Annotated in this window: 102 protein-coding genes and 1 pseudogene (2 of these 103 cut by a window edge); 53 read left to right on the top strand and 50 right to left on the bottom strand. The window is 68.1% G+C overall.

Annotation, left to right across the window (positions count from 1 at the left end; all coding sequences use genetic code 11):
• The 3 genes in view from mmpL3 to trmB are tightly spaced (at most 49 nt apart) and all read right to left on the bottom strand, a layout consistent with a single transcriptional unit that may run on beyond the window.
• Positions 1-2088, bottom strand: partial view of a trehalose monomycolate exporter MmpL3 gene (mmpL3, locus tag ACZYVJ_RS16405; RefSeq protein WP_463831990.1) — the 5' portion only. Its footprint begins 786 nt before the window's first position; the window shows 2088 of its 2874 coding nt (coding positions 1-2088); its start codon is at positions 2086-2088; the stop codon falls past the left edge of the window.
• 49 nt (positions 2089-2137) lie between these two features.
• On the bottom strand, positions 2138-2851 hold the full coding sequence (locus ACZYVJ_RS16410; protein ID WP_463831991.1) for an NYN domain-containing protein: 714 nt from the start codon (positions 2849-2851) through the stop codon (positions 2138-2140).
• A 13-nt stretch (positions 2852-2864) separates the two neighbouring features.
• A complete protein-coding gene (gene trmB / locus ACZYVJ_RS16415) occupies positions 2865-3644 on the bottom strand; it encodes a tRNA (guanosine(46)-N7)-methyltransferase TrmB (RefSeq protein WP_463833020.1) in 780 nt (259 codons plus the stop codon).
• A gap of 192 nt (positions 3645-3836) precedes the next feature.
• On the opposite strand from trmB, the gene ACZYVJ_RS16420 reads away from it, so the two are divergent.
• From ACZYVJ_RS16420 to ACZYVJ_RS16430, 3 genes are all read left to right on the top strand, one after another.
• Entirely contained in the window at positions 3837-4934 is a 1098-nt protein-coding gene (locus tag ACZYVJ_RS16420) for a hypothetical protein (protein ID WP_463831992.1), read from the top strand.
• Positions 4931-6496, top strand: a complete 1566-nt coding sequence (locus ACZYVJ_RS16425; RefSeq protein ID WP_463831993.1) for a hypothetical protein — start codon at positions 4931-4933, stop codon at positions 6494-6496. Before ACZYVJ_RS16420 ends, ACZYVJ_RS16425 begins: the two co-directional genes overlap by 4 nt.
• A 140-nt stretch (positions 6497-6636) precedes the next feature.
• On the top strand, positions 6637-8463 hold the full coding sequence (locus ACZYVJ_RS16430; protein ID WP_463831994.1) for a phosphoenolpyruvate carboxykinase (GTP): 1827 nt from the start codon (positions 6637-6639) through the stop codon (positions 8461-8463).
• A gap of 27 nt (positions 8464-8490) precedes the next feature.
• Here the strand turns inward: ACZYVJ_RS16430 and soxR are convergent, their stop codons facing one another.
• Positions 8491-8958, bottom strand: a complete 468-nt coding sequence (soxR, locus tag ACZYVJ_RS16435) for a redox-sensitive transcriptional activator SoxR (protein WP_463831995.1) — start codon at positions 8956-8958, stop codon at positions 8491-8493.
• 60 nt (positions 8959-9018) lie between these two features.
• Between soxR and ACZYVJ_RS16440 the strand changes: the two genes are divergently transcribed.
• Genes ACZYVJ_RS16440 through ACZYVJ_RS16455 form a run of 4 tightly spaced genes read left to right on the top strand, consistent with a single transcriptional unit; the run spans position 9019 to position 13317 of the window.
• On the top strand, positions 9019-9732 hold the full coding sequence (locus tag ACZYVJ_RS16440; RefSeq protein ID WP_463831996.1) for an SDR family NAD(P)-dependent oxidoreductase: 714 nt from the start codon (positions 9019-9021) through the stop codon (positions 9730-9732).
• A complete protein-coding gene (locus tag ACZYVJ_RS16445) occupies positions 9729-10802 on the top strand; it encodes an S-adenosylmethionine:tRNA ribosyltransferase-isomerase (protein WP_463831997.1) in 1074 nt (357 codons plus the stop codon). The genes ACZYVJ_RS16440 and ACZYVJ_RS16445 overlap by 4 nt, the downstream gene beginning before the upstream one ends.
• A gap of 34 nt (positions 10803-10836) precedes the next feature.
• Positions 10837-12354: a fatty-acid--CoA ligase FadD4 gene (gene fadD4 / locus ACZYVJ_RS16450; protein ID WP_463831998.1), complete on the top strand. Its 1518-nt coding sequence runs from the start codon at positions 10837-10839 to the stop codon at positions 12352-12354.
• 3 nt (positions 12355-12357) lie between these two features.
• Positions 12358-13317, top strand: a complete 960-nt coding sequence (locus tag ACZYVJ_RS16455) for an enoyl-CoA hydratase/isomerase family protein (RefSeq protein ID WP_463831999.1) — start codon at positions 12358-12360, stop codon at positions 13315-13317.
• Here ACZYVJ_RS16455 and ACZYVJ_RS16460 read toward each other — a convergent pair.
• Positions 13302-13769 (bottom strand): CD225/dispanin family protein, encoded by a 468-nt coding sequence (locus ACZYVJ_RS16460; RefSeq protein ID WP_463832000.1) that lies wholly within the window; start codon positions 13767-13769, stop codon positions 13302-13304. The genes ACZYVJ_RS16455 and ACZYVJ_RS16460 overlap by 16 nt on opposite strands.
• Positions 13770-13897: 128 nt before the next feature.
• Entirely contained in the window at positions 13898-15049 is a 1152-nt protein-coding gene (locus ACZYVJ_RS16465; protein WP_463832001.1) for an acyl-CoA dehydrogenase family protein, read from the bottom strand.
• A 226-nt stretch (positions 15050-15275) separates the two neighbouring features.
• Between ACZYVJ_RS16465 and ACZYVJ_RS16470 the strand changes: the two genes are divergently transcribed.
• The 3 genes from ACZYVJ_RS16470 to ACZYVJ_RS16480 are packed head-to-tail and all read left to right on the top strand — an operon-like array spanning position 15276 to position 18821.
• Complete coding sequence (locus ACZYVJ_RS16470) at positions 15276-16301, top strand: MaoC family dehydratase (RefSeq protein ID WP_463832002.1); 1026 nt, start codon at positions 15276-15278, stop codon at positions 16299-16301.
• Between the two features lie 31 nt (positions 16302-16332).
• Positions 16333-17514 carry a CoA transferase gene (locus ACZYVJ_RS16475; protein ID WP_463832003.1) on the top strand — a complete coding sequence of 394 codons (1182 nt, stop codon included), beginning with the start codon at positions 16333-16335 and terminating at the stop codon, positions 17512-17514.
• A complete protein-coding gene (locus tag ACZYVJ_RS16480; protein ID WP_463832004.1) occupies positions 17508-18821 on the top strand; it encodes an amidohydrolase family protein in 1314 nt (437 codons plus the stop codon). Before ACZYVJ_RS16475 ends, ACZYVJ_RS16480 begins: the two co-directional genes overlap by 7 nt.
• 6 nt (positions 18822-18827) lie before the next feature.
• Here ACZYVJ_RS16480 and ACZYVJ_RS16485 read toward each other — a convergent pair whose 3' ends face one another.
• Entirely contained in the window at positions 18828-19727 is a 900-nt protein-coding gene (locus ACZYVJ_RS16485; RefSeq protein ID WP_463832005.1) for an alpha/beta hydrolase, read from the bottom strand.
• Positions 19728-19905: 178 nt separating this feature from the next.
• Between ACZYVJ_RS16485 and ACZYVJ_RS16490 the strand changes: the two genes are divergently transcribed.
• The 9 genes from ACZYVJ_RS16490 to ACZYVJ_RS16530 all read left to right on the top strand — a co-directional run bounded on the left by ACZYVJ_RS16490 (position 19906) and on the right by ACZYVJ_RS16530 (position 30724).
• The gene (locus tag ACZYVJ_RS16490) at positions 19906-20643 is read left to right on the top strand and encodes an alpha/beta fold hydrolase (RefSeq protein WP_463833021.1); all 738 of its coding nucleotides are present in this window, start codon (positions 19906-19908) and stop codon (positions 20641-20643) included.
• Between the two features lie 156 nt (positions 20644-20799).
• Positions 20800-22923 (top strand): molybdopterin oxidoreductase family protein, encoded by a 2124-nt coding sequence (locus ACZYVJ_RS16495; RefSeq protein WP_463832006.1) that lies wholly within the window; start codon positions 20800-20802, stop codon positions 22921-22923.
• Positions 22916-23269, top strand: a complete 354-nt coding sequence (locus ACZYVJ_RS16500) for a molybdopterin oxidoreductase (RefSeq protein ID WP_463832007.1) — start codon at positions 22916-22918, stop codon at positions 23267-23269. Before ACZYVJ_RS16495 ends, ACZYVJ_RS16500 begins: the two co-directional genes overlap by 8 nt.
• 18 nt (positions 23270-23287) lie before the next feature.
• A complete protein-coding gene (gene nirB / locus ACZYVJ_RS16505; protein WP_463832008.1) occupies positions 23288-25801 on the top strand; it encodes a nitrite reductase large subunit NirB in 2514 nt (837 codons plus the stop codon).
• On the top strand, positions 25798-26121 hold the full coding sequence (locus ACZYVJ_RS16510) for a Rieske (2Fe-2S) protein (protein ID WP_463832009.1): 324 nt from the start codon (positions 25798-25800) through the stop codon (positions 26119-26121). Before nirB (ACZYVJ_RS16505) ends, ACZYVJ_RS16510 begins: the two co-directional genes overlap by 4 nt.
• Positions 26122-26317: 196 nt before the next feature.
• The gene (locus ACZYVJ_RS16515) at positions 26318-26971 is read left to right on the top strand and encodes a class I SAM-dependent methyltransferase (RefSeq protein WP_463832010.1); all 654 of its coding nucleotides are present in this window, start codon (positions 26318-26320) and stop codon (positions 26969-26971) included.
• 168 nt (positions 26972-27139) lie between these two features.
• Complete coding sequence (locus tag ACZYVJ_RS16520) at positions 27140-28345, top strand: alpha/beta hydrolase fold domain-containing protein (RefSeq protein ID WP_463832011.1); 1206 nt, start codon at positions 27140-27142, stop codon at positions 28343-28345.
• Positions 28346-28389: 44 nt separating this feature from the next.
• A complete protein-coding gene (locus ACZYVJ_RS16525) occupies positions 28390-29799 on the top strand; it encodes a WS/DGAT/MGAT family O-acyltransferase (RefSeq protein ID WP_463832012.1) in 1410 nt (469 codons plus the stop codon).
• Between the two features lie 139 nt (positions 29800-29938).
• Positions 29939-30724 (top strand): crotonase/enoyl-CoA hydratase family protein, encoded by a 786-nt coding sequence (locus ACZYVJ_RS16530; RefSeq protein WP_463832013.1) that lies wholly within the window; start codon positions 29939-29941, stop codon positions 30722-30724.
• Here ACZYVJ_RS16530 and ACZYVJ_RS16535 read toward each other — a convergent pair.
• Entirely contained in the window at positions 30721-31311 is a 591-nt protein-coding gene (locus ACZYVJ_RS16535) for a TetR/AcrR family transcriptional regulator (protein WP_463832014.1), read from the bottom strand. The genes ACZYVJ_RS16530 and ACZYVJ_RS16535 overlap by 4 nt on opposite strands.
• Before the next feature lie 98 nt (positions 31312-31409).
• Between ACZYVJ_RS16535 and ACZYVJ_RS16540 the strand changes: the two genes are divergently transcribed.
• The 3 genes from ACZYVJ_RS16540 to ACZYVJ_RS16550 all read left to right on the top strand — a co-directional run bounded on the left by ACZYVJ_RS16540 (position 31410) and on the right by ACZYVJ_RS16550 (position 33993).
• Positions 31410-31952: a methyltransferase family protein gene (locus ACZYVJ_RS16540; protein ID WP_463832015.1), complete on the top strand. Its 543-nt coding sequence runs from the start codon at positions 31410-31412 to the stop codon at positions 31950-31952.
• A 206-nt stretch (positions 31953-32158) separates the two neighbouring features.
• A complete protein-coding gene (locus ACZYVJ_RS16545; protein WP_463832016.1) occupies positions 32159-33676 on the top strand; it encodes a class I adenylate-forming enzyme family protein in 1518 nt (505 codons plus the stop codon).
• 20 nt (positions 33677-33696) lie between these two features.
• A complete protein-coding gene (locus ACZYVJ_RS16550; protein ID WP_463832017.1) occupies positions 33697-33993 on the top strand; it encodes a hypothetical protein in 297 nt (98 codons plus the stop codon).
• Between the two features lie 5 nt (positions 33994-33998).
• Here the strand turns inward: ACZYVJ_RS16550 and ACZYVJ_RS16555 are convergent, their stop codons facing one another.
• From ACZYVJ_RS16555 to ACZYVJ_RS16565, 3 genes are all read right to left on the bottom strand, one after another.
• The gene (locus ACZYVJ_RS16555) at positions 33999-34595 is read right to left on the bottom strand and encodes a TetR/AcrR family transcriptional regulator (RefSeq protein ID WP_463833022.1); all 597 of its coding nucleotides are present in this window, start codon (positions 34593-34595) and stop codon (positions 33999-34001) included.
• Positions 34596-35129: 534 nt separating this feature from the next.
• On the bottom strand, positions 35130-36599 hold the full coding sequence (locus tag ACZYVJ_RS16560; protein WP_463832018.1) for an aldehyde dehydrogenase: 1470 nt from the start codon (positions 36597-36599) through the stop codon (positions 35130-35132).
• A gap of 44 nt (positions 36600-36643) precedes the next feature.
• The gene (locus ACZYVJ_RS16565) at positions 36644-37411 is read right to left on the bottom strand and encodes a class I SAM-dependent methyltransferase (protein WP_463832019.1); all 768 of its coding nucleotides are present in this window, start codon (positions 37409-37411) and stop codon (positions 36644-36646) included.
• A gap of 65 nt (positions 37412-37476) precedes the next feature.
• Between ACZYVJ_RS16565 and ACZYVJ_RS16570 the strand changes: the two genes are divergently transcribed.
• A complete protein-coding gene (locus ACZYVJ_RS16570) occupies positions 37477-38643 on the top strand; it encodes a glycosyltransferase family 4 protein (RefSeq protein WP_463832020.1) in 1167 nt (388 codons plus the stop codon).
• Here ACZYVJ_RS16570 and ACZYVJ_RS16575 read toward each other — a convergent pair.
• Together ACZYVJ_RS16575 and pgfA are read right to left on the bottom strand one after the other, a co-directional pair.
• Positions 38623-40359 carry an MmpA family trehalose lipid delivery protein gene (locus ACZYVJ_RS16575; protein WP_463832021.1) on the bottom strand — a complete coding sequence of 579 codons (1737 nt, stop codon included), beginning with the start codon at positions 40357-40359 and terminating at the stop codon, positions 38623-38625. The two genes, ACZYVJ_RS16570 and ACZYVJ_RS16575, sit on opposite strands and share 21 nt — an antisense overlap.
• Positions 40360-40380: 21 nt before the next feature.
• On the bottom strand, positions 40381-41667 hold the full coding sequence (gene pgfA, locus ACZYVJ_RS16580; RefSeq protein WP_463832022.1) for a cell envelope lipid trafficking protein PgfA: 1287 nt from the start codon (positions 41665-41667) through the stop codon (positions 40381-40383).
• Positions 41668-41843: 176 nt separating this feature from the next.
• Between pgfA and ACZYVJ_RS16585 the strand changes: the two genes are divergently transcribed.
• Positions 41844-43016 (top strand): acyltransferase family protein, encoded by a 1173-nt coding sequence (locus ACZYVJ_RS16585; protein ID WP_463832023.1) that lies wholly within the window; start codon positions 41844-41846, stop codon positions 43014-43016.
• A 65-nt stretch (positions 43017-43081) separates the two neighbouring features.
• Here ACZYVJ_RS16585 and ACZYVJ_RS16590 read toward each other — a convergent pair whose 3' ends face one another.
• The 3 genes from ACZYVJ_RS16590 to ACZYVJ_RS16600 form a co-directional block, all read right to left on the bottom strand.
• A complete protein-coding gene (locus ACZYVJ_RS16590; RefSeq protein WP_463832024.1) occupies positions 43082-44104 on the bottom strand; it encodes a methyltransferase in 1023 nt (340 codons plus the stop codon).
• A gap of 237 nt (positions 44105-44341) precedes the next feature.
• Positions 44342-45814 (bottom strand): AMP-binding protein, encoded by a 1473-nt coding sequence (locus ACZYVJ_RS16595; RefSeq protein WP_463832025.1) that lies wholly within the window; start codon positions 45812-45814, stop codon positions 44342-44344.
• Positions 45807-46787 carry a phosphotriesterase family protein gene (locus ACZYVJ_RS16600; RefSeq protein WP_463832026.1) on the bottom strand — a complete coding sequence of 327 codons (981 nt, stop codon included), beginning with the start codon at positions 46785-46787 and terminating at the stop codon, positions 45807-45809. The genes ACZYVJ_RS16595 and ACZYVJ_RS16600 overlap by 8 nt, the downstream gene beginning before the upstream one ends.
• 124 nt (positions 46788-46911) lie before the next feature.
• Here ACZYVJ_RS16600 and ACZYVJ_RS16605 point away from each other — a divergent pair, with 124 nt between their 5' ends.
• Positions 46912-48609 (top strand): acyl-CoA dehydrogenase family protein, encoded by a 1698-nt coding sequence (locus tag ACZYVJ_RS16605; protein WP_463832027.1) that lies wholly within the window; start codon positions 46912-46914, stop codon positions 48607-48609.
• Positions 48610-48739: 130 nt separating this feature from the next.
• On the opposite strand, the gene ACZYVJ_RS16610 is transcribed toward ACZYVJ_RS16605, so the two are convergent.
• A complete protein-coding gene (locus ACZYVJ_RS16610) occupies positions 48740-49651 on the bottom strand; it encodes a DUF5996 family protein (protein ID WP_463833023.1) in 912 nt (303 codons plus the stop codon).
• A 229-nt stretch (positions 49652-49880) separates the two neighbouring features.
• Here ACZYVJ_RS16610 and ACZYVJ_RS16615 point away from each other — a divergent pair, with 229 nt between their 5' ends.
• Both ACZYVJ_RS16615 and ACZYVJ_RS16620 read left to right on the top strand, forming a co-directional pair.
• Positions 49881-50576, top strand: a complete 696-nt coding sequence (locus tag ACZYVJ_RS16615) for a TetR/AcrR family transcriptional regulator (protein ID WP_463832028.1) — start codon at positions 49881-49883, stop codon at positions 50574-50576.
• On the top strand, positions 50573-51514 hold the full coding sequence (locus ACZYVJ_RS16620; protein WP_463832029.1) for a R2-like ligand-binding oxidase: 942 nt from the start codon (positions 50573-50575) through the stop codon (positions 51512-51514). The genes ACZYVJ_RS16615 and ACZYVJ_RS16620 overlap by 4 nt, the downstream gene beginning before the upstream one ends.
• 7 nt (positions 51515-51521) lie before the next feature.
• Here the strand turns inward: ACZYVJ_RS16620 and ACZYVJ_RS16625 are convergent, their stop codons facing one another.
• The gene (locus ACZYVJ_RS16625; RefSeq protein WP_463832030.1) at positions 51522-52940 is read right to left on the bottom strand and encodes an NADP-dependent succinic semialdehyde dehydrogenase; all 1419 of its coding nucleotides are present in this window, start codon (positions 52938-52940) and stop codon (positions 51522-51524) included.
• 91 nt (positions 52941-53031) lie between these two features.
• Here ACZYVJ_RS16625 and ACZYVJ_RS16630 point away from each other — a divergent pair, with 91 nt between their 5' ends.
• The 3 genes from ACZYVJ_RS16630 (at position 53032) to ACZYVJ_RS16640 (ending at position 57129) form a co-directional block, all read left to right on the top strand.
• Entirely contained in the window at positions 53032-54678 is a 1647-nt protein-coding gene (locus ACZYVJ_RS16630; protein WP_463832031.1) for an acetolactate synthase large subunit, read from the top strand.
• A 281-nt stretch (positions 54679-54959) separates the two neighbouring features.
• A complete protein-coding gene (locus ACZYVJ_RS16635; protein WP_463833025.1) occupies positions 54960-55871 on the top strand; it encodes a LysR family transcriptional regulator in 912 nt (303 codons plus the stop codon).
• 103 nt (positions 55872-55974) lie between these two features.
• Positions 55975-57129, top strand: a complete 1155-nt coding sequence (locus ACZYVJ_RS16640) for an NAD-dependent formate dehydrogenase (RefSeq protein WP_463832032.1) — start codon at positions 55975-55977, stop codon at positions 57127-57129.
• Positions 57130-57144: 15 nt separating this feature from the next.
• Here ACZYVJ_RS16640 and ACZYVJ_RS16645 read toward each other — a convergent pair whose 3' ends face one another.
• The 4 genes from ACZYVJ_RS16645 to ACZYVJ_RS16660 all read right to left on the bottom strand — a co-directional run bounded on the left by ACZYVJ_RS16645 (position 57145) and on the right by ACZYVJ_RS16660 (position 63401).
• Positions 57145-58596, bottom strand: a complete 1452-nt coding sequence (locus ACZYVJ_RS16645; protein ID WP_463832033.1) for a lipase maturation factor family protein — start codon at positions 58594-58596, stop codon at positions 57145-57147.
• Between the two features lie 88 nt (positions 58597-58684).
• Entirely contained in the window at positions 58685-62836 is a 4152-nt protein-coding gene (locus tag ACZYVJ_RS16650; RefSeq protein ID WP_463833026.1) for an alpha-(1->3)-arabinofuranosyltransferase domain-containing protein, read from the bottom strand.
• Positions 62837-62936: 100 nt separating this feature from the next.
• Entirely contained in the window at positions 62937-63110 is a 174-nt protein-coding gene (locus ACZYVJ_RS16655; protein WP_007769006.1) for a DUF2613 domain-containing protein, read from the bottom strand.
• An 87-nt stretch (positions 63111-63197) separates the two neighbouring features.
• Positions 63198-63401, bottom strand: coding sequence for a DUF2613 family protein (locus ACZYVJ_RS16660; RefSeq protein ID WP_040629580.1), 204 nt, complete (start codon positions 63399-63401; stop codon positions 63198-63200).
• A 121-nt stretch (positions 63402-63522) separates the two neighbouring features.
• Here ACZYVJ_RS16660 and ACZYVJ_RS16665 point away from each other — a divergent pair, with 121 nt between their 5' ends.
• From ACZYVJ_RS16665 to ACZYVJ_RS16675, 3 genes are all read left to right on the top strand, one after another.
• Positions 63523-64680, top strand: a complete 1158-nt coding sequence (locus tag ACZYVJ_RS16665; protein ID WP_463832034.1) for a glycoside hydrolase family 3 N-terminal domain-containing protein — start codon at positions 63523-63525, stop codon at positions 64678-64680.
• Positions 64681-64776: 96 nt separating this feature from the next.
• Complete coding sequence (locus ACZYVJ_RS16670; RefSeq protein WP_463832035.1) at positions 64777-65427, top strand: TetR/AcrR family transcriptional regulator; 651 nt, start codon at positions 64777-64779, stop codon at positions 65425-65427.
• 24 nt (positions 65428-65451) lie between these two features.
• Complete coding sequence (locus tag ACZYVJ_RS16675) at positions 65452-66705, top strand: chloride channel protein (protein ID WP_463832036.1); 1254 nt, start codon at positions 65452-65454, stop codon at positions 66703-66705.
• A gap of 22 nt (positions 66706-66727) precedes the next feature.
• Here the strand turns inward: ACZYVJ_RS16675 and ACZYVJ_RS16680 are convergent, their stop codons facing one another.
• Together ACZYVJ_RS16680 and ACZYVJ_RS16685 are read right to left on the bottom strand one after the other, a co-directional pair.
• Positions 66728-67570 carry a MaoC/PaaZ C-terminal domain-containing protein gene (locus ACZYVJ_RS16680; RefSeq protein WP_463832037.1) on the bottom strand — a complete coding sequence of 281 codons (843 nt, stop codon included), beginning with the start codon at positions 67568-67570 and terminating at the stop codon, positions 66728-66730.
• Positions 67571-67579: 9 nt separating this feature from the next.
• On the bottom strand, positions 67580-68944 hold the full coding sequence (locus ACZYVJ_RS16685; RefSeq protein ID WP_463832038.1) for a 3-oxoacyl-ACP reductase: 1365 nt from the start codon (positions 68942-68944) through the stop codon (positions 67580-67582).
• Between the two features lie 152 nt (positions 68945-69096).
• On the opposite strand from ACZYVJ_RS16685, the gene ACZYVJ_RS16690 reads away from it, so the two are divergent.
• Complete coding sequence (locus ACZYVJ_RS16690) at positions 69097-70431, top strand: acetyl-CoA C-acetyltransferase (RefSeq protein WP_463832039.1); 1335 nt, start codon at positions 69097-69099, stop codon at positions 70429-70431.
• A 328-nt stretch (positions 70432-70759) separates the two neighbouring features.
• Here ACZYVJ_RS16690 and ACZYVJ_RS16695 read toward each other — a convergent pair whose 3' ends face one another.
• The gene (locus tag ACZYVJ_RS16695) at positions 70760-72595 is read right to left on the bottom strand and encodes an acyl-CoA dehydrogenase (protein WP_463832040.1); all 1836 of its coding nucleotides are present in this window, start codon (positions 72593-72595) and stop codon (positions 70760-70762) included.
• Between the two features lie 201 nt (positions 72596-72796).
• On the opposite strand from ACZYVJ_RS16695, the gene ACZYVJ_RS16700 reads away from it, so the two are divergent.
• On the top strand, positions 72797-73822 hold the full coding sequence (locus ACZYVJ_RS16700) for an isopenicillin N synthase family dioxygenase (RefSeq protein ID WP_463832041.1): 1026 nt from the start codon (positions 72797-72799) through the stop codon (positions 73820-73822).
• An 83-nt stretch (positions 73823-73905) separates the two neighbouring features.
• The gene (locus tag ACZYVJ_RS16705) at positions 73906-74394 is read left to right on the top strand and encodes a flavin reductase family protein (protein WP_065053588.1); all 489 of its coding nucleotides are present in this window, start codon (positions 73906-73908) and stop codon (positions 74392-74394) included.
• A gap of 20 nt (positions 74395-74414) precedes the next feature.
• Here ACZYVJ_RS16705 and ACZYVJ_RS16710 read toward each other — a convergent pair whose 3' ends face one another.
• The 5 genes from ACZYVJ_RS16710 to ACZYVJ_RS16730 form a co-directional block, all read right to left on the bottom strand.
• A complete protein-coding gene (locus ACZYVJ_RS16710) occupies positions 74415-74579 on the bottom strand; it encodes a hypothetical protein (RefSeq protein WP_463832042.1) in 165 nt (54 codons plus the stop codon).
• Between the two features lie 129 nt (positions 74580-74708).
• A complete protein-coding gene (locus ACZYVJ_RS16715) occupies positions 74709-75455 on the bottom strand; it encodes a succinate dehydrogenase/fumarate reductase iron-sulfur subunit (RefSeq protein WP_007768969.1) in 747 nt (248 codons plus the stop codon).
• Positions 75452-77368 carry a fumarate reductase/succinate dehydrogenase flavoprotein subunit gene (locus tag ACZYVJ_RS16720; protein ID WP_463832043.1) on the bottom strand — a complete coding sequence of 639 codons (1917 nt, stop codon included), beginning with the start codon at positions 77366-77368 and terminating at the stop codon, positions 75452-75454. The genes ACZYVJ_RS16715 and ACZYVJ_RS16720 overlap by 4 nt, the downstream gene beginning before the upstream one ends.
• Before the next feature lie 44 nt (positions 77369-77412).
• Positions 77413-78240 (bottom strand): hypothetical protein, encoded by an 828-nt coding sequence (locus tag ACZYVJ_RS16725; RefSeq protein WP_463832044.1) that lies wholly within the window; start codon positions 78238-78240, stop codon positions 77413-77415.
• Positions 78241-78321: 81 nt separating this feature from the next.
• On the bottom strand, positions 78322-78627 hold the full coding sequence (locus ACZYVJ_RS16730; RefSeq protein WP_064953694.1) for a hypothetical protein: 306 nt from the start codon (positions 78625-78627) through the stop codon (positions 78322-78324).
• A 107-nt stretch (positions 78628-78734) separates the two neighbouring features.
• Here ACZYVJ_RS16730 and ACZYVJ_RS16735 point away from each other — a divergent pair, with 107 nt between their 5' ends.
• A complete protein-coding gene (locus tag ACZYVJ_RS16735; protein ID WP_463832045.1) occupies positions 78735-79496 on the top strand; it encodes an isocitrate lyase/PEP mutase family protein in 762 nt (253 codons plus the stop codon).
• Between the two features lie 68 nt (positions 79497-79564).
• Here the strand turns inward: ACZYVJ_RS16735 and ACZYVJ_RS16740 are convergent, their stop codons facing one another.
• Positions 79565-80005, bottom strand: a complete 441-nt coding sequence (locus tag ACZYVJ_RS16740; protein ID WP_463832046.1) for an Hsp20/alpha crystallin family protein — start codon at positions 80003-80005, stop codon at positions 79565-79567.
• 227 nt (positions 80006-80232) lie between these two features.
• On the opposite strand from ACZYVJ_RS16740, the gene nirB (ACZYVJ_RS16745) reads away from it, so the two are divergent.
• Entirely contained in the window at positions 80233-82815 is a 2583-nt protein-coding gene (nirB, locus tag ACZYVJ_RS16745) for a nitrite reductase large subunit NirB (protein ID WP_463832047.1), read from the top strand.
• A 10-nt stretch (positions 82816-82825) separates the two neighbouring features.
• Positions 82826-83194 (top strand): nitrite reductase small subunit NirD, encoded by a 369-nt coding sequence (gene nirD, locus ACZYVJ_RS16750; protein WP_463832048.1) that lies wholly within the window; start codon positions 82826-82828, stop codon positions 83192-83194.
• A 15-nt stretch (positions 83195-83209) separates the two neighbouring features.
• Here the strand turns inward: nirD and ACZYVJ_RS16755 are convergent, their stop codons facing one another.
• The 8 genes from ACZYVJ_RS16755 to ACZYVJ_RS16790 all read right to left on the bottom strand — a co-directional run bounded on the left by ACZYVJ_RS16755 (position 83210) and on the right by ACZYVJ_RS16790 (position 90992).
• Entirely contained in the window at positions 83210-83662 is a 453-nt protein-coding gene (locus tag ACZYVJ_RS16755; protein WP_463832049.1) for a TetR/AcrR family transcriptional regulator, read from the bottom strand.
• Between the two features lie 78 nt (positions 83663-83740).
• Complete coding sequence (locus ACZYVJ_RS16760; RefSeq protein ID WP_463832050.1) at positions 83741-84514, bottom strand: sirohydrochlorin chelatase; 774 nt, start codon at positions 84512-84514, stop codon at positions 83741-83743.
• On the bottom strand, positions 84505-85656 hold the full coding sequence (locus ACZYVJ_RS16765; RefSeq protein ID WP_463833027.1) for a uroporphyrinogen-III synthase: 1152 nt from the start codon (positions 85654-85656) through the stop codon (positions 84505-84507). The genes ACZYVJ_RS16760 and ACZYVJ_RS16765 overlap by 10 nt, the downstream gene beginning before the upstream one ends.
• Positions 85657-85745: 89 nt before the next feature.
• A complete protein-coding gene (locus ACZYVJ_RS16770; protein ID WP_463833028.1) occupies positions 85746-87143 on the bottom strand; it encodes an MFS transporter in 1398 nt (465 codons plus the stop codon).
• Positions 87144-87609: 466 nt separating this feature from the next.
• Positions 87610-88521 (bottom strand): 5-oxoprolinase/urea amidolyase family protein, encoded by a 912-nt coding sequence (locus tag ACZYVJ_RS16775; RefSeq protein WP_463832051.1) that lies wholly within the window; start codon positions 88519-88521, stop codon positions 87610-87612.
• A 37-nt stretch (positions 88522-88558) separates the two neighbouring features.
• Positions 88559-89233, bottom strand: a complete 675-nt coding sequence (locus ACZYVJ_RS16780) for a 5-oxoprolinase subunit B family protein (RefSeq protein ID WP_463832052.1) — start codon at positions 89231-89233, stop codon at positions 88559-88561.
• Positions 89234-89345: 112 nt separating this feature from the next.
• Positions 89346-90350: an ABC transporter substrate-binding protein gene (locus ACZYVJ_RS16785; RefSeq protein WP_463832053.1), complete on the bottom strand. Its 1005-nt coding sequence runs from the start codon at positions 90348-90350 to the stop codon at positions 89346-89348.
• Positions 90351-90407: 57 nt separating this feature from the next.
• On the bottom strand, positions 90408-90992 hold the full coding sequence (locus ACZYVJ_RS16790) for an acyl-CoA-like ligand-binding transcription factor (RefSeq protein WP_463832054.1): 585 nt from the start codon (positions 90990-90992) through the stop codon (positions 90408-90410).
• Between the two features lie 195 nt (positions 90993-91187).
• On the opposite strand from ACZYVJ_RS16790, the gene ACZYVJ_RS16795 reads away from it, so the two are divergent.
• Entirely contained in the window at positions 91188-92579 is a 1392-nt protein-coding gene (locus ACZYVJ_RS16795; protein ID WP_463832055.1) for a NarK family nitrate/nitrite MFS transporter, read from the top strand.
• A gap of 13 nt (positions 92580-92592) precedes the next feature.
• Here the strand turns inward: ACZYVJ_RS16795 and ACZYVJ_RS16800 are convergent, their stop codons facing one another.
• Positions 92593-93870 carry a DNA polymerase domain-containing protein gene (locus ACZYVJ_RS16800; RefSeq protein ID WP_463832056.1) on the bottom strand — a complete coding sequence of 426 codons (1278 nt, stop codon included), beginning with the start codon at positions 93868-93870 and terminating at the stop codon, positions 92593-92595.
• A gap of 57 nt (positions 93871-93927) precedes the next feature.
• Between ACZYVJ_RS16800 and fadD2 the strand changes: the two genes are divergently transcribed.
• A complete protein-coding gene (fadD2, locus tag ACZYVJ_RS16805; protein ID WP_463832057.1) occupies positions 93928-95607 on the top strand; it encodes a long-chain-fatty-acid--CoA ligase FadD2 in 1680 nt (559 codons plus the stop codon).
• Positions 95608-95635: 28 nt separating this feature from the next.
• Here fadD2 and ACZYVJ_RS16810 read toward each other — a convergent pair whose 3' ends face one another.
• From ACZYVJ_RS16810 to ACZYVJ_RS16825, 4 genes are all read right to left on the bottom strand, one after another.
• Entirely contained in the window at positions 95636-96001 is a 366-nt protein-coding gene (locus tag ACZYVJ_RS16810) for an ATPase (RefSeq protein ID WP_463832058.1), read from the bottom strand.
• Between the two features lie 1001 nt (positions 96002-97002).
• The gene (locus ACZYVJ_RS16815) at positions 97003-99204 is read right to left on the bottom strand and encodes an acyl-CoA dehydrogenase (protein ID WP_463832059.1); all 2202 of its coding nucleotides are present in this window, start codon (positions 99202-99204) and stop codon (positions 97003-97005) included.
• Between the two features lie 133 nt (positions 99205-99337).
• Positions 99338-100468 (bottom strand): alpha/beta hydrolase family protein, encoded by a 1131-nt coding sequence (locus ACZYVJ_RS16820; RefSeq protein ID WP_463832060.1) that lies wholly within the window; start codon positions 100466-100468, stop codon positions 99338-99340.
• Positions 100469-100482: 14 nt separating this feature from the next.
• Positions 100483-101028, bottom strand: coding sequence for a TetR/AcrR family transcriptional regulator (locus ACZYVJ_RS16825; protein WP_463833029.1), 546 nt, complete (start codon positions 101026-101028; stop codon positions 100483-100485).
• Between the two features lie 193 nt (positions 101029-101221).
• On the opposite strand from ACZYVJ_RS16825, the gene ACZYVJ_RS16830 reads away from it, so the two are divergent.
• The 5 genes and pseudogenes from ACZYVJ_RS16830 to ACZYVJ_RS16850 all read left to right on the top strand — a co-directional run bounded on the left by ACZYVJ_RS16830 (position 101222) and on the right by ACZYVJ_RS16850 (position 106336).
• The gene (locus ACZYVJ_RS16830; protein ID WP_463833030.1) at positions 101222-101803 is read left to right on the top strand and encodes a VOC family protein; all 582 of its coding nucleotides are present in this window, start codon (positions 101222-101224) and stop codon (positions 101801-101803) included.
• Between the two features lie 35 nt (positions 101804-101838).
• A complete protein-coding gene (locus tag ACZYVJ_RS16835) occupies positions 101839-102387 on the top strand; it encodes a hypothetical protein (RefSeq protein ID WP_463832061.1) in 549 nt (182 codons plus the stop codon).
• Positions 102388-102419: 32 nt separating this feature from the next.
• Positions 102420-103121: pseudogene (locus tag ACZYVJ_RS16840) on the top strand (hypothetical protein); the annotation flags it as partial.
• 384 nt (positions 103122-103505) lie between these two features.
• On the top strand, positions 103506-104981 hold the full coding sequence (locus ACZYVJ_RS16845) for a condensation domain-containing protein (protein WP_463832062.1): 1476 nt from the start codon (positions 103506-103508) through the stop codon (positions 104979-104981).
• Between the two features lie 2 nt (positions 104982-104983).
• Positions 104984-106336, top strand: coding sequence for a hypothetical protein (locus tag ACZYVJ_RS16850; RefSeq protein ID WP_463832063.1), 1353 nt, complete (start codon positions 104984-104986; stop codon positions 106334-106336).
• Between the two features lie 15 nt (positions 106337-106351).
• Here the strand turns inward: ACZYVJ_RS16850 and ACZYVJ_RS16855 are convergent, their stop codons facing one another.
• Positions 106352-107014, bottom strand: a complete 663-nt coding sequence (locus ACZYVJ_RS16855; RefSeq protein ID WP_463832064.1) for a TetR/AcrR family transcriptional regulator — start codon at positions 107012-107014, stop codon at positions 106352-106354.
• Positions 107015-107097: 83 nt separating this feature from the next.
• On the opposite strand from ACZYVJ_RS16855, the gene ACZYVJ_RS16860 reads away from it, so the two are divergent.
• From ACZYVJ_RS16860 to ACZYVJ_RS16875, 4 genes are all read left to right on the top strand, one after another.
• Positions 107098-108006, top strand: a complete 909-nt coding sequence (locus ACZYVJ_RS16860; RefSeq protein ID WP_463832065.1) for an oxygenase MpaB family protein — start codon at positions 107098-107100, stop codon at positions 108004-108006.
• A 95-nt stretch (positions 108007-108101) separates the two neighbouring features.
• The gene (locus tag ACZYVJ_RS16865; protein WP_463832066.1) at positions 108102-109685 is read left to right on the top strand and encodes a PPE domain-containing protein; all 1584 of its coding nucleotides are present in this window, start codon (positions 108102-108104) and stop codon (positions 109683-109685) included.
• A gap of 72 nt (positions 109686-109757) precedes the next feature.
• On the top strand, positions 109758-110750 hold the full coding sequence (locus ACZYVJ_RS16870; RefSeq protein WP_463832067.1) for a permease: 993 nt from the start codon (positions 109758-109760) through the stop codon (positions 110748-110750).
• A complete protein-coding gene (locus tag ACZYVJ_RS16875) occupies positions 110750-111487 on the top strand; it encodes a TIGR03943 family putative permease subunit (protein WP_463832068.1) in 738 nt (245 codons plus the stop codon). The genes ACZYVJ_RS16870 and ACZYVJ_RS16875 overlap by 1 nt, the downstream gene beginning before the upstream one ends.
• A 4-nt stretch (positions 111488-111491) precedes the next feature.
• Here the strand turns inward: ACZYVJ_RS16875 and ACZYVJ_RS16880 are convergent, their stop codons facing one another.
• Genes ACZYVJ_RS16880 through rpmB form a run of 5 tightly spaced genes read right to left on the bottom strand, consistent with a single transcriptional unit; the run spans position 111492 to position 112852 of the window.
• Entirely contained in the window at positions 111492-111881 is a 390-nt protein-coding gene (locus ACZYVJ_RS16880; protein ID WP_463832069.1) for a hypothetical protein, read from the bottom strand.
• Positions 111878-112144 (bottom strand): 30S ribosomal protein S18, encoded by a 267-nt coding sequence (rpsR, locus tag ACZYVJ_RS16885; protein WP_463832070.1) that lies wholly within the window; start codon positions 112142-112144, stop codon positions 111878-111880. Before rpsR ends, ACZYVJ_RS16880 begins: the two co-directional genes overlap by 4 nt.
• Positions 112144-112449, bottom strand: a complete 306-nt coding sequence (gene rpsN / locus ACZYVJ_RS16890) for a 30S ribosomal protein S14 (RefSeq protein ID WP_463832071.1) — start codon at positions 112447-112449, stop codon at positions 112144-112146. Before rpsN ends, rpsR begins: the two co-directional genes overlap by 1 nt.
• A gap of 2 nt (positions 112450-112451) precedes the next feature.
• The gene (rpmG, locus tag ACZYVJ_RS16895) at positions 112452-112616 is read right to left on the bottom strand and encodes a 50S ribosomal protein L33 (protein ID WP_463832072.1); all 165 of its coding nucleotides are present in this window, start codon (positions 112614-112616) and stop codon (positions 112452-112454) included.
• Positions 112616-112852 (bottom strand): 50S ribosomal protein L28, encoded by a 237-nt coding sequence (gene rpmB, locus ACZYVJ_RS16900; RefSeq protein WP_463832073.1) that lies wholly within the window; start codon positions 112850-112852, stop codon positions 112616-112618. Before rpmB ends, rpmG begins: the two co-directional genes overlap by 1 nt.
• A 105-nt stretch (positions 112853-112957) precedes the next feature.
• Here rpmB and mrf point away from each other — a divergent pair, with 105 nt between their 5' ends.
• From mrf to ACZYVJ_RS16915, 3 genes are all read left to right on the top strand, one after another.
• Entirely contained in the window at positions 112958-114157 is a 1200-nt protein-coding gene (gene mrf, locus ACZYVJ_RS16905; protein WP_463832074.1) for a ribosome hibernation factor-recruiting GTPase MRF, read from the top strand.
• Complete coding sequence (locus tag ACZYVJ_RS16910) at positions 114154-114396, top strand: type B 50S ribosomal protein L31 (RefSeq protein ID WP_463832075.1); 243 nt, start codon at positions 114154-114156, stop codon at positions 114394-114396. Before mrf ends, ACZYVJ_RS16910 begins: the two co-directional genes overlap by 4 nt.
• 72 nt (positions 114397-114468) lie before the next feature.
• Positions 114469-115343, top strand: partial view of a class I SAM-dependent methyltransferase gene (locus ACZYVJ_RS16915; protein ID WP_463833031.1) — the 5' portion only. It continues 31 nt past the right edge of the window; the window shows 875 of its 906 coding nt (coding positions 1-875); it begins with the start codon at positions 114469-114471; its stop codon lies beyond the right edge, outside the window.

Raw genomic sequence — 115343 nt, forward strand, 5'->3', positions numbered from 1 at the left:
CGCCAGGACCAGCGCGGCGGCCGTGATCAGGCGTCCGGTGGTCGCCGTCCCGATCCGGATGGCCTCGGCCGTCGACATGCCGCGTTCGCGCGCCTCGACCATGCGGGAGACCAGGAACACCTCGTAGTCGGTGGCCAGACCGAAACCGACGGCGACGACCAGCGCGATCACCACAACCATCAGCGGGGTCGGGGTGAAATTGAGCACCCCCGACAAGTGCCCGTCGACGAAAATCCAGGTCAGGATGCCCATCGTCGACCCCAGCGTCAGCGCGCTCATCACGGCGGCCTTGACGGGCAGCACCACCGAGCCGAATGCCAGGAACATCAACAGCATCGTGGCGCCGAGCAATAGGACCAGCATCAGCGGAGCCTTGTCGAACAGGCTGTGGATGCTGTCCTGCTCCAGGGCCGGGGTGCCGCCGACGTAGAGGTTCAGTCCCTTCGGGGGGTTCACCGCCCGCAGTTCATTGATCTTCTTGGCGGCGTCGTTCTTGTTGAGCAGGCCGTTCTGGATCACCCGCACCGAGCCGTCCTTGGGCACCGTGGTGCCGTTCGGCCCGGCGACGCACGGGTTACCGGCGATGGTCGGGCAGGCCCGCTCCTCCCATTGCTTGTCGGTGAACCCGCCGATCGAGGAAATCCGGTTGCGGATGTCGGCCACCTGCTGGTCGGTCACCTTGCTGCCGTTGGTGCTCTGGATCACCATCGTCAGCTGCTCGGTCCGGTAGCCCGGGAATCGCTTGTCGAAGTGTTCCTGCGCCAGGCGCACCGCGTTGTCCGGCGGCAGGTACTTCTCGCTCATGCCACCGAACGACAGGTTGCCCAGCGGGATGACCAGCAGGATCATCCCGACGGCGATCGGGATGGCGAAGGCCAGCGGCCGCTTCATCACCCAGTTGACGAGCTTGCCCCAGAAGCCGGCCTCGACCTCTTCGCGGGTCTTGGTCTTCTGCAGCCGGTCGGCCAGCCAATTCAGGTAGGCGCGCGACCACTTCCAGTTCCGCAGGAACGGCACCCGGAACGCGGTCCGCACGCCCAGCGCGTCGACGTGGCGGCCGAGGATGGCGAGGCACGCCGGCAGGAACGTGATCGACAGCACCGCCGCGAGGCCGACCGCCGCGAAGATCGCGTAGGTCAGCGAATGCACGAAGCCCTGCGGCAACACCAGCAGGCTGGCGCTCGACGCGATGATCAGCACCGCCGAGAACGTCACGGTGCGCCCGGCCGTCATCACGGTTCTTCGTACCGCGGCCTCGGTGTCGTAGCCCTCGGCTATCTCCTCCCGGAACCGGCTCACCACGAACAGCCCGTAGTCGATGGCGATGCCCAGGCCGATCAGCGACACCACCGGCTGGGCGAAGAAGTGCACCGGCCCGAACACGGCGACCAACCGCAAAATGCCCAGCGAGCCCGCGATGCTCAGGCCGCCCACGATGGCCGGCAGGCCGGCGGCGACCGCACCGCCGAACACCAAGAACAGGACCACCGCCACCAGCGGTACCGCAAGGACCTCCATGCGGCGCTGGTCGGTGGCGATGGTGCCGGTCAGGGCGTTGGCGATCGGCTCGAGGCCGGCGAGTTCCACGGCGCCGCCGCCGAGCTTCTGCAGTTCCGGCTGGATGGCCTTGTAGTTGTTGAGGATGCTGTCGTCGTCGTTGCCCTTCAGCGGGATGGACACGAAAGTGTGCTTCTTGTCCTCGCTGACCATCCCCTTGATGAGCGGGGGCGCGTCGGCGGGATTCGCCAGTGCCAGCCAGCCGGCCCACCCGACGACCTGGTCGGGATGGTCGGCCTTGAACTTGTTGAGCTCGCCGATGATTTTGTTCCGCCACGCCGGGTCGTCGACCGTTTTTCCGTCGGGGGCGGTGAAGGTGGCCACCACGTGGCTGGTGCGGTCGCGGCCGTAGGTCTGGTCGCCCAGCACCGACGCCTTCACGGATTGGCTGCCGTCGTCGTAGAAGCCGCTCTGTGTAACATGCTTGCCCAGGCTGATTCCGAAGACGCCGCCCAGCAGACACAGAGCTACCGTGACCCCGATCACGATGTACCGGTACCGGTACACAGTTCGACCCCACCAGGCGAACACGCAAGCTCCTTACTGGATCGTTAACGACCCGCGCATTGGTTTTCCAGTGTCACACACGCGCGGTCAGCAGCGCGGAGAGCGGCCGGAACGGCTGCAGCCACGCACCCTGGTCAGGCAGCGAATCTAGGCCGATCCGCGGCAACGGTTCCCGGAAGACACCAGCGATATCCTCCAGATCAACGAAGTCCAAGGTATCCGACGCTAGCGCCCAACTCGCGTGTTCGCGAAATCCGATCACCTGGACGCCGACCCCGCTACGTGCGATGTCTTCCAGCGGGTGACGAAACGCCTGACCGTCGGCGGACGCCACCACCAGCGCCGCCAACCCCTGGGTGCGCCGCAATTCGATATGGGCCAGCATGTCGCGGTCGACATCGCTGTCCTCATCGATCTTCGGCTTGGCGAACACCGCGAACCCCACGTTACGAAGCGCGTCCACCCAGGGGCGGACGACGTCGGCGCTGCCCGGCGCGATGTTGGTGAACACGGTGGCCTCGGGTTCCACGACGACGCCGGGGCGGCCGGCGCTGACCTCGGCCGTGCGCGCCAACAGCCAGCGCCCCAGGGCGTCGAACCGCGGGCGTTCCAGGGCCGTCGGGCGGCGGCCCAGGATGGAGCCCAGCCCCATGTCCAGGTTCGGGGCGTCCCATACCAACAGCACGCGTTGACCCGGGGGAGAGAAGCCGCCCAGCTCGTCGCCGGTCAGCACCGCCGGCGGCGCGACGGGTTCGGCCCCCGCCGCGGTCTCTTCGGTCAGGCTCATACTCATCGCCTACTCATCGTCTACGCCAAATGAATTCGGTGACGGCACTGCCCGCTTCTTGAGCCTTCGTCTCGTACTTGGTGGTCGGGCGCGCGGTCGAGATCGGCAGCGCGCTGTCGGGATTGACCGGTTGCAGGCTGGGTTCCGCGCCGACCTCCGCGATGTGCTCGGCGTAGCCGGCGTGGTCCGTCGCAACGTGCAGGACACCACCAGGGAGTAGCCGGTCGGCTATCAAGCCAATCGTGCCGGGCTGCAGGAACCGCCGTTTGTGGTGCCGCGCTTTCGGCCACGGATCGGGAAAGAAGACGCGGACGCCGGTCAGCGAAGCCGGCGCGATGAGGCGTTGCAGGACCTCGAGGGCGTTGCCGCGGATCAGCCGGATGTTGCTGACCTTGTCGCGGTCGATCGCACAGAGCAGCTGCGCCAGCCCGCGCCGGTAGATCTCCACCGCGACCACATCGATGTCGGGTTCTTCCTTCGCCATCGCCAGCGTGGAAATGCCACTGCCGCAGCCGATTTCGAGCACCACCGGTGCCTGCCGCCCGAACCAGGCGCGGGTATCCAGCGTGGGTTCGGAGCTATCGGGTTCGTCGGGTGCGGCGCCCACCGACAGGCCGAGCTCGGGCCAGCGCCGTTCCCAGGTCTGGCGCTGCGCATCGGACAGGGCCGATCGTCGCGATCGGAACGCCGTGGCCGGGAGGTAGCGCTGGTCGGGGCGGTCCGGGCCCCCGGTCGGCGTGTCGGCAGACATCGCCACCCCGCGCTGCGCATGCATTTGTCCATGGTGGCCTATGAACCTTGGATGTATCCGCCCCTGGTCCGGATTGATACCCAACAGTTGCCTTCAACTGGTAACTCATTAACGGTGGCTCGCTTCTTGGTGACGCGGATGCCACCATTCGGTGGGACCGCCCGGCCCCGGCGCTGCATCCGGTAGCGGCGACGCGGCCGGGTATGGGGGTCATCCGGACCGAACAGGCGGGATATGAGGGGACAAGGACACCAGAGTTTCGTCGACGAGCTGGCGCGCTTTGCGGCCGGCCACGCCGACCCGCGTCTGACGGCAATCGCGCAGCGATCCGCCGCGCCCCTGCGCGTGGTGGTGCGCGGCCGTCGGGGGGTCGGCTGCCGCACCGTGCGCCGCGCCCTGGACGGCGCGGGACGCGCGGCGGGCATCGCAGTCGTCCATCCGGGGACCGAGCGCGACGTCGACGCGGTGGTGTACGTGATCACGGAGGTGGTCAAGCCCGAGGACACCCAGGCGATCGCCCAGGTCTCAGGGGCCGGGCGCCCGGTGCTGGCAGTGCTGAACAAGGCCGACCTGGCGGGCTCGCTGTCCGGGCGGGGCGGCGACGGCCCTATCGCGGCGGCGCGCGCCAGGTGCACGGAGCTCTCGGCGCTGATCGACGTGCCCATGGAACCGATGACGGGTCTGCTCGCGGTCGCGGCGCTGAACGACCTGGACAGCGCGCAGTGGACGGCGCTGTCCGGGCTGGCCGCGCACCCCGGCACCGCGTGCTTTGACGGCTCCTTCGCCGCATTCCTGGCCGCCGACGCCCCGGTGCCGACCGAGGTGCGCCAGCGCCTGTTGGACACCCTCGATCTGTTCGGCACCGCGCTGGCGGTCGCCGCGTTCCGGCAGGGCCGCACCCCGGCCCAGGTGCTGACCCTGCTGCACCGGATGAGCGGCGTCGACGCCGTCGTGGCCCAGATCGGCGCGCTGGGCGCCGAGGCGCGTTATCAGCGCGTGTTGGACGCCGTCGCCGAACTCGAGGCGCTGGCCGCCGGGGGCGGCACGCTCGGCGAGCGCATCAGCGGGTTCCTGTCCCGCGACGACACCGTCGTCGCCCGGATGGCGGCCGCCGTGGATCTGGCCGAGGCCGCCGGGCTGGAGCCGGGCGATCCGCAGCACCTCGACGCGAATCGCGACGCGTCCTCGCACCTGCCGCGCGCGGTGTGGTGGCAGCGCTACAGCCGCGCGTCGGCCAGCGAACTGCACCGCGCCTGCGGCGCCGACATCGCCCGCGGATCGCTGCGGTTGTGGTCGCAGGCCTGCGGGTCCCTGCCGGGAGGATCCTGGTGAGCGCCGAGACAAGCGACGATCCCGTCGCCGCGGTGGACGCGCTGGTGGCCGCCGCGGGTCCGGGACTGGATCCGCCGGCGATTCAGCGCTGCGACGTGGTGCTGGTGACCGGTCCGTGGATGGCCGGGGTCACTGCTGTGGCCGACGCCCTGCGGAAGCGGCTGCCGCAGCACAAATTCGTGGAGTCGACCGACCTGGGGCCCGGCGAAGAGCCGACGGTCGTGGTGTTCGTCGTGTCGGCGGCGGCGAACCTGACGCCGTCGGACTGCGCGCTGCTGGACGCCGCGGCCGAGCACACCGATGCGGTCGTCGGTGTGGTGTCCAAGATCGACGTGCATCTCAACTGGCGCGGCATCGTCGCCGCCAACCGCGACTCGCTGGCCGCGTACGCGCCCCGCTACGGCCGGGTGCCCTGGGTGGGTGCGGCGGCCCTGGCCGACCTGGGCGACCCCGACGTCGACGACTTGGTCGACGCCGTCTCGGCGCAACTCGACGACCCCGATCTGGCGCGGCGAAACAGGTTGCGGGCGTGGGAATCCCGGCTGCAGACGGTGGCCCGGAGGTTTGACCGCGAGGTCGAGGGGTCGGGCCGGCGGGCCCGGGTCGAGACGCTGCGCGAGGAGCGCAGCGCGGCGTTGCAGCAGCGGCGTCAGGCGAAAAGCGAGCGCACCATCACGCTGCGCAGTCAGATCCAGCAGGCTCGGGTCGCGCTTTCCCACTCGGCACGTAACCGGTGTGCGACCGTGCGCACCGAACTGCAGGAATACGCGGCGGGTTTGTCGCGGCGCAATATGTCCGGCTTCGAGGCGGTCACCCGCGACCAGCTGGACGGGGCGGTCGCCGAGGTCAGTGAAGCCACCGACACGCAACTGGCCGAGGTGGCGCAGGCGATGGATGTGCCGATGGAGCTGCCGCCGCTCGAGCAGTTGCCGGCGGTCGACGTCTCGCCGCCGCCGCTGAAATCGCGCCGCCAGGAAACCTGGCTGACGATCCTGCTTGGCGTCGGATTCGGCCTCGGGGTGGCGCTGACGCTGAGCCGGCTGATGAGCGGGCTGGCCTCGCGGCTGAACCCCGCGCTGGCCGTCGTCGCGGCCGTGGTGTGCGTGGCGATTTCGGTGGGGCTCACCTTGATGGTGATCAACATCCGCGCGCTACTGCACGACCGGGCTCTGCTGGACCGCTGGGCGGGCGACGTCACGGCCTCGCTGCAGTCGGTCGCCGAGCAGCTGGTCGCCACCCGGGTGCTGGTCGCCGAGTCGGTGTTGAGCAAGGCGTTGCTCGCCCAGGACGAGGCCGAGAACGCGCAGGTGTCCGCCTCGGTGGGCGTCATCGACACCGAATTGCGCGAGCACGCCCTGGCCGCCGCGCGGGCCTCGGCCGCGCGCGATCGGGACATGCCCGCGGTGACGGCGGCCCTGGCGGCCGTGCGTGCAGAACTGGGAGAACCGGGTATACGAGAAGACGAAAGTCACTCCGAAAACGCCGCCGGTGACGAGACCGATAAACTCGCTTCGAGGAGCGAAGATGACAGCGCGTCGGGATCTTCTGAATCGTTGTTGTGAGAAGGCTTATACCTGCCCGAGACTCACCCGACAAGGTCCTCACGATAACCTGTAGTTAACGCCACCAATTCCTTAATTGTGTGGGCGAGAGCATAGCGAGCGACACCAGCCCGAGACGCAGAAGAATCCAGGAGAGTTCGATGACCTCAGCGACCATTCCCGGTTTGGACACAGCACCCACGAACCACCAGGGCCTGCTGTCATGGGTGCAGGAGGTCGCCGAACTCACCCAGCCCGACCGGGTGGTCTTCGCTGACGGCTCCGACGAGGAGTTCAACCGGCTGGCCACCCAGCTGGTCGAGGCGGGCACGTTGAAGAAGCTCAACGAGAAGAAGCACCCCAACTCCTACCTGGCGCTGTCCGACCCGTCCGACGTGGCGCGCGTGGAGTCCCGGACCTTCATCTGTTCCGAGCGCCAGATCGACGCCGGGCCGACGAACAACTGGATGGACCCGTCCGAGATGCGGTCCACGATGACCGACCTGTACCGCGGCTGCATGCGCGGCCGCACCATGTGGGTGGTGCCGTTCTGCATGGGCCCGCTGGGCGCCGACGACCCCAAGCTGGGCGTGGAGATCACCGACTCCGAATACGTCGTCATCTCGATGAAGGTGATGACCCGGATGGGCAAGGCCGCCCTGGAAAAGATCGGCGACGACGGATTCTTCGTGAAGGCGATGCACTCGGTGGGCGCGCCGCTGGAGCCGGGCCAGAAGGACGTGCCGTGGCCGTGCAACGACACCAAGTACATCACCCACTTCCCGGAGACCCGCGAGATCATGAGCTACGGCTCGGGCTACGGCGGTAACGCGCTGCTGGGCAAGAAGTGCTATTCGCTGCGCATCGCCTCGGCGATGGCCCACGACGAGGGCTGGCTCGCCGAGCACATGCTGATCCTCAAGCTCATCTCCCCGGAGAACAAGGCCTACTACTTCGCCGCGGCGTTCCCGTCGGCGTGCGGCAAGACCAACCTCGCCATGCTGCAGCCGACCATCCCGGGCTGGCGCGCCGAGACGCTCGGTGACGACATCGCCTGGATGCGGTTCGGCAAGGACGGCCGCCTGTACGCGGTCAACCCCGAGTTCGGTTTCTTCGGCGTCGCGCCGGGCACCAACTGGAAGTCCAACCCCAACGCCATGCGCACCATCGAGGCCGGCAACACCGTCTTCACGAACGTGGCGCTCACCGACGACAACGACGTGTGGTGGGAGGGCCTGGAGGGCGAGCCGCAGCACCTGACCGACTGGAAGGGCCGCGACTGGACGCCCGATTCCGGCGAGAAGGCCGCGCACCCGAACTCGCGCTACTGCACCCCGATGTCGCAGTGCCCGATCCTGGCGCCGGAGTGGGACGACCCGCAGGGCGTGCCGATCTCGGGCATCCTGTTCGGCGCGCGCCGCAAGACGACGGTGCCGCTGGTGACCGAGGCGCGTGACTGGCAGCACGGCGTGTTCATGGGAGCCACCATGGGCAGCGAGCAGACCGCCGCCGCCGAGGGCAAGGTCGGCACCGTGCGCCGCGACCCGATGGCCATGCTGCCGTTCCTGGGCTACCACGTCGGTGACTACTTCCAGCACTGGCTCGACCTGGGCAAGAACTCCGACGAGTCCAAGATGCCGAAGGTGTTCTTCGTCAACTGGTTCCGCCGCGATGAGGACGGTGGTTTCCTGTGGCCGGGCTTCGGCGAGAACAGCCGGGTGCTCAAGTGGATCGTGGACCGTATCGAGCACCAGGCCGGCGGCCAGGACACCCCGATCGGCATCGTGCCGGCGGTCGACGACCTGGATCTGGACGGCCTGGACGTCGACGGCGGCGACGTTGCCAAGGCGCTGGCGGTCAACGCCGCCGAGTGGCGCGAGGAACTGCCGCTGATCGAGGAGTGGTTCGAGTTCGTCGGCGACAAGCTGCCGACCGGCGTCCGCGACGAGTTCGAGGCGCTCAAGCAGCGGCTGTCCGAAGCGAGCTGATCCCGCTCGGCGGTGGTGAGGCAGGCCTTAGCCGCTAATCGACTGCTGCCGTAGCGATCTCGGCAGGTACATTGCTCCCGATCCGGCGCTGGCCGCGAGGTCGCCCGGATTGGAGATGGCGCAGCGCTTCAGCGACAGGCAACCGCAGCCGATGCACGAGTCCAGGTTGTCGCGCAGCGCAATCAACCCGGCGATCTGGTCGTCGAGTCGCGCGCGCCAGGTTTTGGACAGCCGTCCCCAATCGGCGCGGGTCGGGGTGCGGCCATCCGGAAGTGTGGCGAGCGCTTCGGCGATCTCATCCAGGCTCAGTCCGACGTTGCGAGCGGCCTTGATGAAGGCCAGGCGCCGCAGCATCTGACGCTCGAAGCGGCGCTGGCCGCCGGCGGTCCGGGTCGCCGTGATCAGTCCCTGGCTTTCATAGAACCGGATCGCCGATGCCGCGAAGCCGCTGCGGTTTGCCATCTCACTGACGGTGAACAAGTCTCGCTTATTCATTGCGGTCTCCCCGGATTCGTGACTTGACTTAAAGTTTACTTTAACTATCACTATGGGGGGATGACTCAACCCAAACAGCAACCCGTCGCGATCGTCACGGGCGCCTCACGCGGCTTCGGCAGGGCGGTTACCGCCGCCCTGCTCGACCGTGGTTGGACCGTCGTCGGCGATGCCCGACGCGCCTCTGAACTGGAAGCAACTGTCCGAGAACTGAATTCGAGGAATTTCATCGCGCTGCCCGGTGACGTCACCGAACCGTCGCACCGAGCCGAGCTGGTCGCGGCAGCATCCCTCGGGCCACTCGGCCTCTTGGTGAACAACGCCAGCCGGCTGGGACCCAGCCCGCAACCCGTCCTCGCCGACTACCCTGCGAACGAGTTGTGGACCGTGTACCAGACCAACCTTTTCGCGCCGCTGGCCCTGATCCAGGCCACGTTGCCGACGCTGGCCGAAAACGGCGGCGTGATCGTCAATCTGAGCTCTGACGCCGCCGTCGAACCGTACCCCGGCTGGGGCGGGTATGGCTCGTCGAAGGCCGCGCTCGACCAACTGACCGCCGTCCTTGCCGCCGAGACGCCCGCGGTGCGCGTGTACGCCTTCGATCCCGGCGACATGCGCACCGAGATGCACCAGGCCGCCTTCCCGGGCGAGGACATCTCCGACCGTGCGCAGCCGGCGTCCGTCGTGCCGGCCCTGCTGCGATTGCTCGACACGCGCCCGGCCGCTGGCCGCTACCGTGCCGCGGATCTGGCGCTATCGGGAGCGCAGCAATGACCGCTCCCAGGGCGCTAGCGAGCCCGCAGACACACTTCCGCCGCGAGCCGACGTCGGATGCCACCGAGCCGCCGGAGGTCCGCGGCGTCGCCAGGGACGCGGTGAAGCTGCTGGTCGCCCGGCCGGCTGGGGTCAACCATGCGCGTTTCACCGACCTCGGTGACTACCTGCGGCCGGGCGATCTCCTCGTGGTGAACGACTCGGCCACCCTGCCCGCCGCCGTCGATGGCGATCGCGCCGGACGGCCGATCGCGATCCACTTCTCCACGGCACTCGCCGCCTCGGTCTGGGTGGTCGAACTCCGGCAGGCGGGCAACGCGACGGGGAATCTGACCGACGTCCGGCCGGGCGAACGCATCGAAATGCCGGGCGGCGGGGCGCTGGTCATCGAGTCGTCCTACCCGCAACCAGGGATCACCGGGGCGCGGTTGTGGGCCGCGCGAGTCCTTGTCGAGGGTGACGTCGCGTCATATCTGGCCCGGCACGGCCGGCCCATCCGGTACTCGTATGTGCCGCGGCCGTGGCCACTGCACTACTATCAGACGGTCTTCGCCAGACAATCCGGTAGCGCTGAAATGCCAAGTGCGGCGAGGCCGTTCAGTACAGAACTCGTCACCGAGCTGGTGGCCGCCGGCATCGCGATCGCGCCGGTCACGCTGCACGCGGGGGTGTCGTCGGCGGATGCGGGCGAACCACCGGTCGCCGAACCCCTCCACGTGCCCGCCGCGACCGCGCGACTGGTGAACTTCACGCGCGCGACCGGCGGACGGGTGATCGCGGTCGGAACGACGGTGACGCGCGCTCTGGAGTCCGCCGCTACCGCCGACGGCGTGGTGCGGCAGGTGAACGGCTGGACTGATCTGGTGCTTGGGCCCGACCGGCCGTGTCGTGTCGTCGACGGCCTGGTGACCGGCTGGCACGATGCCGGCGCCTCGCACCTGTTGTTGCTGGAGGCGGTTGCCGGTCCCGAGCTGGTCGCCAGGGCGTATCGGGAGGCGGTGGAACACGGCTACCTGTGGCATGAATTCGGCGACAGCGCGCTGCTACTGCCCCGCGAAGCGACCACTTAACACCCGTCAAGTTTGGCGGCGGTACAGTCTGCGCATGCAGATCCGCCCCTATATCGGCGCAGACAAACCTGCTGTCATCCTGTACCCGTCCGGAACGGTGGTCACCTTCGATGACCTCGAGGCCCGTGCCAATCGACTGGCGCACCGGTTCCGCGAGGCGGGTCTGCGCGAGGGCGACACCGTCGCCATCCTGATGGAGAACAACGAGCACATCCACGCGGTGATGTGGGCAGCTCGTCGCAGCGGCTTGTACTACGTGCCCATCAACACCCACCTGACCGCGGCAGAGGCGGCCTACATCGTCGACAACAGCAGCGCGAAGGCCATCATCGGCTCGGCGGCGCTGCGTGACACCCTCGCCGGCCTGGCCGAGCATCTACCCGGTGGGCTACCCGAGCTACTGCTGATCGCCGATGGCGACCTGCCGGGCTGGGAGCGTTACCCCGAATGCGTTGCCGCACAGCCCGATAGCCCGATCGACGACGAGATCGAGGGCGACCTGCTGCAGTACTCGTCGGGCACCACCGGCCGGCCCAAGGGGATCAAGCGCGAATTGCCGCACGTGCCACCGGCCGAGGCGCCCGGCATGATGTCCGCACTGGTCGGTTTCTGGATGACGCCCGACTCGATCTACCTCAGCCCGGCCCCGCTGTACCACACGGCGCCGTCGGTGTGGTCGATGAGCGCGCAGGCCGGCGGCATCACCACGGTGGTGATGGAGAAGTTCGACGCCGAAGGCTGCCTGGACGTCATCCAGCGACACCGCGTCACGCACGGCCAGTTCGTCCCGGCGATGTTCACCCGCATGCTGAAACTGCCTGAGCGAGTGCGTCATTCGTACGACCTATCCAGCCTGCAGCGGGTGATGCACGCCGCGGCTCCGTGCCCGGTGGAGATCAAGAAGCAGATGATCGACTGGTGGGGGCCGATCATCGACGAGTACTACGCGTCCTCGGAAGCGCACGGGTCGACACTGATCACCGCGGAAGAGTGGCTGGCGCATCCGGGTTCGGTCGGCAAGCCCATGGGGGGCGCCGTGCACATCCTCGACGAGCACGGCAACGAGCTGCCGCCCGGGCAGGCCGGGGAGATCTACTTCGAGGGCGGCTATTCCTTCGAATACCTCAACGACCCAACGAAAACCGCCTCATCGCGCGATAAGCACGGCTGGGCCACTGTCGGCGACATCGGCTACCTCGACGACGAGGGCTACCTGTACCTGACCGACCGCCGTCACCACATGATCATCTCCGGCGGGGTGAACATCTACCCGCAGGAGGCCGAGAACCTTCTGGTCACCCACCCGAAGGTGCTCGACGCCGCCGTGTTCGGGGTGCCCGACGACGAGATGGGCCAGCGTGTCGTGGCGGCCGTGCAGACCGTCGAGGATGCCGACGCCACCGACGAATTCGCCGACGAGCTGACGGCGTGGCTGCGAGACCGGTTGGCGCACTACAAGTGCCCGCGATCGATCGCCTTCGAAGCGCAGCTGCCGCGCACCGACACCGGCAAGCTCTATAAGAATGGGCTGATCGAGAAATACTCGGTGTGACCGATGCTCCGGGTGGTCGACCTGTCGAGCGCGCCGCAGGACGGCCCGCCGTCGCCGCCCGGGGTGATCGTCGCCGTCGGCTCGGCCGCTGACATCGCTGAAGCCGGATTCTGGCTTGACACAGCGACTTTCACGCTGACCGAGGATCCGTGCGCCGACCGGCGCGTGGTCACCGTCGATTCGGTGCCGGCGATCGTGGACGAGTTGACGGCGCGCTGCCGGCGCTGGCCACACGCCAGCGGCATCTGTGACGACGTATTGCGCGCGGTGGATCCGCGGGGCCCGACGCTGTCCGGAGTGCTGACGGAGTCGTTGGCGTACTCGACCCTGCAGGCCGGCCCGGAGTTCGCGCGTTGGTTACGCGAGCGCGGCCCGGTCCGCATGCCCGAGATCCCCGACCCGGTGCGGGCGACCCGCGACGGCGACATCGTGCGGATCGAGTTCAACCGCCCGCAACGGCACAACGCGTTCTCGACCGATGCCCGCGCCGCGCTGTTGGAGGCGCTGGCGGTGGCGCAACTGGATCCCTCGGTCACCGGCGTCGTGTTGAGCGGCAACGGCCCGTCCTTCTGCAGTGGCGGTGACCTGGCCGAATTCGGCACCTTCGCCGATCCGGCGAGTGCGCACCTGGCCCGCACCCGCCACAGCCCCGCCCTGGCGCTCGATGCGCTGGCCGCCCGGCTCGGCCGCGCGTGCCGGGCCGAGGTGCACGGCCGGGTGATGGGCAGCGGACTGGAGATGGCGGCGTTCTGCGGGTGGGTCAGCGCCCGCGACGACGCCGTGTTCGGGCTACCCGAACTGGCGTTGGGGCTGCTCCCGGGGGCGGGTGGCACCGTCAGCGTCACGCGGCGGATAGGCCGTTGGCGCACAGCGTATCTCGTGTTGTCCGGCCGCACCCTCGACGCGGCGACCGCGACGTCCTGGGGGCTGGTCGACGAGACCTGCGATCAGAAGCCCGGATAGGTGGTGGTGGTCGTGGACGGGATGGACGACACGATCGCCGCGAACATGGCGAACCACAGCACGACGCCGATCACCGCGGCGACGGCACCGACCACCGCGCCGATGATGGCCCACTTCTTGGCGTTGTTGGACGCCTCGTGGGCCTCGGCGTACCGGCCTTGAGCCCACAGCCCGGACACCTTGGTGGAGTAGACGATCGAGACGATCCCGAGCGGGAGGCAGCACAGCACCGTACACAGGATCGCCCAGACCAGATAGTTCTCCGGCTCCTGCCAGCCCGGCTGGGGGGCCGGCCATCCCGCGGGTGGCGGTTGGCCCTGCCACCCCGGTGGCTGCTGAGCCTGCCACCCGGCGGGCTGCTGGCCCTGCCATTCCGGTTGCTGGCCTTGCCATTCCGGTTGCTGCCCCGGCCATTCTGGCGAACCTCCGGGCGGCACGGGGGGATAACTCATGGCGGCTGCCTTTCCCTGTAATTCCCTCGGCTGGCGAACAGCTTTACTTCCATACCGGTTCGCCGGCCGGAGAGGTCAGGCAAATATACAGCAAACTTTGTTCTCGGGCCGTGAGATTGGTGAGCGGATCAGATCCCGCCCCGCGTCACCAGTTGCCGGGCAATCACATTGCGCTGGATTTCGTTGGTGCCTTCACCGACGATCATCAGCGGCGCGTCCCGGAAGTAGCGTTCGACGTCGTATTCCGTGGAATAGCCGTAGCCGCCGTGGATTCGCACCGCGTTCAGCGCGATCTCCATGGCGATTTCGGAGGCAAACAATTTCGCCATCCCGGCTTCCATATCGCAGCGTTCACCGCTGTCGTAGCGCTCGGCGGCATAGCGGGTGAGCTGGCGGGCGGCGGTGAGTTTGGTCGCCATGTCGGCCAGGTAGTTTCCGATCGACTGGTGCTGCCAGATCGGCCGGCCGAAGCTCTCGCGCTGCTGGGCGTAGGCCAGCGCGTCTTCCAGCGCGGCGGTGGCAACGCCCAGGGCGCGGGCGGCCACCTGGATGCGTCCCGTCTCGAGCCCCTTCATCATCTGTGAAAAGCCTTCGCCCGCAACGCCGCCCAGCAATGCCTTGGTGGGCACCCGGAAGCTGTCGAACGACAGCTCGCAGGACTCGACGCCCTTGTAACCCAACTTCGGCAGGTCCCGCGACACCGTCAGGCCTGGCCCGTGCTCGACGAGCACGATCGAGATGCCCGCATGCCGTGGCCTGGCGTCGGGGTCGGTCTTGCACAGCAGGGCGATCAACCCGGAACGGCGCGCGTTGCTGATCCAGGTCTTGGACCCGTTGATCACCAGGTGATCGGCGTCGTCGGGGTCGGGCAGCGCGGTGGTCATCATGTTCTGCAGATCCGAGCCGCCGCCTGGCTCGGTCAGCGCCATGGTGGCGCGCACCTCGCCGCTGGCCATTCGCGGCAGGTAGGTCCGCTTCTGGTCCTCTGTGCCGAACAATGCCAGCAGCTTGGCGACCACGGTGTGCCCGCCCATCGCACCGGCCAGGCTCATCCAGCCGCGCGCCAGTTCCTCGGTGACCCGCACGTAACAGGGCATGGACACCGGCGAACCGCCGTACTCCTCCGGAACGGCCAGACCGTAGATGCCGATCCGCTTCATCTGCTCGATCCACGCCTCGGGGTACGTGTTGGCGTGCTCGACCTCGCGAATGCCCGGCTTGACATCGCGGTCGATGAACGCCCGCACCGTGGCGACCAGCATCTCTTCTTCGTCGTTCACCTGTGATCACCCTCCAACGCTGATCGTGGCGACCCGCTTCGCCCGGCTTCGCCGCGCTCGCGATCGCCACGAATCCCTGCTGGTGGCGACCCGCTTCGCCCGGCTTCGCCGCGCTCGCGATCGCCACGAATCCCTGATGGTGGCGACCCGCTTCGCCCGGCTTCGCCGCGCTCGCGATCGCCACGAAGTTGACCCTCGATTCCACAGCCTGCCAGCATGGGGCGTTGTGACTAGTGACGGGTATGCGGGGATTCGCGAGGGCGGGCCGTACTTCGACGACCTCGCGGTGGGGCAGGTCTTCGACTGGGCGCCGTCGATGACGTTGTCGCCGGGGCTGGCGGGCGCGCACCAGGCGATCGTCGGAGACCGGCTAAGGCTGGCGCTGGACGCCGATCTGTGTGGGGCGGTGACGGGCCTGCCGGCGCCGCTGGCGCATCCCGGGCTGGTGTGCGACGTGGCGATCGGGCAGTCGACGCTGGCGACCCAGCGGGTGAAGGCCAACCTGTTCTATCGCGGTCTGGTGTTTCACCGGTTCCCGGTCATCGGCGATTCGCTCTACACCCGCACCGAAGTGGTTGGCCTGCGGGCGAATTCGCCCAAGCCGGGCCGGGCGCCGACCGGGCTGGCGGCGCTGCGGATGATCACGATCGACCAGGCCGATCAGCTGGTGCTCGACTTCTACCGGTGCGGCATGCTGCCCGCCAGCCCGGATTGGCAGCCCGACCAGAACGGGTCAGTGCCGCACGACGACCTGTCCGCCATCGGCACCGACGTGCCCGGCCCGGCCCACGATCCGACCGCGCAGTGGGATCCCGCGGTGTTCCGCGACAAGGTGCCCGGTCCGCATTTCGATGCCGGCCTGGCCGGTTCGGTGTTACGCAGCACCGCCGACGTGGTCAGCAGCGCTCCAGAACTCGCCCGGTTGACCCTGAATATTGCTGCCACGCATCATGATTCGAGGGTCGGCGGCCGCCGGCTAGTGTACGGCGGCCACACCATCGGGCTGGCACTCGCGCAGGCGAGCAGGCTGTTGCCCAATCTGGTGACGGTCCTGAACTGGCGGTCCTGCGATCACACCGGGCCCGTGCACGAGGGCGACACCCTGTACAGCGAGCTGCACATCGAATCCGCCGAGCCGACCGATCACGGGGGCGTGCTGGGGCTGCGGTCGCTGGTGTACGCGGTCGGCGACACCCCCGGTGAGCCGGACCGTCCGGTGTTGGACTGGCGGTTTCACGCGCTGCAGTTCTGAGGCCGTCGTGCGCCACGCGCACAATGGGGACGTGAGCTCGGCCGCAACCAAGTGGGGAAGCAGCGGGCTGGCCTACTTGACCGGCCTGCCCGACGGTCCCGCCGACTTCTCCCGCGCCAACGTGCTGACCCGCGCGTGCGACGTCGCCACGGCCACCGGTGACCGGCTGGGCATCAACATCGACGCGGCGAGCCTGTTGACGGGGCGGGCCGCGATGCTCGGGCTGACCCGCGGCGGGCGGGTGTCGCCAGGCGGCGCCACCCGCTTGCTCGCCGCCCGCGATGGCTGCTGCGCGCTCACGCTCTCGCGCGCCGACGACCTCGACGCCGTGCCGGCGCTGCTGCAGGCCGATGAGGTAGCCGCCGACCCGTGGCCGGAGCTGCACCGCTGGGCCGCAACCCGTACGGTGGCCGAGATCGTCGACCGGGCCGGGCTGCTGGATATTCCGGCGGCGCGCCTGGGCGAGGTCGCGCCCGCGCCGGCGCTGATACGCGCGAATGGAGCACGGTCGGCGGCGCTGACACCGCGGGATCTGCTGGTGGCCGACCTGTCCTCGATGTGGGCCGGCCCGCTGTGCGGTCGGCTGCTGGCCCGGGCCGGCGCGACCGTCGTCAAGGTCGAAAGTCCGCGCCGCCCGGACGGCACCCGGGGCGGACACCGGGATTTCTTCGACTGGGTCAACGCCGGAAAGCTCAGCTATGAGGCCGATTTCGAGGGCCAAGCCGACGAATTGCGTGAACTGCTCGCGGTCAGCGACGTCGTCATCGAAGGCTCGCGCCCGGCGGCGCTGGTTCGCCGAGGGCTCGGCCCCGACGACGTCGCGCCGCGCGCGGGCCGAATCTGGTTGCAGATCACCGGATATGACGGCCTGCGGCCGGGATTCGGCGACGACACCGCGGTGGCCGGTGGCCTGGTCGGCACCAGCACCGAGGGGCCGGTGTTCTGCGGTGACGCCATCGCCGACCCGCTGAGCGGGCTGGAAGCCGCGCTGGCGGTGGGCGAATCGCTGAGCCGCGGCGGCGGTGAGTTGATTCGCGTTTGCATGGCCGGGGTGGCCGCGACCTACGCGGCCTTGCCGGTCGAGCCGTCGGCATCGCCTGCGCCGGTGTCGGCACCGGCGGCCCCGCCCGCACCGCATCCGGCGTCCGCGCCGGGCGCCGACAACGAGGCGGTACGCCACCTGGTTGCCCAAAGACGGTTGCTGTCATGCTGATTCAGCGAGCGACCTTGCTGGACGGCACCACGACAGACATCCGGGTGGGCGCGCTGATCGAGGAGATGGCGCCGCCGGGGGAGGGTCTGGTGCCGCGGGCGGGGGAGGGCGTGCTGTACGCAGGCGGCGGCGCCGTCCTGCCCGGGCTGCACGACCATCATGTGCACCTGCGCTCGGCGGCCTCGGCGCTGGATTCGTTTTTCGTCGGGCCGCCCGGGGTCAGCACCGAGTCGCAGCTCACTCAATTACTGGCGAACGCCACACCGGGGCCCGACGGCTGGATTCGCGCTGTGGGCTACCACGATTCGGTTGCCGGAGAACTCGACCGGGGTGCCCTCGACGCCATCGTTCCGCACGTTCCGGTGCGCATCCAGCATCGCAGTGGGGCGCTGTGGATCCTGAACTCCGAGGCGCTGGGCCGGGTCGGTCTGGCCGAACATCCCGATGGGCGGCTGCGCAGCGCCGACCGCGGCTGGTCGCTGGCGCTGCAGCGACGCGAAACCGACCTCGCCGAACTGAGCCGCCGGATCACCGCGACCGGCGTCACCGGCGTCACCGACGCAACCCCGGATCTCGATGCCGGCGACATGGCGTCGCTGACGACGGCGCACGAGCGCGGCGAGTTCCGGCCGCGGCTGAGTTTCCTGTCGCCGGGCAAAAAGATCCTGCACGACGATCGTCTGGACCTCGATGCCCTCACGGAATGGATTGCGCGGCAACATGACATCGGACAACCGGTCGCCGTGCACTGCGTGACCGCGGCCCAGCTGGTGGTGACCATCGCGGCCCTGCGCGCGGCCGGCGGCCACCCGCGGGACCGCATAGAACACGCCGCCATGGTGCCCGACGACAACCTGGCCGACCTGGCCGAGCTCGGGGTCACGGTGGTGACGCAGCCCAACTTCGTCGCCGAGCGCGGCGACCAGTACCTCGTCGAGGTGCCCGCGGCCGAGCACGATCAGCTGTGGCGCGTCGCCTGCCTGCGTGACGCGACGGTGCCCGTCGCGCTGTCCACCGACATGCCGTTCGGCCACGGCGATCCCTGGACGGCGATGCGCGCCGCGGTGCACCGCACCACGCCGCGGGGCGCCGTGCTGGGCCCGCGCGAATGTGTCTCCGCGCGTGAGGCTTTGACGATGTTTCTGGGCCGGGCGGATCAGCCCGGCCGGCCGCGCACCGTGGAAATCGGGCAGCCGGGGGACCTGTGTGTGCTGAACGAGCCGCCCACGATCGCACTGGCCGCCCTGGATGCGGGGCTGGTGGCGGCCACCGTCATCGGCGGTGAGCTGGTGTACTTCGCGATGTGAGGCGTGTCAAGCGGTAGGGGCCAGCGCCGCGCGCAGGCTGTCGCATTGGCTGGCGAAAAACCGCCGGGACACTTGGGCTTTCGGCAAAACCAGGTCGAAACCGTGGAAGGCGCCCGGAATGGTTTCGACCTGGCACGGCACCCCGGCGCCGCGGAGGCGCTCGGCGTAGGCCAGGTCTTCGTCGTGGAACAGGTCGTGGGTGCCCACACCGATCCAGGCCGGCGGCAACCCCCTGAGGTCGTCGCGGCGCCCGGGCACGGCGACCTGGGGGTCGGCGTTGCCGAGGTACGCCGCCCAGCCGAACCTGTTGCTGCGGTTGTCCCACAGCCGGTAGTTCGAGCTCGGCGCGGTGGCCGAACTGCGGTCGTCCAGCATGGGATAGGTCAGCAGCTGGAATGCCGGGCTCACCTCGGCGCGGTCGCGGGCCAGCAGGGCCAGGGCCGCCGCCAGACCACCGCCGGCGCTGGCGCCGCCGATCGCGATGCGGTAGCGGTCCACCGATGGCAACCCGGCCAACCACGTCAGCGCCGAATAGCAGTCCTCCAACGGTGTGGGATACGGATGTTCGGGCGCCAGTCGGTATTCCACCGACGCGACGGTGATGCCCAGCCGCTTGCAGAACCCGCTGCAGAGCTGGTCGTCCTGCTGGGCGGTGCCGATCACGTAGCCGCCGCCGTGGATCCACAGCAGCGCGGGCGTGGCCTCGGTGACTCCCGCGGGCCGGAACAGCCGGACGCCGGCCCCCGAATCGAGCGTGATCGCCTCGACGTCGGCGACCGGCTTGCCGAGGCGCCCCCGCCACGCGATCCCGGCCCGCATGAGCGGCAGGGTCCGGGGGCCGACGAGCCGGCGCGGGGCGAAGCGGGCAAATCGCTGCAGGTCAGGATGAACATCGTTGTTCGTCACCGGACAAGTATCACCGACGCGGAAAATCAAGGGACGGCGATGTCCATCTGCCGTGCGCGCTACGACGTCAGGAGGCTGTGTGACCGCCAACAACCCCAAGCTGGATTCGCGGTCGGTCGATACGGCCCTCGGGAACATCCGGGTTCAGGTGAGCGCGGGCACCGGGCCCGCCGTTTTGATGTGGCCCAGCCTGTTGATGACGGGCGACCTGTGGGCCGGCCAGGCCGCGCACTTCGGCGACACCCACCGCCTGGTGCTCATCGACCCGCCCGGCCACGGCGGCAGCGCGCCGCTGCGGGCGATGTTCAGCTTCACCGACTGCGCGCGCTGCGTGGTCGACCTGCTGGACGGCCTCGACATCGTCAGGGCGCACTTCGTCGGCAATTCGTGGGGCGGGATGATCGGCGGCACCTTCGCCGCGCTCTATCCCGATCGGCTCCACCGCGCGGTGCTGATGAATTGCACGGCCTCGAAAGCCGGTGCCGCGCAGAGAATGCAGTATGCGGGCCTGGTGTGGTTGGCGACGGCGCTGGGCGGGATCCGGCCGCCGCTGACGCGCTCGGCCATCCGCGCTTTCTTGGGGCCGACGACCCTGCGCAACCGTCCCGACGTGGTCGATACCGTGCGGGCCAACGTGCAGTCGGTGAACACCGATTCGGTCCGCTGGGCGGTGCGCAGCGTGGTCTCGGCGCGGCCGGACCAGCGCGCGCTGCTTGCCCGCATCACGTCCCCGGTGCTGGTGGTGGCCGGCGCGGAAGACGCCACCTTCCCGGTGGCCGAAACCCGCGTCATGGCCGACTCGATTCGGGGCTCGTCCTTCACCGTGCTCGACGGGGTCGCGCACCTCGCGGCGCTGGAGGATCCCGCGCGGGTGAACCAGCTGCTGGCCGCGTTCTTGTTCGGGTTGCGACAGTGAGGCTGCGGTAGTCGGCCAGACAATTCACCGAAATACCTCCGAAACACGGCCCACGTAACTTCGGCATCGAAGGGCCGATCGGGAGGCGACATGGGAGGTCTATATTGCGGGGCCGGCCGACTGCGCGCCGACCGGGCAACGGAGCGGTGATCGCCGATGGCGTCGGCGCCGACGAAAACGCACTGCCCGTACTGCTCGTTGCAATGCGGGATCCTGCTCGGCGTATCGGGGGGTCAGGTAGAGCTCGCGCCACAAAGCGACTTTCCGACCAATCGTGGCGGGTTGTGCGCCAAGGGCTGGACCGCAGCTGACCTGCTGGAGCATCCGGACCGGCTGACCGGCCCGCTGGTTCGCGACGAGCGTGGCTCACCGCTGCGGCGCGCGACCTGGAACGAGGCACTCGAAAGGATTGTCTCGGCATTCCAGAATGCGCAGCGCGACCACACGCCGGACGCGGTGGGTTGCTTCGGCGGTGGTGGCTTGACCAACGAAAAGGCTTATCAGCTAGGCAAGTTCGCGCGTGTCGCGCTGCGCACCTCGTCCATCGACTACAACGGCCGGTTCTGCATGTCATCGGCGGCCGCGGCGACGAACCGCTCGTTCGGTATCGATCGTGGACTGCCTTTTCCGCTGGCCGATATCGCCCAGGCCGACGTGATACTGCTGGTCGGCAGCAACCCCGCCGAGACGATGCCCCCGGCGATGCAGTTCTTCGACGAGGGCCGTGCCCGTGGCGCCAAGCATGTCGTCGTGGACCCGCGGCGCACCGCGACCGCCGCTCGCGCCGATCTGCACCTGCAGCCGGTGCCCGGCACAGACCTGGCCCTGGCCAATGGCTTACTGAATGTGGTTGCCCGCGAAGGCCTTATCGACGAGGGTTACGTTGCCGAACGCACCAGGGGGTTCGAGGCGGTGCGCCGGGCGGTACGCCTCTACTGGCCGGATAGGGTGGAGCGGATCACCGGCATCCCGGAGAATGACATCGTCGCCGCGGCGCGGATATTGGCCAAGGCCGGTCGCGCGATGATCCTGACCGCCCGCGGTGCCGAGCAGCACAGCTCCGGCACCGACACGACGCAGGCGTTCATCAACCTCGCCCTGGCGTTGGGACTTCCGGGCCGCCCGTACAGTGGTTTCGCGACCATCACGGGTCAGGGCAACGGGCAGGGCGGTCGCGAGCACGGGCAGAAGTGCGACCAGTTACCCGGGTATCGCAAGCTCGACGATCCGATTGCTCGGGCCCACATCGCACGGATATGGGGCATCAACGCCGCCGATCTGCCGTCGTCGGGTCAATCCGCGTACGAGATGCTCAGCGGCATCGGGACTTCCGGCGGGGTTCGCGCGCTGTGGGTGCTGGCATCCAACATCGCGGTGTCGGCGCCGAACTCACTGCACGTGACCGCGAAACTGAAAGAGCTGGACTTCCTGGTGGTGTCCGACATCTTCCTGTCCGAGACGGCCGCGCTGGCCGACGTGGTCCTGCCCACGACACAATGGGCCGAGGAGTCGGGGACGATGACCAACCTGGAAGGAAGGGTGATCCTGCGCCGGGCAGCGGTCGCGCCGCCCGGTGACGTACGCTCCGATCTCGACGTGATGACCGACCTGGCCAAGCGGCTTGGGGTGCAGGGCTTTTCGGCCGAACCGCAGGAGGTGTTCACGGAGCTGTGCCGGGCGAGCCAGGGCGGGAAGGCCGACTACCGCGGGATCAGCTACGACCGGATCGCGACCGACAACGGGGTCTTCTGGCCGTGCCCGTCCGCGCTGTACGCCGACACCCCGCGCCTGTTCGTCGAGGACTTCCCGACACCCGACCGGCGGGCGCACTTTTACGCAACCGAACAGCGCGCCGCCGCCGAGCCGCCGGATGACGACTACCCGTACTACCTCACGACCGGCCGGGTGTTGCGCCAATATCAATCCGGGACCCAAACCCGCCGGGTGGCAGAGCTTTCCGATGGCCAACCGGAACCGGTGGCCGAATTGCATCCCACGCTGGGCCAACGGGTCGGCATCGGCGACGGTGACAAGGTGCGCCTGACCACGCGCCGAGGCGAGGTCGTGATGACGGCCCGCATGGACAGCCGTATCCGGCCCGACACCGTCTTCGCGCCGTTCCACTGGGGCGGTACGGCGTGCATCAACCGGCTGACCAATCCGGCGCTGGACCCGCAGTCACGGATGCCGTCGTTCAAGGTTTGTGCGGTCGCGGTGTCCGCGGTCGCGAATCACGCCGAGCCGAGCATTTCAAGGGAGGGAGATTCCACGCATGGGTGACGACAGCATGCCCCGATTCCTGCAGGGCGCCTTCACGTTCGACGGCAAGGGCTACGACGCCCCGGCGCTGCTCGACGCGTCGCTGCGCTACGTGGTGCCGGCCGGGGCGATCTCCCAACCGGTCTATTTCCGCGGCGGCAACACCACCGACGAGCTGATCACCGTCGTGGTGATGCGCGACGGTGCCCCGATGCGTTACTTCCCGATCGGCGCCAAAGACGCCGTCCACGTGCCGCTGCGGGTCGTCGAGGACCTACTTGCCGACACCGTCCTCGAGGTGTTCGTCGCCGCCCCAGACGGACTGAGCGGCACGGTGTTCGTTGACATCGGCCTGGTCGAGATCTAGCCCCGACGAGGATCATTCATGACCACACTCGTTCAATCCGAGACCAACGGCCAGCGTCGGCAGGCCCCGGCCACGCTGGTGGTGGTCGGTAACGGCATGGCGGGCGCGCGGGCGCTCGAGGAAATCATCGCCCGCGGCGGCAACGAGCGGTTCTCCGTCACCGTGTTCGGCGACGAACCCTACGGCAACTACAACCGGATCTTGCTGTCCAACGTGCTTGCGGGCTCCGACGACGCCGGCGAAATCTACCTCAATCCTCTGGACTGGTACGTCGACAACGACATCGACCTGCGCGCGGGGGTGCGGGTGGTGCGCATCGATCCCTTCGCGCACCTGGTGCACGCCGACGACGGCACCACGGTGCGGTACGACAAGCTGATCCTGGCCACCGGCAGCAGGTCGTTCTTCCCGCCGATGAACGGCATCTGGCTGGACAACAAGACCCTTGCCCCCGGCGTCTTCGGCTTCCGCACGCTCGACGACTGCGCGGGCATGATCAAATTCGCCGAAGGGCAAAACCGGGCCGCCGTGATCGGGGGTGGTCTGTTGGGCTTGGAGGCCGCGAGAGGCCTGCAAAACCGGGGACTGCAGGTGGGCGTCGTGCAGGGCGGTCCCGTGCTGATGAATGCCCAACTCGACGATCAGGGTAGCGGCATCCTGCGGCGCCTGGTCGAAGCGCTGGGCATCGAAGTACACACCGGCAAGAAGACCACCAGGATGCTCACCGAAAAAGGGTTCCCGTCGGCGATCGAGTTCGACGACGGCAGCCGGCTGCCGTGCGACATGGTGGTGATGGCGGCCGGCATCCGGCCCAATGTCGGGCTGGCCGTGCGCGCCGGTTTGACGGTGGAGCGCGCCATCGTCGTGGACGACCAGATGCGGTCGGTCGACGACGACGATATCTATGTGGTGGGCGAATGCGCGCAGCACCGCGGGCAGGTCTATGGCCTGGTCGCACCGCTTTGGGAACAGGCCACCGTACTTGCCGATCATCTAACGGGAACCAATTCCCTTGCCGCATATCATGGTTCGCGCACCGCCACCAAGCTCAAGGTCGCCGGTGTAGACGTGGCGGCGATGGGCATAAAGAGCCCCGAACGTGACGAGGACGAGTTCGTGCAGTACTCCGAGCCCATGCGCGGGGTGTACAAGACCGTGGTGGTGCGCGACGACAAGTTGGTGGGGGCCACGCTCGTTGGCGACGTGAGCAAGGTGGCGTTTCTGATGCAGGCCTTCGACCGTGGCCTGCCGCTGCCGCCCGAGCGGGTGTCGCTGATGTTCGACATCGGCGGCGCGCCCGACCAAGCCACCGGCGCCGCCGAATTGTCTGACGACGCGCAAGTGTGCAACTGCAACGGCGTCAACAAGGCCACCATCGTCGGCTGCGTCAAGAACGGACAGACCTCGGTCGAGGGCGTGATGTCGGCGACCCGGGCCGGCAAAGGATGCGGGTCCTGCAAGGGCCTGGTAGCCCAGGTCGTCGAATGGGCGGCAGACGGGGCGATTTCGCAAGACGCCGAAGCCAATTGGTACGTGCCCGCAATCCCCTACGAGAAGCCGGAGCTGATGCGCAGGATCCGTGAGCTCGAGCTGCACTCGGTATCGTCGGTGTTCGCCGCGCTGGCGCCGGAGGGCCGCGAGGACGCCGGATCCAAGATGGCGCTGTCTTCGCTGCTGCACATGATGTGGGGTGACGAATTCGTCGACGAGCGCGACGGCCGGTTCATCAACGACCGGGTGCACGGCAACATTCAGCGCGACGGAACCTTTTCGGTGGTGCCCCAGCTCAAGGGCGGGGTGACCAGCGCCGAGCAACTGCGCAAGATCGCGGACGTCGCCGACAAGTATTCGATCCCGATGATCAAGCTCACCGGCGGCCAGCGCATCGATCTGCTGGGCGTGCGCAAAGAAGACCTCCCATCGGTGTGGGCCGATCTCGGCATGCCATCCGGATATGCCTACGGCAAAAGCTTTCGCACCGTGAAAACCTGTGTGGGAAGCGACTTCTGCCGCTACGGGTTGGGTGATTCGACGGCGCTGGGTATCGCGATCGAGGAGCGCTTCCAGGGAATCCCCAGTCCCGCCAAGATGAAGTTGGCGGTGACCGGTTGCCCACGCAACTGCGCCGAAGCACTGTGCAAGGACGTCGGCGTCGTAGCAATCGAAGGTGGGCAATGGCAGATCTACGTCGGCGGCGCGGCCGGTGCGCACGTCCGCAAAGGCGACCTGCTGACCACCGTTGACACCCCGCACGAGGTGATTGCATTAACCGGCCGGTTCCTGCAGTACTACCGCGAGACCGCCAACTGGCTCGAGCGCACCTACGACTTCGTGCCCCGGGTGGGCATCGATCGGATTCGGGACATTGTGGTCTTGGACAGCGACGGTATCGCCGCCGACCTGGACGCGCACATGCAGAAGTCGGTCGACTCGTACCGCGATCCCTGGAGCGGTACACGAAATCGTTTGGAGTCCAACCAGTTCCGTCCGTCGCTGCCGCTGATCCCACTGCCACAGGTGCCGGTGCGATGAGCGACGCCAATCTGGGCCCGGTGGATCAGATCCCGGTCGGGGAGGGCCGCACGTTCGTCGTCGACGGCCGGCAGATCGCAGTGTTCCGGTTGCGCGACGGTTCGATGCGCGCGCTTGACGCCGTGTGTCCTCATCGCGGCGGTCCACTCGCCGACGGGCTGGTCGACGCTCGTGTCGTCATCTGTCCGCTGCACGGTTTCACCTACGACCTGGCGTCGGGGTGCGAGGTTGCCAACGGCGGGGCGCCGGTGACCGCCTATCGGGTACACGCCGACGACGGGACGGTCCACCTGTCCGTCGACGGGAAAGTCCACGCCTGATCGCTGAACCATTCGGCTCCCGCGTGCGTGCTCCGAGGACGGTGGATTAGCCGAGCCACGATCGGGGTATCGGAGCAATGCTGGCGCACGTGCTTGCCGTCAGCTTGTTGGGGTTTGCCGGTGCGTCGCCGCAACGTCCCGCGCGGGACGGAGCGGCGACGCTCCGCCCGATCGGCCAGGACGCGAGGGACGTGAAATGCTTGGGCAACTTTACGATCGGGCACTCGGCGGGCAGCGATGTTGGATCCGTCATGAGGACGGCGAACTGCGGCCACTGCCGGCGCACCGATGGTTGGGTGTGCGATGTCCCGGTGATGGATCTGGTGACGCCTTCGACGAAGTCTTCGACGAAGCCGTCACGCAGATGTGCACCGGGCCGACGATCGAGCTGGGCTGCGGTCCGGGCCGGTTGGTGGCCAGGCTGATTCAGCGCGGCATCCCCGCGCTCGGCATCGACCGGTCGGCGACCGCGATCCAGCTGGCGGGCCGTGGCGGTGCGCCGGCCCTGTTGGGCGACGTGTTCGAGCCGCTGCCGGGAACGGGCCTGTGGCAGACGGTTCTGCTGGTCGACGGCAACGTGGGGCTCGGCGGGGACCCGCGCCGAATTCTCGGTCGCGCCTTCGAGCTGCTGGCCCGCGGTGGCCGCTGCGTCGCCGAATTCGAAGCCGAGGCCATCGGAGTCTGTTCGCGATGGGTGCGGCTGGAGGCGGCCGGCGAGGTCGGGCCCTGGTTTCGCTGGGCATCCGTGGGGGTGGACAGCGCCGCCGCCCTGGCCGCGCAGGTGGGGCTGACGCTGACCAGCGTCAGCCTCGTCGGCGGCCGCGTGATCGCCGACCTGACGGCCAGATAAGCGTGTCGTCCACAGCAAAATTCACTAAATGCAGCGAACCGCGAAAAGCGGTCCAAACAGCGCAAATACCGAACTCAGCGAGGCTTCCGGGCAAAGCGTTCTGGCCACGCTCGCCCGTTCTACGGAAACGTCAGTTTGCGAATCGTCGGGAGGGGTACAGTCCCCTGCATGACGGTGAGTGGACCGGGCATTACCGATTGCGTGAAATGGTTGCTGCGGGCCCGGCCCGGTGACTATGCGCTGGCGTTGAGTGTGGCGGGGGCTTCGCTGCCCGTCGTCGGCAAGCATCTTGAGCCCCTGGGCGGTTTGACCGCCATGGGTGTGTGGGGCGCGCGGCACGCGCCGGAGGCGATCTCCGCGGCGACCAAGGACTGGTTCACGCCCGGGATCAACGATGTCCGGCGCCGCGACCGGGAAAGCACCCAACAGGTCTCCCTCGCCGCGTTGCGCGGGGTCGTGTCGGCCGCGGACCTCGAGATCGACTGGCCGGTCGCCGAGAAGACGCCGCCGATCTGGGACGGTCTGCGTCAGCGCCGCTACCTTTACCGGCGCGCCGTCCACTACGGCGACCACCCCGACCAGGTGCTCGACGTCTGGCGGCGCAAAGACCTGCCCGCGCAGCCGGCACCGGTCCTGATCTTCCTGCCGGGCGGCGCCTGGGTGCACGGCAAGTGCATGGGCCAGGGGTCGGCGCTGATGTCCCGGCTCGCCGAGCAGGGATGGGTGTGCCTGGCGGTCAACTACCGCGTCTCGCCGCACCACCGCTGGCCGCGCCACATCGTCGACGTCAAAACCGCCATCGCGTGGGCCCGTGCCAACGTCGACAAGTTCGGCGGCGACCGCAATTTCGTTGCGATAGCCGGATGTTCGGCCGGTGGCCACCTGTGCGCGTTGGCCGGGCTGACGCCCGACGATCCACAGTTCCAGGCGAAGCTGCCCGAGGGCGCCGACACCTCGGTGGACGCGGTCGTCGGGATCTACGGCCGCTATGACTGGGAGGACCGCTCGACCCCGGAGCGCGAACGGTTCGTCGAGTTCCTGGAGCGGGTCGTGGTGAAGAAGTCGATCGCCCGCCGCCCCGAGATCTTCCACGACGCGTCCCCGATCGCGCGCGTGCACCGCAACGCGCCGCCCTTCCTGGTGATCCACGGCAGCAAGGACACCGTCATCCCGGTCGAGCAGGCGCGCAGTTTCGTCGAACGACTGCGGGCGGTGTCGCATTCGATGGTCGGCTACCTCGAATTCCCCGGGGCCGGTCACGGGTACGACCTCATCGACGGCGAGCGCGCCGGCGCCGCCGCGCACGTCGCCTCGCTGTTCCTCAACCAGATCTACCGCACCAAGACACGCGTCGGAGCAAAAGAGGTTATCTGAACCGCCGCCGCTGAGTATGGTCCCTCTATGGGCAAGGGGCAGCGGTGAAGAGGCTTAGCGGGTGGGACGCTGTACTGCTGTACAGCGAAGCGCCGAACGTGCACATGCACACCATCAAAGCGGCCGTCATCGAGCTGGACGCCGACCGCCGATCGCTGGACGTCAACGCGTTTCGCGAAGTACTCGCCGGGCGGCTGAACAAGCTCGATCCGTTCTGCTACCAGCTCGTCGAGGTCCCGTTCAGCTTCCATCACCCGATGTGGCGGGAGAACTGCGAACTCGACCTGGACTATCACATTCGCCCCTGGCGGGTCTCGCCGCCGGGGGGCCGTCGCGAACTGGACGAGGCCATCGGGCAAATCGCGAGCACGCCGCTCGATCGCAGCCGTCCGCTGTGGGAGATGTACTTCGTAGATGGCCTGGCCAACAACCGGATCGCGGTCGTCGGCAAAATCCACCACGCCCTGGCTGACGGCGTCGCGTCGGCGAACCTGCTGGCCCGCGGCATGGACCCGCAGCCGGAACCGGAGGGCAAGCCGTACATGTGCGACCCGGCTCCCACCACCCGGCAGCTCATGGCGTCGGCATTCGTCGACCACCTGCGCCACCTCGGGCGGCTGCCGCACACCATCCGCTACACCACGCAGGGTTTGGGCCGGGTGCGCCGCAGCGCACGCAAATTCTCGCCCGAACTGACCCGGCCCTTCGAACCGCCGCCGACCTTCATGAACCACAAGATCACCCCGGAACGCCGATTCGCCACCGCCACACTGGCTTTGGTCGACGTCAAGGAGACCGGCAAGCGGCTCGGGGCGACGATCAACGACATGGTGCTGGCCATGGCGTCCGGCGCGCTGCGCACCCTGCTGTTGCGGTACGACGGAAAGGCCGAGCCGCTGCTGGCGTCGGTGCCGATGAGTTTCGACTTCTCGCCCGACCGGATCTCCGGCAATCGCTTCACCGGCGTGCTGGTGGGCCTGCCGACCGATTCCGACGACCCCCTGGAGCGGGTGCGCTGCAGCCACGAGAACGCAATCGCCGCCAAGGAAAGCAACCAGCTGATGGGGCCGGAGCTGGTCAGCCGGTGGGCGGCTTACATGCCACCCGCGCCCACGCAGGCCCTGTTCCGGTGGGCGTCCGGGCGCGACGGGCACAACAAGCTCCTCAACCTGAACATCTCCAATGTGCCCGGTCCCCGGGAACGCGGCCGGGTGGGCGGCGCACTGGTCACCGAGATCTATTCGGTGGGCCCGTTGACCGCCGGCAGCGGCCTCAACATCACCGTGTGGAGTTATGTCGATCAGCTCAACATCTCGGTGCTGTCCGACGGGTCCACCCTCGAGGACCCGCACGAGTTAACCGACGCCATGGTCGCCGACTTCATCGAAATACGCAGGGCCGCAGGTCTTTCCGAGAAGCTAACGGTCGTCGAGGCCGCGATGGCTCCGGCCTGATCGGGCCAGCTCGGTAGGTGATCACCTTCGGCGGTAACCGGGATCTCGGGGGACGTTAACGCCATTTCCGACGACCGTTACCATCGGTCCGACAGGAGCTATCTGAAAGCCACCCATCCCTGAAGGAGCTGTGCGGCACGTGAGCACTGGGAACGAAGACGCCAACGAACCCGAAGTTCTGGTCGAACAACGGGATCGAATCCTCATCATCACGATCAACCGGCCGAAGGCCAAGAACGCGGTCAATTCCGCGGTGGCCAACGGCCTGGCCGCCGCCGTTGATCGGCTCGACAACGAGACCGGCCTCTCGGTGGGCATCCTCACCGGGGCGGGCGGCTCGTTCTGCGCGGGTATGGATCTCAAAGCCTTCGCCCGCGGCGAACTCCCCATCGTCGAGGGCCGCGGCATGGGCTTCACCGAGCGTCCTCCGGTCAAGCCGCTGATCGCGGCGGTCGAGGGCTACGCGCTGGCCGGCGGCACCGAGCTGGCGCTGGCCACCGACCTCATCGTGGCCTCCAAGGACTCGGCGTTCGGCATTCCGGAGGTCAAGCGTGGACTGGTCGCCGGCGGCGGCGGCCTGCTGCGGCTACCGCAGCGCATCCCGTCCGCGATCGCCATGGAATTGGCACTGACCGGTGAAAACCTGAGCGCCGAGCGCGCGCACGCGCTGGGCATGGTCAACGTGCTGGCCGAACCGGGCACCGCGCTGGACGCCGCGATCGAGCTGGCCGAAAAGATCGCGGCGAACGGGCCGCTCGCGGTTGCCGCCACCAAGCGGATCATCGTGGAGTCCCGCGGCTGGAGCCCCGAGGAGATGTTCGCCGAGCAGAACAAGCTGCTGACTCCGGTGTTCTCCTCCAACGACGCCAAGGAAGGCGCCATCGCCTTCGCGGAGAAGCGCCCGCCCAAGTGGACGGGCACTTAATCGGTCAGATAGCGCTGCAGCGTCGGCCCCAGCCAGTCGACCAGGTCCTCGGCGGTCGTCGACGCGAGTGGCTCTATCTTCAGCTGGTAGCGCGCGAAAGCGAGCCCGGCCAGGTGGCTGGCCACCAGCTCGACCCGTAGCTCGGCATCGGCCACCCCTAATTCCGCCGCGACCCGCTTGGCGATTGGGCCGGCGAGGCTGTCGTGCAACACCTTTCGCGCCTCGGGGTGGATCGCCGCGGAACGCCACAGCGTCAGGAACGGCTCGAAGACGGCGCCTTCCTCCCAGTGCTCGAGGAAGCGCCGCACCAGCCTTTCGCCGATCCGTTCGGTCCCCTCGTCGAGCAGCGTGGCCAGCTGGTGCAACGGGTGCTCGGGACCGGTCAGCGTGGACGCGGTGAACAGGCCTTCCTTGTTGCCGAAAAAGTAGTAGACCATCGCGACGTCCACACCGGCGTCGGCCGCGATCGCGCGGACGGTGGCCCGCTCGTACCCGTCGCGCATGAAGCGTTCGCGCGCCGCATCGATGATGCGCTGTCTGTTCAGTTGACCGGTGCGCCACCGGCCGGCGCGTCGCGCTGCTGGCATGCGCGCCAGAATACTTCAACAAGCGTTGGCGAATGCCGCCACGCGGCGTACGTTAGTTGTTGAACGGAGGTTGAAGTATTCGACGAAGGAGGTCTTCCATGGTGACGAGCACGCGGCGACAGCTTTGGTGGCGACACCTGATGTCTGTCCTGCTGTTCCCCGTGACGGTGACGCTCGTGGTGCCGGCCCTGATCGTCGGCCCGGCAGGCGTGCGCGTGCCGCACCTGGATGCCGCGCTGACGGTCGGGCTAATCACGGTCGGCTGCTTACTGATCGCCGCCGGCGTGACCCTGATGATCTGGACGAACGTGCTGTTTGACCGAGTGGGCGAGGGGACGCTCGGGCTGGGCAATGTGATGGGAGAGCCGGTCCATCTGGTTGTGCGAGGCCCCTACCGGCACGTCCGGAACCCGATGATCACCGGCGTGCTGTGCATCCTGCTCGGCGAGGCGGCCATCACCGCGTCGGGCTCGCTATTGCTTTGGTTCGCAATCTTTTTCACATTCCAGGCGATCGCCATTCGGTTTTGGGAGGAGCCCCATCTCACCGAGCGCTATGGCGGTGAATACGTCGACTATCAAGGCAACGTGCCACGCTGGATCCCGCGAGTCTCGGCCTGGGATCCGCCCGCCCGTTGCTGAGGCGGTGGCGGAGCGCCCAGCACCGATGCAATTCGGTTTTCTTGTCCCACCCCTACCGACGGGGCTCAGCGGCCATGTCATCGGCGCCGACGGACCCGCCGTGACCAGGGCGCCCGTCGCACGGCAAGCTCGGCATCAGGGGACGACCCGGCTGAGTTACACTGCAGACGAGATTTGTAAAGGGCCGGGATCCAGAAAGATCGAGGATGAGCATTTCGTTGCTGCTGGAGATGGCCGCATCGGGCAACGCCGAGCGCACGGCGGTGGTGTCCGGAGACTTGCGGCTGACAACACAACAGCTCAGCGATCTCGCTGACGGCGGTGCGGGGGTGATCGCCGGGTCGAACGCCGAGCACGTTGCCTATGTGGGCACCGGCGGCGCGATGCTTCCGGTGCTGATCTTTGCCGCCGCGCGCGCCGGGGTGGCATTCACGCCGATCAATTACCGGCTCTCCGCCGAGGGGATCCAGGCACTGATCGAGCGGCTCCCCGAACCGTTGGTGATCGTCGACAGCCGCTACCGCGACGCGGTCGGCGACGTGTCGGACCGGGTGATGGTCTCCGACGATTTTTTGGCGGCCGCGCGCACCGCCGAGCCGGCCGCCGAGTTCCCCGACCCGGACTCCGTCGCGATCGTGTTGTTCACCTCGGGCACCACGTCGCAGCCCAAGGCCGTCGAACTCTCGCACAACAACCTGACCAGTTACGTCACCGGGACCGTCGAATTCGGGTCGGCTGAAGACACCGACGCCGCCCTGATCTGCGTGCCGCCGTATCACATCGCCGGGGTCAGCGCCGCGCTGTCGAATCTGTATGCCGGCCGCAAGATGGTGTACCTGCCGAATTTCGATGCGCAGGAATGGGTTCGGCTGATCAACGCCGAGAACGTCACCACCGCGACGGTGGTGCCGACCATGCTGGATCGCATCGTCACCGTGCTGGAGAACGGCGACGGCGCGGCCATCGAGCTGCCGTCGCTGCGCAACCTGGCCTACGGCGGCTCCAAGGTCGGGCTGCCGCTGGTCCGCCGCGCGCTCGAGCTGCTGCCGAACGTGGGCTTCGTCAACGCCTACGGCCTGACCGAGACCAGCTCGACGATCGCGGTGCTGACACCCGACGACCACCGCGCGGCGCAGGCGGGGGCGACCACCGACGTCGCCCGCCGGCTGGGATCGGTCGGCCAGGCGGTGGCGGGCATCGAGCTGCAGATCCGCGACGAGGCCGGCAATGTGCTGCCGCCGGGTGAGACCGGCGAGCTGTTCGTGCGGGGCGAGCAGGTGTCGGGCCGCTACACCGGGATCGGTTCGGTGCTCGACGAAAACGGTTGGTTCCCCACCAAGGACATCGCCATGCTCGACGACGAGGGCTACCTGTTCATCGGCGGGCGCAGCGATGACACCATCATCCGCGGCGGCGAGAACATCGCGCCCGCCGAGCTGGAAGAGGTCCTGGTCGAGCATCCCCACGTGCGGGACGTCGCCGTGGTCGGTGTCGAGGATCCGCAGTGGGGTCAGGCGATCGTCGCGGTGGTGGTGCCGGCAGCGGGCGTGGACCCCGACCCCGAAGAATTGCGGGAATTCGTCCGCAAGAGTTTGCGCGGTTCGCGCACTCCCGACGAGGTAGTGTTTCGCGACGAGCTGCCCACCACCGCGACCGGCAAGGTCCTGCGGCGGGAGATCATCCAGACCCTCACCGGATTGCGCGCCGCACCGGCCCAGCAGTAAGCGATCAAGGACGGAAATCAATGATCAAGAACGGAACTCGTCTCGCCAGCCAGGTCTGTGACACACAGGTGATCGTCGTCAGGAGTGCCGACAGCCTGGACGACCTGCAGTGTGGCGGTGCGCCGATGGTGCCGGTCGGGGGCGAGCGGTCGGGCGAACTGGACCCGGCATTCGCCGACGGCACGGTCATGGGCAAGCGCTACGTCGACGACGCCGGTGCCGAGGTGCTGGTGACCAAGCCGGGCGCGGGGAGCCTGAGCATCGGGCAGACCGCCCTGCAGCTCAAAGAGGTCAAGCCGCTACCGGCCAGCGACTGAGCGGGTCACTGCTGCTTGCCCGGGATCTTGTTCCGGGCCACGAATTCCTTTGCCTTGATCAGGAATTCGAGCTGCTCGCCCACCTGGTGTAGCGGGTCCGCGTTGCGGGTGGAGCGGGAGAGCACGACGGCGCCCTCCAGCGCGGCGATCGACATCACGGCCAGCGACGCGGCGTCGGCGTGGTCGAAGCCGTCGTTGATGAATGCCCGGGTGAGCGCGGTGCACCAGCGGCCCAGGATGGCGCCGGCCTCGGCGGACAGTTTGGGGCCGTCGTCATCCGAACAGCCGATCGCGGCGGCCACGACCGGGCAGCCGGCGGTGAATTCTCCGTCGGTGAGCAGCCGCTCCCAGAATCCGACGAACTCCTGCAACAACACCCGGGCGCCCCGTCCGGCGGCGTCGTCGATCATGGCGGTGATGGAGTCGCCCGAGTAACGCAGCGCTTCGGTCAGGATCTGGTTGCGCCCGTCGGGAAAGTGGTAGTACACCGAGCCGCGGGGGGCGCCGCTGCGGGCGAGCACCGCGTCGATGGTGACACCCGCCGCGCCGCGTTCGCGCATCACCTCGGCGGCGCTGGCCAGCATCTTGGTCCGGGTGCCCATGCGTTTCGCCGGGGCTTGCTCCGGCGCTGCCTTACCGATCGTCGGCACTGACGTACCTCCCGTAGCCGGGGTCATGCAGCGTGCGAGTGCCGCAACGCCGGCCAGTGCATATGACGTGGGCTGAAGCGGAATGTGCGGCGCCGCAAGTCTGGCATCTCGCGGGTGAATTGATAGCCGGCGACGTTGAGCTCGATGATCCACATGGTGTTCTCCCGGCCTATGGATGGCCCTTGATTATGCTATGAACCATATAAGACATCCGTAAATTAAGCAATTTCTCAGGCGAAGTGTGACGTACGCCGCATAAATCGCCCGCGGATGCGGCCGAGGTCCGCACTTACGGTGCTGCAAACGCCGGAAAATTATGCTCTATCGCATAATCCTTACGATTCCGCTTCACTGGGCGGATTGGCCAACAGCCCCGAGCCTCCGCCGCTGCGGTCATACCGCTACCAGTCAAACGCCGAACGTGCACTCACGGCGAAAAATCGGCAGAAATTTCGCCCTGAGTGCACGCTCGGCGCGCGCGTAGCGCTAGCTCTCGACGGTGTAGCCCATCGGCATCAGCACGCTCTTCTGCTGCGTGAAGTGCTCGACACCCTCCGGCCCGTTCTCGCGGCCGATGCCGGAGTTCTTGTAGCCGCCGAACGGGCAGCACGGGTCGAAGGCGTACCAGTTGATGGCGTAGGTGCCGGTGCGGATCTTCTCCGAGATCTCGATGCCCCTGGGGATGTCGGTGGTCCACACGCTGCCGGCCAGGCCGTAGGCGGAGTCGTTGGCGATCTTGATCGCGTCCTCTTCGGTGTCGAACGGGATGATGCTCAGCACCGGCCCGAAGATCTCCTCCTGGGCGATCGTCATCTTGTTGTCGACATCGGCGAAAACCGTGGGCTGGACGAAGAATCCGTTGTCCAGGCCCTCGGGACGCCCGCCGCCGCACACCAACCGGGCGCCTTCCTCGATGCCCTTGGCGATGTAGCCCTCGACCCGGGCACGCTGCTTCTCCGAGATCAGCGAGCCGATCTGGGCGGCCGGGTCCGACGGCGGTCCGACCGGCAGAGCCTGCACGAATTCGCTTACGGCGTTGACGATTTCGTCGTACCGCGAGCGAGGAGCCAGGATGCGGGTCTGGCCTACGCAGGCCTGCCCGGTGTTCATGATCCCGGAGAACACCAGCATCGGGATCGCCGAGGCCAGGTCGACGTCCTCGAGGATGATGGCCGCCGACTTACCGCCGAGCTCGAGCGTGCACGGCTTGAGCATTTCCGCGGCGCGCCGGCCGATCTCCTTGCCGACGCCGGAGCTACCGGTGAACGTGAACAGGTCGACGTCCGGGTTGGAGGTCAGCGCCTGGCCGGTCTCGATGCCGCCGGGCACCACCGAGAGCACGCCCTCGGGCAGGCCGGCCTCGGCGAAGATGTCCGCCAAAGCGTTTGTGGTCAAGGGGGTTTCGGCGGCCGGCTTGAGCACCACGGTGCAGCCGGCCAGCAGCGCCGGCCCGAGCTTGTTGACCGCCAGGAACAGTGGCACGTTCCAGGCGACGATCGCACCGACCACGCCGATCGGCTCGCGGTGCACGATGGTCTGGCCGTAGGAGCCGTTGCGGATCTCGCGCCACTTGACCTGATCGACGGCCGGGCCGGCGAAGAAGTTCATCGCGCCCATCGAGCCCATCCAGTGCATCGTCTCGATCGTGGTCGGCGGCTGGCCGGTCTCCCCGGCGAGCAGCGCGCTGAGCAGTTCCTTGCGCTCCTCCATCAGCTTGACCGCATTGGCGATCACGGCCGCGCGTTCTTTCGGCGGCGTCGTGGGCCAGGGGCCGTTGTCGAAGGCGGCGCGCGCCGCGGCGACCGCGGCGTCGACGTCCGCGGCCGCCGCCAGCGGTGCCTTGCCGAAGTACTCGCCGGTGGCCGGACAGCGCACCTCGATCACCTCAGAGGTCGACGGCTCCGTCCACTTGCCGCCGATGAAAAGCTTGTCGTATTCGGTCTTGATGTCGCCCATGGCGCCACCCTACCCAAGCCGACGCAAAACGAGAACACGTTTCACTATTGGGGTTGCAGGACCAGCACCAGATTGCTCACCAGGAACTCGCGCAGGATCGGCACACGGGTCAGCCACCACGACCATCGCGGGTGGTAGCGGGGAAATACGGCCACCAGCGCCCCGGTGTTCTCGGCCCAGCTCAGGCCCGCTGCGGCCGACACGGCGAACAACGACGACCCGTAGTCGTTCTTCGCGCGGTGACCGTGTTTGCGCGCATAGCGGTCGGCGGCGCGGGCACCGCCGAGGTAGTGCGTCAGGCCCGTCTCGTGCCCGCCGAAGGGGCCCAGCCACACGGTGTAGGACAGCACGGCCAGCCCGCCCGGCCTGGTGACCCGCAGCATCTCGGCGCCGAGCTGCCAGGGTCGCGGCACGTGCTCGGCGACGTTGGAGGACAGGCAGATGTCCACGGAGTCGTTCGCGAACGGCAGCGCCATTCCCGAGGCGCGCACGAAGGTCCCGGTCCCGTCGGCAACGGTGGGCCCGGCGGCGTGCATCTCGCCGGGGTCGGGTTCGACCCCGACATAGTGGACGCCGGCCGCGGTGAAGGCCGTCGCGAAATAACCCGGCCCGCCGCCGACGTCGAGCAGCGTGCGGCCGGAAAGGGGCTCCCCGTGGGTGGCCCGCCACAGGTCGCTCACCATGGCCGCGGTGTCGGCCGCCAGGGCGCCGTAAAAGCGGGCCGGATCCGGCTGCTCGTAGCGAAATTCCGATAGCAGCCGCACCGAGCGGGCCAGCGTCGCCCGGCGCGCGAAGATCTCGGTGGCCGCCACCGGCCACACCCTACGGATGTGTAGCGCTGCCCGGTGCACATCATCGCCGGTTAGGCTGACGACCGATGTCTTCCGTGCGCTCCGTGCTGCTGCTGTGCTGGCGCGATACCGGGCACCCGCAGGGCGGTGGCAGCGAAGCCTATCTGCAGCGCATCGGTGCGCAGCTGGCCGCATCGGGAATCGCCGTCACGCTGCGCACCGCCCGCTATGCCGGCGCGGCGCGCCGCGAGGTTGTCGACGGCGTGCGGATCACTCGGGCCGGGGGCCGCTACACGGTGTACATCTTCGCGCTGTTGGCGATGGCCGCGGCCCGGCTCGGGGTCGGGCCGCTGCGAAAAGTGCGGCCCGACGTGGTCATCGACACCCAGAACGGCCTGCCCTTCCTGGCCCGGTTGGTCTACGGCCGCCGGGTGGTGGTTCTGGTGCATCACTGCCACCGCGAGCAGTGGCCGGTGGCCGGGCCGGTGCTCGGCAGGCTCGGCTGGTTCGTCGAGTCGACGCTCTCGCCGCGGGTGAACCGGCACAACCAGTACGTCACGGTGTCGCTGCCGTCCGCGCGCGACCTGGTGACCCTGGGCGTCGACGGCGGCCAGATCGCGGTGGTGCGCAACGGCCTCGACCGGGCGCCGGCGCAGTCATTGTCGGGCCCGCGCTCGGCCGCGCCGCGGGTGGTGGTGCTGTCACGGCTGGTACCGCACAAACAGATCGAGGACGCCCTCGAGGCGGTTGCGCGGCTGCTGCCGCGGACACCGGGCCTGCACCTGGACATCGTCGGTGACGGGTGGTGGCGCGAGCGGCTCTTCGAACACGTGCAGCGGCTCGGCATCGGTTCGGCGGTGACGTTTCACGGTCACGTCGACGACGTGACCAAACATCATGTCCTGCAAGGGGCCTGGGTGCACCTGATGCCGTCGCGCAAGGAGGGCTGGGGGCTGGCCGTCGTCGAAGCCGCCCAGCACCGCGTGCCGACCATCGGCTACCGATCCTCGGGCGGCCTGTCGGACTCGATCGTCGACGAGGTGACCGGGATCCTGGTGGACAGCCACGCCGAGCTGGTGGATCGGCTCGAAGAAGTGCTCGCCGATCCGGTGCTGCGCGAGCAACTCGGCGCCAAGGCGCACACCCGCAGCGGTGAATTCTCCTGGACGCAAAGCGCCGACGCGATGTGCGCCGTGCTTGAAGCGGTGCAAGCCGGCCGCACGGTCAGCGGGCTAGTCACCGGGCGGGGCTGAGCGGGCGCGGCGTCGCCACGCACCGATCACCGCGCCGGCGCCGCCGCCGATCAGCACCGCCAGCCACGCCAGATGCGCGATGATCGTCGCCGTCCGCCGCCCGGCGGCCACCCCGGCGGTGTGCCCGCCGATCCGGTACAGCGCGATCTCGTGGTCCCGATAGACCGGGTCCAGCGCGCCCAGGGTGCGTGCGGCCGCCCCCATGTCGCCGGCGCTGTCGGATTCGACCACCACCCAGCCCACCCCGGCCGCGGCCAGTGCCGCGGGATCGGGCCCGGACAGCAGGAGCTGCTGCACCGCTCGGGCGTGCGCGCCTTCCCCTGCGATCGTGGTCCCCGAGATCACCAAGTCACCGGTGCTCAGCACGTCGGCGCGCACCCAGCGCGGCAGCGGGTCCAGCACCGGTGCGGGGCCCGACCAGGAGAACAGGCGCATGGTGCCGGCGGGCAGCACCGCAATCGTTCCTGGATCTCCGGCCGGTTCGTTGATCGCCGCGGCGACGGCGGTCCAGCCGCGCGGATAGCGCACCGGCGCCACCTTGCCGAACACGCCCCAGACCAGGTCGGGCAGCGCCAGCAGCAGCACCAGGCAGCAGACCAGCGCCGGGACCGCGGTTCCCGACAGTCGTAGCCACCGGCGCAGCGTCACCGCCGCACCGGCCCCCGCCAGCGCGTAGCCCGGCATCGCCAGCGCCACCCACTTCTGCCCGTCGCGCAGCACACCGAAGCCGGGCACGGCGTCGACCACCGCGCTCAACAGCGCCACGCCCGGGCCGGTTGCCAGCGCCGCCGGGACGACCACGGACACGGCCGCCAGCACCAGAAGTGGCACCACCACCGGGCGCCGGGCGACCGTCGGCAGGCCCACCGCAACGACACCGAGCAGCACAGCGGCCGAGCACACCGCGAAAAGCGTGGTGCGCGAACCGGGTACGGCGTCGCCGTTCCAGATGCCGCCGAGGCTGGCCAGGCTGGCCAGCGTGCCCAGCCCGGGCTCGGCGCGAGGCGCGAACGCCTCGACCCCCAGCCGGTTGGCCGCCGTGTGGGCGGTCAGCGACGAACCCATCACCGACGCCGTCAGCCACGGCAGGGCCGCCACCAGCGCGGCGCCCAACGCGGCCGCGGCGCACCACCTGCGCGGTGTACCGGTGCCCGGCACCGCGACGCAGACCAGCGCCACCGTCGCGGCCAGTAACAGCCCGGTCGGGGTCAACCCGGCCAGCGCGATCCAGAAGGCCAGCCCGAAAAACGCGAACCGGCCGGCCTTGGAGACCCGAGCCGTCCGCAGCGTCAGCATGCCCGCGGCCACCCAGGGCAGGCACCCGTAGCCGACCAGCAGGCTCCAATGACCCTGCAGAAGCCGTTCCGCGACATAGGGATTCCAGATCGCGACGGTGGTGGCGACGAACTGGCCCGGGGCGCCCGCGCACGGCAGCGAGACGGCGACCAGGCGGGCCGCGCCCCATCCAGCCAGCCACAACCCGAGGACCAGCAGGGTCTTCACCACCACGCCGCCGTCGACCAGATGGGAGGCCAGCGCCACCGCGAAGTCCTGGGGGGTAGCGCGCGGCGCCGACGTCAGCCCCAGCGCGGTGTCGGACACATAGGACCGCGGCGTCGACACCGCGTCGCGCAGCAGCAGGTATCCGGGCGCCAGGAGCGGCCCGACCACCAGCAGCGCCAAGACCAGTGCGTACCCGGATCGGGCCCAGCGCACGGTTAACGCATCCGGACCGGGCTATTCCCGGTCGTGCGTGCCGGGTGGATGCGACTCGGTCGGCCCCGCCGCCGTGGGCTCATCCGGGCTCGGCGGGGCGGAGCCGGGCGGACCGGACTCAGGGCGCTCCTCGGGCCGCTGGGTGGGCAGCTTCTCGGTCTCGGCTTCGGCGCCGGGCACCGGTTCCTCGAGGCCGCTGCGGCCAAAGAAGTCCTGGTCGCCCCGGTCGAGGCCGGGGTCGGTCAGCGCGCTCTCGCTGCGCAGGCTGAACGAGGCGAGCAGCCCGCCGCCGATCAGCGCGATCAGGCCGACCGCGGTGAAGGTGATCGGCAGCACCCGCGACCACAGCGCCAGCCGATCACGCTCGTCGCGGGCGGCGTTGACCTGGGACTCGACGGTGTCTTCATTCGAGGTGACCTTGTAGTCGGCCAGCGTGAGCTCCGGCTTGAGCGGATCCCGGGCGAAGTAGTGGGCGGCGTGCTCGGTCTGCTTGACGATGGTGCCCGACACCGGATCCACCCAGAACGTGCGCTGCGCCGCGTAGTAGCGGGTCATGGTGATCTGTTCGTTCGGATCGCCACCCTGGACACCCCACATCGATGCCGACGTGGTCTGCTTGGCGTCCTCGTTGCCCGCCAACAGCGACGGGTAGGCCACCGGCGCCACCAGCTTGCCGTCGGCGTTGTAGCCGATGTTCTGGGTGAACTTGTACGTGGTCAGGCCGTTGACGTCTTCCTGGGTGTCGTAGTTGACGTCGAACGCCTTCTGCGCAATCGGATCGAAATACGGGTAGGTCTTCTTCTCCGTGTGGAACGGGAACCGGTAGGACAGCCCGTCGTGGCGCAGCGGCATCGCGGTGGGCGGGTTCTCGTCGTTGACGGCACGCGGCTTCTGGACCGAGCCACCGGCGTGGGTGTCGTCGGAGACGGCCAGCGCGGTCCTGCGGTTGAGCGTGACGGTGTCGACGATCGCCAGCAGCAGCCCGCTGTCCTTCTGCTTGTCCGTGCGCCGCAAGGAACTTCCGACCTGGAGCGTGACCACGTCGGAGTTGGCGGGCGACTCGACGCTAATCTGCTGCTGGGAGACCAGCGGCACGTTCTGGTTGACGACGACGTGGTCGGTCGACAGCGACGTGGAGTCCAGCGCGGTCCCGGTGCCGTCACCGATCAGGGTGGCGTCGATGTTCAGGGGGACCTTGGTGATTCTGCTGGTGGTGTAAGTCGTCAAAAGCAGCGCGGCGATCAGCAGGGCAGCTCCGAGTCCGATAATCCCGCATGCGGCGAACCGCAACATGACTGCTCGGTTCACGTCGCTGTGCCCTCCTCAATTTCTTGCTTCATCAGCCGTGACCCGACCCGAGCAGCAGCCCGGGGCAAACTCGTTTGACCCTAACAGCACAAACTAAGGCAGCGACTTACGAACCTGTCGCTGCGCACTGTCTTCCGGGTGTACCCATTCGCCGGGGAACCCAGCACAGGCAAACTGTGGTGGTGAGCGATGACCAGCGGGTGGGCGGGGTCCGCAGCTTCCTGCCGGCCGTGGAAGGCATGCGCGCCTGCGCGGCCATGGGCGTGGTGATCACGCACGTCGCGTTCCAGACCGGGCACTCCAGCGGCGCCACCGGCAGGTTGTTCGGCCGCTTCGACCTCGCCGTGGCGGTGTTCTTCGCGCTGTCGGGTTTTTTGCTGTGGCGCGGACATGCCGCAGCGGCAAGGGATCTGGGACCGCGCCCGCGCACCGGCCACTACCTGCGGTCGCGGGTGGTCCGCATCATGCCTGCCTACGTGGTCGCCGTCGTCGTGATCCTGACGCTGTTGCCCGATGCCGATCACGCCAGCCTGACGGTGTGGCTGGCCAACCTGACACTCACCCAGATTTACGCGCCGCTGACACTGACCGGCGGGCTGACCCAGATGTGGAGCCTGTCCGTCGAGGTCAGCTTCTACCTGGCGCTGCCGATCCTGGCGCTGCTGGCGCGCCGCCTGCCGGTAACCGCGCGGGTGCCCGCGATCGCCGCTTTGGCGGCCCTCAGCTGGGCGTGGGGCTGGGTGCCGCTGGGTGGCGAGTCCGGCATCAACCCCCTGAACTGGCCGCCGGCTTTCTTCTCCTGGTTCGCCGCGGGCATGCTGCTGGCCGAGTGGGTGCACAGCGGGATCGGGCTGCCACACCGCCTCGCGCGCCGGCGACTGGTGATGGCCGCCGTCGCGGTGGGCGCCTACCTGATCGCGGCGTCGCCGCTGGCGGGTCCCGAAGGTTTGGTGCCCGGCACCCCGGCCCAGTTCGCGGTGAAGACCGCGATGGGCTCGCTGGTGGCCTTCGCGCTGGTCGCCCCGCTGGTGCTGGACCGGGTGGACACCCCGCACCGCATCCTGGGGACGACTGCCATGGTGACCCTGGGACGCTGGTCTTACGGGTTGTTCGTGTGGCACCTGGCGGCGTTGGCCATGGTGTTCCCGGTGCTCGGGACGTTCCCGTTCACCGGCCGCATGCCCACCGTGCTGGTGCTGACGCTGCTCTTCGGTTTCGCGATCGCCGCGGTCAGCTATGCGCTGGTCGAGTCGCCGTGCCGGGAAGCGTTGCGCCGCTGGGAGAAACGCGAGAGGCCGGGCGAGACGGCTGCAGGCGTAGACGCCGAGGCGGACGCGATCGCGCCCTAGCCGGTGCGGTCCATCCACTGTTCCAGCGCGTCCGCGGTAGGAGATGCGAGTCGGAGGCGCGCCTCCTAGCTGGGCACGGCTTCGATGACGCAGAGCGGCCCTGCCGTCTGCACCACGCGCTGCAGCTGGAAGCCGCCCCGCCGGAGTAGGTCGGTCCACTGCTTGAGGTCGCGTTCCAGTGCGCCCGCCATCACCAGCATCTCCATATCGGCGTAGTGGCCGAGGAATTCGCGGTCGTGATCGGGGATGACCATCTCCAGCAGCAGCAGCTTCGCACCCGCAGGGGCCGCGGCTTTGATGGTGCCCAGGATCGCGATGGCTTTGTCATCGGGCCAATCGTGGATGACGTTCTTCATCACATAGGCATCAGCCGACGGCACGCTTTCGAAGAACGACCCGCCCGTCACCGTGACTCGGTCGGCGACACCGTGCGCGGCCAATATCGGCGGCGCTCCCTCGACTGCCTCTGGGAGGTCGAACAGCACGCCGCGGGCATTGGGGGCGGCGGTGAGAAGGGACGACAGTAACCGGCCGTGGCCGCCACCGATATCGGCGATGACGCCGAAGTTGCTGAAGTCGTACGCCGCGACCGCCGCTGCCTCCAATATTGCCGACGTGGACGTCATGGCGTTGTTGAAGATCCCTGCGAACTCAGGGTCGTCCCGGAGGTAGTCGAAGAGGTCCTTTCCGAACACTTTTGGGGGGTTCGGCTCTCCGGTGCGCACCGCATCGGCCAGCCGTGTCCAGTTCGCTCGGTGTTGCGGGGAGCCGAAGAACAGGGCAGTCCCATGCGTCGAGATCGGCGAGTCGGTGCGCAACGTGTCGGCCAGCGCGTTCAGTGCGAAACGACCGTCGCGACGCCTGCGAAACACGCCGCGGCTGATCAGCAACCGCATCAGCCGTGCCACGCTGTCCGGGTCGGCCCCGATGCGGCGCGCCAATTCCTCTTTGGTCAACGGGCCCGCAGCCAGCGCGTCGGCGATACCCAGTTGCGCGGATGCCGAGATGGCCTGCGACAGAAAGGCCCCGAAGATCATGTCGATGACCGTGATCGGCGGAGGTGCCAGTCGCTGGTATAGCCGTCCCACGTGATGACGGACTCGTTCGACCGCCCGAGCCACCCGGGCGGGCGGCAGTCTCGGGGCTGATGTCGGTGACTTAAACGGCATCGTTCTCCAGTACCTGGTCATTGGGGCGATTACAGACTCGAAGAAACAAGTATTCCTTCTAGAGCATCTTCGCGCGGCCCAAGCTTGATTTGAATGCACTGTCGTGTGTGTTGATCGCCAACTGCGGGCTCATGGCGGCCCTGGAATCAGTGCGGGTCAGCTCGCTTCGGCGGCCGCCAGGCGCTCCAGGATCTGTTCGCGCACCGCCGAGCGGCGGGCCTTTCCGGCGTCGTCGCGCAGCGGGGTGTCGACGAACTCGACCGTGTGCGGCACCTTGTACCCCGCCACGTGGTCGCGCAGAAACTCTTGCACGCCAACGGAATCCAGCACCGAACCGTCGATCGGGTGCACGAGCGCGTACGGCACCTGGCCGAGGTCGTCGTGGGGTACGCCGACGACCAGACAGGACAACACGTCCGGGTGCGCGGAGAGTGCGTTCTCTATCTCGGCGGGGTAGACGTTGCGGCCGCCGACGGTGAACATGTCGACCCGCCGGTCCGAGAGATACAGGAACCCGTCGGCGTCGAAATAGCCCAGATCGCCCAGCGAGTCCCAGCCGTCGCGGCTCTTCGCCGTGGCGCCCACGTACCGGTAGGTGGGCGCGCTGTCCGGGCCCGGCCGCATGTAGATCTCGCCGACCACTCCGGGCGGGCAGGGTTTGCCGTCGTCGTCGAGCGCCTTCATCTCCCCGGCGACCACCACGCCGACCGACCCGCGGTGCGTCAGCCACTGGTCCCCGGAGATGAACGTCAGCGCCTGTAATTCGGTGCCGCCGTAGAGTTCCCAGACTTTCTCCGCGCCCAGCAGGTCGATCCAGGCCTGCTTGATGGCTGGCGGGCAGGGCGCCCCCAGGTGCCAGAACCGCCGAATGGACGAGAGGTCGTAGGCGTCCGGGTCGGCCTGGTAGACCGGCAGCGTCCGCTGCATGATCGTCGGCACCGTCGTCAGGAACGTCACGCGATGGTCGGCGATCAGCCGAAGGAACCCCTCAGGGTCGAACCGGCTCATCAGCACCAGGTGATGGCGCATCAGCAACGCGATGGTCGCGGTGGTGAAGCCGGTGTTGTGGCTCAGCGGCACCGGTACCAGGGTGGTGTCGCCCTCCTGGGCGCCCAGCGGATAGCCGATCGCCGACGGTATCCGGCTGTCGCCGCCGGATTCGATCAGCTTGGGCCGGCCGGTGCTGCCGCCCGAGCCCATCGCCTTCCACACCGGCGACACCGCCTCCGGCAACTCGCCGTCCGACAATGCCGGGTCGGGTTCGAAACCGGCTGGGACGCTAGGTATTTCACGATGCTCGCGGCCCACCAGCAGGGCGGGTGGCCGCAGGTCCACCAGGCCCTGCAGCTCGGCGTCCGGCAACCGCGCGGACAGCGGCTGCGGCACCGCGCCCAGCTTCCAGCACGCCACCGCGGCCTGGATCCACTCGACCGAGTTGGGCAGCACCATGGTCACGTAGTCACCGACGCCCACGCCGCGCTCGGCGTAGGCGCGGGCCAGCCGATTAGTCGAGCGGTCGAGCTGGGCGCGGGTGAGGGTAATGCCGTCGCAGGTGACCGCCGGCTCGTCGGGGGCGAGTTCGGCCAGCGCCGAAATCTGCGTGCCGATCGGCGGGATCGGCTCACTCATACGCGCCTTGCCGCTCGAAGATGCGGCGCGGGTTGTCCACCAGCATGGTGTGCAGCTGTTCGTCGGTGACGCCGCGCTCCTTGAGCGCCGGGATGACGTCGTTGTGGATGTGCAAGTAGTGCCAGTTCGGCATAACCTGCGACACCAGCTCGTCGGGCAGCGCGTCGAAGTAACAGTTGGCGTCGTGCGAGAGCACCATCTTGTCGGCGTGCCCGCGCTCGCACATCTGCGCAACGGTGTTCACCCGGTCCTCGAAGGGCAGGAACGCGTCGATGCCGAAGCGGTCCATCCCGAGGTAGGAGCCGGCGGCGATGAGCTCCTCGAGGTAGCCGATGTCGGTGCTGTCGCCGGAATGCCCGATGATCACCCGGCTCAGGTCGACACCCTCCTCCTCGAAAATCTTCTGCTGTTCGAGGCCGCGCCGCAGCCCCGCGTGGGTGTGGGTGGAGATCGGCACCCCGGTGCGCTTGTGCGCCTGGGCGACCGCGCGCAGCACCCGCTCGACGCCGGGGGTGACGCCGGGTGTGTCAGTCGCACACTTGAGGATCCCGGCCTTGATGCCGGTGTCGGCGATGCCTTGCTCGATGTCGCGGACGAACATGTCGGTCATGATCTCCGGGCCGCCGAGCTCGCCGCCCGGGCCGAGGTAGTGGAAGTACATCGGCACGTCGTTGTAGGTGTAAAGCCCAGTCGCCACAACGATATTCAGCTCGGTCTCGGCCGCGACCCGGGCGATCCGGGGGATGTAGCGGCCCAGGCCGATCACGGTGAGGTCGACGATGGTGTCCACGCCGCGGGCCTTCAGTTCGTTGAGCCGCGTGATGGCGTCGGCGACGCGCCGATCTTCGTCGCCCCACGCTTCGGGATAGTTCTCGGCGATCTCGGTGGTCATGATGAACACGTGCTCATGCATGAGGGTTACGCCCAGTGCGGCGGTATCGATGGGCCCGCGAGCGGTATTGAGTTCTGACACGCCACTGATGCTAGGGCGGCGGGCAGCCGACCAACAGGGCCGTTTTGTTCCGGTCGCCCCGACGGCCGCGCGATTGCAGTACCGTCACCCTCGTCTTCGTCGAGAACCCGCTGGGAGTCACGTCATGTTGCTCAATCCCAACCACCTGCAACGCCAGTACCCAGACCGCCGCTCGGGGGAGATCATGGCCGCGACGGTGGACTTCTTCGAGTCCCGGGGCAAGGCCCGGCTGAAGGCCGACGACCACGAACGGGTGTGGTACTCGGACTTTTTGGACCACGTCGGCCGCGAGCGCATCTTCGCCTCGCTGCTTACCCCGAGCGACTACGGGGCGGACGACTGCCGCTGGGACACCTACCGGATCAGTGCGTTCGCCGAGATCGTCGGCTTCTACGGGCTCAATTACTGGTACCCCTTCCAGGTCACCGCCCTGGGCCTGGGCCCGATCTGGATGAGCGCCAACGAGGACGCCAAGCGCAAGGCCGGCGCGCTGCTCGAGGCCGGCGAGGTGTTCGCCTTCGGGCTGTCGGAGCAGACGTACGGCGCGGACGTCTACCAGACCGACATGAACCTGACGCCGAAAGACGGGGGCTGGACCGCCACCGGGGAGAAGTACTACATCGGCAACGCCAACGTGGCCCGGATGGTCTCCACCTTCGGCAAGTTCGACGGCACCGACGAGTACGTGTTCTTCGCCGCCGACTCGCAGCACGAGCGCTACGAGCTGATCAAGAACGTGGTGAACTCGCAGAACTTTGTCGCCAACTACGCGCTGCGCGACTACCCGGTCACCGAGGCCGACATCCTGCACCGCGGCCCCGAGGCCTTCCACGCCGCGCTCAACACCGTCAACGTCTGCAAGTACAACCTGGGCTGGGGCGCGGTCGGCATGTGTACCCACGCGATGTACGAGGCGGTCACCCACGCGTCCAACCGCATCCTGTACGGGACCGTCGTCACCGACTTCACCCACGTGCGGCGGTTGCTCACCGACGCCTACGCCCGGCTGGTCGCGATGCGGCTGGTCGCCACCCGGGCGTGCGACTACATGCGCAGCGCGTCGGCCGAGGACCGCCGCTACCTGCTGTACAGCCCGCTCACCAAGGCGAAGATCACCAGCGAAGGCGAACGCGTCATCACCGCGCTGTGGGACGTCATCGCCGCCAAGGGCGTGGAGAAGGACACCATCTTCGAGGCGATGACCCGCGAAATCGGCCTGCTGCCAAGGCTGGAGGGCACCGTCCACATCAACATCGGGCTGCTGGGCAAGTTCATGCCCAACTTCCTGTTCGCCCCCAACAGCGCCCTGCCGTTGATCGGCCGCCGCGACGACGCGGCCGACGACGCCTTCCTGTTCGCACAGGGGCCGACCGGCGGCCTGGGCAAGGTGCGTTTCCACGACTGGCGCGCGCCGTTCGACAGCTTCGGGCACCTGCCCAACGTCGCCCTGCTGCGCTCGCAGATCGACGTGCTCGCCGACATGCTGGCCGGCGCCACCCCGGATGCGGCGCAGCAGAAGGACATCGACTTCGCCTTCGCCGTCGGGCAGTTGTTCGCCACCGTGCCGTACGCCCAGCTCATCCTGGAGGAGGCCGGGCTCTCGGGCGTGGACGAGGGATTGCTCGACGAGATCTTCGCCGTGCTGGTCCGCGACTTCAACGCCTACGCCGTGGAGCTGTCAGACAAGCCGGCGACGACGGACGAACAGGCCCGCTTCGCGCTGCGGATGATCCGCCGGCCCGCCCACGACCCCGCGCGCTATGACCAGATTTGGAAGGACCACGTGCTGCCGCTCAGCGGCGCCTATCAGATGCGGCCCTAGCGCTCGGCGCATCGCGGCGCCGAACGTGAAGTTAGTTTCACGTTGGGCCGCGAGCGAGAAGTTACTTTCACGCTCGGCAAGAAGCGCTTCCGGCACCTGCGTCTGCGCCGGTATTCGGCACCAGACGCGCTCATGCGCGAGTTTGATAGGCCTTCCAGCGATCGGGGTCGTCCTCGAGCGCGGCGCGGTCCCAGCCGGCATGCACCGCGGCCGCTTCGTAGGTGTCTTGTAAGAATCCGAGGAGCGTCTGGTCGGGGTCGGCTGCCTTCCGCACCGCCTCGTACGGCAACAGGTATTCACCGAGATCCTTGTCGTAGCCCGCCTCCTCGGGACCTACCGGGTGGTCGGCGAAGCCGTCGGGTTCGGGATAGGCGTAGGCGTAGAAAGCGCCCTCGTCACCCCCGCCGGGAAAGAATCCGCAGCTGCTCAGTTCTCGCGAGTAGCCCTCGATCATCACCCAGTCTCCGCAATTGGGTGCGCCGCCCGGGTGGCGGGGCGCACCGCGCCCGGAAAATCTGGTGCACGCGAGATCCATTGCACCCCAGAAGAAATGGACGGGGCTTACCTTACCCATGAACCGGGACCGAAACTGGCCGAGCACGCGGTTCGCTGCAAGCAGCTGGCGCCAGAACAGGTTTGCCGCATCAGGGTCGTATGACGCATGTTCGACATCTTCGGCGAACGGCAGGGCCGGATCTACCTCGTTGGGGTGCGCTTGGATACGGGTTGAGAAACCCAGCTCGTCGAGTGCCCGCATCGTCTGCGAGTAGAACTCGGCCACCGATTTCGGTTCCAGGCGCACACCGCGGGTCGCACCGGTGCTACTGCGGATCATCAGCACGTGGTCGATGAAATCGAACTCCATATCGAAGACCGCTGTCCCATACGGGATCGCCGACGTCGTCAAACCGCGCGGGGTCACATACGAGGTGACCTGCCACCAGTGGTTGACCAACGGCGAATGGGCCAGCCGGACCTTGCCGACAATCTGAGCCCACATGTGCAGTGTCTGCCTCGTGGGAGCCCAGTCGTCTACCCGCAGGCTGGGCCACGCGATGCTGTCGTTGTGGTGCGTCGTCACGATCAACTCCTCGGCTCTGGTCGGCGTCCGGCTTTCACCGGGTCGGTATCACCGATAGTGCTCGCTTGCCAGGTTTCTCGCCCGGCATTCCGTCTGCCCGCCCAGCACCGGCGGCGCCGACCGATGCGCCCTTGACTGTGGCGTGGCTCACAGTAGGATGACCAGTGGTCATTCACCATAGGAGGGGCAGTTGCCAACGGTCACCTGGGCGCGCGTCGATCCCGCTCGTCGAGCCGCGATCATCGAGGCCGCGGAGGCGGAGTTCGGGGCCCACGGGTTCTCCCGGGGCAGCCTGAACGTGATCGCGCGGCGCGCCGGGGTCGCCAAGGGCAGCCTGTTCCAGTACTTCGCGGACAAGCGTGACCTCTACGCGTTCATCGCCGACATCGGCAGCCAGCGGGTGCGTGCCTACATGGAGGACCGTATCCGCGAGCTCGATCCAAGCCGGCCCTTCTTCGACTTCCTCACCGACTGGCTCGACGCGTGGGTGGCCTACTTCGCGGACCATCCGCACGAACGCGCGCTGCACGCCGCGGCGACCCTGGAAGTCGACACCGAGGCCCGCGTCAGCGTGCAGCACGTCATCCACCGTCACTACCTGGAAGTGATGCGCCCGCTGGTGCGCGACGCGCACGTCCGCGGCGACCTGCGCGCGGATTCCGACACCGACGCGCTGTTGTCGTTGCTGCTGCTGATCTTCCCGCACCTGGCACTGGCGCCCTACATGCGCGGCCTGGATCCGATTCTGGGGCTGGACGAGCCCACCCCGGAACAGCCGGCGCTGGCCGTGCGCAGGCTCGTCGCGGTGCTGGCGGCCGCGTTCGCGGCTGCCCCGAAAGCCCCGCCAATCAGCTCAGTCCCCAAACGATCTGAGGAGGTCACATGAATCGCACCCGAATCGCCTCGATGGCCGAGGGCGGCCTGAACTGGGACAGCTTGCCGCTCAAGCTGTTTGCGGGCGGCAACGCGAAATTCTGGAATCCGGCCGACATCGACTTCTCCCGCGACCGCGACGACTGGGAACGGCTCACCGACGACGAACGCAGCTACGCCACCCGGCTGTGCGCCGAGTTCATCGCCGGCGAGGAGTCCGTGACCCAGGACATCCAGCCGTTCATGGCCGCGATGCGGGCCGAAGGCCGGCTCGGCGACGAGATGTATCTGACGCAGTTCGCTTTCGAGGAGGCCAAGCACGTCCAGGTGTTCCGCATGTGGCTCGATGCCGTCGGCATCACCGAGGACCTGCACTACTACCTCGACGACGTCCCGACCTACCGCACGATCTTCTACGAGGAGTTGCCGGACTGCCTGAACGCGCTGATGGTCGACCCCTCGCCGGCCGCCCAGGTGCGGGCGTCGGTGACTTACAACCACATGGTCGAGGGCATGCTGGCGCTGACCGGTTACTTCGGCTGGCACAAGATCTGCGTGGAACGCGGCATCCTGCCCGGCATGCAGGAGCTGGTGCGGCGCATCGGCGACGACGAGCGACGGCACATGGCGTGGGGCACCTTCACCTGCCGCCGCCACGTCGCCGCCGACGACGCCAACTGGGGCGTCTTCGAAACGCGGATGAACGAACTGATGCCGCTCGGCCTGCGCCTGATCGAGGAAGGCTTCGCCCTTTACGATCCGATGCCGTTCGGCCTGTCGGTGGACGAGTTCATGCAGTACGCGTCCGACAAGGGGATGCGGCGCTTCGGCACCATCTCCAGTGCCCGAGGGCGACCGCTCGGCGAGATCGACCTCGACTACTCGCCCGTGCAGCTCGAGGACACCTTCGCCGAAGAGGACGAGCGGGCGCTGGCGGGGGTCTCCGCCTAGCCGGCGATCACTCGACCTTGTTGTCGCCGGCCGAGGAACCGCCCTCGGTTTCCCCGACCCACACGGTCTTGGCGTTGACGAATGCGCGGATGCCCAGGCCCGCGAGCTCGCGTCCGTACCCGGACCGCTTGACGCCACCGAACCCCAGTTCGGGATAGGACACCGTCATCCCGTTGATGAAGACCTGCCCGGCCTCGATGTCGTCGATGAAGCGCTGCTGCTCGGCCTCGTCATTGGTCCAGGCGTTGGAACCCAGGCCGAACGTGGTGGCGTTGGCGATCTCGATGGCCTCGTCGATGTCGGCGGCCCGGTACATCGACGCGACCGGTCCGAACACCTCCTCGGTGTACAGGGCCATGTCCTTGGTGATGTCGGTGACCACCGTCGGCGGGTAGTACCACCCCGGCCGGTCGATGGGCTTGCCGCCCAGCCGGATCGTGGCGCCCGCCGCGGCGGCGTCGTCGACCTGCTTGGCGATCTCGTCGCGGCCCGACTCGGTGGCCAGCGGGCCCACGTCGGTGTCCGGGTCGGTCGGGTCGCCGACGGTCAGCGCCTCCATCTGCTTGGTGAACTTGTCGACGAACGCGTCGTAGATGTCGGTGTGCACGATGAACCGCTTTGCGGCGATGCAGGACTGGCCGTTGTTCTGCACCCGGGCGGTGACGGCGGTCTTGGCGGCCTCGTCCAGGTCCGCCGAGGGCATCACGATGAACGGGTCGCTGCCGCCGAGCTCGAGCACGGTCGGCTTGATCTCGTCACCGGCGATTGCCGCCACCGATTGGCCGGCCGGTTCGCTGCCGGTCAGGGTGGCCGCCGCGACCCGGGGATCGCGCAGGATGCGCTCGACCGCGCTGGAGGAGACGAGCAGGGTTTGGAAACACCCCTCGGGGAAGCCGCCGCGGGTGATGACGTCGGCCAGGTAGAGCGCGCTCTGCGGAACGTTCGATGCGTGCTTGAGGATCCCGACGTTGCCGGCCATCAGCGCCGGTGCGGCGAACCGCACGGCCTGCCAGAGTGGGAAGTTCCACGGCATCACGGCCAGCACCACCCCGAGCGGTTGAAAGCGGGTGTAGGCCTTCTTCGCGCCCACCGCCTTGGCGTCGGCCGGCTCGTCGGCCAGCAGCTGCTCGGCGTGTTCGGCGTAGTAACGAAACCCCTTGGCGCACTTGAGCGCTTCCGCCTTGGCCGACTTCAGCGTCTTGCCCATCTCCAGCGTCATCATGGCGGCGACGTCGTCGGCCTCCGCCTCCAGCAGGTCGGCGGTCGCGTTTGCCCACTGGGCGCGCTGGGCAAACGTGGTGTTGTGGCGGTAGTCGAGGAAGCGTTCGTAGGCACGGGCAATCGCGGCGTCGACTTCCTGGTCGGTGGCCGGGGTGAAGGTCTTCACTGTCTCGCCGGTAGCCGGGTTAATGGTGGCGATGGGCACGTCGGCCCTCCTTCATCGGGTTCGTGGTGCGTAGTGGCTGAAAAGTCCAACACCTAGCCTGCCACTATCGTTCCCCTAAGGGAGGTGTCGGATGAGCAAAGCCGCTGAGCTGATCGTCAAGTGCCTGGAAAACGAGGGTGTCTCCGTCGTGTTCGGGGTGCCCGGCGAGGAGAACATCCGGTTCGTGCAGGCGCTGGCGTCCTCGACCATCCGCTACGTGCTGACCCGGCACGAGCAGGCCGCCTCGTTCATGGCCGAGATGTACGGCAGGGTCACCGGGCGGGCGGCGGTTGTCTCGGCCACGCTGGGGCCCGGCGCGATCAACATGCAGCTCGGGGTGGCCGACGCCACCACCAACAGCACCCCACTGGTCGCCATCTCCGCGCAGGTGGGTCACGACCGGGAGTTCAAGGAGTCACACCAGTACGTCGACCTCGTCTCGATGTTCGCCCCCATCACCCGGTGGTCGGCCGGCATCCCGACCGCGCGCGCCATCCCCGAGATGGTCCGCAAGGCGTTCAAAGTCTCCGAGGCCGAACGCCCGGCCGCGATCTACCTTGCGGTGCCCGAGCACATCGACGCCGACGAGACCGACTACGACCTGAGACCGTTGCCCCGCAACGTCGTACGCGCCGACGCCCCGGCGCCACGCCAGGTGGCCCGCGCCGTCGACGTGCTGCGCAACGCCAAGCGCCCGGTGGTGCTGGCCGGGCACGGCGCCGCGCGCGCCGACGCCACCAAAGCCCTGGTGCGCTTCTCCGAGGAATTCGGCATCCAGGTGGCCAACACGTTCCACGGCAAGGGCGTCATGCCCGACGACCACCCCAACAGCATCGGCACGCTGGGCTTCATGCGGCACGACTACGTCAACTTCGGGTTCGACAACGCCGACGCCGTCATCGCCGTCGGCTACGAGTTGCAGGAATTCGACCCGGTGCGGATCAACCCGCAGGCGGACAAGAAGATCATCCACATCCACCGGTTCCCGGCCGAGGTCGACGCGCATTACTCGGTGGACGTGGGGATCATCGGCGACATCAGCGATTCGCTGAACGCCCTCACCGACGCGCTGTCCGGACACACCTTCGCCCACGCCGCCGAGGTACCCGGCTCGGGCCTGCTGTCCGAGGAATTCGAACGGGGCCAACAGGATTCGCGCTATCCGCTGGCGCCCGCGCGGGTGGTCGCCGACACCCGCGCGGCCCTGGGCCGCAGCGACATCGTCCTGGTCGACACCGGCGCCACCAAGATGTGGATGGCCCGGCTCTACCCGACATACGAGCGGAACACCTGTCTGATTTCAAACGGGTTGTCCACCATGAGTTTTGCCCTACCGGGGGCGCTGGGCGTCAAGCTGGCGCAGCCGGAGGCCAAGGTGCTGGCGGTCGTCGGCGACGGTGCGTTCCTGATGAACTCGCAGGAGATCGAGACCGCCGTGCGCGAGCGCATCCCGCTGGTGGTGCTGATCTGGGAGGACGGCGGTTACGGCCTCATCGAATGGAAGATGGACCTCGAGCTCGGGGCGCACTACTACGTGAAATTCAACAACCCCGACGTGGTGAAGTACGCGGAAAGCTTCGGCGCCAAGGGATATCGCATCAACAGCGCCGAGGAGCTGCTGCCGACGCTGCGGACCGCGCTCGACGACGACGGCGTCTCGCTGATCAGTTGCCCGGTCGACTATTCCGAGAATCTGCGGTTGACCGACCGCCTCGGCGAGCTGGACGAAACGCTGTAGAGATCGGCGACCGGGGGTCCGGGTCAGGACGACTGCTTGATCTGTATCTGGTCGGTGTAGGCATACCCCCGGGGTGCCCGCAGGCCGGGATGAGATACGTGTGGTCGGCCGAACCCCTTCCGTCGAGCTCACCCAGGCGTCAAGCGTTCATGATGGGGTATCACAGGTCGCCGTTCACCGCGATCCGGCAAACTTTCCCGCCATCGGGCTGGTCGGCGCTCCGGTCGGCGGGAGGGCCCACCTGCGATGGAACGCTTCGCCGGGGCGTGGTCGAATGGCACATGCTGTTCCGCCAGCTGGAGTATTTCGTCGCGCTCGCCCAAGAGCGGCACTTCGCGCGCGCCGCGAGCACCTGTTACGTGTCGCAGCCCGCGCTTTCGGAAGCCATCCGCAAGCTCGAATCCGAACTCAACGTCCCGCTGGTGCGGCGCGGTCAGAAGTTCGAGGGCCTCACCCCGGAGGGCGAGCGGCTGGTTCCGTGGGCGCGGCGCATCCTGGCCGACCGCGACGCCCTCAAACAGGAGGTCACCGCCCTGCAAGCCGGCCTGACCGGCGAACTGCGGCTCGGCGTGGTACCAGCCGCATCGACAACCGTTGCGCTGCTTACGGATCCGTTCTGCGCGGCACATCCCTTGGTGCGCGTTCAGCTGGAGGTCAACCTGCGCTCGGCCGGGATAGTCGAGCGGGTCCGCAAGTTCGAATTGGACGCGGGCATCCTGTATCCGGACCAACAGGACACGGCGGATCTCCTGGTCACCCCGCTGTATCACGAGCAGCCGGTGCTCATTGCGACGGCCGAACTGCTTGGCAGCGCGGCGAAAACGATGGCGTGGTCGGACACCGTGCGGTTGCCACTGTGCCTGCTGACACACGGCATGCGGGGCCGCCGGGTCATCGACGACGCGCTGGCCACCCACGGTCTGCAGGTCACACCGCAGCTGGAAACCGATTCCGTGGCCGCGCTGTTCGCGCACGTTCGAACCGGCCGGTGGGCGAGCATCGTGCCGCAACCGTGGATCCACACGCTGGGCGTGCCGGCCGGGGTGAGCGTGCTGCGGCTGCGACGCCCGTCGGTTACCGCGTTGATCGCGCTGGTGACCAACCGGGCGGAGCCGGGCTCGCTGCTGGCGCGCGCGTTGCGACGGACCGCGCGCGAGGCCCGCATCGGCACGACGCTCAGCGAGCCGTCCTAGCGGGGCTGATCGGCGCCGCCTATCACCCGGTCGGAATCGTGTCTTGGACACCGCGGCGGGCTGCTCCGAGACTGGGCGTGACCGCCGGCTTAAGGAGAATTCGATGGCCAAATGTGTGATGGTGCTCTATCCCGATCCCGTCGACGGGTACCCGCCGAGCTACGCGCGGGACGGCATCCCGACCATCCGGGGATACCCCGACGGCAGCACCGTGCCGACCCCGTCGACGATCGACTTCACCCCAGGCGAGCTGCTCGGTTGCGTTTCGGGTGCCCTGGGGCTGCGCCGGTTCTTCGAAAGCGCAGGCCACGAATTGGTGGTGACGTCGGACAAGGACGGCCCCGACTCGGAATTCGAGCGTGAGCTGGCCGACGCGGAAATCGTGATCTCGCAGCCGTTTTGGCCCGCCTATCTGACCGGAGAACGCATCGCCCGAGCGCCCAAGCTCAAGCTGGTGCTGACCGCCGGCATCGGCTCGGATCACGTGGATCTGGAGGCGGCGCAGCAGCGCGGGATCACCGTGGCCGAGGTGACATACAGCAACAGCATCAGCGTCGCCGAGCACACGGTGATGCAGATCCTGGCGTTGGTGCGCAATTTCGTGCCGTCGCACCGGTGGGCGGCAGAAGGCGGCTGGAACATCGCCGATTGCGCAGGGCGCGCCTACGACCTGGAGGGGATGGACGTCGGGTTGATCGCGGCCGGCCGGATCGGGCGTGCCGTGCTGCGCCGGCTGGCGCCGTTCGACGTCAACCTGCACTACACCGACACCCGCCGGCTGGCACCGGACGCCGAGAAGCAACTCAACGTCACGTTCCACCCCACGGTCGAGTCGCTGGTGCGGGCGGTCGACGTGGTGTCCATCCACTCGCCGCTGTACGACGACACCCGCCGGATGTTCAACGAGCAGCTGATCGCGACCATGCGCCGGGGCTCTTACATCGTCAACACCGCTCGCGCCGAGGAGACCGTCCCCGAGGCGATCGCGGCCGCCCTGAAGTCGGGTCAGCTCGCGGGGTACGCCGGAGACGTATGGTATCCGCAGCCGCCGCCGCCCGACCATCCCTGGCGGACGATGCCGAATAACGCTATGACACCGCATGTTTCGGGCACCACGCTGTCCGCCCAGGCGCGCTATGCGGCCGGCACCCGGGAAATCCTGGAGAGCTGGTTCGCCGGCAAGCCCATCCGCCCCGAGTACCTGATCGTCGAGGGCGGCAAGCTCGCGGGCACCGGGGCGCTGTCCTACCAGAAGTAGGCCGCCCGGCCGAACTCAATTGGCGCTGGTCGCCGTCGACAGGGCCATAGGTGGCACGTAACCGCCGATCAGGGCGCGATGCCACCACACCCGATCGCGGCGCAGCTCGGCCGGGGTGGTGAAGCGGTACTGGTAGAGCTGTGCCCGCACATAGCGAGGCGGCGAATCGGGAAACGGGTTGTGGCGCAATAAACGCAGCGTTGGCCGGTCGTTTTCCAGCAGCCGCTGCAAGAACGGCCTCAGCCACGGCTGCGCGTAACCCGGCGAGATCGCGGCGAACCACATCAGCCAGTCGAGGCGCAGATGATAGGGCGCCCACTGTCGCGGCAGTCGTTTCGGCACCCCCGGCTTGCCCTTGAATTCGTATTCCTTCCAGACGGTTTGGCCGGTGATGACGGCCTCGTCGGTGCCTTCGATCACCACCTCCCGCCGGATCCGCCCGATGCTGCCGAACGCGCCGTAAGTATTCACCAAATGAAATGAGTTGAACGACATGTTCATTCGCTGCCGAGAAGACAACATGTTCGCCAGCGGCCAGTAGCTCATGAACAGCACCGCGGCCGTGACGGCGGCCACCAGACCGACGAACCACAGCGGTGTCACCGCCAGACCCGCATGCGCCGGGACGAGGCCCTTGGGCAGGAGCGCCGCGAACGACGCGTCATCGATGGCGCTGAACGCCAACACGATAGTCACCCAGTTCAGCCACGCGAAATTGCCCGAGGCGACCAGCCACAACTGGGTGACGACGATGATCGCCGCGGCCACGCTGGCCACCGGCTGCGGCGCGAACAATCCGAACGGCACGATCAGCTGCGCGAAATGGTTGCCGGCCACCTCAATCCGGTGCAGTGGTTTGGGCAGATGATGGAAGAACCAGCTCAACGGCCCCGGCATGGGTTGCGTCTCATGGTGGTAGTACAAACACGTCAGATCGCGCCAGCACGGGTCGCCGCGCATCTTGATGAGTCCCGCGCCGAACTCGACCCGGAACAACAGCAGGCGAACCATCCAGAGCGTCAGCAGCGGCGGCGCCACGTCGTGATTGCCCAGGAAGATCATCAGGAACCCGGTCTCGAGCAGCAGCGACTCCCAGCCGAACGAGTACCAGGTCTGCCCTACGTTGACGATCGACAGGTAGAGCATCCACAGCACCAGCCACATCGCCATCGCGGCCCACAACGGCACCGCGTCGGCGACCCCGGCGACGATCGCCGCCGACAGCGCCGCACCGAACCAGGAGACGGCCGCAAACAGCCGATCGGAATAACGCAGGTGGAAAAGGCTCGGCGTACGCCAAAAAGATTGCCTCGCCAAGAACTGCGGGATGGGCAGGATGCCGCGCTCGCCGATGAGCGCGCGGAACTGGAGTGCGGCGGCGACGAAGCCGAGCAGGTAAATCGCCGCGGCGCCGCGCTCGAGCACCAGTCTGCCCACCCAATATTCGGGTGCGGAAAACCAGTCCATGGCGCTGACTCCTCGGTTGGTGAACGGTTACGCCAACCCGCGTATCCAGTCAATCAGCCGGTAAACGGGTAGCCAATAGCCCGGCCGACTATTCGTCGCGCGGTCCCTGCGCTCGTTGGGGGACCGCAACCACCGAAGCGGCAAGCACCGCAAGCGAAATCAGCGCCAACAGCTGGACACCGGCGGAATGGCCGGCGTAGCCGTCGGCCGACCGCCAGGGTTGCCGCGACAGCACCGTGCCGGCCAGGATCAGGCCGCCGGCGCTGCCCAGCACGCTGAGGCGTTCCCAGCGCCGCCGGCGCACGGCATACCGCAGACCCAGCGCGGCCGCCATCACCGCGACACCGCCCAGTCCGGCGATCACCCCCGCGGCGGCCAGCGCCGGGACGGCGGCCGATGGGCCGGGCCGCCATGGCCGCGCGGGCGGGTCGCCGTCGTCCCTTCTTCGGGTACGCCAGAGCGCGAGCATTGCCAGCAGCGGCAGCAGCGCCAGGTTCACCGCCAGGCCGGTGCGGTAGAGCGAGTTGGAGGCGAACGTCAGCGTGATGGTTCCGGGGTTGCCCGCGGGCACCAGCCAGCCCTGCTGCCACCCGTTGACGGCGATCGGCGTCAAGCGGGCGCCGGTGCTGGTGCGCGCCACCCAACCCGGGTTGATGCTTTCCGGGATGACCAGCATCCGGGAGGTCGGCGAGGCGGGCGCCTGCACTTCGCGGCGATCCGGACCCCAGGCCCGCCACGACGAAACACGCAGTGGCCGTGCGACTTCGGTGGGGGCCGGGCCGGTCAGTTCGGCTCCGTCCACGACGAATTGGGCACCGGGGCTGATCAACAGCTCCTGTTGGCCGGCGGGCAGCAGGATCGGGTCGCGTTCGCAGGGCACCGCGGCGACGGGGGCGTCGTCCAGGATCGCCCCCACGGTGCTGTGGATCGCGGTGTGCACGAACCGGCCCGCGACCGCGATGACGGGTCCGCGGTCGCAGCCGACGCTGATCTGCCGGGTGCGGTTGCGGGCCACGTCGGCGGGCGCGATCGGGTTGCCGTCCGCGCCCAGCGCCGCGACCTCGGCGAGGCCGGGCGGCTTGAGCTGGTCGAAACCCAAAGCGTTGCGGTCGATGACGTCCTGCCAATTGAGCAGGCTGATGGTCACAGTGTCGGTCACCCGGGGTTTCAGCGGCACCGTCTGCGCGCCGTCGGGTTTCATCGTGGTGGCTTGCGGACCATCGCCCAGATCGACGGCCACCATTGTCGGGTGTGCGGGCAACGTCGACCGGCTCGGCGCCAGCCGCACCCCGGTGACCTCGGTGGGGCGGGGCAGCGTGAGCGTCAGGGTCGGCGGGGTCTTGTGCTGCACCACCCGCTGCGCCGCCGTCCATGCGGTGGCCGGGTCGCCGTCGGCGGCCGCGAACGCCGAGCCCAGGACATCGACGGTGTCCGAATCACCGTGAGCGACAGTGGTATTCGGCTCGGTGATCAGGTCGGCCAGCTTGGGTCCCTGGCGCGGGCGCACCCACACGGTCGGGGTCACCGACATCGGCGCCGGCACGGTCAGCGTCCGGCTGAAGTTGACCGGTTCCTCCGGGGCCAGCGCCATCGACGGCGCGCAGCGCACACCGTCGGGCGCCGCGGCGCAGCCCGGCCTGCCCAGCAGCTCAGACCCCAGGTCCCACCCCGCGATCGGCGAGCCCGGCGGCGGCCCGGGCACCCGTACGGTGTGTCGCAGGTCGACCTGGTGCGCGAATCCGGACGCGTCGTACTGGGTGATCGACAGGTCGGTGATGCCGAACTGCACCCCGGCGGATCCGTCGTCGGTGCCCGCGGCGGTGATCCGCACCCATGGGGTCTCGCCGTAGGGGAGCGCCGCGGCAAGCGGCTTGCCCGGCTCGTCGAACCGCAACGTGGTGCTGCCGGTGGCGGTTTCGATCAGGATGCGGCGCACCTGGGCACCGACGGCGGTGGCGCTGGGCGTCAACGTGATCGCCGCATTGGTCACCGGATGGTCGAAATCGATCCGCATCCATTGACCGACGGCGGCCTGCAGCGAGTTGGACACCCAGGCGGTCGCCGAGTCGCCGTCGATCGCGGCGGGCGGCGAATTCGCCGGTGCGACGTCGGGCATCGCGGTGGAGTCCGACGACGAGCTCGATACCGTGATCCGGCCGCCGGTCCAAGCGCCGGTCGCCGGGTCGGCGCCGGGGACGGGGTAGTCGGGCACCCGGTTGTAGGTGTGCCGCGCATCGCCGGGGGCGCGGATCGCCGACGAATGTTGGTCTACCCGGCCGTAATCCGTCTCACGGGCCACCGGTGTGTCGGTGATGGTCACCCCGGCGCCCAGCGGCAGCCCGGCGCCGCGCGCGTCGGCGGTCAGCAGCGCCGGGCCCAGCGGCGGCTGGCCCAGTAACCGTCGCCGTTCGTCAAGACGCAGCAGCGCCTCGGGCCCGCCGTCGACCCGGGCCAGCCGCTCGGTGTCGACGAAATACGGTGTGGCGGAGTCATTGTCGTCACCGACGCGATAAATCTCGACCGCCGGATATCGTGGCCGCAGTCCGCTGTCCGCGACGAAACCCGCGAGCGTGCCGGGCCCCACCGGCGCGCCGAACTGTGCGACCTTGCGCAGTCCGGGCGACCCGTCGATGGTGCGGTGTACCAGGATCGGGCGTGCCGATCGCGACGTGTCGGGGTCCAGGTCGTTGCGTAGCGCCAGGTAGGAAATTCCTTGGCGGGCAAGGGTATCGGCCAATCCGGCCGAGGGGCGCCCGGCGGCGAACAAGCGCTGCACCGAATCGAGCGCCCGGATGGTCTGCGGCGGGGTCAGCGGGATGGAATCGCGCACCCCCCACGGGCTGTCGCCCAGCACCTGCAGCGGCTCGTCGTGGCTGGTGCCCCACACCTGGGTGGCGAACGGCGCCCCCGGGACCACGAGCACCCGCCCGGGGGGAGGCCCCCCGGTCCTGGGAGTGTTGTGCTCGGTGAGCCAGTCGGCGGCCTCGTGCCAGTACTGCGGGATCGCGGTGAAGGTTCCCGGTGGGGTCAGTCGACCGGTCCACGCCAGGGACGTGCTGACCATCAGCGCCGTGACGACCACGATCGCGGTGGCGAGCCGTTTGTCACGCTCGGGGTGCGCAAAGGCGCGCAGCCACACCGACGTTGGCGCGCTGCCCGGCAGCGGTATCCGGCCCAGCAGCTGCGCGAGGCCCAGCACCAACGGAATCCTGATCACCGATCCCAGCTTGTGCACGTTGCGCAGCGGGGCGCCGCCGGCGTCCAGGAAGGCCTGCACCGCGTGCGCCACCGGCGAGCCCAGTCCGCCGCTGTATCCGGCGGCCATCAGCACCACCCCGACGAACAGCATCGTCACCAGCCGCCCGCGCGCCGGCATGGCCCGGCCGGCCAGCCCCGCGAGTCCGGCCGCCGCGACCAGGCAGGTGCCCAGCACGGCTGCCGACCCGGTCACCAGCGGAGCGCCCGCGGTGGCGGTCGGCGCCACGTACGGGGTCCAGCTGTCGGTGCCGCGCAACATCTCGACCAGGGACGACCATTGCGTCGTCACGCCGGAGGATTCGATGAAGTCCAGGAAGGGAGGGCTGATGGCGCGCAGCATCACCAGCGCCACCACCCACCACAGGGTGGCCAGCACCAGCGCCACCAGCCACCAGCCGGTGTACCGCCACCACAACCGGTTCGGCCGGTGGCACCCCCACCAGATCACCGCAGGCAGGCAGGCGGCCGCGGTCGCGATGGCGTTCACCGCGCCCATCAGTGCGATGGCCAGGCCCGCCTGCCCGGCCAGCGCGCGCACTGATCGGCCGCCGGTGGCCCGCAGGGCGAGGATCGTGGGCAGCAACACCCACGGCGCCAACATCATCGGCAACGTTTCCGACGAGATCGATCCCAGCGTGGTCAGCACTCGCGGCGACAGCGCGAACGCTGCCGCGGCGATCACCCGCGACGCCGGGCTGCCGATCCGCAGCGCCTCGGCGACCCGCAGCAGGCCCCAGAAGCCGACGGCGAGCAGCAGCGCCCACCACAGCCGCTGGGTGATCCAGCCGGGCAGGCCCAGAGTGTGGCCGATCAGAAAGAAGGTGCCGTGCGGAAACAGGTACCCGTAGGCCTGGTTCTGCGCCTGCCCGAACGGCAGCTCGCTGTTCCACAGATTGGTCGCCCGGGTCAGAAAGCGCAGCGGGTTGGCGGTCAGGTCAAGCTTGGTGTCGGGGGAGATCCGTCCGGGGGATTGGGCGAACATCAGGGCCAGCGCGATCGCACCGACCAACCACAACCACCGGCGCGACACCGGCCCAGCCGTCGAGCATGAGACCGGCGCTCCGGTCCCTGTCCGCGACTGGCTAGCTACGGTTGCCGTACTCGACCCGGTTGAGCACTGACGACTGCGGATCGCCCCCGGGGAGTGGCGGCTTCGTGTCTTGCTGGACCATCAGGGTGATCCCGAAGATCGCGGCCGCCCCGAGCAACAGGCCAACCACAACGCTCGCTGCGGCTGGCGCAACGATCCGGTTCATCGACGGCTCCTGAGTGTCGGCTTGCGGTCGTGACTTTCGACCTAGCGCCAACCTAGCAGAAGGGTGCCCGGCCAACGGGAGCGCTGGTCACCAGTGCAGACAGTGCCCGTGGAAACAGCGGTCGCCGTATTCCACCTGATAGGGACCGGCCGGAAGCGCAGGGCGCTGCAGGCTCGGCACCTGAACCAGGCTGTGGTCGGCCACGGCGAGCGTGATCCCGACGGTCGTCGCCACCCCGGCGGACAACCCCACCGCGACGCTGACGGCGGCGGCCAACGCGAAACCGTTAATCGCTGGCTCCTCCCTGCCAGTCAAAGGGTGGCCCCGAGCAGCCCCGGCCCCCTGATCAGCAACGTACCGTTGATGCCCCCTGGAGCCGGGCACGAAACGCCCGCCGTGAAAGCATGGCCCGATGGCATTTTCGCGCACCTTGGCCGTGCTTGCAGCCGTGTCGGCGCTGGTGGCCGGCTGCGGCCACGACGCCGCGCACCCGCCCCGCACATCGACGTCGACGTCGAACAAGCCCGTGGCCGCTCCGGCGCCGCCGGTGTGTGCCGACCCGTCGGCGGTTCCGGCGACGTTGGGCATCCGCGACAAGCTGGCGCAACTGCTGATGGTGGGCGTGAAGAACGCCGACGATGCCCGGGCCGTCGTCAACGGCTACCACGTGGGCGGCATCTTCATCGGCAGCTGGACGGACCTGGCGATTTTCAACGGGCCGCTGGCCGACATCGCGGCCAAGGCGGGCCCGCTGCCGCTGGCGGTCAGCGTCGACGAAGAGGGCGGCCGTGTCTCGCGGCTGAAGTCGTTGATCGGGACCTCGCCGGCGCCCCGCGAGCTGGCGCAGACGCAAACCGTCCAGCAGGTGCACGACTTGGCCGCCGACCGCGGCAAGAAGATGCACGACCTGGGCATCACCGTCGACTTCGCGCCCGTCGTCGACGTCAGCGACGAGCCCGACGACGCCGTGATCGGCAACCGTTCGTTCAGCGCGGATCCGGCCAAGGTCACCGATTACGCCGGGGCCTATGCGCAGGGGCTGCGTGACGCCGGGCTGCTGCCGGTGCTCAAGCACTTCCCCGGCCACGGGCACGGCTCGGGCGATTCGCACACCGGCGGCGTCGTCACGCCACCGCTGGACGATCTGCAGAACAGCGATCTGGTGCCTTATCGGACCCTGGTGGCCTCGCCGCCGGTCGGGGTCATGGTGGGCCACTTGCAGGTTCCCGGTCTCACCGGCGATGCGCCGGCCAGCTTGAGCCCCGAGGCGGTGCAGCTGCTGCGCAACGGGGTCGGCTACAAGGGCCCGCCGTTCACCGGGCCGGTGTTCAGCGACGACCTGTCCAGCATGGCCGCCATCTCCGACCGGTACGGGGTGTCGGAGGCCGTGCTGCGCAGTTTGCGGGCGGGCGTCGACGTCGCGCTGTGGGTCACCACCGACGAGGTGCCGGCGGTCTTGGACCGGTTGCAGCAGGCGGTGGCGTCCGGCGACCTGCCGGCCAAGCAGGTCGACGATTCGCTGGTGCGGGTGGCGACGATGAAGGGCCCCAGTCCCCACTGCGCCCACTAGCGGGCGAAGCGGGTCGCCGCCATTCGCAGTAGTGCATGTGCGGCAGGAGCGCATTGCTTACTCTTGAGTCAGATAGGCGGGCTGGAGAGGCGAGCGATGGCGGGTGGTACCAAGCGGTTGCCGCGTGCCGTTCGCGAGCAGCAGATGCTCGACGCCGCCGTCCAGATGTTCTCGGTCAACGGCTACCACGAGACCTCGATGGACGCCATCGCCGCCGAGGCGCAGATCTCCAAGCCGATGCTGTACCTGTACTACGGCTCCAAGGAGGATCTGTTCGGCGCCTGCCTGAACCGGGAGATGAGCCGGTTCATCGATGTGGTGCGCGCCGACATCGACTTCCAGCAGAGCCCCAACGACATGCTGCGCAACACCATCGCGGCGTTCATGCGCTACATCGACGCCAACCGGGCGTCCTGGATCGTGATGTACACCCAGGCCACCAGCTCGCAGGCGTTCGCCCACATGGTCCGCGAGGGACGCGAGCAGATCATCGACCTGGTGGCCGGGCTGATGCGGGCGGGTAGCCGCAGTCCGCGCTCCGAGCGCGAGCACGAAATGATGGCCGTGGCCCTGGTCGGCGCCGGTGAGGCGGTCGCCAATCGGCTGTCCACCGGCGACGTCGACGTCGACGAGGCGGCACGGCTGATGATCGACCTGTTCTGGTACGGCCTCAAGGGCTCACCGGCGGAACGGGAAGCGGCCGCGGTCCACCCCGACGCGGGTACCTCGGACGCCGCCGCCGACTAGGCCTACATTCGTCAGGTGGCCCGCATGAGCGCACCCGGCTCGCAGCGCGGCAACGCCGACTTCTTTTGCGCGGTAATCATCGTCGGGCTGCTCGCCGGAGTTGCCGGATTGGCGACGACGTTCGTGCTACGCGCCGTCCAGCACGCCACGTACCACTACAGCTTCGGCGCGCTGCTGGCCGGGGTGGCCGCCAGCAGCCCGATCCGCCGCGTCGTCGGCCCGATGATCGGCGCCGCCCTGGCCGGCCTGGGCTGGTGGCTGCTGCGGCGCCGGACCGAGGTGCCCCCGCTGGCGCAGACCATCGCCGCCCGTGACCCAGTGCCCAGGCTTGCCTGGAGCATTGACGCCCTGCTGCAGGTGCTGCTCGTCGGATCGGGGGCCTCGCTGGGACGAGAAGGGGCGCCACGCCAATTCGCCGCGGCGCTGGGCGATTTGGGAACCGGATGGCTCAAGCGGCTCGCACCACGCGACCGCGAGGTCTTGCTGGCGTGCGCGGCGGGCGCCGGGCTGGGCGCGGTGTACGCGGTCCCGCTGGCCGGCGCGCTGTTCTCGATCCGGATCCTGCTCAGCACCTGGCAGCCGCGCGCGGTGGGTGCGGCGTTTCTGTCCTCCGGCCTGGCGGTCGCCGTCGGTTCGGCCATCACCCGCGATCAACCCAACCTGCAATGGCCGGTCGAGGAGTCGACGTATCTGCTGACCGCGCACGGATTGCTGCTGGCGCCGGTGGCTCTCGCGGTGGGACTGGCCTTCAACCGGTTGATGGCCGCGGCACGCCCGGCCCGCCAGATCCGGACTCCGCTGCTGATCCCCGCCCTCGCGGGGGCGGGCCTGGTGATGGGGGTCTGTTCACATTGGTGGCCCGAGCTGCCCGGCAACGGCCGCAGCATCCTCACGGTCAGCCTGGCCAGCGGGATGACCCTGCTGTCGGCGCTGGCGATCCTGGCGCTGAAACCCCTACTGACCGCACTGTTTCTGCGCGCCGGCGGGGCCGGCGGGCTGCTCACGCCCTCGCTGGCCACCGGCGCCGCCGCCGGGGCGGCACTGATCTTGACGATCAATTGGGCGACCGGTACCCACCTGCACGTGCCGGCCGTCTCGCTGGCCGGCGCCGCCGGCGTGCTCGCGGTGACGCAGGGCTCACCGATCTGGGCGGCGATCTTCGTCTGGGAACTCGCCCGGCCGCCGCTGTGGCTGTTCCTGCTCTTCCTGCTGACCGCGACCAGCGCCCACGGTCTGAAACTGATTGCCCAGGGCCGCAGTCCGACGCAGGCCGGCTAGTGGTGGCCCGCCGCCGTCGGCACTAGAGCGCCCGAACCGTGCCGGTCAGGTGCGGGTAGCCCTTGGCGATGTTGCGCAGCGAAATGTCCCAGCCGCCGTCGTGCTCGTCGATGTAAAGTCCCGTCGTCGCGGGCAGCACCACCGGCTTGCCGAACCGCACCGAGTACCGGACCGCATCGGGAATCTGTGCCTCGATGTTGGCCAATACGGCTGCCGCGCTGAACATTCCGTGCGCGATGACCGTCGGGAACCCAAACAGCTTGGCCGCGACCGAGTTGGTGTGGATCGGGTTGTGATCGCCCCCGACGTCGGCGTAGCGCCGGATCAGCCCCGGGCTGATGCGCAGCACGGTGGACGGCGGCGGCAGCTTGGGCTGCTTCTGCGGGGGCGGCTTGGGTTCGTCGGACAGGCTGGTCCGCTGCTGGTGCAGGAATGTCGTCACCTGATGCCAGGCGGTGTCGTTGCCGACGCTGACGTCGGTCACCAGATCGACCAGCAGGCCCTTGCGGTGCTCGCGCAGGTTCTCGGCGTGCACGCGCAGGCCGACGGTATCGGTGACCGCGATCGGGCGGTACTGCGTGATGTGGTTCTCGGTGTGCACCGATCCCATTGCGGCGAAAGGGAAGTCGAAGCCGGTCACCAGCGACATCAACGCCGGGAAGGTCAGCGCGAAGGGGTACGTCAGCGGCACGTGATTGCCGTAGCGCAGACCGGTCACCCCCGCGTACTCGGCCACGTTCGCGCGGTCGATCGGCAGTTCCTCGATGGTCACCGTCCGGGTGGGCACCTCGCTTCCCCGGGACACCACGGGCAGGGCCCCTGCGGCCGCGCGCAGCATGTTCTTCAGGCCGCTCGGCTGATTCATGACGTTCTCCTATGCGCCCAGCATGGCCTGGCCACAAACGCGAATGACGTTGCCCGTCACCGCATTTGAAGCCGGGCTGGCGAAGTAGGCGATGGTCTCCGCGACATCCACCGGCTGCCCGCCCTGCAGCAGCGAGTTCATCCGGCGTCCGACCTCGCGGGTGGCCAGCGGGATGGCGGCCGTCATCTGGGTTTCGATGAATCCCGGTGCGACCGCGTTGATCGTGATGCCCTTGCCATAGAGCTCCGGGGCCAGCGCCTGGGTGAGGCCGATCATTCCGGCCTTCGTCGTCGCGTAGTTGGTCTGGCCGCGGTTGCCGGCGATCCCGGCCATCGACGACAGGCCGATCACCCGGCCGCCCTCGCCGAGGGTGCCGTTGGACACCAGACCTTCGGTAAGACGCAGCGGGGCAAGCAGATTGACGGCCAGGACGGCGTCCCAGCGGGCGTCGTCCATGTTGGCCAACAGCTTGTCGCGGGTGATGCCGGCGTTGTTGACCAGCACGTCGGCGCGGCCGCCGTGGTGTTCGCGCAGGTGCTCGGTGATCTTGTCGACGGCGTCCTCCGCGGTGACGTCGAGCCACAACGCGGTGCCGCCGACCCGGCTGGCCGTCTCGGCCAGCGCCTCGGCGGCCGACTCCACGTCGATCGCGACCACGCGCGCGCCGTCGCGCCCGAACACCTCGGCGATCGTCGCACCGATCCCGCGGGCCGCGCCCGTGACGATGGCGACCTTGCCGTCCAGCGGGCGGTCCCAGTCGGCCGGGGGCGTGGAGTCCGCGTCCCCGACGCAGAAGACCTGTCCGTCCACGTAGGCGGACTTGGCCGACAGGATGAACCGCATCGTCGATTCCAGGCCCGTCGCTGCGGGTTTGGCGTCCGGCGAGAGATAGACCAGTGCCACCGTGGCGCCGTTGCGCAGCTCCTTGCCCAGCGAGCGGGTGAAGCCCTCCAGCGCGCGCTGCGCGATCCGCTCGTGCGGGCTGGCTGCGGCGTCGGGCGTGGTGCCGACCACGGCCACGCGCGCGGAGTGGCCCAGGTTGCGCAGCAGGGGAGTGAAGAACTCGTACAGCCCTCTGAGCCCCTCGGGCGTGGTGATGCCGGTGGCATCGAACACCAGGCCGCCGAACTTGTCGGCCCACCGACCGCCCAGGTTGTTGCCCACCAGGTCGTAATCGGCGTCCAGCGCCGCGCGCAGCGGCTCGACGACCCTGCCCTCCCCGCCGATCAGCAGGGCCCCGGCCAGCGGCGGTTCACCGGCCCGGTAGCGGCGCAGCGTCTCGGGTTGGGGAACGCCGAGCTGCTTGGCGAGAAACGATCCAGGACCGGAATTGACGATCTGAGAGAACAGATCGGACGAAGCCTTGGGAGCCACCGGAGCTACCTTCCATATTCTTTCGAAGTCGGGGTATGCCTACAGCACAACCGTATCGAGGACGAACTTACTGCAGAGTAAGAACAGTGAGTAGTATGGCCCAAGACGGGTGATTCCCAAACCGATAGACCGCAGAAGCACGGAGAAGAATAGTGGCCCCTGCAAGCTCTGAGGCAAGCAAACAGCGCAGTTCCGAGCGGCGACGCGTGGCCGTCCTGGGCGGCAACCGCATCCCGTTCGCCCGGTCGGACGGGGCCTACGCGGAGGCGTCCAACCAGGACATGTTCACCGCCGCCCTGGGCGGGCTGGTGGATCGCTTCGGGCTGGCCGGCGAGCGGCTGGGCGTGGTAGTCGGTGGCGCCGTGCTCAAGCACAGCCGGGACTTCAACCTGACGCGCGAATGCGTGCTCGGTTCGCAGCTGTCCTCGTACACGCCCGCGTTCGACCTGCAGCAGGCCTGCGGGACCGGGCTGCAGGCGGCCGTCGCCGCCGCGGAGGGCATCGCGGCCGGACGCTATGAGGTGGCCGCCGCCGGCGGCGTGGACACCACCTCCGACGCCCCGATCGGGCTGGGCGACAACCTGCGCCGCACGCTGCTCAAGCTGCGCCGGGCCAAATCCAACGTGCAGCGGCTGAAGCTGGTCGGCACGCTGCCCGCGACCCTGGGCGTCGAGATCCCGGTCAACAGCGAACCCCGCACCGGGCTGTCGATGGGGGAGCACCAGGCGCTCACCGCCAAGAAGATGGGCATCTCCCGGGTGGCCCAGGACGAGCTGGCCGCGGCCAGCCACCGCAACATGGCCGCCGCCTACGACCGCGGCTTCTTCGACGACCTGGTGACGCCGTTCCTGGGGCTGTACCGCGACGACAACCTGCGCGCGGACTCGTCGGCGGAGAAGCTGGCGAAGCTGCGTCCGGTGTTCGGCGTGAAGGCCGGCGACGCGACGATGACGGCCGGCAACTCGACCCCGCTGACCGACGGCGCGTCGGTGGCGCTGCTGGCCACCGACGAGTGGGCGGCCGCTCATTCGTTGACGCCGCTGGCCTACCTGGTGGATTCGGAGACCGCGGCGGTCGACTACGTCAACGGGCGCGACGGGCTGTTGATGGCCCCGACCTACGCGGTGCCGCGCCTGCTCGCCCGCAACGGCCTGAGCCTGCAGGACTTCGACTTCTACGAGATCCACGAGGCCTTCGCGTCGGTGGTGCTGTGTCACCTGCAGGCGTGGGAGTCCGAGGAGTACTGCAAGGAGCGGCTCGGCCTGGACGCCGCGTTGGGCTCGATCGACCGGTCCAAGCTCAACGTCAACGGGTCGTCGCTGGCCGCCGGCCACCCTTTCGCGGCCACCGGCGGGCGAATCCTGGCCCAGGCGGCCAAGCTGCTCGCCCAGCGCAAGGCCGAGCAGAAGGGCGGCGGCACCGTGCGTGCCCTGGTCTCGATCTGCGCGGCCGGCGGCCAGGGTGTCGCCGCGATCCTGGAGGCCTGACGGGTCGTCCGCAGGTCAGCCGCTATGGCTCGGCGCTGGTCATGAGTTGAGTCACATCTGGTTAGTCAGATGGGGGTGCGGGTATCCGACCCACCGGATGGCCCCGTGTTGTGGTCTGACCCCCCGACCCCGACGGCAATACGGGGCATCCCCCGAATGCGAGCGTTGGTCCGTTGCACGGGCCGGCGTACGAAAAAGGCCGCCGCTGGAGTGAGGGGATCCAGCGGCGGCCTTTTTGCTGTCTGCCAGCGCTTTCTGCGGTCCGACCAAGCGACAGATCCCCCGCTTCGGGGGCGAAGCGGGGGAGCTGCGCGTGTCGTTCGCCGGCCTAGAAGGCGGCCTCGTCGAGCTCCATGATGTCGTTGTCCAGCGTGTCGATGACCTCACGAGTGCTGGTCAGCAGCGGCAGGAAGTTCTTCGCGAAGAACGATGCCACCGCGATCTTGCCCTCGTAGAAGGACCGCTCCTCGCCGCTGGCGCCGGCGTCGAGCGCCGCCACGGCGACCGCCGCCTGGCGCTGCAACAGCCAGCCGATGACCAGGTCACCGACGCTCATCAGGAATCGCACCGAACCCAGACCCACCTTGTACAGGCTGGTCACGTCCTCCTGCGCCGCCATCAGGTAGCCGGTCAGCGTCGTCGCCATCGCCTGCACATCGGTCAGGGCCTTGGCCAGCAGCTCCCGCTCGGTCTTCAGGCGGCCGTTGCCGGACTCGCTGTCGACGAACTTCTGGATCTGCTCGGACACGTGAGCCAGCGCCACACCCTTGTCGCGGACGATCTTGCGGAAGAAGAAGTCCTGCGCCTGGATGGCGGTGGTGCCCTCATAGAGCGAGTCGATCTTGGCGTCGCGGATGTACTGCTCGATCGGGTAGTCCTGCAGGAAGCCGGACCCACCGAAGGTCTGCAGGCTCTCGGTGAGCTTGGCGTACGCCTGCTCCGAGCCCACGCCCTTGACGACCGGCAGCATCAGGTCGTTGACCTTGACCGCCAGCTCGGCGTCCACCCCGTGCAGGGCCTCGGCGACGGCCGAGTCCTGGTAGGTCGAGGTGAGCAGGTACAGCGCGCGCAGACCCTCGGCATAGGCCTTCTGGGTCATCAGCGACCGACGCACGTCCGGGTGGTGCGTGATCGTCACCCGCGGCGCGGTCTTGTCGGTCATCTGGGTCATGTCGGCGCCCTGCACGCGAGACTTCGCGTACTCCAGCGCGTTCAGGTAGCCCGTCGACAGGGTGGCGATGGCCTTGGTGCCCACCATCATGCGGGCCTGCTCGATGACCTCGAACATCTGCGCAATGCCGTTGTGCACCTCGCCGACCAGCCAGCCCTTCGCGGGGACGTCGTGCTGGCCGAAGCTCAGCTCGCAGGTCGCCGATACCTTCAGGCCCATCTTGTGCTCGACGTTGGTGACGTAGACGCCGTTGCGCTCGCCCAGCTCACCGGTCTCGAAGTCGAACAGGAACTTGGGCACGAAGAACAGTGACAGGCCCTTGGTGCCCGGGCCGGCACCCTCGGGACGCGCCAGCACCAGGTGGAAGATGTTCTCGAACAGGTCGCCGGAGTCGGCGGACGTGATGAACCGCTTCACACCGTCGATGTGCCAGGAACCGTCCTCCTGCTGAACCGCCTTGGTACGGCCGGCGCCCACGTCGGAGCCGGCGTCCGGCTCGGTGAGCACCATGGTCGAACCCCAGCCGCGCTCAGCGCAGATGACGGCCCATTTCTTCTGCTCCTCCGTACCGAGGTGGTAAAGGATGTTCGCGAAGCCGGCGCCGCCGGCGTACATCCACACGGCAGGGTTGGCGCCCAGCAGGTGCTCGTGCAGCGCCCATACCAACGCGCGGGGCATCGGCATGCCGCCCAGCACCTCGTCGATGCCGACCTTGTCCCAGCCGGCTTCGGTGACGGCCTGAACCGACTTCTTGAAAGAGTCCGGCAGGGTCACCGAGTGCGTCTTGGGATCGAACACCGGCGGGTTGCGGTCACCCTCGACGAAGGAGTCCGCGACAGGCCCCTCGGCCAGTCGACTGATCTCGCTCAGCATTTCTTGGGCTGTGTCGGCGTCCAGGTCGGCGTATTCGCCCTGGCCCAGCGCCTTGTCAACGCCCAGAACCTCGAACAGGTTGAATACCTGGTCGCGGACGTTGCTCTTGTAGTGGCTCACTACGGTCCTCCTCGTTGAGAATGCCACTTGTGGTTGGGTACTAGGTCTAAGTTACCCACCAGTAACAACCCCAAAATATCGTTAGCGTCAGCGGTATGCAAGTCAATGTGAGCTAGATTTCATTGCCTAATTAACCAACCGGTTGGGAAGTTGCCAGGTCATGCTGTCAGAATCCGATCTACCTGCGACGATGCCGCGCATATGACCGGTGTGCGTGGCGTCACTGCGCCGCCCTTCGAGATGCCGACAGTGGATCTGCGGGCCGACCCCGGCCGCCTGCGCGACGGTTTGCGCGAGGCCGGACACGAGGTCGGCTTCTTCTATCTGACCGGTCACGGCGTGCCGCCTGACCTGGTGACGCGGGTCCTGGACGCGGCGCGCCGGTTCTTCGCGCTGCCGCAAGCCGACAAGGACGCCGTCGCGATGGTGCGCAGCCCCCATTTCCGCGGTTACACCCGGCTCGGCGGCGAGCTGACCCGCGGGGACGTCGATTGGCGCGAGCAGATCGACGTGGGGCCGCAACGCCCGCCGATCGGTGGGCTGGACAAGTCCGACTACCGGTGGCTGCAGGGCCCCAATCAGTGGCCGGCCGCGCTGCCGGAGCTGCCCGGGATCGTCGAGGAGTGGGATGCCGCGCTGTCCGCGGTAGCCCGCACCCTGCTGCGGCACTGGGCGGCCGCGCTGGGCGGCCCGTCCGACGTGTTCGACCCGGCCTTCGCCGAGGCGCCCGCCACGCTGATCAAGATCATCCGCTACCCGGGCAGCGCCGCCAGCGCGCAGGGCGTGGGCGCGCACCGCGACTCCGGGGTGCTCACCCTGTTGCTGGCCGAGCCGGGCAGCACCGGCCTGCAGGTGCGGCCGGCCGGAAATTCCCGGGACCGCTGGATCGACGTGCCGCCACGCGAGGGCGCGTTCATCGTCAACATCGGGGAACTGCTCGAGGTGGCCACCCGCGGGTATCTGCGGGCCACCGAGCACCGGGTCAACCTGCAGGGGCCGGCGCGCGAACGCATCTCGGTGCCCTACTTCTTCAACCCGCGCTTGGACGCGCGGATACCGGTGCTGTCGCTGCCCGACGATCTCGAGGCGCGCGCGCAGCGCGTGGATGATCCATCGGATCCGATCTTCGCGGTCTACGGTCGCAACGCCTGGAAGAGCAGGCTGCGGGCCCATCCGGATGTTGCCGCGGCGCACGGATATTCGGCGGAACGCTTAGAAAACGGGTAAGGGCGGCCGTGCCGCACCGACCGGCGGCGGGTAGGGTCACTTCCGATAAATCCCGTCTCCGGCTCGAGGGGCGAATAAGTCCGGTGAACTCGAATAACAAGCTGACAGCGTCGTCACTTCGTGAGGCCTTCGGCCATTTCCCGTCCGGAGTGGTGGCGATCGCCGCCGAGGTCAACGGAACCCGGGAAGGCCTGGCGGCCAGCACCTTTGTGCCCGTCTCGCTGGACCCGCCCCTGGTGTCGTTCTGCGTGCAGAACACCTCGACGACGTGGCCCAAGCTCAAGGATCTGCCGATGCTGGGCATCAGTGTGCTCGGCGAGGAGCACGACGAGGCCGCGCGCACGCTGGCCGCCAAGACCGGCGACCGGTTCGCCGGTTTGGAGACGGTGTCCCGGTCCACGGGCGCGGTGTTCATCAAGGGCACCGGCCTCTGGCTGGAGAGCGCGATCGAACAGCTCATCCCGGCCGGCGATCACACCATCGTGGTGCTGCGGGTCAGCGAGGTCACGGTGGACGCCGACGTGGCGCCCATCGTGTTCCATCGGAGCGTTTTTCGCCGGCTCGGCGCGTAACTCGCCCGCCGGTTGAGCGGCTAGGGGCGGTGGCTCAGTTCCTCCCGAAAGCCCTGGATGCGGCTCTCGAGTTCGGCGGCGTCGCCGTACCGGCCTTCCTTGTTCGCGAGCTGGGCGCGCACCGACAACTGCCGAATCGCGGTGCGAATGTTGTTGATGCTAGCGGTTTCTCGCCTGAGTTCCATGGACTGCCTTTCCGGTCGTGGACAGCTGGCCGCACGGGGCGGCCCGACAGGATGCAGTTTGGTTACCCGGGTCCCGCGACGGCCTAACGTGCCAGGACGGGATCGGTCCGGATTACAGCGGCGTCGAGCTCAGCGACGGAACAGCTTGTTGCCGAGCCACACCACCGGGTCGTACTTGCGGTCGGCGACCCGCTCTTTCATCGGGATCAGCGCGTTGTCGGTGATCTTGATGTTTTCCGGGCAGACCTCGGTGCAGCACTTGGTGATGTTGCAGTAGCCCAGGCCGTGCTCGTCCTGAGCGTCGTTGCGCCGGTCGCGGGTGTCCAGCGGGTGCATCTCCAGCTCGGCGATCCGCATCAGGAAGCGGGGGCCAGCGAACGCCTTCTTGTTCTCCTCGTGGTCGCGGACCACGTGGCACACGTTCTGACACAGGAAGCACTCGATGCACTTGCGGAACTCCTGGGAACGCTGCACGTCCTCCTGCGCCATCCGGTACTCACCGGGCTGCAGGTCCTTGGGCGGCGCGAAAGACGGTATTTCGCGGGCCTTTTCGTAGTTGAACGAGACGTCGGTGACCAGGTCGCGGATCACCGGGAACGTCCGCAGCGGCGTGACGGTGACGACCTCGTCCTCGGCGAACGTGGACATCCGGGTCATGCAGAGCAGCCGGGGCTTGCCGTTGATCTCCGCCGAGCAGGAGCCACACTTGCCCGCCTTGCAGTTCCACCGGACCGCCAGGTCGGGCGTCTGGGTCTGCTGCAGGCGATGGATGATGTCGAGGACGACCTCGCCCTCGTTGACCTCAACCGTGAAGTCCTGCAGCCCGCCGTCGGCGTCGTCGCCGCGCCACACCCGCATCGTCGCGTTGTAGGTCATTTGCCACTCCGTCCTGGGTGCCCGGCGAGTTCTTCGTCGGTGTAGTACTTCTCCAGCTCGGCGATGTCGAACAGCTCCAGCAGATCGGGCCGCATCGGCGTCTGATCCTTCTTCGTGATGGTGATGTCGGGAATCACCTCGTCGCCGCCGGCCGCCTCGCAGACCAGCAGCACCTTGCGCCACGACGAGTCCATCGCCGGGTGGTCGTCGCGGGTGTGCCCGCCGCGGCTCTCGGTGCGCTGCAGCGCGGCCTTGGCGACGCACTCGCTGACCAGCAGCATGTTGCGCAGGTCGATGGCCAGGTTCCAGCCCGGGTTATACCGGCGCTGCCCCTCGACGTGGAGATTCTTGAACCGCTCACGCAGCTTGTCCAGCCGCGCCAGGGCCTCGGAGACTTCGTCGGCGTTGCGGATGATGCCGACCAGGTCGTTCATCGACTGCTGCAGCTCCAGCTGCAGGGTGTACGGGTTCTCCGGTGCGCCGCTGGCCGGTGCCTCGAAGGGGGACAGCGCACGCTTCGCCGCCGCGTCGACGGCGCCTTCGCCCACGGTCGGGCGGCTGCTCAGGGCCCGCACGTAGTCGGCCGCGCCCAGGCCGGCCCGGCGGCCGAACACCAGCAGGTCCGACAGCGAGTTGCCGCCGAGCCGGTTCGAGCCGTGCATACCGCCGGAGCATTCGCCTGCGGCGAAGAGCCCGGGGACCGTGGCCGCGCCGGTGTCGGCGTCCACTTCGACGCCGCCCATCACGTAGTGGCAGGTCGGCCCGACTTCCATCGGCTCCTTGGTGATGTCGACCCCGGCCAGCTCCTTGAACTGGTGGTACATCGACGGCAGTCGGCGGTTGATCTCCGCGGGCGTTAGCCGCGACGCGATGTCCAGGAAGACGCCACCGTGTGGGCTGCCCCGGCCGGCCTTGACCTCCGAGTTGATCGCGCGCGCGACCTCGTCGCGCGGCAGCAGGTCCGGGGTGCGGCGGGCCGAGTCGTTGTCCTTGAGCCACTGGTCGGCTTCTTGTTCGGACTCGGCGTACTGGCCCTTGAACACCGACGGGATGTAGTCGAACATGAACCGCTTGTCGTCGGAGTTCTTCAGCACCCCGCCGTCACCGCGGACACCCTCGGTGACCAGGATCCCCTTCACGCTGGGCGGCCACACCATGCCCGTCGGGTGGAACTGGACGAACTCCATGTTGATCAGCGACGCGCCCGCCCGCAGGGCCAGGGCGTGGCCGTCGCCGGTGTACTCCCAGGAGTTCGAGGTGACCTTGAACGACTTGCCGATGCCGCCGGTGGCCAGCACCACTGCGGGCGCCTCGAACAAGATGAAGTTCCCGCTTTCGCGGATGTAGCCGAACGCCCCGGCGATCGCGTCGCCGTCCTTGATCAGCTCGGTGATCGTGGTTTCGGCGAACACCCTGATCCGAGCGTCGTAGTCGCCGAGCTCGGCGTAATCCTCTTGCTGCAGCGAGACGATCTTCTGCTGCATGGTGCGGATCAGCTCCAGCCCGGTGCGGTCACCGACGTGGGCCAGTCGCGGGTAGGTGTGCCCACCGAAGTTGCGCTGGCTGATCTTGCCGTCCTTGAGGCGATCGAACAGCGCGCCATAGGTTTCCAGCTCCCAGACGCGGTCCGGTGCTTCCTTGGCGTGCAGTTCGGCCATGCGCCAGTTGTTCAGGAATTTGCCACCGCGCATGGTGTCGCCGAAGTGGGTCTTCCAGTTGTCCTTCGGGTTGGTGTTACCCATGGACGCCGCGCAGCCACCTTCGGCCATCACCGTGTGGGCCTTGCCGAACAGGGACTTACACACCACCGCGACCCGCAGACCCCGTTCGCGCGCTTCGATAACCGCACGCAGTCCGGCGCCGCCGGCACCGATCACGACCACGTCGTACGTGTGCCGCTCGATTTCAACCATGAAACCCTCGCTAGCTAAATTCTGATTTATTTCGAGATGGCTTGTCAGCCAACAAATCTCAGGTCAGGAATGGTGCCGCTGGCCACCAGCGCGACGTAGAAGTCGGTGAGCATCAGGGTGCCCAGCGTGATCCACGCATACAGCTTGTGCCGCGTGTTGATGACGCTGACCTGCGTCCAGATCCAGTACCGCACAGGGTGCTTGGAGAAGTGCTTGAGCCGCCCGCCGGTCACGTGCCGGCAGGAGTGGCAGGACAGCGTGTAGACCCACAGCATGATGACGTTGCCGAGCAGGATCAGGTTGCCCAGACCGAAGCCGAATCCACCGGGTCCGCTGTCGGAGTGGAACGCGACGATGGCGTCGTAGGTGTTGATCACCGAGATGATGCCGGCGATGTAGAAGAAGTAGCGGTGCGTGTTCTGGATGATCAGCGGAAACTTCGTCTCGCCGGTGTAGTGCACGCGGGGCTCGGCCACCGCGCAGGCGGTGGGCGACTGCCATACCGTGCGGTAATAGGCGCCGCGGTAGTAGTAGCAGGTCAACCGGAACAGTAGTAGGAACGGCAGCGACAGGGCCGCGTACGGCAGCCACCACACGTCCGGCAGGAACTGCGGCCAGATGTCGCCGGCCTCACCGCAACCCTTGCTCACGCAGGGGGAGTAGAACGGCGTCAAGTAGTGGTATTTGGGGACGAAGAAGTAATTCTGTTGGAACGCCCGCGCTGTCGCATAAATAATGAATGCGGCGAAGCCGAGATCGATTCGCAGCGGCGACATCCACCACCGGTCGGTGCGCAGGGTGCGTTGCTGGATACGGGCGCGCGTGGGTGAAAAGACACCGGACGCAGGACGGTTCGCCGTAGGTGCGCTCATTTAGTGTGTTCCTCTTCGAACGGGCTGTAGGTCGAAGGGTACACAGACATTAGCCCCCCTTTTCTGGGGGGCTGATGTTGTTCAGGCCCTGTTGTGACCGCCGACACCCTCGTCGTCGACGTCTCGCCAGAATTCGCTGTCGTACTGGGTGTCTGGAATGACGATCTTCTCGCCGGACTGCTGCACGGTGGCGCCGGCCAGGTCCAATTCGGACACGTCGGTGTCGAGCAGGTCGACGTCGGACATGATGCGGTCGGCGTCGATGACGATGCGCCGCATGGCCGGGCTGTCACCGTATCGGGCCCGCAGGGAGCTCACGCACCGCCGCAGGCCGCCGATCAGGTCGTGCAGTTCGGCGAATTCGGTCGTGCCAGTCGTGCTCGTCAACGGATCTCCTCGGCAGTGTTTCGGATCACAGTACGCCCTCGATACTATCCACGGCGCACGCTAGACGTCAGTCCGCCCGAGCCCGGATACCGAGGGAGCAAACACTTATGACGGGACCCACCACAGCTGCCGAGCGCGCCGCCACGCTGCTGGAATTGCACCGGCCGGGCACCCCGGTCATCCTGCCCACCGTGTGGGATGCGTGGTCGGCGCGGTTGGCGACCGGCGCCGGATTCGCCGCCCTCACCGTGGGCAGTCACCCGATGGCGGACTCGATCGGCAAACCCGACAACGAGGGCATGTCGTTCGACGACGTCCTGACCCGGGTCGCACAGATCACCGCGGCGGTCGACGTCCCGGTGTCGGTGGACATCGAATCCGGCTATGGGCAGCCGGCGGGCCGGCTGATCGAGGGCCTGCTGAGCGTCGGCGCCGTCGGGCTGAACATCGAGGACACCGTGCACTCGGAGGGCAAGCGGTTGCGGTCCGCCGACGAACACGCGGAGTTGGTCGGGGCGCTGCGGTCGGCCGCCGACGCGGCCGGGGTGCATGTCGTCATCAACGCCCGGACCGATCTGTTCCTGCGCCAGGACGGCGAGGCGTCCGATCGCGTCGACCGCGCGGTAGCGCGCTTGAATGAGGCGGCGGCCGCCGGCGCCGATGTGCTGTATCCGGTGGGTCGCCACGATCCCGACACGTTGCGGCGCTTGACCGCCGAATTGAAGCTGCCAGTCAACGCCATCGCGCTGCCCGAGCAGGACGACCCGGCGTCCTTCGGCCCGCTGGGCGTGGCGCGCATCAGCTTCGGGCCGTTCCTGCAGGCCGCGCTGGCGACCCGGGCCAAGGAGCTGCTGGCCCGCTGGGGCTGACGCGCTGAATCCGGCGGAGCCGTTGCGGCTCCGCCGGATTCGCTACTTTCCTCCGAACTGGCCGGAGACTATTTGGTGATCTCGATGCGCTGCGCCTGGTTCCCGGTATAGGCACCGGTGACCCGCACCGTCAGTACGCCGGCGTCGTAGGTCGCCGTGATGGCGTCGCCGGTGACGTGGGCGGGCAGCTGGAACGACCGGCGGAACGATCCGTACCGGATCTCCCGCAGAGTGCGGCCGTCCTTCTCTTCCGAACGCTGATCGCGGTGCTCGCCGTGAATGACCAGGCGCTCGCGGTCGACCTCCACGTTGACGTCCTTGTCGACGTCAACGCCGGGGAGCTCGACACGTACGATCGCGTCGTCGCCGTCCTTGACGATCTCGGCGGCGGGCCTGAAACCGCTGGTCGCCGAGGTGTTCCAGTCCGCCGCGGCGGCGGGGCCGAAAAAGTCGCGCAACCACCGGTCGGTGTCCCAGGCCGGTCGCGACCACAATGCGAGGTTACTCATGGCGCTTTCCTTCCAATTCCTTGAGCTTCATTGTGAGATTCCTGTGACCGGCGCCTGTGCCACCGGCTACTAGGACAAACATGAGTCGACCCCGCTAAAGTTCCACCTCGTCGTTCACCGGCAGCGAACGATCACTCACACCCCTTCCTGTGAGTTGTGAGATCCTCGTCATAGGACCGTCACATTGGGCGAAAAGAACGTAATTTCTGGCCGTTACTCTCAAAGCCATGTCTGCAGACGGGATTTCGCGCGCCAGCTGTGCGCCTCGTCACATCATCGTAGTCGGACATGGCATGGTGGGGCACCGGTTCGTCGAGGCGCTGCGCGCCCGCGACACCGAGGGATTGTGGCGCATCACGGTTTTCGCCGAGGAGACCGACGCGGCCTACGACCGCGTGGGACTCACCTCCTACACCGAAAGCTGGGATCGCAAGCTGCTGGCATTGCCGGGCAACGACTACGAGGGTGACGAGCTTGTCCGGCTGGTGCTGAACCAGCGGGTTACCGAAATAGACCGCGCCGCAAAGGCGGTGGTCACCGCCGACGGCCAGCGGCACGGCTACGACACCTTGGTCCTGGCGACCGGGTCGTACGCCTTCGTGCCGCCGGTGCCGGGCCACGACCTGGCCGCATGCCACGTCTACCGCACGCTGGACGACCTCGACGCCATCCGCGCCGACGCCCAGCGCACGGTCGAAACCTCGCACGCCACAGCGGGTGTCGTGATCGGCGGCGGCCTGCTCGGGCTGGAAGCCGCTAACGCGCTGCGCCAGTTCGGATTGCAGACCCACGTCGTCGAGATGATGCCGCGGCTGATGGCCCAGCAGATCGACGAGGCCGGCGGCGGGTTGCTGGCCCGAATGATCGGCGAGCTCGGCATCTCGGTGCACGTCGGCACGGGCACCGAATCGATCGAGGCCGTTGATCATTCGGACGGCACCGCCTCGGTGCGGGTGAGCCTGAGCGACGGCCAGGTCATCGACGCCGGCCTGGTGATCTTCGCGGCCGGCATCCGGCCGCGCGACGAGCTGGCCACCGCCGCCGGGCTGACGCGCGCCGAGCGCGGCGGGGTGCTCACCGACGTGGCATGCCAGACAAGCGATCCCGACATCTACGCGATCGGTGAGGTCGCCGCGATCGGGGGCCGGTGCTACGGCCTGGTGGGGCCGGGTTACACCTCGGCGGAGGTGGTGGCCGACCGGCTGCTGGACGGCGTCGCGGAGTTCGGCGAGGCCGACCTGTCCACCAAGCTCAAACTGCTCGGCGTCGATGTGGCCAGCTTCGGCGACGCGATGGGGACGACCGAGAACTGCCTCGAGGTCGCCATCAACGATGCGGTCAATCGGACCTACGCCAAGCTCGTGCTCTCCGACGACGCCAAGACGCTGCTCGGCGGCGTGCTGGTCGGCGACGCCTCGTCCTACGGCGTTTTGCGACCCATGGTCGGCAGCGAGCTGCCCGGCGACCCGCTGGTGCTGATCGCGCCGACGCAGTCGGGTGGCGGTGCGGCGTTGGGCGTTGGGGCGCTGCCGGATTCGGCGCAGATCTGCTCGTGCAACAACGTCACCAAGGGCGACCTGAAGTGTGCGATCGCCGACGGTTGCGCGGATGTCCCCGCGCTCAAGGCGTGCACCTCGGCCGGTACCTCGTGTGGGTCGTGCGTCCCGCTGCTCAAGCAGCTGCTGGAAGCCGAGGGCGTGGAACAGTCCAAGGCGCTGTGCGAGCACTTCAGCCAGTCGCGCGCGGAGCTGTTCGAGATCATCTCGGCCACCGAGATCCGGACCTTCTCGGGTCTGCTGGAGCGTTTCGGTCGCGGAAAGGGTTGCGACATCTGCAAACCCGTGGTGGCCTCCATCCTGGCCTCCACCGGGTCGGACCACATCCTCGAAGGCGAGCAGGCTTCGCTGCAGGATTCCAACGACCACTTCCTGGCCAACATCCAGAAGAACGGCAGCTACTCGGTGGTGCCGCGGGTTCCCGGTGGTGACATCAAGCCCGAGCACCTGATCCTGATCGGCCAAATCGCCCAGGACTTCGGGCTTTACACCAAGATCACCGGCGGCCAGCGGATCGACCTGTTCGGCGCCAGGGTGGACCAACTGCCCGAGATCTGGAAGCGCCTGGTCGACGGCGGCATGGAATCCGGCCACGCCTACGGCAAGGCGTTGCGCACGGTGAAGAGCTGCGTGGGTACCGACTGGTGCCGGTACGGGCAGCAGGATTCGGTGCAGCTGGCCATCGATCTGGAACTGCGCTACCGCGGACTGCGGGCGCCGCACAAGATCAAGATGGGCGTCTCGGGTTGCGCGCGCGAGTGCGCCGAAGCCCGGTCCAAGGATGTGGGCGTCATCGCCACCGAAAAGGGCTGGAACCTCTACGTCGGCGGCAACGGCGGTATGACGCCCAAGCACGCGCAGCTGCTGGCCAGCGATCTGGACACCGAAACGCTGGTCCGCTACGTCGACCGGTTCGTCATGTACTACATCCGGACGGCCGACCGGCTGCAACGCACCGCGCCGTGGGTCGACGCGCTCGACGGCGGGCTCGATCACGTGCGCGAGGTGGTGTGCGAGGACTCGCTCGGCCTGGCCGAGGAATTCGAGGCCGCAATGGAGCGGCATGTGCAGAACTACAAGTGCGAATGGAAGGGCGTGCTGGACGACCCGGACAAGCTGTCGCGGTTCGTGTCGTTCGTCAACGCCCCGGACGCCGTCGACTCGACGGTGGCGTTCACCGAGCATGCCGGCCGCAAAATCCCTGTGTCCATTGGCATGCCGCGGGTCCGTACAGCGACAACTCCGGAGGAATGAGGAAGGGATCATGACACTTCTCAACGACATTGCGGTGTGGACCAGCGCGTGCGCTTACGACCACCTCATTCCGGGTCGCGGCGTCGGGGTGCTGCTGGACGACGGTTCCCAGGCGGCGTTGTTCCGGCTCGACGACGGCTCGGTGTACGCGGTGGGCAACGTCGACCCGTTCTCCGGTGCCGCGGTGCTGTCCCGCGGAATCGTGGGTGACCGGGGCGGCCGCGTCACGGTGCAGTCGCCCATCTTGAAGCAGGCGTTCTCGCTCGAAGACGGTTCGTGCCTGGACGATCCGGCCGTTTCGGTGCCGGTGTACCCGGTGCGGATCACCGACGACGGCTACGTTCAGGTCGCGCGCGACTACCAGCCGCGGGCCGCCTGAGCCCGACGGCCGGATTCACCGGGTGATGTCGCCGACCAGGTAGCGCTGCATCGTCGGCCCGATCGCGTCGACGAGTGCGTCCACCGACATGGAGTGCAGCGGCTCGGAGCGGATGCCGTAGCGCATGATGCCCAGGCCCACCAACTGCGAGGCGCACAACGAGGCCCGCAGGGCCACCTTGTCGGCGCCCAGAATTTTCAGCAGCGGGCCGAAGACCGGGCCGATGAACATGCCCTGCACGATTTCGGCGGTCTTCGCCATCCCCGTCGACGCGAGGGCGCTGGCCGCGAACGGGCCGCCGCCCGCGGCGTCCCACGTCGTGATCAGCGTGCGCAAGGTCCGCCGGCCAACCTGGTTGACCCCGCCGGTGACGATCCGGTCGATGAATTCCGGTGTGCCGAAGGGCAACCGCAGCATCTTGGCGACCGGGTCGAGGATCCCAGGCGATGGCTCTTCGCGGCGGGGCATGGTGTCAGGATCACCCGTCTGCGACCAAAGATCAAGGAACGCCGGGCACCGGCGCGCCTCGCCAGCAGGCGTTTTGCGCTAGGGCGCGGACCGCACGGTGCGGACGTGGGCCAGCTGGTGTGGGCTCGACCGGCGCGACGACTGCCTGGCGGTAGCAGCGAGGACCGGCGGCAGGGCCCGCCGAAATCGGTTCGCGATCAGACGTGCCAACCCGGGATGCGTGCCCAGCGGCTCACTGACCAGATCGGCGCCGCTGCCGTGCAGCCGCTGCTGGAACAGGCCGTCGGCCAGTAGATATGAGGCGACGACGACGCGCCCGCCGCTGCGACGTGCCCGGGCCCGGGCACGGTCCACCGCCTCGGGCAGCTGCGGCTCACCGGTGGCCGCGAACGCCAGGCTCACGCGCGATCCGGTCAGTGCCGACACCAGTGTCGCGGTGGTGTGCAGGTCCGCGCGCGCCTTGACGTCCGAGGTCCCCGCGGCCGCCAGGATCACTGAATCACCCGGTCGCCAACCGCATTTCAGCAACTGATCGCCGACCAGCCGGGCGATTTGACCGCTCGGGCCCAGCGCAGGAGTGACGATCACGTTCGGGTGTCCACTGATCTCGACGTGGGCGGGCAGGTCGGCCCGGACGTGATATCCGCGCGACAGGAACGCGGGCACCACGATTGCCGGGCGGTCGGCGGCTTTCGCGCGCATCAGGACCTCGCTGGGGGTGGGACCCACCACGTCCACAAAGGCAACATCCACCGTGCCGCGGACGAGGGTACTCACTTGTGCCGCAAGGTCTTCGATCATCGCCACGCCGCCCGGGCGGCGGGTGCCGTGCGCTACCAAGATCAGTGCCATGCGGAATGTTCCGAATGGTCGATCGCCAGTCGGTAGCCACGCTTGACCACCGTCGCGATGATGTTCTTGTCGCCCAGCGCCGTTCGCAACCGCAGCACGGCGGTATCGACCGCGTGGGGGTCGTTGCTGTTGCCGGGAAGCACTCGTAACAAGTCGTTGCGCGCGACGACATCGCCGGGGCGCTGGGCCAGCGCGCGCAGGGTTGCCATACCCGATCCCGACAACGACTTCACCGAGCCGTCGACCAGCACGCAGGTTCCACGGATCTCGAGGTCGTGCCCCGCCGCGCGGATGGCGCACGACCGCAGCGGCGGGAGTTCCTGGGCGATGTGACGGGCCAACGCTCCCAGTCGCATTCGCTCGGGCGACGACGTAGGGATCCCCGCTCGGATCAACGGCTGCGCGGTGACCGGGCCGACGCACATCGCGTGCACGTCACTGCGAAGCGCTTGCAGCAGTTGATCTTCGATGCCCAGCTCGCGGCTGCGCTCCAGCAGCGCCGCGCCGGCGGGTGCCGAGGTGAAGGTCACCGCGTCGAATTGCCGGCGCGCGACCGAGGCCACGAGTTGGTCGAAGTCTCCGCCGGCCGGCGTTGGCTTCCAGCGGTATACGTGAATGGGGACCACCTGCGCGCCCGCCGCCCGCAATCCGTTGATGAACTCCGGAAACGGGTCCCACCCGTCGGCCGCGCCGTGCAGCTGAACGGCGATCCGCTTACCGGCGACGTCCGATTCGAGAAGGTAGCGCAGGACTTCGCGCGACGATTCGGATTTCGGGGACCACTCCTCGTGCAGCCCGGCGGCGCGCAGCGCGCCGGTCGCCTTCGGCCCGCGGGCCACGATCCGCGACTTGGCAAGCGACGCCAGCAGTTGGGTGGCCAGCCCCCAGCCGTCGGCCGCGGCGACCCAGCCGCGGAAGCCGATGCCGGTGTGCGCCACCAAGATATCGGGTGGTTGTGCGATCACCGCTTCGGTGTGGTGCTGCAACTCGTCGTCCTCGGGCAGCGCGATGATGTTGATGGCCGCGGCGCTGGAAACCTCCGCGCCGTTACGGCGCAGCAACGCGCACAGTTCCTCGGCGCGGTTCGCCGACGTGACGGCGATCCGGTAGCCGGTGAGCGGCGCGGAGTCTGGTGGGGCCAGTGCTGGGGCCATATGAAGTGTGTATGCCTGCGACGTTTCGGTTGCGTTACCGGTCAATTGCTGCGGCATTGCCCGTGTTGCGAGCCCGCTCACACACGGGCGGCCTCGGTTTCCGAAGCCGACCCGGACAGGCCCGAGACCGACGCGGGACGGCGCACGTAGGCCATCCAGGTCATGATCGCCGCCACGATGTAGGAAGCCAGAAACGCCCAGTATGCCGACGTTTCCGTGCCGGTACTCAGGTAGGACTGGCGCAGCGCCAGGTTGATTCCCACGCCGCCGATCGCCCCGACGGCCGAGCAGATGCCGATCAGCGATCCCGACATCGCGCGGGCCCAATGACGGCGTTCGTCCTCGCTCGTGTCGAGTGAGCGGCTGCGCGCCTCGTACACCGAGGGGATCAGCTTGAAGACCGAACCGTTGCCCATGCCGGACAGGATGAACAGCACCATGAAGCCGGTGACGTAGCCGATCATGCTGGCGGTGTGTGTCGCGGCGTGGTGATCGTCGAGGGTGCTGACCGTGACAAGGAGCCCGGCGCCCAGGGTCATGCCTGCCAGCACGCCCAGGGTGACGCGGCTGCCGCCGAGGCGGTCGGCCAGCCGGCCGCCGTAGATGCGCGCCAGCGAACCCAGCAGCGGCCCGATGAAGGCCAGCTGGGCGGCGTGCAGCGCCGCATGTTTGGGGCTTTCCCCGCTTTCGGCGAAGTTGACCTGCATCACCTGGCCGAAGGCGAAGGCGAAGCCGATCCAGGATCCGAAGGTCGCGATGTAAAGCAGCGAGATCACGTGGGTGTCGCGCTCGAACAGGATCTTGCGCATCGTGCTCAGCTGGGTGCCGTGGTTGACGTTGTCCATGCACAGCGCGGCCGCGATGCCCACGACGACCAGGAACACCAGGTACACCGCGCACACCCAGTACGGCGCCTCGTGCCCGGCGGTGGCGAGCACCAGCAGGCCGACCAGCTGGATCACCGCAACCCCCAGGTTGGCGACGCCGGCGTTGACGGCCAGCGCGCCGCCCTTGAGCCGCTGCGGATAGAAGGCGTTGACGTTGGCCAGCGAGGCCGCGTAATTGCCGCCGCCCAGCCCGGTCAGGGCCGCGCACAACACGAACGGCCACAGCGGCAGGCCGGGATTGGCCAGCAACACGATCGTGCCGGCCGTCGGGATCAGCAACACGAAGGCCGAGAACATCGTCCAGTTGCGGCCGCCGAAGGCGGCGATGCCCAGGGTGTAGGGGATCCGGGCGCAACCGCCGACCAGGGTGGCGACCGCGCCCAGCAGCAGCTTGTCGCCGGCGGAGAAGCCGTAGACGGACCCCGGCATGAACAGCGCCATGACGGGCCACAGGGTCCAGATCGAAAACGCCACGTGGTCACCGGCGATGGTGCACAGCAGGTTGCGCCGGGCGACCTTCTTGTTGCCTGCCTCCCAGGCCGCCGTGTCTTCCGGATTCCAGTCCGCGATCCGGTGGCTGCGGCGCAGCCGCCCAGTCTTCGGCGCGACGCTCATGCCCGGCCACTCATCGCGGAAACCGCTTGCGTTTCAACGGCATCGCACCGGTTGACGTGCATACAGCTCCCTCTCGTCAGGCCCCACGAACCGCCGCATCCGGCCGCCGCCGCGCCAGGGGTCACCGCGCTCGCCCGGTATCGGGAAAGCTGTTCGGAGGCTGGCTTTCGACGCTTGGGCGCCCCGAATGAATGGGCGTGCCCCGCCGTACGATCCGATGCTCACATTTACGACGCGAGCGGGTCAACCGGAACGGGCCGATATCGCCTGTTAGTTGTTTACCAGTTATCTGGTAAATCCCTGAGGGGCAATCAATTCGCGAACACGCAGTTCATCCACCCCGAATGAGCGCCGCCATCAAATGATTTCACACATACGCCCGGCCCGTTGTGAGCTGGAATACATTGTGATCGCGGCGCCGACAAAGTGACGAATTACTTTAGGAAAACGGCCAACTCGCGGCGCCGGAGTGTGCGCCCACCAAAGCCCTGGGCCGCGCCCAGTGCAGTCGCACCGTCTGGCCGGGCCGCACCTGGGCGATCTTGTCGACATCCTCGTCGACCACCACGCCGATCACCGGATAGCCGCCGGTGACGGGATGGTCGGGGCCCAGGATCACCGGTAAACCGTTGGGCGGCACCTGGATTGCGCCGCGGGTCGCGCCCTCACTGGGCAGCTGCCGGTCCGGGTAGCAGTGCTGCAGGGGCCGGCCGGTCAACCGCATCCCCACCCGGTCGCTGCGATCGGACGCCACCCAATCGGTGTGCACCAGCGCGTCGGGGTCGACGAACCAGTCGTCGCGCGGCCCGGGCACCGCGAACAGCTCGACCACCCCGCCGGTGATGGCCGCCACCGGCGCCTGGTCCAGTTCGGGGTAGGCATCGGTGTGCTCGCCGATCGGAAGCCGGTCGCCGGCCTGCAGCGGCGACGGGCCGATGCCCGACATCACGTCGTAGCTGCGCGAGCCCAGCACCGGCTCCACGCAGACGCCACCGCGGATCGCCAGGTAGCTGCGCAGGCCCGCACGGGGGACGCCCAACGAGATCACCTCGCCGTCGCGCACATGATGAATGCTGTTGGTACCGAACTTGATTCCGTTGACGGTGGGATCGGCGTCGGCGCCCGTCACCGCGATGTCGACGTCACCACCGGACACCCTGGCCGCGAAACCGCCGAACGTCACCTCCACGGTGGCGCGGTCGTCGGGGTTGGCCACCAACCGATTGGCCAGCCGGTGTGCGCGCCGGTCGGCGGCTCCGGACCGGCTCACCCCCAGATGGGCCAGCCCCGGGCGGCCGAGGTCCTGGACGACGGCGAGCGGTCCGGTGCGGAGGATCTCCAGGATTGCCACGGTTGTCTCCTTAGCTATGGTGGCGACCCGCCACTGGCTAGACGGCCCGGAACCGAACCCACATGCCCTGCATCAACAACGCGGGGTTCGGCCGCTGCAGGTCCCACAGCACCGCGTCGGTGCGGCCGATGAGTTGCCAGCCACCGGGGGACTGACGCGGGTATACGGCGCTGAAGTCGCCGGCGAGGGCCACGGAGCCAGCCGGCACCGAGGTCCTCGGCTCGGCGCGGCGTGGCACCCGCAGCCGCGGGTCGCCGTCGACCAGATACGCGAAACCGGGTGCGAATCCACTGAAACCGACCCGCCACAGCGTGGACGTGTGGGCGTCGATCACCGCCGCGATGGTCAGTCCGGTGTGACCGGCGACCTCGGCCAGATCCGGACCGTCGTAGACGACGTCGATGACGACGTCGGCGCGGCGCTCCGTGGCGGCGCCCGGGGTGGCGGTGACGTCCATCTTGCGCAGCCGCCGGCGGATGACGCCCTGGTAGCGCGGGCCGTCCAGCTTCACCAGCACCGTGCGGGCCGCCGGGACGACGTCGACCACGCCCGGAATCGCCGCGGCGCGCAGCGCGTCCGCCCACGCCAATACCTCAGCGGTACTTCCGCATTGCACCATCAGCGCGCGGTCGCCGTAGTCCACGACGGTGTTGCCGACCAGCTCGGTCGGCAGGTTGTGGGCCAGGTCGCCGCTAAGGTCCGTCACGCTCATTACTCGACGGTAACCCCGGGATCGGGGCATGTGCGAGGGGCGGCGACGGATTTTCGAGCACTGCCAGAGCTGCCTTAGCAAACGCTCAAACAGCCCCGGCATGCCCGCGCGGCTAGCCCAGGATCTTGGCGATCAGCGGCGGCAGCTGATCGGCGATGACGGGATAGCTCAGCGGCGACGCGAACGCGATCGCGCCGGCCTGGTCCTTGGTGGTGAAGATGTGGCGGTTCTGCGCGGTGGTCAGCGACCCGGCCACCTCGGGGTCGGCCAGTATCGCCTTCTGATCGTCGGGGCTGTGCGTCGTCCAGATCACCACGTCGGCAGACTCGAGCACCGATTTGATGTGATCGCGGGGGATGACGGCCCGCTGATCGGTGCCGAACGGCTTGACGGCGTCGGAGATGACCAGTCCCAGCTGATTCAGGAAGTCCGTCCGCCAGCCCGCCATGGTGGCGACGACCGTGCCTTGCCACAGCGCGCCGTGCATCAGCAGCGCCTTCTTGCCGGTCCACTGCTGATTCTTTTTGCCGATGTCAGCGAACTTCTGGTCGACGCCGTCGATCAGAGACTTCATCTGGTCGGCCTGGAAGACCGACTGGCCGACGGTGGTGGCCTGCTCCTTCCACGGCTCGAAGAAGGCGTCGCCGTCCGATTGCGCGACGGTGGGGGCGACCGCGGACAGTTTCTGATACGTGTCGGCGTCCAGGCCGGCGTTGACGGCCACGATCAGGTCCGGTTTGAGACCGGCGATCTGGTCGACCGGAATGCCGTTGTCCAGGTTCAACACCGTCGGCTGCGCGCCGCCGAGTTTGGGTGCGGCCCATGGCCAGACGGCGAAGGGCTGGTCACCGAACCAGTTGGTCACCGCGATCGGCACCACGCCGACCGCGAGCAGGTCGTCCTGCTCGGTGTAGCCGGCGCTGACGACGCGCTTGGGTGGTTCCTTGATGACCGTCTCACCGAACAGGTGGGTGACCGTCACCGAACCCGGGCCGGCTCCCGGCGCCGGATTTCGTGACGAGCATCCCGAAGAGAACGCGGTCGCACCGCCGATCGCGGCAACCCCGGCAGCCCGTGCGAACTGCAAGAATCCCCGTCGATTCCATCCCTGTCGCATCGCGTGAGAGTATCGCGTTCCGCCCGCACAGATGCATCGCCGCGCTGTTGGGACCTATCAGCCCAGCGGCATGCCGGCGTCCATGAAATCCAAAGCCCGATAGATCGTGTCGGCCGTCTTCGGGGCGCTGTCGAAGGCGGCCATCATGGCGCCCGTCAACGCCCCCGCGAACACTCGGACTTCGAAATCGTCTGCGGCACGGCCGATCCGGTGCGCGATCGCCTCGGCGGCGACCGTCACGGTGCGGTAGTACTCGTCGTACATCGCCGCCTTGAGCTCGGGTATGGAGAACATCAGGCGCTGCCGGGTGCTCTCGAATTCCAGCTGGTCGTCGGGCAGCTGGGCCATCACGGCCTCGTAGGCCCGGCGGAAAGCCTGCGCCGGCGACAGGTCGCGCGGCTGGGCCTTCAGCGCTTCCAGGATCAGCGGGTCCAGGTCATCGGCGAGCAGCAGCGATTCCTTGGATCCGAAATAGCGGAAGAAGGTGCTCGGCGACACGTCGGCCGCCTCGGCGATCTGTTCCACGGTGGTCGCGGCGAAGCCGTTCTCCTCGATGAGGCGAAACGCCTCGCGGCGGATGGCGCGGCGGGTCTTGATCTTTTTGCGCTCCCGCAGGCCCAGGGGAGCCTCAGTCACCTCCATGCGCCGATTGTCGCGCATCAGACCCTTGCCGTGGGCTCGCTGCGCCTTTCGTTGCAGAGTTCTGACAAACGTGACCGGGCCATTGCGACTTCTGCGTATCGCCCACGTAACTGTGCACACCCAGTCCGGTAACAGTGCATCTTTAACGTCGAGTGGTCACTGCTCGCGCCTCATTCAACTCAGGAGTCCCACCGGATGACCACGACCATCGGCCCCGTATCGCAGCCCGCGCCACCGCGCGAGCGTCATACGGGACGGCACTGGATCGATGACTGGCGGCCCGAAGACCCCGAATTCTGGGAGACGACCGGCAAGCCGATCGCTCGCCGGAACCTGATCTTCTCGATCTTCGCCGAGCACGTCGGGTTCAGCGTGTGGATGCTGTGGAGCATCGTCGTGGTGCATATGACGGCCGGGGCGCACGGGCACCCCGCCGCCTCCGGATGGGCGCTGACCGCCAGCCAGGCCCTGTGCCTGGTCGCCGTCCCCAGCGGCGTCGGGGCTTTCCTCAGACTGCCGTACACCTTCGCGGTGCCGCTGTTCGGCGGCCGCAACTGGACGACCATCTCGGCGGCACTGCTGCTCATCCCGTGCGTGCTGCTGGCGTGGGCGGTGAGCCATCCCGGCCTGCCGTTCGGCGCCCTGGTGGCGATCGCCGCGACCGCCGGCTTCGGCGGCGGCAACTTCGCCTCGTCGATGGCCAACATCTCGTTCTTCTACCCGGAGAAGGACAAGGGCTGGGCGCTGGGCCTGAATGCGGCCGGCGGCAACATCGGCGTGGCGGTGGTGCAGAAGATCATTCCGCCCATCGTCATCGCCGGCGGCGGGATGGCCCTGTCGCGCGCCGGACTGTTCTACGTGCCGCTGGCCGTGGTGGCCGCGGTCTGCGCGTTCCTGTTCATGAACAATCTCACCGAGGCCAAGGCCGACGTGAAGCCGGTGCTGGAGTCGCTGCGCCACCCCGACACCTGGATCATGTCGCTGCTCTACATCGGCACCTTCGGCTCGTTCATCGGCTACTCGGCCGCGTTCCCAACCCTGCTCAAGACCGTCTTCGGGCGCGGCGACATCGCCCTGGCGTGGGCCTTCCTGGGCGCAGGCATCGGATCGGTCATCCGGCCCCTCGGCGGCAAGCTGGCCGACCGCATCGGCGGCGCCCGCATCACCGCCGCCAGCTTCGTGATGCTGGCGATCGGGGCGGCGGCGGCGCTGTGGTCGGTGATGGCGGTGAACCTGCCGGCCTTCTTCGCCAGCTTCATGTTCCTGTTCGTCGCGACCGGCATCGGCAACGGCTCGACCTACCGGATGATTTCGCGGATCTTCAAGATCAAGGGCGAACTGGCCGGGGGCGATCCCGACACCATGGTGGCCATGCGCCGACAGGCGGCCGGGGCGTTGGGCGTCATCTCGGCGGTGGGCGCCTTCGGCGGGTTCGTGGTTCCGCTGGCCTACGCGTGGTCGAAGTCGGAGTTCGGCAGCATCGAACCTGCGCTGCGGTTCTACATCGCGTTCTTCCTCGGCCTGATCGGCGTCACCTGGTACTGCTACCTGCGCAGGCACAACGCGATCACGCGGGTGGGGATCTAGGCGCGGCCGGGGGTCAGGTCGACGGCTGCTGCCTTCCGCCGTATCCCTCCCAGGGGCTGTAGTCGGCGATCAGCTCTTCCTGGGGTGGCCGCTGGTCTTCGGGAACGTGCTGCAGGTTGATCCGGATCCGATACCAGATCGAACTTGGCCCGCGCATCCCGTCGACCAGGACGTCGACCGGCTCCAGCCGGCGGGCCACCGCGGGATAGCGGTCGCGCCACACGTCCAGCGCGGCCATCGCCTCGTCCTTGGTCTTGGTGCGGGCGATCTCGATCAGTGGCATCGAAGACTGCCGCCTGCCACCGGTGCCCTTGCCGCCCTTGCCCGACCCTTTCGGCGCGCGTTCGGGCGGCCCCATCTCCTCGGCCAGCACCAGCAGCCGGTCGAGCTCGCCGACGGCGTCGTCCATACCCACCCAGGGGTCACCCAGCTCGGCGAACCGGGCGGGCACGGTGTCGATGGTGAACGCCTCGGGGTTGCAGCCGGCGACCTCGTCCCACCGCAGCGGCGTCGAAACCCGGGCATCCGGGGTCGCCCGCACCGAGTACGCCGATGCGACGGTGCGGTCCTTCGCGTTCTGGTTGAAGTCGACGAACACCCCCTCGCGTTCTTCCTTCCACCAGCGGCTCGTCGCCGCCTCGGGCACCCGCCGCTCGACTTCGCGGGCCACCGTCTGCGCGGCCAGCCGCACCTGGCGGAACTCCCAGCGCGGCGCGATGCGGGCGTAGATGTGAAAGCCGCGCGATCCCGACGTCTTCGGCCACGCGGTCAGGCCGTAGTCCTCGAGCACCTCGCGCGCCACCAGCGCGACGTCCACGATGCGCCGCCAGGACACACCGGGCATCGGGTCGAGGTCGACCCGCAACTCGTCGGGGTGATCGAGGTCGTCGGCCAGCACCGGATGCGGATTGAGGTCGACGCAGCCCAGGTTGATCGCCCAGGCCAGGCCGGCGGCGTCATGGATCACCGCCTCGGCGGCGGAAGTACCTCGCGCGTAATGCAGTTCGGCAACGTCCACCCAGTCCGGCCTCTTGGCCGGCGCGCGCTTCTGGAACACCGCCTCTTCGGTGATGCCCTTGACGAAGCGCTTCAGGATCATCGGGCGGCCGGCCACACCGCGCAGGGCGCCGTCCGCCACGGACAGGTAGTAACGGACCAGGTCGAGCTTGGTGTACGGGCCGGTCGAGGTTTCACCGGTACTCGCGCGGGGGAACACCACCTTGTCCGGATGGGTGATGGTGAGCTCGCGCCCGGCCACCTCCAGCGAAACCGGACGGGTCATGCGGTTCATGCTAATTCGCCAGAAATTCTGGCCGTACTGAGACGGACGTCACATAAGGTGGATTTCATGCCTAACCTCCTCGGCCTGCCCGGTCAGGCCGCCGCAAAAGTTGCCCAGTACGTCGAGCGCGGCTCCGCCGAACTGCACTATGTGCGCAAGATCTTCGAGTCGGGCGCTTTCCGGATCGAGCCGCCGCAGAACTACGCCGCGATGGCCGCCGACATCTACAAGTGGGGTGAGTTCGGCATGCTGCCGTCTCTCAACGCGAGACGTCACCCCGACCGCGCGGCGTGCATCGACGAGGAGGGCGAATTCTCCTACCGGGAGCTCAACGAGGCGGCGCACGCGGTGGCCAACGGTCTGATCGAGAAGGGCGTCAAGGGCGGCGACGGCGTCGCGATCCTGGCCCGCAACACCCGCTGGTTTTTGATCGCCTACTTCGGCGCCGCGCGGGTGGGCGCCCGCATCATCCTGCTCAACAACGAGTTCTCGGGTCCGCAGATCAAGGAGGTGTCGGAGCGCGAGGGCGCCAAGCTGATCATTTACGACGACGAGTACACCAAGGCCGTCAGCAAAGCCTCGCCGGAATTGGGCATGCTCCGCGCGTTGGCCACCAACCCGGACAGCGACGAGAAGTCGAGCAGCAAGGACGACACGCTGGCCGACTTGATCGAGCGCAGCGACAAGAAGCCCGCGCCCAAGGCGAGCAAGCACTCGTCGATCATCATTTTGACCAGCGGCACCACCGGCACCCCCAAGGGCGCGAACCGCAGCACCCCGCCGACGCTGGCCCCGATCGGCGGCATCCTGTCGCACGTTCCGTTCAAGGCAGGCGAGGTGACGTCGCTGCCCGCACCGATGTTCCACGCGCTGGGTTTCCTGCACGGCACGATCGCGATGTTTTTGGGCTCGACATTGGTGCTGCGCCGGAAGTTCAAGCCGCCCCACGTGCTGGAAGACATCGAGAAGCACAAGGTGACCGCGATGGTCGTCGTCCCGGTGATGTTGTCGCGGATCCTCGACGCGCTCGAGATGATGGACTCCAAGCCCGACCTGTCCAGCCTGAAGATCGTGTTCGTCTCCGGCTCGGCGCTGGGTGCCGACCTGGCGGAACGGGGCCTCAAGGACCTGGGACCGGTCATCTACAACATGTACGGCTCGACCGAGATCGCGTTTGCGACGATCGCCGAGCCCAAGCACCTGGAGCACAACTCGTCGACCGTCGGTCCGGTGGTCAAGGGCGTAAAGGTCAAGATCTACGACGACAACGGCAAGGAGTTGCCGCAGGGCGACGTCGGCCGCATTTTCGTCGGCAACGCCTTTCCGTTCGAGGGCTACACCGGCGGGGGTAAGAAGCAGATCATCGACGGCCTGTTGTCCTCCGGTGACGTGGGCTACTTCGACGAGAACGGCCTGCTGTACATCAGCGGGCGCGACGACGAGATGATCGTCTCCGGCGGCGAGAACGTCTTCCCGGCGGAGGTCGAAGACCTGATCACCGGCCATCCCGACGTGGTGGAGGCCACTGCGATCGGTGTCGAAGACAAGGAATGGGGCCATCGCCTGCGCGCCTTCGTGGTCAAGAAGGACGGCGCCGACCTCGATGAGGACACCGTCAAGCACTACGTGCGCGACCACCTGGCCCGCTACAAGGTGCCGCGTGAGGTGGTCTTCCTCGACGAGTTGCCGCGCAACCCGACGGGCAAAGTCCTCAAGCGCGAGTTGCGCGAAATGGACGTCGACTAGCCCGTTAGGGCTCGCGTGATGGGCGGGGTCAGCGGCGATCTTTGATGGCGCGGGTGATCTGTGCCGTCAGTTTGGGGTCGACCAGAAGTTGGTCGATGAGCGCGGTGAGGACCTCCTGCCCCGTCACCCGGGCGACTCCTAGCCGGTCGGCCGCCTCACGCTGCCAGATGTCGAGGGCCCGGTGAGTGGCCGCCGACAGGTCGACGGTTCGACGTGTCCGCTGCGTGCGTCCCTGCTGGCCGGCCGCCGGCTGACTGGCGATCCTCGGGCCACCCTGCTGCCCGAGACTGGTGAGACGCTCGGTGGGGGCGGCGTCTCCGGAGGGCCCGGCGGCCGAATTGGGGGCGCGGAAGGCTCCGGCGCTGGGGCCGCCGTGGTTGCTGTTGAAGTTCACTTCGGTGTCTTCCTCCGTGAGTGCCAATCAGTAAATCAGCGCTCGGTGCCGTTGTGTCAATACTGATTCTGTCACCGACGCCAGCGTAAGTCGCGTCGCCGGGCCGCCTACCTTCCGGTCGGCCGCCCCCGCGGGCGGGAACGCAGTTGCGGGGTGCCGCGGCGCCTAGCCCCGCAGATCGCGCCGCAAATTCGTGAGGGTAGCTGTTTGCCCTGAATGCGCCTTTTTGGGGTGGGTTAATGGGGCGCCTTGCTTTCTCGGAAAGTTCGGGAGTCAGCATTTTCTGTTAATGCGGAAAGCCTGACATCAGTAGGTACGCGATCTGTAAGCCAGTACATCAGTAGATGGCCGCTGAACAGCGCAATCGTCTAAAGGCGCCGCCGACGCGTCAGTATTTACAGATAAATGAGTTACGCAAATACGCTCCGATAACGGGCAGCTATTTCTGGTCGACCGCGGCGCGGTGTTATCCAATTCACAATGGACAAATAGCGAATTGATCTTGTTTGCTCAGAAATGTCCGACTAACGTTTTTGCTATCGATGGCAAGTGGTTGGAGGGAATGACTCAAATGATCCTCGGGCGATCATTACGCGGCGCGGCCGCAGGTGTGTTGGGTGCCGGGGCTGTGGCCGGCGCGCTGCTTTTCGGCGGCGCCCCCACGGCTCAGGCCGCACCTGCGCCCGCAGCCACCACGAGCTTCGCCAGTGCTGGGCCGCACAGCGGACCGGGCTTCATCCCCGATCGCCCCGGCGGTCGTGGATGGGGCGGCCATGATGGTCGGGGAAATGGCAATTGGGGGCACGGCAACTGGGGCCGTGGCGGTGGCTACTGGGGCCCCCAGCACTGGTGGAACTGGTGGTGGTGACCACCATCTCCGCGCGGTAGCGGCTATCGCCGACACGCCAACCCTCGGGATGGCCGACCGCGATGGGAGGGACCCATGCCGGCCTGACCTAGTCAGGCCGGCATGGCCCTGTTTCGGGCCCTTTTGCCACGTCTTATGGGTCTCGGGGCAGGCCCAGCAACCGCTCGGCGATGATGTTCAGCTGCACCTCGGAGGTGCCCCCGTAGATGGTGGTGGCGCGGCTGGCCAGCAGGTACTCGCCCCATTTGCCGGGTAATTGGTCCGGGTCGCCGATCGCGGCGTCGGTGCCGAACGACGAGACCGCGAATTCGGCGTAACCCTGCCCGGTGCGCATGGACAGCAACTTGGAGATCGCCGCCGACGGCATGGCGTCCCCACCGGCCAGCGTCAACAGCGTCGAGCGCAGATTGAGCACCTTGGCGGCGTGGCCCTCGGCGATCAACTGGCCGGCTCGATGCTGGGCGATCTGATCGAAGTGGCCGTCACGCACGAACTCGACGAACTGGGCCAGCGTGGCCAAAAAGTTCGCCTCGCTGCTGCCGATCGACACGCGCTCCGCGGTCAGCGTGTTGCGGCTGACCTCCCAGCCCCGGTTGACCTCACCGAGCACACACTCGTCGGGCACGAACACGTCGTCGATGTAGACGGTGTTGAACATGGCGTTGCCGGTGAGCTCGCGCAGCGGCTTGACGTCGACGCCCTCGCTCTTCATGTCCAACAGGAAATACGTGATGCCAGCGTGTTTCGGGGCGCTGGGATCCGTCCTGGCCAAGAGCGCGCCCCACTGCGAGAACTGCGCGGCGGTGGTCCAGATCTTCTGGCCGGTGATGCGCCAGCCGCCGTCGGTCCGGGTGGCCTTGGTGGTGAGGCCGGCCAGATCCGATCCGGCGCCCGGCTCGGAAAACAGCTGGCACCAAATCATTTCGCCGCGCAAGGTCGGCGGCAGGAACCGCTGTTTTTGCTCCTCGGTCCCGAACGCCACGATCGACGGGACGATCCAGGTCGCGATTCCAGTCTGCGGCCGCTTGACGCGCCCGGAGGCGAACTCCTGGGCAATGATGATCTGCTCCACCGGGCCGGCGGCCCGGCCCCACGGCTTCGGGAGATAGGGCAGCACCCAACCACCCTCGGCGATGGCGACCTTGCGCTGCTCCCGCTCGATCTCCTTGAGCGCGGCAACCTCAGCCCGGATCTCCGCCCGCAGCTTTTCGGTGTCGGGGTCGAGGTCGATGTCCACGGCGCGCATGCCGGTGGTGGTGGCGGTGTCGACGACCTTCTGTGGGTAGTCCGAACCGCGCCCGAAGGAGGCGGCCAACATCAGCGCCCGGCGGTAATAGATGTTCGTGTCGTGCTCCCAGGTGAAGCCGATCCCGCCGTGCACCTGAATGCAGTCCTGGGCGCAGCGCTGAGCGGCCGCGGGTGCCAGCGTCGCCGCGACGGCGGCTGCGAAGTCGACGTGCGAACCGGCTGTGTCCCAACCATTTTCGCGGGCCTCGTCGATGGCGCGGGCGGCATCCCACACGGCGGCGGTGGCCCGCTCGGTGTCGGCGATCATCTCGGCGCACTTGTGCTTGATGGCTTGGAACTGGCCGATCGGGCGGCCGAACTGCTCACGGATCTTGGCGTAGTCCGAGGCCGTGTCGGTCGCCCAGCGCGCCACACCGACGGCCTCGGCGGACAGCAGCGTGGTCATCACCGCGTGCGCCGTCGCCATGCTCAGGTTCGTCAGCACGACGTCCTCGCCGACCTCGACGGCATTGGCCCGCACATCGGCGATGGGGCGCAGCGGGTCCAGGCTTTTCACCGGCTCGATCTCGAGTTGGTCGGCGCGCAGCACCACCCACGCCTCACCGCTGTCGATTGCGACCGGCAACACCAGCAGCGTGGCCTGCGCCGCGGCGGGCACCGCACGGACCTCGCCGCGGATCACCAGTGAATTGCCCTGTCGGGTGGCGGTCAGCGCAGAACAATTCAGGCCGTACGAGGCGATTTCGGCGCCCGACGCCAGCTCCGAGAGCACCTTTGCGTCCTGGTCGTGCGCAGAGATCAGGGCACTGGCGATCGCCGACGGCACGAACGGCCCCGGCACCGCCCCGTAACCGAATTCGGCCAGCACGATGGCCAACTCGAGGATGCCGAAGCCCTGCCCGCCGACGGACTCGGCGAGATGGACACCGTGCAGTCCCTGGTCGGCCGCGGCCTGCCAGTAGGGCGGAGGGTTCTCTACGGGCGTCTCCATGGCCGCGTGCAGCGTCTCGGACGGCGCGATGCGCGCCACCAGTGACCGCACGGAATCGGCCAGGTCTTGATGCTCGGGGTTTATCGCGATCGGCATTGGTCGCCTTCCGTTACTGCGGGAGGCCGGTTCGGCCCAGTACCTTCCAAGCTAACAACCAGTCGGTTGGTTGACGACATGGGCCAGCGGCTGTCCGTCGCACAGGCAGCCGGGGCGAAATGGGCGAGAACTCTCAGCTCCACCGCTTGCTGATCCACTGGGTGATTAGGTCGGCCTGCTCGCCGCGTGCCCCGGGGGTGGTGAAGTAGTGGTCGGTGTCCACCGACGCCCGCGTCTTGTCGGTGCCGCCGAGCGCGTCGAAAATGCGTTGGGCGTCAGAGGGAAACACCCCGGTGTCGGCTTCGGCGTTGATTACCAGGGCCGGACAGCTGATTCGGGCGAGGTGCGGTTCGGCGCGGGTTTGGGCCACCCGCAGGCTCCACATGCTCAGCCAGTTGCGCAGCGTGCAGGCCGACGCGATCCCGTGCGCCGAGCGGTTCGCCTTGGCCGGGACGCCCGCATAGCACATGTTGGGTTGCCGCCTGGTGGGCTCGACGCTGGGGTCCACCATGCGGGGATCGGCCCAGGTCCGCATCACGCTGAACGGGCGATCGGAAAACCCTGCCGCGCGAACGCGTTTGAGCTCTGTTTCGGCCCAGTCGGTGATCGCGTGGTTGCGCGCGGTCTGCGCGCCGCGGTAGCCGGCGAGGAACTCCGGGGAGTACGGCGGGCCGTTGCGCTCATTGAACAGGTCGAGGTCGGCGTTGGTGGCCACGGGGTCGTTCTCGTCGACGACGGCGGCATCCATCCAGGCGGTGAGCACCTCCGGGCGTCCGGGATGGGCCGCGGTGGCCACGTAGCCGTCGGCGGGTGGCAATTCGGTCAGCCCGGCGGCCGGGCGCATCCCGTCCAGGGGAGTGACATTCGGTTCGACCGCCTGCGACTGGTAGGCGGCCATCAACGAGCCGCCACCCGAATTGCCCAACAGCACCACGGTATCCACGCCCTGGGCCTCGCGCAGCCAGCGGACCCCGACGCCGATGTCGACCAGCGCGTGGTCGAGCAGGAAGCTGCTCTCGAAGCCACGAAACCTGGTGTTCCAGCCCAGGAAGCCGACGCCGCGTGTGGCCATGTAGTGCCCGAGATAGTGCTCGGAGAAGTCGATCTGGTAGTGCGTGGCGATCATCGCCACTTTGGGTTTGCGTCCCACCCCCCGGTGATACAGCCCCTGGCACGGGTGCCCGCCCGCGCCCGCGCGTCCCGCGGTGGGCGACGGGAGTCCGACGAATTCGCGAATCACTCCGGTACCGGTACGACGAGTCAATTCAGCGGTCCCCCTTACGCATAGATTGCCCGGTAGTAGATGTTGGCCAGAGTCTGGATGCAGGCCTGATCGTCGGGTTCCACCGCACGGGTCGCACCGAGCTGGATGTAGCAGAACTGGTTGAACATCGCCACGATGGCCTCGGCGAGCAGCCGCGGATCGTCGTCGAGGCAATAGCCCTGCGCCTGGGCGCGCCGAACCGATTCGACTATGAAAGAGATTGGTATTTCACAAATCTCGGCCCAGTACCGGGCGAAGTCGTCGTTGATCATCGCCAGCTGCGACACGCTGATCACCTCGGCGAGCCGGTTGCGGTAGGTGTGCCAGTGCGCGGCGGCGGCGGCGTGCGCGCGCTCCCGATCGGACAAACCATGTTCGGTCACCGACTGCGCGCGCTCGTTGGCCTCGTCGCGGAAGCGCAGCGCCCATTGACGCACCATCGCCTCTTTGGAGTCGTAGTAGTTGTAGAAGGATGCCGCCGAACGTCCGGCTTCCGCGGCGATGTCGGCGATGGTCGTGGCGAGGACGCCCTTGCGCGCGATGACGGTCCGCGCCGCCATGTCGATGGCGGCCTGGGTGCGCCTGCCGCGAACGGTGGGAAGTTCGGCGGGCCGGCCGGCCCGGCCAGCTGGGGACGCCGCGGTCGACACCTGCGCACCTCCCTGGGGCCTGGGCCAAAACTGAAACTGATGTTAGATTCAGATTTGGATCTTGGCCAGGATCGTCAAGCCGGGGACCGAGGGGAGCCACCAGATGATCAAGCCGCACAACACCAACACGGAATTCGAACTCGGCGGGATCAACCATGTCGCCCTGGTGTGTTCGGACATGGCGAAAACCGTGGACTTCTACAGCAACGTCCTCGGCATGCCGCTGATCAAATCGCTGGATCTGCCCGGCGGCGCCGGCCAGCACTTCTTCTTCGACGCCGGCAACGGCGACTGCGTCGCCTTCTTCTGGTTCGCCGACGCCCCCGACCGGGTGCCGGGGATCTCATCGCCTGGTGCCATCCCGGGCATCGGCGACATCACCAGCGCCGTCAGCACCATGAACCATCTCGCCTTCCACGTGCCGGCCGAGAAGTTCGACGCCTACCGCCGGCTCCTCAAGGACAAGGGGGTGCGGGTCGGACCGGTGCTCAACCATGACGAAAGCCCCATGCAGGTGTCCGCGACCGTGCATCCCGGCGTCTACGTGCGCTCGTTCTACTTCCAGGATCCGGACGGCATCACCCTGGAATTCGCTTGCTGGGTAAAGGAATTCGAAAGTGGCGACGCCCAAGCGGTGCCCAGGACCGCGGCGGACCGGCGTCCCCCGGTGGGTGCCGCCCACTGATTCGACCGGGCCGAGCCGAGCCGAAGGATGTTTTGATGACCGACGGCATTCTGACCGACGCGCAGATCGCGGCGCTGACGCCCGAGCAACGGCGGGAACTGATCACGCGGCTGGAGCAGCCGCTGGGTGACGTCATCGACCCGGAGTTCCTGGCGCGGGCGCGGCGCATCCGACTGAGCCTGATGGTCGGTGGCTCCATGGCGATGGTCCCGTGGCTGGGGTACCTGTCGGTGACGCTGCCGGAGAATTACGTCGCGCACAACTGGCCCGTCACCTGGGTCGGTTTCGACGTGCTGCTGGTCGCGTTCATGCTGACGACGGCGGTGCTCGGGTACCTGCGTCGTCAGTTGCTGGTGCTCGCCGCCTTCACGACCGGGGTGCTGCTGATCTGCGACGCGTGGTTCGACCTGATGACCGCCGGACCCAAGGACATCTGGCTGTCGGTGATCACGGCGCTGCTGATCGAGGTGCCGCTGGCGATCTTCATGATCACCAGCGCGGTGCGCATCATGCGGCTGACCATGATGCGGTTGTGGCTGCTGGATCCAGGCATGCGGCTCTGGCATCTGCCGTTGTTCCCTTGATGCGGTGCAGATTTGGCTCGGGGGAGGACCGCGTCACCCTGCCGATGACGACGTTCTTTGTCGACGCCGACGAGTGGGACGGCCACGCCGGAGCCCTCGGCGGGACCAGCAACGCGCTGCTCGCGGGACTGGCGGCCCGGCTCGCCCAGCGGGTGGGACGGGTCGCGGCGGACGGCTCGGTCAACGTGGGGATGCCGCTCAACGAGCGCGCCCCCGGCGACACCCGCGCCAACGCGGTCACGAACGTCGATGTCACGCTGCGGCCCTCGGCGATCGGCACGGACCTGCGCGAGATCCGGGCCGTGATCAAGAACGCGCTGATTCGCCATCAGGACGTGCCCGACGAGCGGTGGGCGTTGCTGCCGTTGGTTCCGCTGATCCCCGAGCGGATCTTCCGGCAACTGATCAGCGTGGTCACCGGCGGCGCCACCACGGTCGTGTCGTCGAACCTCGGTGTCATCGACCCGGCGGTGAATCGGCCGGACGGCAGCGACGCCGACTATTTCGCGATGAAGTCGGTGTACCCGGGCGTGACCAGCGCGACGATGCACCGCACCAACGGAGCGCTGGCCAAGTTGTCGGGGCGGGTGCACGGCCGGGTATTCGGATCGGTCCTCGGGTATCAGTTGGGTCGCCGAAACTCGAACGAGCATTTGCGGCAAGCCATCTCGGGCGTGCTGGGCGATTTCTCGCTGACCGCCACCGCGGGCTGGCGCACGTTCAGCCGCGTGTGAGTTCGGGTAGGGGCGCCAGCCGCCCGCACATATTTTCGATCATGTCATTAAATCTTGGTTCGGTGAGCGAGCCGTCGCACACCGAATTGCGCAGGTAGACGACCTATTCCGCGGCGAGGTACCCACCGCAGGCCGTCTTGGCGGACTGTGACGCTCCTCACATCTGGGGTGCGTTTGTGGCCTATTCGACTAGCGTCAACTTCCGCGACACAGGGGGCGCATAGCGACGCGGCAACTTCAGTCCGCATGCCGAGAAGCGTCGTGACAATTCCCATAAGTGGGATTCATGCTGCGCGGAGGGTCGTCGGCCGACGCCAGATGACCCGTTCGCTTTCCCTTGCTGCGCAACAAATGTCGGCACTACGGGAGGGACGACTCAAGCAAATGGTCGCACTCGGCAACATCAGCGAATGGCAACCACCGAACGGTCCACTCACGATGTGGACGCCCGCGCCCGCGTCGCATGACGCGGCCCGCACCGCCCGCCGCTCTGAGCTGGCTCCGAGTTACCAACAGAATCAACATCTTTGGGCCGCCCACATCGGCAATTCGATGGGCAGGCAGCTACCCCGCCTGATGGTCGTGGCGTGGGACATCCCGGGCGCGTGTGACATTCCGGCGGTGACAGCAACCATCAATGCACACGTCCGTCGCCAGGACACCTACCACAATTGGTTCGAATTCGAGGACGGTCAAATCGTGCGCCGCACGATCGACGACCCCGCCACCATCGATCTGGCTCCGGTGTCGTTCGGGCACATGAGCGCCGAGCAGGTGCGTACCCACGTACTGACGACCACCCCGGAAACGCTCGAATGGGGTTGCTTCACATTCGGTGTCGTCGAGCACTCCGACTATTTCACCTTCTATGCCAGTGTTGACCATCTGCACATCGACGGCTTGTCCGCCGGCCTGATCTTCGTCGACATCCACCTGGCGTATCAGGAACTGTCCCAGGGCGCGCATCAGCACCCGCCTCAGCTCCCCGAGGTCAGGAGCTATTGCGACTACGCAGCACGGCAGCGCGAGAAGGTTGCGACCCTGGATCTGTCGTCGCCCGAGATCGAGGACTGGATCGCATTCGGCCGCGACACCGACGGCGACTGGCCGAGTTTCCCACTGCCGCTGGGGGATACCTGGGCGAGCAGCAAGGGTGACTTGATAACAGTGGACTTGCTGGACGGGGCCGAGACCGAGTCTTTCGACGTCGCCTGCCGCGCGGCCGGCGCACGGTTCATCGGGGGAGTCCTGGCGTGCACGGCCCTGGCCGACCATGAATTGACCGGCAACGAGACCTATCACGCGTTCACGGCCAAGGATACCCGGCTGCCGGGCGTCGATACGATGACCGTCGGGTGGTTCGCCAGTCTGATCCCGGTCACCGTGCCGACCGGCGGTGTCTCGTTCCGCGAGGCGGCCCACGCGGCCCAGAAGTCCTTCGACGCCGCGAGGGGTCTTGCCGATGTGCCGTTCGAGCGGGTCTTGGAGCTGGCGACACCGGATGACCTGGGCATCAAGCTGCCTACGCGGCTGCCGATGATGTTGTCCTTCCTGGACTTTCGCAAGATTCCCCTCGCAGGAATGTGGACAGAGACGAATTTCGGCACCTACGGTGACAACCTGTCGGCCGGTGGCATCAATATGTGGATCAACCGCCATGCCGAAAAAACCACGGTGACAATCTCTTTCCCGGACAATGAGATAGCACGCGAGTCGGTGTATCGCTACATCGCGACGTTGACCGACGTGTGCGCGAAGGTTGCCAGATCCGCGTCGGAGGCGCCGGGTGGTGCTGTATCCCAAGGGGATTCGGACGAGCACCGGGAATTCGCCGACGAAGACGACACCGAGGCGGCCTAGGAATGAGCAACGTGCTGGATCTGGCCGATCAGACCCTTTTTCTGGGGGAGCGGGCCACGGGCACCACCAGCCTGGTGCAATGCATCTGGGTGTACGACAGACCCGTCGACATCGACGGCCTGAAACAGTTCCATGAGCACCTGGGCAGCGGAAGGTTGGCCCGCCGGATCGAGCGGTCCCCCTTGCCGTTCGGCCGGCACCGCTGGGTGTCGCCGGGCACGCAGCCCGGCCTGGAGATCGCCGCGACACCCCGGCCGCGTGAGGAATTCGACGACTGGTGCAACGAGCAGGCCGGTAAGCGGCCGGACGCCGAGCACGGACCGGGCTGGCGCCTCGCGGTGCTCCTGTTCACCGACGGCGGGGCGGCGGTCAGCTTGGTCATCACCCATTGCCTCAGCGACGGCGTAGGACTCTGCGAGGCGGTGGCGGACGCGGCATCCGGCCGCGACACGGCGGAGCGCTGGCCCGCGGCGGCGTCACGGCGGCGGTGGCGGGCGCTGCGCGAGGACGCGCTCCAAACCGCCCGTGACACACCCGATATCGGTCGCGCGGTCGTCGCGGCCGCGCGCTTGGCCCGGGCCGGCCGCCCGAATGGCGGAGCCGTGGCCCCGCCGCCCGCAAAGCGACCCGCGCCGTTGGCCGGACCGGACCAGAGCATCACGCTTCCCGCGACAACGGTGTTCATCGACGCCGACGAGTGGGACGCGCGCGCCCACGCGCTCGGGGGAAGCAGCAACGCGCTGTTGGCAGGCATGGCGGCCCGTCTCGCCCAGCGAGTGGGGCGGGTCGCCGCCGACGGTTCGGTCAATGTGGGGATGCCGGTCAACGAGCGCATCCCGGGTGACACTCGCGCGAACGCCGTCACCAACGTCGACATCACGATCGAGCCCGCGCATGCGATGGACCTGCGCGAGATCCGCGCCGCAATCAAGCGAGCGCTGGTTCGCCATCAGGATGTGCCCGACGAGCGATGGGCATTGCTGCCGCTGGTTCCGTTGATATCCAAGCGGATCTTCCGGCGGCTGATCAGCGTGGCCACCGGTAACGCAACCGCCGTCGTGTCGTCCAACCTCGGTGTACTCGACCCGGCCGCCAATCGGCCGGACGGCACGGACGCCGACTACTTCGCCATGAAGTCGCTGTACCCCGGCGTGACCCGCGCGACGATGCAGCGCACCAACGGAGTATTGGCGCTGTTGTCGGGACGGACGCGCGGACAGGTCTTCGTCTCGGTCCTCGCCTACGAGCCGAGCGGAGAAAACTCGAATGATGGTTTGGGACAACACGTTTCGAATACACTAAGCGACTTCTCGCTCGCCGCAACGACGGGGTGGCGCACGGTCAGCCGGGTGTGAGCTGGGGGTGGGACGCTAGGCGTCCACTCGTGTTTCGGTGAGGCGGTAAAGGTTTGGCTCGGCGAGCTCGTCGAGCAGCGCCGCCAGCTGATCGACGAGCTGGTCCGGTTCGAGTTGGACCTCACCGGCCAGCCAGGCGCTGATGGTCTGCCCGACGCCGCCGACCACGAAGTGCGCGGCGGCCTTGATGCGTTCGTTCGCCGGGACCTGCAACGCGTGGCCGACGTGCTGACCGGACAGCATGGCGAACAGCGCGCTGGACTCCGCGCGTTTGCGCACGATCACCGGATCGGCCAGCTGCGTGCTGAACAGTAGGCGCCCCACGCGCGGGTTCTCGGTGATGGTCCGGACGATGTTGCCCATGCCCGCGCGGGTTTGCTCGCCGGCCGGCACCGCGGCCACCGCCGCCTGGGTGGTGGCGGCCAGCTCGGCAACCACCCAGTCGAATACGCGCGCGACGAACTCGTCCTTATCGGCAAAGCTCTCGTAGAAGTACCGGGCGGCCAGGCCGGCGCCGCGGCACACGCCGCGGACGGTGACCGCCGAGATGCTCTGCTGCTCGGCCCCGAGCAGGTCCAGGCCCGCGGCGAGCAGCCGGTTACGGCGGGTGGCCAGGCGATCGGCCGCCTCGACCCCGCGGTATGGCCGCGCGCTGGGCGTCTCGCTCATGGCAACCATCTTGACACTTGCGTCCAGCCAGGACAATATCAGGAAACAAGCGTTCGCACATTAGCCGCCACGCGCTGCGGGAGGACCTGACGATGGCAATTCACGAGCCGATGCACCAGCCGATTGGGCACGTCGAACGCCGCGCCACCGACCCGCCCCGCCCGCAGCGGCGCCGCCGGCGGCGGCAACTGGGGATCGACGAGGGTTTGATGGGCGTCGCGTTGCTGGCGGGGCCGGCGAACGTGATCATGCAACTGGCCCAACCCGGCGTCGGATATGGCGTGATGGAGAGCCGCGTCGAAAGCGGCCGAGTCGACTTGCACCCGATCAAGCGCGCCCGCACCACCTTCACCTACCTGGCCGTCGCAACCAACGGCAGCGAGGCCCAGAAGGACGCTTTCCGCCGCGCGGTCAACCGCGCCCACGCACAGGTCTATTCGACCCCGGAAAGCCCGGTGTCCTACAACGCTTTCGATCCCGCGCTCCAACTGTGGGTGGGGGCCTGCCTGTACAAGGGTGGCCTCGATATCTACCGCATGTTCATCGGTGAGCTCGACGGTGAGGACGCCGACCGTCACTATCGCGAGGGCATGACGCTGGCAACGACCCTGCAGGTGCCCCCAAAGATGTGGCCCGCCGACCGTGCGGCGTTCGACCGTTACTGGGAAGAACAGCTCGCCAAGGTGCATATCGACGACGCCGTGCGGGAGTACCTGTTTCCGATCGCCGCCAACCGGATCCAGCGCGTGACACTGCCGCGCCGGCTGCAGCGCCTCTCCGACAGCGTCGCGCTGCTGATCACCACGGGCTTTCTGCCGCAGCGGTTCCGCGACGAGATGCGGCTGCCCTGGGACGCGACCAAGCAGCGCCGCTTCGACCGGCTGATCGCCGTGTTGGCCACGGTGAACCGGTATCTACCGCGGTTCGTCCGGCAGTTCCCTTTCAACGTCTTGCTGCACGACGTGGACCGCAGGATCAAGAAGGGCCGTCCGCTGGTGTAGCGCGCCTAGGCCGGAAATCCGCTGGCCGTTTGAAAACGATAATCATATTCATTAAGCTCCTCAGTCTGGTAACCCTTCCAGCCTGAGGAGTGCCTATGACGGCGCCAATTTGGATGGCTTCGCCGCCCGAACTACATTCCGCGCTGCTCAGCAGCGGCCCCGGACCCGGGCCGCTGCTGGCCGCGGCCGGTGCATGGTCGCAACTGAGCGCCGAATATTCTGCTGCCGCACAAGAATTGAGCACGCTGCTGGCGGGAGTCCAGGCCGGCGCATGGCAGGGCCCCACCGCCGAGTCCTACGCGGCCGCGCACGCGCCATACCTGGCCTGGCTGGCGAAATCGAGCGCCGACAGCGCCGCGGCGGCCAGCCAGCACGAGGTGGCCGCGGCGGCGTACACCGCCGCGTTGACCGCCATGCCCACCCTGCCGGAACTGGCCACCAACCACGTCGTGCACGGTGCCTTGCTGGCGACGAATTTCTTCGGGGTCAACACGGTTCCCATCGCGGTCAACGAGGCCGACTATGCGCGGATGTGGACCCAGGCGGCCACCACGATGTCCACCTATCAAGCGGTGTCCGCCGCCGCGGTCACGTCGACACCGCAACCCGATCCCGCGCCGCCCATCGTGAAATCCGATGCCTCAAGCGATGATTCGTCAGACCCGGCCCACGACCCCACGATCGACAATCCCTTCAACGACTTCATCGCGAGGATCCTGAAGAACTTCGGGATCAACTGGGACCCCGCCCAGGGCACGGTGAACGGGCTGGACTACGACGCCTACACGAACGCCGGGCAACCCATCTTCTGGGTGGTGCGTGCCCTGGAACTTCTGGAGGATTTCGAGCAGTTCGGCTATTACCTGGTGCACAATCCCGCCTTGGCCTTCCAGTATCTGGTCCAGCTGGCGCTGTTCGACTGGCCGACGCACATCCTGGAGATCTTCACCAGCCAGCCCGAACTGTTGGCCCCCGCGCTGCTCCTCGCGGCCGCTCCGTTCGGTGCCGTCGGCGGCTTCGCCGGGTTGGCCGGCCTGGCCGCCATACCGCACCCCGCGCCCGTGCCGGCGCCCCTGCCGCTCCCTGCCCCGGCGCCGCCGGGCTTACCGGCGGTGGCCACGGCCACGAGCCCCGCCGCACCGGCCGCGGCACCGGCCTCGGCCCCGGCGCCCGCGCCAACTCCCACGACGAGCACCGTGGCAAGTGCCCCGCCGGCACCGCCGGCTCCAGCCGCCCCCGGACCCGGGTTCTTCCCTCCCTACGTCATCGGCCCGCCTGGCATGGGAACCGGCTCGGGCATGGGCGCGAGCGCCAGCTCCAGCGCCAAAAGGAAAGCACCGGAGCCCGATAGCGCCGCCGCCGCGGCCGCAGCCAGTGCGCGAGAGGCCGCCCGCGCGCGCCGGCGCCGTCGCGTGACACAGCGCGGGCACGGCGACGAGTTCATGGACATGAACGTCGACGTCGACCCGGACTGGGACGCGTCGCTGGCTTCGGACCACGGCGCCGGGACGCTGGGGTTTGCCGGGACCGCCCGCCGGGACGCGGTCGCCGCGGCGGCCGGGCTGACCACACTGACCGGTGACGAGTTCGGCGGCGGCCCGACGCTGCCGATGATGCCGGGCACCTGGGGCCCGGACGGCGCCGGCCATCGGGGGCCGGGCGACGACGGCGACGCCTAGCGCCGCGCGCCCCGTTGGCCTCGTCGAATCGTCCCGGGGTCCCGCGCTGGTGCGCGCTGAGATAATGACGCGGTGGAGACGCTGAAGTCCGGGCGCAGGTTCCGGCCGGGGTCGATGGAAGTGCTGGTGGCCCTCCTGTTGGCCTGCGCGCTGGCCGCGACGACCCTGCACAATGCCGTCTTCAACAGCGCGACGCTCTCGACGATGGGCACCGTGTTCTGCGGGGTTTTCGTGCAGGCGATTCCGTTCCTGGTGCTCGGGGTCGTGGTCAGCGGCCTCATCGCGACATTCGTATCGCCACAACGGTTGGCGCGCTGGTTGCCCCGCCGGCCGGCCTTGGCGGTGGTGGCGGCCGGTGTCGGCGGCGTCGCCCTGCCGGGTTGTGAATGTGGGTCAGTTCCGTTGGCGCGGCGGCTATTCGGCGAAGGCGGCGCGACCGGAGCCGCGGCGTTGACGTTCATGCTGGCCGCGCCGGCGATCAATCCGGTCGTGCTGGTCGCCACCGCGGTGGCGTTTCCGGGCGCGCCCAGCATGGTCTTCGCCCGCATGGCGGCGTCACTGCTGACGGCGGTCGTCATGGGCTGGGCGTGGTCGCGGTGGGGTCGCCCGGAATGGATCACCCGCCGGCTGCCCGCCGGGACAACGCAGACCGAGCCCAGATGGGTGGACTTCACCGAGGCCGCCCGCCACGATTTCCTGCAGGCCGCATCATATTTGGTGCTCGGCGCGGCCGCGGCTGCCCTGCTGCACGTGGTGGTGCCGCAGTGGGTGTTCGCGCATCTGGCGACCGACCTCGTCCTCGGCGTCGCGCTGATGGCAACCCTGGCGGTGGTGCTGGCGCTGTGTTCGGAGGCGGACGCGTTCGTGGCGGCCAGCATGACGATGGTGCCGCTGGTGCCCCGGCTGGTGTTTCTCGTCGTCGGTCCGGCCGTCGATGTCAAGCTGTTCGCGATGCAGGCGGGCATGTTCGGCCGGGCGTTCGCCGCGCGCTTTGCGCCCTGCACGTTCGTGGTGGCCACCGCGAGCGCCTGTGCGATCGGGCTTTTCGTGTTGGGGGCCCGTTGATGAGCCGCGAGGCCGAGAACACCGTGCTGTTGTTGGTGGGCATCAGCATCGCCATGATCACCGGGTCGGGCGTGTTCACCCGTTACGTCAAGCCCGGGCTGTTGCCGTGGCTGATCGTGTCGGCGGTGGTGCTCATCGGTTTGGCGCTGGTGGCGATCGTCGGCGACATTCGGCGGGGCGGGCCGCGGGCGAGTGAGCCAGAGGCCGATCACGGCCACGGGCATTCCCATCGGACCGGCATCGTCTGGATGCTCGTGATCGCGGTTCTGGTGCTGATGTTCGTGGCGCCTCCCGCGTTGCGGCCCTCGGCCGCCGCCCCGTCCGTGACCGCGGTGTCCAATGACGTTCTGAACGAGGCGTTTCCGCCGCTGCCGCCCGGGCCGGACCCGGACGTCTCACTGCCTGAGGTGCTGATGCGCGAAGCGCACGACACGACCGGATCGTTGACGAACCGGTCGATCAGCCTCACCGGCTTCGTGCTCAACGAGGCGCACGGCGTCGACCTCGGTCGCATCGTGATCATCTGCTGTGCGGCCGACGCACAACTGGCCCGCATTCACCTGCGCGGACCGGCAGCCGGGGGCGCGGCCGGGCTACCGGACAACACCTGGATCCGTGTCCAGGGCCAGGTCATACCCGCACCGCGGCAACCGAATTCGCCGGCCATTCCCACCCTGCAGGCCACTGCGGTCACCCGCATCGACGCCCCGCCCAACCCCTACGCCTATCCGCACTGACCCGTCAGTTGCGTCGGCTGGCGCCGCGTGTCCACCGCCCGTGCTGCCCGAGTTGGGCTGGGGCGGGCGTGTTTTCCCACTGCCCGCGCTCCAGCCAGTCGCGCAGTTCGGCCGCCGCGGCGCTGTCGGCGATGGGGCCTATCCAATGCGCCGGGCCGCAGGCCACCCGATCGCTCGTGCAGGGCTGCACCACGGCCATGACGCCGCCGCCGGTCGGCCGAGACGCACAGGTGAGCGGTCCGAGCACGCAGGCGACGGAGACCAGCATTGAGTGCGGACAGCGCCGGATGGTGGGGCGCAATTCGTCGATCATCGACAGCTTGTGGCCGACCGCGCAAGCGGCGCAGACGATCACGGTGAAGGGGCGGTCGGTGCCGCGGCGCGGAGGCGTCATCGCGCGGTGTGCCGTCCGGGATAGGGCAGCAGGGCCATCTCACGGGCGGTCTTGATGGCCGTCGCGACCTGCCGTTGTTGCTGGACGGACAGGCCGGTGACTTGGCGGGACCGAATCTTGCCGCGTTCGGAGATGAACACGCGCAGCGTCGCGGTGTCCTTATAGTCCATCGCGTCCAGCCCCAGGCTGTGCAGCAGGTTCCGTTTCGGTGAGCGGCCCGGCGGTGGCGCGGGCCGGCGGGTGCGCGCGGGTTTCCTGGCCATCACCAGCTCGCCTTCCGCACGCCGGGTAGCTGCCCGGCATGCGCCAATTCGCGAACGCGCACCCGCGACAGTCCGAACTTGCGTAGGTGACCCCGGGGGTGCCCGTCGACGGCGTCCCGGTTGCGTACCCGTACCGCGCTGGCGTCGCGGGGTCGGCGCGCCAACTCGTGCTGGGCAGCCGCCCGCTGCTCGGCGGCGCTGGCCGGTGAGCGGATGATCGCTTTGAGTTCGGCGCGGCGTTGGGCGTAGCGCGCGACTGTCGCGCGGCGGCGGTCGTTCTTGACGATCTTGGATTTCTTGGCCATGTTCAGCGGTCCTCGCGGAACTCGACGTGGCGGCGGACGACGGGGTCGTACTTGCGCAGCACCAGGCGGTCGGGGTCGTTGCGCCGGTTTTTGCGGGTGATGTAGGTGTATCCGGTTCCGGCGGTGGAGCGCAGCTTGACCAGGGGACGAATCTCGTTGCGTGCCATCAGATGCGCTGCCCCTCGCGGCGCAGCCTGGCCACCACCGCCTCGATGCCGTCGCGGTCGATCACCTTGATGCCCTTGGCGCTGACCCGCAGCCGGATCCGGCGGCCCTCCGAGCGCAGGTAGTACGTCTTGAGCTGGATGTTGGGGTTGAAGCGCCGAGACGTTCGGCGGTGGGAGTGCGATACCGCGTTACCGAAACCCGGTCGCCGTCCGGTCACCTGGCAGTGGGCGGACACCGTGTACCTCCGTTGCAGCTTATTGAAAATGATTTTCGACAAGGCCCGTCACGAACGGTACCGTATGAGTGGGTTAGATGAAAATGATTATCAATAAGGAGGACGATGCGGACGCCCGTCATCCTGGTCGCCGGCCAGAGGGACACCGACCCGGTCGTGGGTGCGTTGCTGCGCGCCCCGGGAACGCTGGTGGTAGAGCACCGGTTCGACGGTCACGTGGTGCGCCGAACGACCACCGCGCTGTCCGGCGGCGTCTTGACGTCCCACGAGACCGGCCTGGAACTCGCGCACGGCTGCGTCTCGTGCACCATCCGTAACGACCTGCTGGTGTTGTTGCGCCAACTGCACCGGCGCGACGACGTGGGCCGGATCGTCGTGCACCTGGGTCCCTGGCTGGAACCCGAGCCAATCTGCTTGGCGATCAACCACATTCGGGTGCGCGTGACACCGGGTTACATCGACGGGCCGGCGGCCTTGGACGTGTCGATCGCCGCCGTGGTGACCTGTGTCGATTCATCGACGTGGCTGAACCAGGCGCTGGGCGAGGACGAACTGGACGACGGGCGCACCGAGGCGCAGGTGGTGATCGGGCAGGCCGAATTCGCCGACGTGGTGGTGCTCAACCACCCCAATCCGTTCGTCGCCGCCGTGTTGCGCCGGCTGTCCCCGCGCGCTCGCGTCCGGGTGCGCGCCGACGGCATCGAGGACGCGCTGAACGATCTGTATCGCGACGCGCGCCGCGGACGCAGCGACGACCCGCACGGTCCGCTGCTGGCCGGTCAGCCCCCGCTGGAGTCCCGCGGTCCAATCAGCTTGGTGGAGTTCAATTCCCGGCGCCCCTTTCATCCCCAGCGCCTGCACGCGTGCCTGGATCTGCTGCTCGACGGCGTGATCAGGACCCGGGGGCGGCTCTGGTTGGCCAGCCAGCCCGACCGGGCGATGTGGTTGGAATCGGCCGGCGCCGGGCTGCGGGTCAGCTCGGCGGGCAAGTGGCTGGCCGCCCTCGACGACCTCGAGCTCGACGGCATCGATACGGAGCGAAGGACTTTCGCCGAACTGGGTTGGGACGACCGGCACGGCGACCGGCACACGGCAATGACCGTCCTGGTGTGCGGCGCGGAACCCGCCGACATTCTCGACGCCCTGCACGGCGCGTTGCTCACCGACGAGGAGATGCGGCGACCGCAAGACTGGATCGACTACGACGACCCCTTCGGCGACTGGCACGAGGAGCCGTGCGCGGACCGGGCGGATGCCGCCGACAACGCGGCTCGCCACACCCGGCAGGACGGAGATTTCTCATGAAACCCGGCGCCCATCCCGTCGTCTTCCAGGACGCCACCACCGGCGCGATGTTCCTGACCCGATCGACCCTCAGCAGTTCGCGCACCGTCGAATGGCAAACGCCGCACGGTCCGCGCACCTATCCACTGGTCGTCGTCGAGGTCACGTCCGACTCACACCCGTTCTGGGCCGGTAGCCGTCGCATCGTCGACAGCGCCGGCCAGGTGGAGAAGTTCCATCGCCGCTACGGCCGCAGGTGACCGCGACGTGCGCCATTACCCTTGCGCGCCACCGGAAAAGGTGTGTCGGTGACGCGGCGTAATGTGGTCTGTGTGCGTAGCGAAGGCGATACCTGGGACATCACCACGAGTGTGGGCTCCACCGCGTTGTTCGTGGCGACGGCGCGGGCGTTGGAGGCGCAAAAGCCCGACCCGCTGGCCGTGGATCCGTACGCGGAGGTCTTCTGCCGCGCCGTGGGTGGTTCGTGGGCCGACGTGCTCGACGGCAAGGATCCCGACCACCAGCTGAAGACGGCTGACTTCGGCGAGAACTTCGTCAACTTCCAGGGCGCCCGCACCAAGTACTTCGACGAATATTTCCGCCGCGCGGCGGACGCGGGCGTGCGTCAGGTGGTCGTCTTGGCTGCGGGCCTGGACTCGCGCGCCTACCGCTTGGACTGGCCGGCCGCGACGACGATCTTCGAGCTCGACCAGCCCCAGGTGCTCGACTTCAAGCGCGAGGTGCTCACCGGCGCCGGCGCACAACCGCGTGCCGAGCGTCGTGAGATCGCCATTGATCTGCGTGAAGACTGGCCGCAAGCCTTGCGTGACAGTGGCTTTGACCCCGCCATGCCGTCGGCGTGGATCGCCGAGGGCCTGTTGATCTATCTCCCGGCGACGGCCCAGGAGCAGCTGTTCACCGGTATCGACGGCCTGGCCGGCCACGGCAGCCACGTCGCCGTCGAGGACGGCGCCCCGATGAAGCCCGAGGACTTCGAGGCCGCGGTCGCGGAAGAACGCGCGGCCACCGCGCAGGGCGACCAGCGAGTGTTCTTCCAGCTCGTCTACAACGAGCAGCATGCGCCGGCCACCGAGTGGTTCGGCAAGCATGGCTGGAATGCGGTCGGCACTCCGTTGGCCGACTACCTTCGGCAGGTCGGCCGCCCGGTGCCCGGGCCGGAGACCGAGGCCGGCCCGATGATTGCGCG

This window comes from Mycobacterium sp. IDUB_3 (genome assembly GCF_055419585.1).

Coding starts and splice junctions, on each gene's coding strand:
- ACZYVJ_RS16410 (WP_463831991.1), bottom strand. CDS start 2,851: ATGAGCCTGACCGAAGAGACCGCGGCGGGGGCCGAACCCGTCGCGCCG.
- ACZYVJ_RS16420 (WP_463831992.1), top strand. CDS start 3,837: ATGAGGGGACAAGGACACCAGAGTTTCGTCGACGAGCTGGCGCGCTTT.
- ACZYVJ_RS16430 (WP_463831994.1), top strand. CDS start 6,637: ATGACCTCAGCGACCATTCCCGGTTTGGACACAGCACCCACGAACCAC.
- soxR (WP_463831995.1), bottom strand. CDS start 8,958: ATGAATAAGCGAGACTTGTTCACCGTCAGTGAGATGGCAAACCGCAGC.
- ACZYVJ_RS16440 (WP_463831996.1), top strand. CDS start 9,019: ATGACTCAACCCAAACAGCAACCCGTCGCGATCGTCACGGGCGCCTCA.
- ACZYVJ_RS16445 (WP_463831997.1), top strand. CDS start 9,729: ATGACCGCTCCCAGGGCGCTAGCGAGCCCGCAGACACACTTCCGCCGC.
- fadD4 (WP_463831998.1), top strand. CDS start 10,837: ATGCAGATCCGCCCCTATATCGGCGCAGACAAACCTGCTGTCATCCTG.
- ACZYVJ_RS16455 (WP_463831999.1), top strand. CDS start 12,358: ATGCTCCGGGTGGTCGACCTGTCGAGCGCGCCGCAGGACGGCCCGCCG.
- ACZYVJ_RS16460 (WP_463832000.1), bottom strand. CDS start 13,769: ATGAGTTATCCCCCCGTGCCGCCCGGAGGTTCGCCAGAATGGCCGGGG.
- ACZYVJ_RS16480 (WP_463832004.1), top strand. CDS start 17,508: ATGCTGATTCAGCGAGCGACCTTGCTGGACGGCACCACGACAGACATC.
- ACZYVJ_RS16490 (WP_463833021.1), top strand. CDS start 19,906: ATGTGGCCCAGCCTGTTGATGACGGGCGACCTGTGGGCCGGCCAGGCC.
- ACZYVJ_RS16495 (WP_463832006.1), top strand. CDS start 20,800: ATGGCGTCGGCGCCGACGAAAACGCACTGCCCGTACTGCTCGTTGCAA.
- ACZYVJ_RS16500 (WP_463832007.1), top strand. CDS start 22,916: ATGGGTGACGACAGCATGCCCCGATTCCTGCAGGGCGCCTTCACGTTC.
- nirB (WP_463832008.1), top strand. CDS start 23,288: ATGACCACACTCGTTCAATCCGAGACCAACGGCCAGCGTCGGCAGGCC.
- ACZYVJ_RS16510 (WP_463832009.1), top strand. CDS start 25,798: ATGAGCGACGCCAATCTGGGCCCGGTGGATCAGATCCCGGTCGGGGAG.
- ACZYVJ_RS16515 (WP_463832010.1), top strand. CDS start 26,318: ATGCTTGGGCAACTTTACGATCGGGCACTCGGCGGGCAGCGATGTTGG.
- ACZYVJ_RS16520 (WP_463832011.1), top strand. CDS start 27,140: ATGACGGTGAGTGGACCGGGCATTACCGATTGCGTGAAATGGTTGCTG.
- ACZYVJ_RS16535 (WP_463832014.1), bottom strand. CDS start 31,311: ATGCCAGCAGCGCGACGCGCCGGCCGGTGGCGCACCGGTCAACTGAAC.
- ACZYVJ_RS16540 (WP_463832015.1), top strand. CDS start 31,410: ATGGTGACGAGCACGCGGCGACAGCTTTGGTGGCGACACCTGATGTCT.
- ACZYVJ_RS16545 (WP_463832016.1), top strand. CDS start 32,159: ATGAGCATTTCGTTGCTGCTGGAGATGGCCGCATCGGGCAACGCCGAG.
- ACZYVJ_RS16550 (WP_463832017.1), top strand. CDS start 33,697: ATGATCAAGAACGGAACTCGTCTCGCCAGCCAGGTCTGTGACACACAG.
- ACZYVJ_RS16555 (WP_463833022.1), bottom strand. CDS start 34,595: ATGGGCACCCGGACCAAGATGCTGGCCAGCGCCGCCGAGGTGATGCGC.
- ACZYVJ_RS16560 (WP_463832018.1), bottom strand. CDS start 36,599: ATGGGCGACATCAAGACCGAATACGACAAGCTTTTCATCGGCGGCAAG.
- ACZYVJ_RS16570 (WP_463832020.1), top strand. CDS start 37,477: ATGTCTTCCGTGCGCTCCGTGCTGCTGCTGTGCTGGCGCGATACCGGG.
- ACZYVJ_RS16595 (WP_463832025.1), bottom strand. CDS start 45,814: ATGAGTGAGCCGATCCCGCCGATCGGCACGCAGATTTCGGCGCTGGCC.
- ACZYVJ_RS16605 (WP_463832027.1), top strand. CDS start 46,912: ATGTTGCTCAATCCCAACCACCTGCAACGCCAGTACCCAGACCGCCGC.
- ACZYVJ_RS16620 (WP_463832029.1), top strand. CDS start 50,573: ATGAATCGCACCCGAATCGCCTCGATGGCCGAGGGCGGCCTGAACTGG.
- ACZYVJ_RS16630 (WP_463832031.1), top strand. CDS start 53,032: ATGAGCAAAGCCGCTGAGCTGATCGTCAAGTGCCTGGAAAACGAGGGT.
- ACZYVJ_RS16635 (WP_463833025.1), top strand. CDS start 54,960: ATGCTGTTCCGCCAGCTGGAGTATTTCGTCGCGCTCGCCCAAGAGCGG.
- ACZYVJ_RS16640 (WP_463832032.1), top strand. CDS start 55,975: ATGGCCAAATGTGTGATGGTGCTCTATCCCGATCCCGTCGACGGGTAC.
- ACZYVJ_RS16645 (WP_463832033.1), bottom strand. CDS start 58,596: ATGGACTGGTTTTCCGCACCCGAATATTGGGTGGGCAGACTGGTGCTC.
- ACZYVJ_RS16650 (WP_463833026.1), bottom strand. CDS start 62,836: ATGTTCGCCCAATCCCCCGGACGGATCTCCCCCGACACCAAGCTTGAC.
- ACZYVJ_RS16655 (WP_007769006.1), bottom strand. CDS start 63,110: ATGAACCGGATCGTTGCGCCAGCCGCAGCGAGCGTTGTGGTTGGCCTG.
- ACZYVJ_RS16665 (WP_463832034.1), top strand. CDS start 63,523: ATGGCATTTTCGCGCACCTTGGCCGTGCTTGCAGCCGTGTCGGCGCTG.
- ACZYVJ_RS16670 (WP_463832035.1), top strand. CDS start 64,777: ATGGCGGGTGGTACCAAGCGGTTGCCGCGTGCCGTTCGCGAGCAGCAG.
- ACZYVJ_RS16675 (WP_463832036.1), top strand. CDS start 65,452: ATGAGCGCACCCGGCTCGCAGCGCGGCAACGCCGACTTCTTTTGCGCG.
- ACZYVJ_RS16680 (WP_463832037.1), bottom strand. CDS start 67,570: ATGAATCAGCCGAGCGGCCTGAAGAACATGCTGCGCGCGGCCGCAGGG.
- ACZYVJ_RS16700 (WP_463832041.1), top strand. CDS start 72,797: ATGACCGGTGTGCGTGGCGTCACTGCGCCGCCCTTCGAGATGCCGACA.
- ACZYVJ_RS16710 (WP_463832042.1), bottom strand. CDS start 74,579: ATGGAACTCAGGCGAGAAACCGCTAGCATCAACAACATTCGCACCGCG.
- ACZYVJ_RS16715 (WP_007768969.1), bottom strand. CDS start 75,455: ATGACCTACAACGCGACGATGCGGGTGTGGCGCGGCGACGACGCCGAC.
- ACZYVJ_RS16720 (WP_463832043.1), bottom strand. CDS start 77,368: ATGGTTGAAATCGAGCGGCACACGTACGACGTGGTCGTGATCGGTGCC.
- ACZYVJ_RS16725 (WP_463832044.1), bottom strand. CDS start 78,240: ATGAGCGCACCTACGGCGAACCGTCCTGCGTCCGGTGTCTTTTCACCC.
- ACZYVJ_RS16735 (WP_463832045.1), top strand. CDS start 78,735: ATGACGGGACCCACCACAGCTGCCGAGCGCGCCGCCACGCTGCTGGAA.
- ACZYVJ_RS16740 (WP_463832046.1), bottom strand. CDS start 80,005: ATGAGTAACCTCGCATTGTGGTCGCGACCGGCCTGGGACACCGACCGG.
- nirB (WP_463832047.1), top strand. CDS start 80,233: ATGTCTGCAGACGGGATTTCGCGCGCCAGCTGTGCGCCTCGTCACATC.
- nirD (WP_463832048.1), top strand. CDS start 82,826: ATGACACTTCTCAACGACATTGCGGTGTGGACCAGCGCGTGCGCTTAC.
- ACZYVJ_RS16755 (WP_463832049.1), bottom strand. CDS start 83,662: ATGCCCCGCCGCGAAGAGCCATCGCCTGGGATCCTCGACCCGGTCGCC.
- ACZYVJ_RS16760 (WP_463832050.1), bottom strand. CDS start 84,514: ATGGCACTGATCTTGGTAGCGCACGGCACCCGCCGCCCGGGCGGCGTG.
- ACZYVJ_RS16780 (WP_463832052.1), bottom strand. CDS start 89,233: ATGAGCGTGACGGACCTTAGCGGCGACCTGGCCCACAACCTGCCGACC.
- ACZYVJ_RS16785 (WP_463832053.1), bottom strand. CDS start 90,350: ATGCGACAGGGATGGAATCGACGGGGATTCTTGCAGTTCGCACGGGCT.
- ACZYVJ_RS16790 (WP_463832054.1), bottom strand. CDS start 90,992: ATGGAGGTGACTGAGGCTCCCCTGGGCCTGCGGGAGCGCAAAAAGATC.
- ACZYVJ_RS16795 (WP_463832055.1), top strand. CDS start 91,188: ATGACCACGACCATCGGCCCCGTATCGCAGCCCGCGCCACCGCGCGAG.
- ACZYVJ_RS16800 (WP_463832056.1), bottom strand. CDS start 93,870: ATGAACCGCATGACCCGTCCGGTTTCGCTGGAGGTGGCCGGGCGCGAG.
- fadD2 (WP_463832057.1), top strand. CDS start 93,928: ATGCCTAACCTCCTCGGCCTGCCCGGTCAGGCCGCCGCAAAAGTTGCC.
- ACZYVJ_RS16815 (WP_463832059.1), bottom strand. CDS start 99,204: ATGCCGATCGCGATAAACCCCGAGCATCAAGACCTGGCCGATTCCGTG.
- ACZYVJ_RS16825 (WP_463833029.1), bottom strand. CDS start 101,028: ATGGCGGCGCGGACCGTCATCGCGCGCAAGGGCGTCCTCGCCACGACC.
- ACZYVJ_RS16830 (WP_463833030.1), top strand. CDS start 101,222: ATGATCAAGCCGCACAACACCAACACGGAATTCGAACTCGGCGGGATC.
- ACZYVJ_RS16835 (WP_463832061.1), top strand. CDS start 101,839: ATGACCGACGGCATTCTGACCGACGCGCAGATCGCGGCGCTGACGCCC.
- ACZYVJ_RS16845 (WP_463832062.1), top strand. CDS start 103,506: ATGGTCGCACTCGGCAACATCAGCGAATGGCAACCACCGAACGGTCCA.
- ACZYVJ_RS16850 (WP_463832063.1), top strand. CDS start 104,984: ATGAGCAACGTGCTGGATCTGGCCGATCAGACCCTTTTTCTGGGGGAG.
- ACZYVJ_RS16855 (WP_463832064.1), bottom strand. CDS start 107,014: ATGGTTGCCATGAGCGAGACGCCCAGCGCGCGGCCATACCGCGGGGTC.
- ACZYVJ_RS16860 (WP_463832065.1), top strand. CDS start 107,098: ATGGCAATTCACGAGCCGATGCACCAGCCGATTGGGCACGTCGAACGC.
- ACZYVJ_RS16865 (WP_463832066.1), top strand. CDS start 108,102: ATGACGGCGCCAATTTGGATGGCTTCGCCGCCCGAACTACATTCCGCG.
- ACZYVJ_RS16875 (WP_463832068.1), top strand. CDS start 110,750: ATGAGCCGCGAGGCCGAGAACACCGTGCTGTTGTTGGTGGGCATCAGC.
- ACZYVJ_RS16880 (WP_463832069.1), bottom strand. CDS start 111,881: ATGACGCCTCCGCGCCGCGGCACCGACCGCCCCTTCACCGTGATCGTC.
- rpsR (WP_463832070.1), bottom strand. CDS start 112,144: ATGGCCAGGAAACCCGCGCGCACCCGCCGGCCCGCGCCACCGCCGGGC.
- rpsN (WP_463832071.1), bottom strand. CDS start 112,449: ATGGCCAAGAAATCCAAGATCGTCAAGAACGACCGCCGCCGCGCGACA.
- rpmG (WP_463832072.1), bottom strand. CDS start 112,616: ATGGCACGCAACGAGATTCGTCCCCTGGTCAAGCTGCGCTCCACCGCC.
- mrf (WP_463832074.1), top strand. CDS start 112,958: ATGCGGACGCCCGTCATCCTGGTCGCCGGCCAGAGGGACACCGACCCG.
- ACZYVJ_RS16910 (WP_463832075.1), top strand. CDS start 114,154: ATGAAACCCGGCGCCCATCCCGTCGTCTTCCAGGACGCCACCACCGGC.